The sequence below is a fragment of the Dorea sp. D27 genome, assembly GCF_001185345.1.
GTDB lineage: Bacteria > Bacillota > Clostridia > Lachnospirales > Lachnospiraceae > Extibacter.
The window spans coordinates 618,528-733,870 of sequence record NZ_KQ236743.1; the positions used below are offsets into that span (position 1 = coordinate 618,528).

Genomic DNA, 115,343 nt, shown 5'->3' on the forward strand with positions numbered 1-115,343 from the left:
AGCGGCGCCGACGTCATAATGCTGGATGGCCTGCCTGCGGATTCTTATATTGAAAAAGGAGTTCTGGCTGACATAAGCGGGGTTCTGAAAGAAGTTGGGAAAGAGTCTGAACTGAGCGATAACATAATAAAACCGTACCGGAAAGACAGGAAAATATACCAGATACCTACGCGCTACGGGATTCCTCTCCTGATTGGCGGCGGCAGTATGGCAGAAGCATTCAAATCAGCGGACGCCTTGGTGGATTACATGCAAGACCATGAGTGGGATGACGTGATGGATCAGGTGGATAAAGAGTCTTTGATGAGCCTTCTGCTAAATATGTATTATGAAGATATCGTCGGCAAAGGCAAGGAGATTGATACGAAACTGCTGGCTAAATTGATGGAGATTGTGGGGAAAGCAGAAGACACGGGGGACAAATCCTTAAGCTCTGTCACAGTATGGGGCTCGGATGAAGAACAGCCGGAATCTGACTGGGATGTGGGCAAGTTAGGAAGCCTGGACAAAAAGGATATGCTGTCTTCCAAAGAGATGAAGGGAATCCAGGGAATGATGGTACCTTATCACTATCTGAGAAGAGAAGGCGCTTCTCCGTCTGACGTGAATGGAATCTTTATACCTCATGACATTGCAGGCATAAATAAAGCTTCCAAGAATACGGAGCTGGCGGAAGATTTTATCAAGATGCTCTTATCCGATGAAGTACAGTCCATAGATGTAGAGAATGGTTTTCCAGTGAATGAACAGGCGATGGAAGCATGGATACAGAGTTTGGAGGAGAATCCGGAAGAAGGAGACGGATTATCGGTAGCTGTAGGCAAGGCAAGTTCCGACGGCGAAGAAGGAGAAGCGACGGGTGAGGAGATTATTACATTTCCGCATCAAAGTGAAGTGAAATCCCTTGCAGAGTTAGGTAAGAAACTTACCGTTCCTGTACAGAAGGACGACATTATAGGAGAGATGATACTGGATGGGGCAAAGACATATTTTGACGGCAGCAGATCCGCAGAAGAGGCGGCAGAAGATATTTCAGAAAAAGCAGATACTTATCTGGCGGAATAAAAGCAGGCCATATCTATTTCTTCTGCCAAGCATGACAGGAGTGGGGCTCTTTGTACTCTTCCCATTCCTGGATGTGCTCAGGCGTTCCTTTCTGGACGCCATGGGAGCAGACTATGTGGGCATGGCCAATTATCTGACCGTGATTGGAAAAAGTTCATTTCAGCTGGCAGTCTGGAATACGGTACGTTTCATCGCAGTCTGTATTCCCTTGCTTATGGTGCTCTCCCTGACGATAGCTGTCATGATTAATGGAATCGCGAAACTGAAGGAGCTGCTTAAGACAGTCTTTCTGTTTCCGATGGCGATTCCGGTTGCTTCCATCGTGGTACTATGGCGGCTTGTCTTTGACAGCAACGGATTTCTGAATGCATTTATCGATACGTTCCATATCAGCCCGGTTGACTGGATGAATGGCCCGTCCGCATTCTATGTCCTCGTATTCAGCTATCTGTGGAAGAACACTGGCTATGATATGGTCTTATGGCTTGCCGGCCTTTATTCGGTTCCGGAGTCTCTTTATGAGGCGGCACGGATAGACGGAGCAGGAAGAAAAGAATGCTTTATCCATATCACGCTGCCGATGCTCCGGCCTACGGCAGCCATGCTCGCAGTCCTGTCGCTCGTGAACTCCTTCAAAGTATTCCGGGAGGCATATCTGATAGCCGGCGACTATCCTCATAAGAGCATCTATATGCTTCAGCATCTTTTTAACAACTGGTTCGTGAAGCTCGACATTCAGAAAATGAGCGCGGCCTCTGTCATGATGGCTCTGACGGTGGCATTGATTATGATAGGGGTGCATATGTCAAATGAAAAGAAAAAATAATTGGACGGTGGCCGTACTGGCCGTACTCAGCAGTGCGATATGGCTCCCGCTCTTCTATATGGCAGGTCAGTCGTTTATGGGCAGCTGGGAGCTGATTGAAAATACAGGCGCGGTGCTGTCCGGGAACGGCGGCAAGGTGCATTTTGCTCTGCTGCCCCGGTTTCCTACGCTGGCCCCGTATGTAGAGCTGCTTTTAGATTCACCGGGATTTTTTGTTATGTTCTGGAACTCATGCAAACAGGTATTTCCCATTCTTGCGGGTCAGCTTCTGCTTGGCATGCCTGCGGCATGGGCATTCGGGCGATATACGTTTCGCGGCAGGAACTTTCTGATGCTTCTGTATATGATATTGATGATCATGCCCTTTCAGGTCACGATGGTGTCTGGATATCTCATCTTAAAAAAATTTCAGCTGCTGGATACGCATCTGGCGCTCGTACTGCCCGGCATGTTCAACACATTTCCGGTATTTATTATGACCAAGGCATTTGCCGGCATACCAGATTCCCTGATGGAGGCTGCGAGGATTGACGGTGCCGGGGAGTTCCGCATCTTTGTGTCCATCGGGATACCGATGGCTCTGCCTGGAATCATTTCAGCCATGGTTCTCGGATTCCTGGAATGTTGGAATGTCATCGAGCAGCCGATGACATTTTTAAAAACAAAGAATTTGTGGCCGCTGTCGCTTTATCTACCTAATATTACCGCTGATAAGATTAATGTCTCTTTCGCGGCTTCCATCGTAATGATGCTGCCGGCGGTACTGCTGTTCTTGTGGGGCCAGAAGTATCTGGAACAGGGGATTGCGGCGTCAGGGCTGAAAGAATAAATGCAAGGAGAGGCATATCATGGTTCAATGGTTAAAACGTATCAATATGAAGGATAAGATGAAGAAGAAAACGTTCTGGGGCAGGCTTCTTGCAGCATTCTTTGTACTAATGGCGCTGAGCACGGTTGTATCGAGGGCAGCGGATTCGGTAATCGTCCCGAGAGTGCGGCTTGAAAGGGCTTCTTCCGGAAGCCTGAATTACACCATCAAGGGTTCCGGAAGCATCATTGCTTCTGAAGGAAAACTTGTGACGCTGCCGGAGAAGCTGAGGATCCGTGAGATTACAAAACCGGGTACGACCGTGGAGGAAGGAGGCCCGCTCGCAGTGGCAGATACCGATGAGCTGATAAAAGTGCTGGATGAGGAAAAGGCTGCGCTTGCCAAGCTGCGCCTTCAGCTTCAGAAGGAACAGCTGGACGCGGTGCCGGATGCCGCGACGCCGCAGGCATATTCCGCAGGCAAGAGCCTGGAGCTGGCACGAGAACACTTTGACGAAGCATCGGCTAAGCTTGAGGAAGCGGCTAAGGCAGAAGAAGCTGCGGCCGTAGAGAGACAAAAGCGGCTGGAAGAGAAGAAAAAAGCGGCCTACGATACATTTATGAAGCAGGGTGGTGAGAGCAGCAGCGAAGCAAAGGCCGCATATGAAGAGGCAGTAAGGAGCGCGGAAGAAGAGGCCGGGAACCTTAAAGCAGAGAAAGATGCACAGATGGACGCCCTGATACAGAACCGTGACGCAATGCAGGATGCGCTGGAACAGGCTCAGGCGGCATATGACATAGCCCGGGCCGAGGACGACAATGCGGCGTCTAACCGGCAGAAGGCCAGCCAGGGCTCAGGCATTACCCAGGAAGGGATGAAGATAGACATTGAACAGCAGCAGAAGAAGGTCGACTGGCTTCAGGAAGTCATGGACGCGGACGGGGTGATAACGTCGCCTGTGAAAGGGACGGTTACGGAGAACAGCCTGACAGAAGGAATGGTGACGTCAGGACAGGAGTATATCAGGATAGGGACAGGAGGATATGAGTTCCGTGCGGCAGTTGATAAAGACAATGCGAAGAAGCTCAAGGCCGGCGATTCCATGGAAGTGGAGTTCCCCGGTAAAAAGGACAAGAAGAGATTAAAGATTACTGATATCCGGGCAGAACAAAGCGGTGGCAGCGGCGGCCAAGCCAGCGGCAGCGAGGGCGAAGCTGCTGCCGGCGCGGAAGCGGCCAAAGGGCAGACCGGTCAGGAAAGCATCATGTATCTTACTGCAAAACTTGACGGGGATGATTATGCAGCCGGAACGGAAGGCAGCTATGTCATCGACAAAGAGTCGGATATACGGTATGACTGGATACTGCCTGTGGAAGCGATACGTGAAGACCAGAGCGGAACATTCTGCCTCATTTCCCGTAAGAAAGATACCATACTCGGGGAGGAATACGTGGCAGAAAGGCTTCGTCTCGTAAAAAAGGCAAAGGATTTGAACAAGGTAGCGGTAGAAGGCAATCTGGATAATAAGACAGACGTGATTATAGAAAGCAGCAAAGAGATTAATGAAGGAGACAGATTTCAAATTGAGGAAAAAGATTAGGCTGCCGCAGATGGCTTTGTTTCTGACCGGCATTGTACTTCTCGTTCTATCCGCCATACAGTATGCTTATGTGGCGGGGACAGACCATGTCGTACGTGCCAGATTTGAAGGGGGTACCGTGCTTGCGGCCCAGTTGGATGATTACTATGAACAGCGCAGCAAGGCAGACCGGAGCGGCAAAAAGCAAAACGGAGCTATTCCGTACGTGACACTGTGGAACATGAAAGAAGGGATAGAGGTTGCTGCGGAAGAATATACCGCTGAAGAACGCTTTTCCTTAATAGAAGGATATGGAAATCTGGAGCAGATATTGCCGGGGCAGAAGCTGGAGGGCATGTATCCTCCAAAAAGCGATACCGAAGGCTGTGCGGTCAGTGACGCGGGCGCCAGAGCGCTGTTCGGCAGCAGCCGCGTGTTGGGGAAAGTGCTGCATGTGGACGGCAGGGAATATATCATCAGAGGAATTATAAAAGACGTCAGAAATATGCTCTGGATACAGAACAAGGCGGCCGAGGGGTTCCCTTATATGGAAATGGAATACCCAGACAAAACGTCTGCCTCTGAGGCAATGGAATGGCTGGAGCAGCAAGGATTCGGCGTCCCGGCTGTCATATTGCCGGGATGCGATTATTCGGCTTTTAACTTCTTATTTCTGACGCTGCCGCTCTGGCTTGTCGTTCTCTGGCTCTATGCTGCGGTAAGAAGGCGTATCAATGTGGCAGAGCAGAAGTATGTAAGGGCGGTGCTTTCGGCGGCGTGGGGCATCGGTCTCGCTGTTCTCATCTTTGCCGGCATCGGATACAGCTTCCGCTTTGGACTGGATTATATCCCGCCGAAATGGTCTGACTTCAGCTTCTACGGCAAGAAGGCTTCGGCGCTGGCAGACATGCACACGAAGCTGGCACAGATGAAGCCGCTGCCGGGCGATGCGCAGCTACTGAATCACAGCCGGCATTGTGCGTATCTCGCCTGGGGAAGCCTCTTTTTTACGGCGTGGGCAATCGTAAGTGTAAGACGGAACCGCTGCTGATCACTTATATTTTTAGATTCAGTATAGCATATAAATGCTGTGCTGAATTTTTGCGTTTCTATCTAAAAAAAGTATAAACAGTGTTGACAAATAAAATCTATAGTGATACATTTATAAACGAAGATATTAGCACTCGGTTTAAAAGAGTGCTAACAGGCTGGAAATCCGGTAAAGGAGGCGAATAGATGGTATCAGAACACGGGCTGGATGAACGTAAGATGAAGATACTCCACGCGATTATCCAGAACTATCTGGAGACCGGAGAACCGGTAGGTTCCAGAACCATTTCCAAGTATACCGACCTGAATCTCAGTTCTGCCACGATCAGGAATGAGATGTCTGATCTGGAAGAGATGGGATACATCTTGCAGCCCCATACATCGGCAGGGCGGATTCCTTCAGACCGGGGATACAGGCTATATGTAGATATGCTGATGGAGGAAAAGGAACAGGAACTGAATGAGATGCAGGAACAGATGCTAGACAAGGCAGACAAGATGGATCTGCTCCTGAAGCAGGCGGCAAAAGTGCTGGCGAACAGTACGAATTATGCGACCATGGTATCCACACCGCTCAACAGCGGCAACAAAATCAAGTTCCTTCAGCTCTCGCAGGTTGATGAGGAGCAGATAATCGCAGTCATCGTTCTCGGAGGAAATGTCATCAAGAACAAGATCATCGACATGGAGGAGCCCGTCAGCAATGAAAATCTGCTGAAGCTGAACATGCTGCTGAACACGACGCTGAACGGCATGTCCATAGAAGATATCAATCTCGGCCTGATAGCAAGGCTGAAAGAGCAGGCCGGCATACACAGCGAGGTCATCGCCCATGTGCTGGACGCGGTAGCTGATGTGATACAGGTTGATGATGAGATGCAGATATATACAAGCGGTGCCACGAATATTTTCAAGTATCCGGAGCTCAGCGACAAGCAGAGCGCGCAGGAAATTATCAGTGCTTTTGAAGAAAAGCAGCAGCTGACAGAACTGGTAACCCAGACGCTGTCCAAGGAGGACAACACGGGCATCCAGGTATATATAGGAGATGAAACGCCGGTACAGACGATGAAGGACTGCAGCGTAGTGACCGCGACCTATGAATTAGGTGAAGGGATGAAGGGAACGATAGGTATTATCGGACCGAAGCGGATGGATTATGAACATGTGCTCAAATCTATGAAGAAGCTGCAGAACGAGCTGGATCAGATGTTTCATAATAATGACTAGGAAAGGTGGAAGAACCCTTGGAAAATAATCAGGAAAACAAAACGAAAGAAGACATGGTAAAAGAGGCAGTGGAAGAAGCGAGGAAGGCGGCAACCGAAGCGGCGGACGATCAGTCCGGAGGACAGGATAAGGCCGGGGCATCCGGAGACGGCTGCAGTGAGCCGGATTGTGCAGACACAGATGCAGCAGATACGAACTGTACTGACGGCAGCGCAGACGGCTGCACGGATCAGGACTCCGATGAGGACGATAAGGCTGACAAGAAAGTAAAAAAATTTGGCAAGAAGGCTAAGAAAGATAAAAAAGATGAAAAGATTGAAGAGCTGACGGACAGACTCACCCGTCAGATGGCAGAGTTTGATAACTTCCGCAAGCGTACGGATAAGGAGAAATCCCAGATGTACGAGATAGGGGCGAAAGATATCATAGAAAAAATACTTCCGGTCGTAGATAACTTCGAGCGCGGGCTTGACGCGGCATCTGAGGAGGAAAAGGAAAATCCGTTCGTACAGGGGATGGATAAAATCTACAAACAGCTTATGACTACTCTGGAAGAGATAGGGGTGAAGCCGATCGAGGCCGTAGGCCAGGAGTTCAACCCGGATTTCCACAATGCTGTGATGCATGTGGATGACGAAGCGCTCGGCGAGAACATTATCGCGGAGGAATTCCAGAAAGGTTATATGTACCGTGACTCTGTTGTGAGGCACAGTATGGTAAAAGTAGCTAACTAACATTTTAATTGAAAATAAAAATCAGGAGGAAGAAAATCATGGGCAAGATAATTGGTATTGACTTAGGAACGACAAACAGCTGTGTGGCTGTTATGGAAGGCGGCCAGCCGACCGTTATCGCAAATACAGAAGGAGCAAGGACGACTCCGTCTGTCGTAGCATTTACAAAGACAGGAGAACGTCTCGTAGGCGAGCCTGCAAAGCGTCAGGCAGTAACGAATGCCGAAAAGACGATTTCATCCATCAAAAGAGAGATGGGTTCCGACTACAAAGTGACGATTGATGATAAGAAATTCTCACCGCAGGAGATTTCCGCGATGATTCTTCAGAAGCTGAAAGCAGATGCAGAAGGATATCTCGGCGAGAAAGTGACAGAAGCAGTTATCACAGTACCGGCATACTTCAACGATGCACAGCGCCAGGCTACAAAGGATGCAGGAAAGATTGCGGGCCTGGATGTAAAGCGTATCATAAACGAGCCTACGGCGGCAGCACTTGCCTACGGCCTTGACAATGAAAAAGAACAGAAAATCATGGTATACGACCTTGGAGGCGGTACGTTCGACGTATCCATCATCGAAATCGGCGATGGAGTCATTGAAGTGTTATCTACAGCAGGTAATAACAGACTCGGCGGCGACGACTTTGACCAGAAGATTACAGATTACATGCTGGCTGAATTCAAGAAAAACGAAGGTGTTGACCTGTCTACAGACAAGATGGCGCTCCAGAGGTTGAAAGAAGCGGCAGAGAAGGCGAAGAAAGAGCTGTCTTCTGCTACAACGACGAACATCAACCTTCCGTTCATCACAGCCACATCAGAAGGGCCGAAGCATTTTGACATGAACCTTACAAGAGCCAAGTTCGATGAACTGACACATGACCTTGTTGAGAAGACGGCTGAGCCGGTAAAAAGAGCACTGTCCGATGCAGGACTGAATTCTTCTGAACTTGGGCAGGTACTGCTCGTAGGTGGTTCTACCCGAATCCCGGCTGTCCAGGAAGAGGTGAAACGCCTGACAGGCAAGGAGCCAAGCAAATCACTGAACCCGGACGAGTGCGTAGCTCTCGGCGCATCCGTACAGGGCGGCAAGCTTGCAGGCGATGCAGGTGCAGGGGACGTACTTCTTCTCGACGTTACACCGCTGTCACTGTCAATCGAGACGATGGGCGGAGTGGCAACGAGGCTGATTGAGAGGAATACTACAATCCCGACAAAGAAGAGCCAGATTTTCTCTACGGCGGCAGACAACCAGACAGCTGTTGATATCAACGTTGTACAGGGTGAGAGACAGTTTGCCAAAGATAACAAGTCGCTCGGTCAGTTCAGACTGGACGGAATTCCGCCGGCTCCACGTGGAATCCCGCAGATTGAGGTTACATTTGACATTGATGCGAACGGTATCGTCAACGTATCCGCAAAAGACCTTGGTACAGGGAAAGAGCAGCACATCACCATTACGGCCGGTTCCAACATGTCTGACAGCGATATCGACAAGGCAGTAAAAGAAGCAGCTGAATTTGAAGCACAGGACAAGAAACGGAAAGAAGGCATCGATGCCAAGAATGATGCTGACGCGCTTGTATTCCAGACCGAAAAGGCTATGGGCGAAGTAGGAGATAAGATTGACGCAGCTGATAAAGAAGCAGTGGAAGCAGACTGCAAGGCATTGAAAGAAGTTCTTGAAAAAGCAAATACAGATACCCTTACAGACGATCAGATTGCAGAGATCAAAGCCGGTAAGGAGAAGCTGATGGAAAGTGCCCAGAAATTGTTCACGAAAGTCTACGAACAGGCCGGTGCACAGGCAGGAGCAGGACAGCAGGGTCCGGGTCCTGATATGGGAGCAGGAGCAGGTCCGGCTCCGGACGGCTTCGCAGGCGATGATGTAGTAGACGGAGATTACAAAGAAGTCTAAGAGCACTTGGCAATACGGTTATAGCCCGGTGAGAGAAGGCTGTTCCGGGGAACCTGGCGGTAAAAGCCTGGTCTCCCGGAACTTGTCTTTGTCGACTTCCATGAAAGAAAGGGATGAACAATGGCGGAATCAAAGAGAGATTACTATGAAGTGCTCGGCGTCAGCAAAGATGCTGACGATGCGACTTTAAAGAAGGCATACAGGCAGGTAGCCAAGAAATATCACCCTGACATGAACCCCGGTGACGCGGAGGCGGAGAAGAAGTTCAAGGAAGCGTCTGAAGCCTACGCAGTCCTTAGTGACCCCGAAAAGCGCCGCCAGTATGACCAGTTCGGACATGCGGCCTTTGAAGGCGGGGCAGGCGGCGCCGGAGGGTTTGGCGGCTTTGACTTTGGCGGAGCAGATTTCAGTGATATATTCGGTGACATATTCGGAGACCTGTTTGGCGGCAGCGGCCGGCGCGGCCGTGGCAGCCAGGGACCGATGAAGGGCATGAATATCCGCAAGAGTGTCAGGATCACGTTTGAAGAGGCAGTGTTCGGCTGTGAGAAAGAGATAGAGGTGGTGCTCAAAGACCCGTGTCCGAAATGCAGTGGTACAGGTGCCAAGCAGGGGACCTCGCCTGAGACGTGCTCTAAGTGCGGAGGCAAAGGACAGGTCGTCTATACGCAGCAGTCATTCTTCGGGACAGTACAGAACGTACAGACATGTCCGGACTGTCACGGAACAGGCAAGATTATCAGGGAGAAGTGCCCGGACTGCTCCGGCACAGGCTTTGTGGCTTCTAAGAAGAAAATAGCAGTATCAATCCCGGCAGGCATCGACAACGGACAGAGCGTGCGGATCCGTGAAAAAGGCGAACCGGGGACGAACGGCGGACCGAGGGGAGACCTTCTTGTGGAGGTGGTTGTCTCCAGGCATCCGATATTCCAGCGGCAAGATATGCACATATTCTCAACCGTTCCGATTTCATTTGCCCAGGCTGCACTCGGTGCAGATGTGAAGATCAAGACGGTGGACGGTGACGTGCTCTATACTGTCAAGCCGGGGACGAAGACAGATACGAAAGTACGCCTGAAAGGAAAGGGCGTGCCTTCGATCCGCAACTCCCAAGTGCGGGGTGACCACTATGTCACTCTGGTCATCCAGACACCGGAACACTTAAGCTCCGAGGCGAAAGAGGCGCTGCGCAAGTTCGACGCCCTCGCCGGAAATACGCTGAATCAGAACAATGACGAAGGCACAAAAGGAACAAAAGGAAAAAAGAAAGGCTTTATGGGCAAGATGAAAGAAGCCTTTGACGATTAGAAGGCTGAACCCCGGAAAACGTTGGTTTTCCGGGGTTTTTTGCGGCTGCCCGGCCTGCGCTTGCGGATATTGCTGAAAAGCCGGGCGCAAAAGGAACGGGCCGTAGCCGAAAAAGCCGTCTCTGTAATGCTTTATCGAAATAATTCAATGCATGTCCCTCCATGTCCCTTCGTTATCTGGTAAGATACCGATATCATATGATAAGGAGGAATAATAAATGAGTGACAACAGATTTTTATTGGAAGTATACGTGGGTGAAAATGGTAACTGGTATATGAATGACGTCGATACAGGTGCGAAAGCACAAGGAGAGCCAGGGGAAGACGGTATTACTCCACATATCGGTGAAAATGGCAACTGGTTTGTCGGGAATGCAGATACAAACGTGCCGGCAACCGGCCCTCAAGGGCCGAATAGCGCAGACTTGATTTTTACCGGTTCCGGACAGACGGTCGAAGAAGCCATCAATAGTATCAAATCTTTAGAAGAAAAAACGCTATCTGACTGTACACAGGTAAATGCAGCTTTACTGGGCAAAGGAATATCAATAGTTAGAAGAAATGGGATAGTAACTCTATCATTCACTTTAAATATAGGTAACGCTCGTATACCGATTTACGAGACTTTATTCAAATTACCAGCAGGATATGAACCAGCAAAAACATATTTTAGCAGTTTACTAGGCGGAGATAGTTTTATTTCTATTAATACGGATGGGTACGTGCAGGCCCAAAGGGAATTAAGTGGCTGGATGACTTTATCTGCAACATATCTCTGCAAAAACTAAGACAGTTAAAAAATGTAAAATACATAACTGTCCCTCTATGTCCCGTCAATAGGCGGTAATATTCTAGCAACAAGAATAAGGAGGATAACTAAATGAATGAAACAACAAGCTTCATACCGGAGATTTACATCGGTGGGAACGGAAACTGGTACATCAATGACTACGACACAGGTGTCAGGGCAAGAGGAGAGGATGGCATCACGCCTCACATCGGGGCCAACGGCAACTGGTTTATAGGAGAGACAGACACTCAGGTAGCGGCGGCCGGTCCAAAAGGTGATAAGGGTGACCGAGGCGATACCGGTCCAATGGGTCCCCAGGGCCTGACCGGAGCCACGGGTCCCCAGGGATTGACAGGCCCTCAGGGGTTGACGGGACCACAAGGACCTACAGGAGCTACCGGTCCACAGGGGGCCACAGGACCAAAAGGTGACACTGGCGCAGCCGGCCCGCAGGGACCGACTGGCGCTACAGGACCGAAAGGTGACCCGGGCGCCGCAGGACCACAAGGGTTACAGGGAATCCCGGGGCCCAAGGGGGATAAAGGAGATGAGGGACCGGCAGGCCCAGTGAATATCGCGAACAATCTTGAGACTTTGGAAGAGGGATTCGCTCTGGATGCGCGACAGGGTAAGGTTTTGAATGGTAAATTTCCAATATTTAAAACTCAGAGTATTGCAATCGGATCCATACCTGGGAACACAGCTAAAGAAGTAGCCGTTTCTCTTAATATCCCTGACGGATATAAACTAATTACTTGGATTCCAAGAGGAGTATCCGGTAGTTCAGGGAAACTTCACCTGAATGGTTGGGGAGGTAACAATAGCGTCTATACATTTGGCGTAGCAAACTGTAGTACAAGTATGGCCTCTGGAACGTTACATATCATACTAATTTGTGAAAAATTGTAATTCTAATTTGCAGAGGACCAGTAACGACTACCATCTATTTGTATAATAGAATCAAATGTAATTTATTTAGAGTAAGAATGTAACTGGTTATAAACCTGCTTTCCTCTTTTTCAGAAGAAAGCAGGTTTCCTATGCACGCTACCTGTATGCATTCACAAGGCAACGAACACTGCACAGGAACGGGAACCGGCAAGAAATGTATCATTTTCAAGGACGACAGGCGGGTTGTATGTCGTACCGTCCGGATTGCCGGTGTTGGCGGCTACATGCCAGCGGAGATGGTCGGGCAGAGCGGGAAGGGTAATGGCTACAGATTCCCAGAACGCATTGATGGCAATGTAGATGATGTCATCTGTCCTGCTGATGTCATCATAGCCGGCGTACATGATACCGATGACTTTCGTGTCTTTGTTGTAAGAGGAATCCCACGGTGTCTCACTATGGAGGCTTACTTCCGGCAGACCGTAGCGGTTCGGGCGGCATGTACCCCTGATGGAGGCATGCCGTCGGCGGAAATGAATCATATAGCGGAAGAAGAGGTAGACATCCTGATTTTTCTCCACCATATCCCAGTCGAGCCATGAGATTTCGTTGTCCTGGCAGTACGGGTTGTTGTTGCCATACTGGGTGTTGCAGAATTCATCTCCGGCAAGGAACATCGGTATGCCACGGCTGCACATGAGCACGAGACATGCATTCTGAATCATACGCTTTCGAAGAGAAGTTACCGCAGGGTCCGTAGTCTCTCCTTCCACACCGCAGTTCCAGCTGCGGTTGTCATTGCTTCCGTCTGTATTGTTCCAGCCGTTTGCCTCGTTGTGCTTTGTATTGTAAGCATATAAGTCATAGAGCGTGAAGCCGTCATGACAAGTGATAAAGTTGACGGATGCGTTCTTTCCGCGTGTATTCGGGTCATATAGGTCCGGCGATCCGATGATGCGCTGTGCCGCGGCTCCTGCACACCAGAGGCCGCCTTTTAGAAACTCCCGGATATCGTCCCGGTAGCGGCCATTCCATTCAGACCACCGTCTCAAGTCAGAGAAATCACCGACCTGGTACAGTCCGCCCGCGTCCCACGCTTCGGCGATGAGCTTTGTATTGCCGAGAATCGGGTCGAAGGCAAGCGCTTTTACAAGCGGCGGATGTTCCATCGGGGAGCCATCCTCGTTCCGTCCGAGGATGGAGGCGAGGTCAAAGCGGAATCCGTCGATGCGGTAGGTTTCCACCCAATAGCGGAGGCAGTCGACAATCATCCGCTGGACGATGGGATGGTTGCAGTTCATCGTATTGCCGCACCCGCTGAAATTATAATAGTAACCTTCCGGCGTGAGCATGTAGTAGATATTGTTGTCAAAACCTTTGAAGGAGAAGACAGGGCCCTTTTCGTCCCCTTCGGCAGTATGGTTGAAGACGACATCCAGGATGACTTCCATGCCGTTGTCATGCAACGCCTTGACGAGCTGTTTCAGCTCCAGTCCTTCCCGGTTGTATTCTACGGCAGAGGAGTAACTGGTGTTTGGTGCAAAGAAGCTGACCGTACTGTACCCCCAGTAGTTGAGAAGCTCTCTTCCGTCTACGGTGCGTCTGTCCATCAGCTCGTCAAATTCAAAAATCGGCATCAGTTCTATGGCATTCACGCCGAGATCTTTCAGGTACGGGATTTTTTCTATGATACCTTTGAAGGTTCCCGGTGCGGATACGTCTCCTGCCATCTTGGTGAAGCCGCGGACGTGCATTTCATAGATGATGAGTTCATCGAACGGTATTCTTGACGGTGATTCGGCGCCCCAATAGAAGTTATTCCGAACGACCCGGGCGCGGTAACCTTTGGAATTTGATTTCCTGCCCCATGTGCTCTGCCCGGTGATAGCTTTGGCATATGGGTCTATCAGGATGTTGTCCTTGCAAAAGAGCAGCCCCTTTGCCGGATCATATGGTCCGTCGAGCCGGAAGGCATATTCAAATTCTTCCACATCAAGGCCAAAGATGAAGATGGAGAATACATGGCCGATGCGGTAACAGTCCGGTACAGGAATGACTGCATAAGGTTCCGTCTCCATACGGTGATATAACAGTATCTCGCAGGAGATAGCCCCCTGGGAGTGCACGGTGAAGCTGACCCCGTTCGGCAGGGCCCAGGCTCCATTGTAATCATAGAAGCCGGGACGTACTTGGAATCCGTTTACCGTATCAAGCGGCTGCAGATGATGGTAAAGTGGTGCAAGTGGCGAATCCAGTCCAAGAGTATCATTGTCTAAACGTGCCATGCAGGTACCTCCTTGAAGTGAAAGATAAATGGTTACAGATGCTGGTAGTAGAAGACGGCCAGTTGTGTCCGGTCCCTGAGTTCCAGCTTTTCCAGGACATTGCTCAGGTAATTTCGCACCGTTCCTTCGCTCAGATACATTTTCTCTGCGATTTCCCTGTTGCTGAAGCCATCCGCGACGAGGGTGATCAGCGTGTATTCTTTTTCCCCGATATCATACGATGCATAGTCAAAGCCATTTTTCTGCTGCAGAAGATCCGGTATCTTGGACACGATTTCGGTCCCAAACACGGTCTGGCCCGTATATACGGCTTTGACGGCAGGGATGATACTGTTATAATCCTGTTTGAGCAGATAGCCTTTTACACCATATTTTAACGCTTTAACGATATATTCATCGTCTGAGAACGTGGTCAGAAGAAGGATCCGCGCCTCCGGGTATTCAGCCAGTATATGGCGGGATGCCTCGAGGCCATTCAGTCTTTTCATCCGGATATCCATCAGCAGCACATCAGGCCGCAGCTCGCTGTATAGCCGTACCGCGTCTTCACCGTCCTCGCCGAAGCCCGTCACATGAAGGGCGCCATCAGATTCGAGTATTGTCTTCAGTGCATTTGAGACGAGCATGTCATCGTCTATTACAAGTATATCCATAGTCGTTTAATCCTCCTTTTTAGGTATCGTAATAAAGATACGGTATCCATTTTGGGTCTGTAGCTGCATGGCGCCGTGCAAAGTCTCTACACGGTCTCTCATGTTGGTAAGTCCGAGGCCGCTTCCGCCGGTTTTGACCGTACCGTTGTCCTCGATTATAAGCTGATATAGTCCGGGATGTTCCCGGACGATGATGTGCACATCGTTGGCATTGCTGTGGCGGATTACATTGTTCAGCGCTTCTTTGACGATGGTGATGAAGCTGTATTTGATGTCCCTCGGTACGTCATACCCCATGTCGTATTCCATATGGATCGGGCAGAAAGTAAATGTGTCGGTGAGACTTGTGAGCGCTTCTTTTAAATTTATGGATTCGTCATGCAGATCATGTACGCTTTCCCGGACATTCGTCATAGCGGTATTCAACGTCTCTTCCAGTTGCAGCAGTGAGGAATCCAGGGCAGGATTCTTGTTCATCATCCGGACAGCTCCTGTCAGCAGGATAGAGCGGGTGAGCATATGCCCTACATTGTCGTGTATCTCGCGTGCGATGCGGTTACGCTCTTTCAAGGTGGCTGTATAGACTTCATAATCTTGTTTCTCGAGAAGCGCGTGGTTTTTTTCTTTCAGAAGCAGATTCAGTTCCGTACTGTCGTCCCTTGTCCTTTTATACTGCAGTTCCAGATGCTCATGCCTGTCCGTCTGAACACAGAGAAGAAGCGAGATGCTGCTGCCAAGCAAGAGAAGAAGGAACAGCGGCAGGGAATCCGGCAGAATCCGGCAGATGGCCACTATGCTAAGAAGGGCCACACCGATAGGGTTCTTGAACCGGAGGCAATTGTAAAGCACTGCCGGAAGGAAAAGAAGCAGGACAGGAAATAAGAGGGCCAAAACGATATAAGCGGCCGAAGACATCAGATGGAACCTTCGGGAATCGATGAAATAGTTAGCCGATATATATATTACTGCTATGAGAAAGGATATGACAAAAGCGGTATCCATCTGTGTCAGTAATACGGCCGTAAAGCTGAACATGAGAAGGGCGAGCTGATCAAGTATACGTTTCATAAGTTCTCCTTGTATTGTGACATATGTCATTTTAAGTGCTGACACGTGACACTTACATTATAAAGCGGCGGAGGTTATACTACAAGTAGAAAAGGAGAAGGAGGACATGAAAACATGATTATGATACAAAATCTGGTAAAACGGTACGGAAGCCTGCTGGCGCTGGATCATCTGAATCTTGAGATACACGAAGGAGAGATCTTCGGTCTGCTTGGACCGAACGGCTCCGGCAAGACGACAGCTATCAATTGCCTGCTGGCACTTCTGAAATATGATAAAGGAACGATAAAGGTCATGGGCAGAGAGATGAGGCCGGACAGTTATGATATCAAAAAAGAAATCGGTGTGGTCATGCAGAACGTAGCTGTATTTGAGCAGATGAGCGTACGCGAGAATATCGATTATTTCTGCGGGCTGTATATACGAGATAAGGGGAAGCGCAAGAAGCTGGTAGACGAAGCTATCCAATTTGTCGGACTGGAAGAGTTCACGAAGATGCGTCCGAAGAAATTATCAGGCGGGCTTCTGAGGAGGCTGAATATTGCCTGCGGTATCGTCCATAAGCCGAGGCTTATAATCATGGATGAGCCGACAGTGGCTGTAGACCCGCAGAGCCGGAACAAGATTCTGGAAGGGATCTTGGAACTGAACAGGCAGGGATCCACGATCATCTATACGTCCCACTATATGGAAGAGGTGGAGCAGATATGTTCCAGGATAGCCATCATCGATCACGGAAGGGTATTGGCCACCGGAACGAAGGAAGAGCTCAAGAGCATGATTAAGACAGGCGAGACGATTACGATACAGGCTGCTGCCCTGGATGATAAGCACCTGGCGCAGATAAAGGAACTTCCGCATGTGTTTGACATTTCCTATGAGGAGCAGACATTAAAAATCAGGCTGAGCGGAGCCAAGCATAATCTCGTGAGAGTACTGCACTACATGGAAGAACAGGATATTTCATTTGGCAGAGTATTTTCAGAGCTGCCAACGCTTAATGACGTATTTCTGGAGATTACGGGAACTGAGCTGAGGGATTAGGAGGAGATATTATGAGGCATCTGATCAAATATAGATTTATACAGACTGTCCGGGAATGGAGCGTGATGTTCTGGGCACTGGCCTTTCCTATCATTCTCGGTACATTCTTTTTCGTCTCTTTTGGCAGCGGTATTACAGGCGAGGAGATGGAGGCGATTCGAGTGGCGGTCGTAGAGTCGGAAACAGATTCGCAGGAAGGCACGTCTTTCCGTGAATTTCTGGAACAGATGGACGGCGAAACGCTTCAGATTGAAAAGGTGGATGAGAAGCAGGCCCTTAAGGACCTGAAAGGAGATGAAATTACCGGCATCTACTATACTGGCGTGGAGCCGTCGCTCACGGTCGCGAAATCAGACTTGAACACAAGTATACTGAAAGCGCTTCTGGACAGTTATAATAAGAATGCGGATATGATTATGAGGATAGCTCAGGATCATCCAGAACGTCTTATGCAGGCGGTGGAGGCACTGAGCGGCTGGCAGCCGATGACGGAGCAGGTAAGCGTAGGCGGAAGGACGATGGACCCGAACGTGTCGTATTTCTTCGCCCTTATCGCCTATGCATGCCTGTCAGGAGCATTCCTCGGCGTGAAGGCGAGTATTGACGGGCAGGCCAATCTGACAGCGCTCGGAGCAAGAAGAAGTGTGACTCCGACCCATAAGCTGAAGCTCGTGCTTACGGATATGTCTGTTCTGTTCTTTATACAGTTCGTCAACATTATCATCTTGACAATTGTCGTAAGGTTCGTGTTCGGTATCGACCTTGGTGGCAATATAGGGCAGATTCTGCTCGTAGATCTGCTTGGCAGCATGATAGGAGTGTCCATGGGTATCATGATTGGATGTGTAGGCAAGTTGAGCGAGAGCATCAAGATGGGCCTGACCGTCATGTTGACACTGTTACCGGGATTCCTTGCAGGGCTTATGTTCGGCAATATGAAAAATATCATTGAACAGAATTGCCCGATTATCAACCGGATCAACCCGGCGGCTGTCTTAAGCGATACATTTTACTGCATGGGAGTGTTTGATGATGCGGAGAGATTTACAAGGAATCTGATGATACTCGGTCTCATGAGCGTATTATTCATAGGGATTGCATTTTTCGCGGTGAGGAGGGAACGTTATGACAGTATTTAGAGGATTCATGATAATGGTGAAGCGCAACCTCGGAATGATGTTCATGTATATAGCTATATTCATCACGATAGCGGTTATGGTCCAGACGATGACAGACGGAAAAGGGATGGAACACTTTGAAGAAGAGCGGCTGAAGATTGCCGTCATCGACAGGGACCATGGAAAGCTGGCAGAAGGGCTTACAGATTATATCGGAAAGAAGCATGATTTGGTCAAGGTGGAGGATGACAAGAACGTGATACAGGAAAAGCTGTTCTACCGGGATATCTACTATGTAGTGACGATACCGGAAGATTTTGAACAGGTATGCCTGGAAGATGGCGAGAAGCTTCAGACGACAAAACTTCCGGATACGATGAGCGCATTTTATGTGGATCAGCAGATCTCCACATATCTCAACACCGTAAAAGTGCTCAAAAGCGCCGGATATCCGCTGGAGGAGGCAATCAGCGACGCGGCCGAAGCCGGAGAGGCAGAGTCGGATGTCACGCTGGTTGACAAGAATGGGAATGGTGGTGTTAAACTGCCGCATTCATTCCTGTTCCAGTATATGCCGTATATCATACTGGCGGTGTTGTGCTATACGATTGGTTTTATAATGATAGCATTCCGCAAGAAGGATGTGAGACGGCGGATGCTCTGCTCTTCCGTATCAAGCCGGAGCCAGAATGCACAGATGGTGATTGGATTTGTTATCATGGGCGTGGGATTCTGGGCGATATGCATGCTGCTGCCGCTCATCATGTACCCGTCCCAGTTCCTGAACGACCCGAATAAAATCTACTACATGCTCAATTCGTTCCTCGTCGTACTGGTGGGAATGGCCATCGCATTCACAATCGGCGTTGTGGTCCAGAAGATCGAAGTGCTAAATGGCATCGTTAATGTGATAACGCTCGGAATGTGCTTCACATGCGGCGTGTTCGTAAGTATGGACGTACTCGGGAAGGGCGTGAAGATGTTCGCACAGTTCCTGCCGCTATACTGGTATGAGAAGGTCGTCGGCGTGCTGTCTGTCAGCACAGAGTTTACGAAGGCACAGGCCGGGACAATCTACAAAGGATTCGGAATCCAGCTCTTGTTTGCGGCAGCAATCCTCTGCGTAGGGCTCGTCATAAGCAAAAGCAAAGAACAAGAGTAGAAGGGACAGGGCAAATTTAATTGGGGACGGAGGAAATCTAGATTTCCTCCGTCCCCAATTAAATTTGCCCTGTCCCCTATGGAAGAAATCCACTCGTTATGATACAATCGTCTTTAGGTGACGATGAATGAAGGAGGTATGTAAGATGCATAGTTTTGTCCAATATACGCCAACGGAGATTGTATTCGGCAAAGATGCGGAGCGGGAGACCGGAAGGCTGGCGAAGAAATGGGGCGCGGCCCGCGTGCTTATCGTGTACGGCGGTGGAAGCGTCGTGCGGAGCGGACTTCTGGATACGATAGAGAAAGAGCTGGATGAGGAGGGAATCGGGTACGATGAGCTGGCCGGGGTACGCCCAAACCCACGCGTCAGCCTGGCACGGGAGGGTGTCAGGAAGGCAATCGCACTCGGGGCAGATATGATTCTGGCTGTAGGAGGCGGAAGCGTAATCGATACGGCCAAGGCCGTTGCTATCGGTGCAGCCAGTCCAGAGACGGACATCTGGGAATTCTGGGAAGGCAGGCAGAAGGTGGAGAGATCCATGCCGGTCGGAGCGGTGCTGACAATCTCCGCGGCCGGAAGCGAGATGAGTGATTCTTCCGTGCTGACGAACGAGGAGACGGGCAGAAAATGCGGCGTAAGCTCAGATCTTAACCGGCCGAAGTTTGCCGTCATGAACCCGGAGCTTACTTTTACGCTGCCGAAGTATCAGCTTGCCTGCGGTATCGTGGATATCTATATGCACACGCTGGAGCGGTATTTCACTCCGGTGGGCGGAAACCGTATGACGGATGAGATTGCAGAGGGGCTTCTGAGGACCGTTATCGAGTCCGGGCAGAAAGCCTATGCCGACCAGACGGATTACGAAGCCATGAGCGAGATTATGTGGTGCGGCAGCCTGTCGCACAATGGCATCACAGGCCTTGGCAGGCCGAGGGATTTCGCGAACCACAAGCTCGGACATGAGCTGAGCGCTATGTTTGATGAGACGCACGGCGCCACGCTGTCCGCTGTCTGGGGCAGCTGGGCACGGTATGTGTACAGGCTGGATGTGGCAAGATTTGCCCACTACGGAAAATCAGTGTGGAGATTGGAATATGAAGAGGAGGAGGAAGCTGCGCTTGCGGCGATAGAGAAGACGGAAGAGTTCTTTCGGTCCCTCCATGTCGCAACATGTATCGGAGAGCTGAAAACCGGGGTCCTGCCGGATGAGACGCTTCATAAGCTGGCACAGAATGCGACAAAGGGGGATACGATAAGGCTTGGAAGCTTTAAAGAGCTGACAGCGCACGATGCGTATGAAATATATAAAGAGGCAAACCACGGATAACTTAAATATCAACTGGAAGAGTTTTTACAGAAATGTCTTCGCGCTTGTAATTCCGATGGCGATTCAGAATCTGATAAACGTAGGAGTTACTGCCGCAGACGTCATCATGCTCGGGAAAGTCGGAGAGAAGGTGCTTTCAGGCGCTTCGCTCGCGGGCCAGATTCAATTCATCATGACGCTTTTGTTCATGGGAATCACGTCAGGTGCTACAGTCCTGACTGCCCAGTACTGGGGAAAAAAAGATACGAGGACGATTGAGAAGGTGCTTGGGATGGGACTTTCCGCCGGCATCGTGACTGCGGTCATGTTTGCCGCCGCAGCGCTTTTCATTCCGGATGCGCTGATGCACATCTACAGTTCAGATCCGGAAGTGATAGCAGAAGGGGTAAAATATCTGAGAATCGTAGGAAGCTCGTATCTGTTCATGGCAGTGACCCAGGTATACCTTAATATCATGCGGAGCATAGAGCGGGTGCTCATCGCCACGTTTGTATACTCCATATCATTGCTGGTCAATATCGCTGTAAATGCGCTGCTCATATTCGGGCTGATGGGCTTTCCCGTCATGGGAATACGCGGTGCAGCCATCGGTACCCTGATTGCTCGTATAACAGAGATGGTTATCGTCCTCTTCTATGCATTTATGAAAAATAAGATTGTCCGTATCCGTTTCCGGGATCTCGTTAGGATAGACAAAGTCCTGTTCAAGGATTATATGACCTATGCGATGCCGGTCGTACTCAACGAAGTGATGTGGGGGCTTGGCAGCTCCGCGAATACTGCTATCATCGGCCATCTTGGCAGTGCGGCCGTAGCTGCCAATTCTGTCGCCCAGGTGGCTCGGCAGCTGGCTACGGTGGTCGTATTCGGTATCGCTCATGCCGCGGCAATCTACCTTGGCAAGACGATTGGCGAAAAAAGGCTTGATTATGCCAAGGCATATGCAAAACGTTTTATATGGCTAAGCGTAATCATAGGTGCTCTGGGTGGCGCTATCATCCTCATCGCGGCACCGATAGCCAATGCGAACCTGGCATTGACGGGACAGGCGAAGGACTATCTGACATTCATGTTCTTTGTCATGTCTTATTTTACAGTGGCCCAGTCGCTGAACGGTACGATGGTCATCGGAATCTTCCGTTCCGGCGGCGACACCAAATTCGGACTTATCATGGATGTCTCCACGATGTGGGGGTGCTCCATCATCATAGGGGCAGTGGCGGCATTCGTGTTCCATGCCAGCGTGCCGGTCGTGTATGTTATCCTGATGAGCGATGAGCTGATTAAGGTTCCGATGACAATCAAACGGTATGCGGGATATAAGTGGCTGAAAGATGTCACGAGAGAAAAAGAAGAACTGGGAGGAGCTTAACAGATGATTATCTTAAGCAAAGAAGAGATAGAAAAGCTGGTGGATCCAGAAAAGATGATGGATCAGATAGAGGAAGCATACAAAATATTCGGTTCGGGAGAGTATTATATGCCCCCCAGGCCATCGGTAGAGCATGACAATAAGACGCTCATGTATATGCCCTGTTATACGAAAGAGATAATCGGAACGAAGATTCTGACAATCTTTCCTGATAACGCGAAGCTAGGCCTGCCTTCTATCGATGGTATCATTCTGCTGAATAATGCGGTTACCGGGGCGCCGGAGGCGGTTATGGACGGCCAGTCGGTTACTGCATGGAGGACCGGTGCGGTAGGAGGCGTGGGGATACGCCACCTGTCCAGAAAGGACTGCCACACCGTGGGTGTCGTCGGTGCAGGAGTACAGGGACTGCACCAGGCAGTCTATGCGTGCGCGGCCAGAGATATCCGGACGGTATATATATACAACCATGGGAACCGAGACCTGACCGATTATATGTTCAGATTAGAAAAAGCTATTGATAACCCGGGCACAAAGGTAGTACAATGTAAGACAGTAGAAGAACTGACGGCCAAGAGCGATATCATCTGTACGACCACACCTTCTACCGAACCGGTGCTGCCTGATGACAAAGAACTGCTTCGGGGCAAATGCATTATAGCTATCGGTTCCTATACGCCAAAGATGCGGGAAATTCCAGATGCGGTCTGGGATCTTGTAGATAAGGTATATATCGAACTTCCGTACGCATGCGAAGAGTGCGGGGATTTGAGCCAGCCTATTGAAGAGGGACGTCTGACAAGTGACAAGATTGTGCTGATGAGCGATTATCTTGCATCAAAGACAGATGAAGCAGCGGATACGGAAAAGACCACATATTTCAAGTCAGTCGGGATGGGGCTTTTCGACGTATGTATCGCACAAAAAATATTAGAAGAAGCAAAGGAGAGGTAAATTATGAAAGTAGTAGCAACAGAAAAGGCGCCAAAAGCATTGGGACCATATTCACAGGGGTATGTCCACAACGGCATGTTCTATTCTGCGGGCCAGATTGGCGTGAATCCAGAAGTTGACGATGTAGAAGCAACTACAATCGAAGGACAGACAGAACAGGTATGCAAGAATGTAGGTGAAGTATTGAAAGCCGCGGGGACAGACTTCGACCATGTAATAAAGACTACATGCTTCCTGGCCGATATGGGAGACTTCGCCGCATTTAACGAAGTATACGCCAAATACTTTACATCCAAGCCGGCAAGAAGCTGCGTGGCTGTAAAGACGCTGCCAAAGAACGTAAAATGCGAAGTGGAAGTAATCGCGGTAGTAGAATAAATCAAGCAAGATACAGAAGGGGACAGGTCCCGAAAAGGTCCGTCCCCTTTAGCGTGTGTGAAAGGGGTCAGACCCCTATGGCCCATAGGGGTCTGACCCCAAATCAAATTTGGAAAGAAGGATATGTATTATGGCAGAACAACAAAACGGCTGTGCGCCGTCTGACTGTGCGGGCTGCGCGCATGCGGATTCCTGCAGCAGCAAGCCTCAGGACTTGAGTGCGCCGGCAAATCCATTTTCACGTGTAAAGAAGGTAATAGCTGTTGTGAGCGGCAAAGGCGGCGTAGGGAAGTCGATGGTGACTGCTTCTCTTGCCAGGATGATGAGGGAGCAGGGGTTCACGGTGGGAATCCTCGATGCGGATATCACCGGACCGTCGATTCCCAAGATGTACGGCCTGCATGAAAGTGCGAAAGGAAGTGATGAGGGGATGTTTCCGTGCGAGGCGGAGGATGGCACGAGAATCATGTCTGTCAATCTGCTTCTCGAAAATGAATCTGACCCGGTCATATGGAGAGGCCCTGTCATCGCAGGTGTCGTGACGCAGTTCTGGTCTGATGTCATGTGGGGTGAACTGGACTATCTTTTCATAGACATGCCGCCTGGGACTGGTGATGTACCGCTTACCGTATTCCAGTCGCTGCCGGTGGATGGGGTGGTAATCGTCACGTCACCACAGGATCTCGTGCAGATGATAGTCAAGAAAGCTTATAATATGGCACGCCAGATGAACATTCCGGTTCTCGGTATTGTAGAAAACTACAGCTATCTCGCCTGTCCGGACTGCGGAAAGAAAATATCCGTATTCGGGGAGAGCCATATCGATGAGATAGCAGCGGAACTTGACATACCGGTGCTGGGCAAGATGCCTATAGATGCGAAGCTCTCCGAGGCAGTGGAAAATGAAAGTTTTGCACAGGTGAGCAATGAATATCTGCAAGCGGCGGTAAACAAGATCTAGGATGCGTTAAGGAAGGCCTACCAGTGTCCACGGCAGAAAATGCGTTCTGTGACCGCTGTGAATAAGGTGGTGGCGGTATTGGCTGCGATAATCGTGTAGAGCAGCCTTCTGGAATCGCCCGTGAGCTTTCGAAGGAGGCAATATTCAATCGGAAGCTCTGCAGCTACGGTAAGCAGTAGATAGAAGGCCCCTACCGTATAAAAAGGCAGCGCTTCCACATACATCAGGACAGACTGCCATGGATGCCCCGGGATATGGAAAATGGGGTCGAAAGAAGTTCCTATATATGGAAGACAGAAAGATATCAAGTTGCCCAGAAGTATGACAAGGAATACTTTCACAGGATGGTGCATATGGCAAAGGAAATTGACAGCAAGAGTCTCCGCCGCAATCGTTATCACTGCCACGTAGGGCAGCACGTCATAAGGGCGCGTCGTGGATATCCAGTACCAGGATGAGTTGGCGTATGCAGTTGCACTGCAGAAGAAGGATAAGATTAACATCACAATGGGTATGGAACGTCTTCTAGTCATAGCCGCGGCCTCCTTTCAATCTAGTATTATAGTACCATAATAAAAGAGTAATGAGGCAAAAGAGAATCTTATCTTTTTCTTAGATATTACGGTACATCTACTATGAAATTAATATTGTGAACTATATACAATTGACTTAAGGGAACGTATGTTCTATAATGTAGATATAAAACATAGGCATGCGTCTCATATTACCCTCAGCCGGAACGAGACTACGTGTGCCTCCGTCCGCTGGGGGTAAAATCATTTGTGTAACATTGGGAAATCAAATTGACGTTAGATCTTCTTCTATGCTATGCTGTCACATAGAGGTGTAAGGTCTATGTATAATGAACAAAGAAAAAATGAGTATTTGGAGTATAAGAAAAAAGACTATCTGAAGCATCTATTCATAGATTCGGAGAAGTATGAGGCAGAACTTGGGAGAGATTTGTGCGAAATGGAGACGTCAGAGCTGCTTCATTATCTTATCCGATATGACGGATTCCGGACGTTTGAGGATAAGAGGCGGCAGCTATCCAACTATGTGGAATGGTGCGTGATAAAGGGATACGCAGCATTCAATTGGATTTCACTTAAAGTTGTTCCGAACAAGGAGCTAAAAGAGATTTTTCTGGCTGCGAAGGAGGAGTTCTATATATCGAAAGAGAGGTATCGCCAATATGTAGACCGTCTGATGGATTCAGGATATGGCGTATACATCGCTTCAGCATTTGCCAGCATATATGAAGGGATATCCGGAAAGGGCTTTTATAACATGGTCTATCTCAGACGGAACGAGATTGATGAGAAGGGCGGAATGCTGCATCTGCCGGACGGCACGGACAGAATCATATCTCAGGAACTTGCCGATATGCTGATTGCCACATCTGAGGTGGGGACGGTCAGGAGGGAAAAGACGGTCCGTTATGTGTCTTCGCTCTATCCGGACTCCGTTTGGAAGATACGAAAGAATGAGACAGTAACCTACTCCAAATTACAGAGGAAATTTGTATATCTTATTGAGGAAATGAAAAAGATTCTTGGGGAAAAGAGGATTTCTAAGACTTCAATCGAGCGCAGCGGATATTTTAACAGAATTTATTATGAGGTTCTCGCGGATGGCATGGATATACGCAAGCTAGATATGGGAACAGATAAGGAAGGGGTTAAGGAGAATCTTTCTTATGGCAGTTACTTCGAAAGCTCCGGATGGAATATGGATATGAGAAAATTCATCCGCTCTTACCAGTCATATCTGGACCAGATTTAAAGCCGCGCGCTTTCTCCTGTGGAGGATGGTATGTATAAGGTTGTTGCATCAAAAACATTTATCGATATTGTAGAACAGTGTGGTCCTTTCTGCATTGCTGATGTAGATTTGGATACCGGTAATGCTGAGCTCATAAAGAGGAGGCGGCTTATGGACATTGTACAGATATGTACGGAGATAAGGTGCTATCAGGACGATATGCTTGAGCGATATGATATATACTATAGGGAAAATGAGAACAACAGGCTTGCAAGAGTGCTGATGGAGGCAGGTTAAGACAAGATTTCATGTAACGATGTAACGACATTAATAAAAAGGCAGACGCACCGGGAGATACAGAGTCTCTCTGATGTGTCTGCCTTTTATCTGGAGAGGATATACTTCGCTTGGTTGGGACAGAAGAGGACTGTCGCAATTAAAGATTCAGAAGTTTTCCCCATGTTGCAGGGCCGACGATGCCATCCGCTGTAAGAGTGTGATCCTTCTGAAAAGACTTTACTGCCTTCTGAGTTTCAACGCCAAGTATGCCGTCTGCTCCTGTGGAACCGCATGAGTAGCCTAGTGAAATCAGCCTCTCCTGCATCAGCTTTGTGATGTTCCCTGAGGCGCCGGGAGAGAGCATGGGACAGCCACTAAGTGTGTTAGGGCCTGCGATTCCGTCCACTGTCTGATGGCTGAAGCCCTGGCGGTTACACTCGCTTTGCAGCCGGGCAATCCAGGACGTGCTGCTATTCTGGGTTGCTTCTTTCCCGGAAGAAGATACGGTAACGGTACCGACAGCGGACGCTCCTGCAATCTCTGAAAATGGGAACTTAACGCCGGGACAGGATGTGGCACATACATCGCAGTGTCTTTGTATTTTGCTGATTCCATACTTCCTTTTGAGGTAGGCGACCAAATTTTTACCTGCTTCCTTTTGCTGATCAGGCATTGTCTCTTTCATATAGGCCCCTTCAAAACAGATGCCTAAGGAATTGGAATTGCTTCCGGATGCGTGTGCTCCGATTGCCCATTCAGGCCGTCCTCTCTCTATGAGGCCATTTTTCCTCACGACATAATGGTAGCCGATGCCGGCCCACCCGTTCGCTTTATGCCATTGATGAATGACGGAGGCGTCACAGGATGACGCCTCCGCATGGTGCAAGATGATACGTGATGTAGAATTCCTCCGGCTGAGTGACCCGAAGGAAAGGTTCGTTTCTTTGATACTGATGTTCATAATATCACTCCTTATATGTGCGGTTATGTTAGTTGTCGGGTTTTATTGGCAGCTGTTTGATACATTTACTGAACTTCTCATCTCCGGTATGGTTGCCGCCAATCTCGTTATATACGTTATGGAGACTGACAAATTCTTCATATTCGTCTTCAGGAATATAGCCTTTATTAAGATAGACCTTATACTTCTGGTTGATTCTGTCAGATAAGATTACGCGGTTTGCGTCACAGAGCTTGTCGATATTTTCAGCCTGAATGTCCAGACGGCAGCTGATATCAGAGATTCTTTTTGATTCCTGCTCGCGCTTTAGGATACGTCTTGACGTGATGCCAAGGTAGTTCAGCAGCCAGTCTGCCGCAGAGATAACCTCTTTTAGCAAAAAGATTATCCCGAGCATATATATGAAGAATGTGCTAAATGTCAGGGGATGGCTGAAGCTCATGAGGTATTTTAATAAGTTCATATTGTTCTTGCACCAGTCCTTTCTGTAATTATTGTAGAATGGAGAACCAATACATATTGGTAAAATATTATGCAGTCCTTTTCCACATGAAACAGGTGACAAATGGCTGCATATTGTTATGTGAGAGCCCGCCGCCCGCGTTTCCTATTCCAAAAGGATTATAACTTTCACCATAATGTGTGTTTCCTCCATTGTTGCTGTTAGTCCCCGAGGTGTTATTGTAAGGAATGCCGTAAGGCACATTTTTATTTAAGCTGTGATTATGAGAAGGCATTTCACTGACAGTCAGTTTATGAGTCTCTTCACCGCCTTCTATTTCTGAATCATTGTATCTGCTATTTGCTATATCAACGCCGACAGGCACTCTTCCTTTACCCCACGATAACCATTCTCCGCCATAAATGTCGCCCGGATTGGTTCCGGTAGTATTAAATACAATATCTCCAATAGGATGTAAGTTTAGATAGATGGTCTTAATCAGCTTGCTGTTCTTATCAACCAATAGATGATTTATGCTATCTAATTCCTCTAATAACAGCCGTTTCTTTCCTTTTGTATCGGTAGCCATGATGTCGGTGCCTACCTGGAAGTCTGCATTGCTGTTGACATCAGGGAGCATTCCTACAGTTACTTTGCCATTATCACATGGCATAAATATAGGGATTCCTTTGTCAACCATTAAACTTTCCGTTATGGAAGTGATTCGGTCTGATATTACAAATTCAAAATTGTAGGACTTTTCTATTTCCAGATTTTTAATAAATGGGTTTGCCGCCGTGCTCTTAACATAAGCAGCAAGCTGGTCGGAAGCTGATATGTCCTTGCTCGTAATTCCGGTAACCGCTGTGTAGGAATCTGTAAAAGCTTTACCGGCTTCAGCATATCTGTATTTCAATGTTAAAGGACTGTTTTTATTTGCATTTCCTAACTTAAGCCTTGAATAAACCGTTGAAAAATCTATGGTTATTTCTTTTTCAAATTCATTTATCCTGGACAAAGCTATTCTGGCTGCAGGCCGGCTATATGGTAGAACATAAAATGCTTTTGAAATAGTAGCCGATTTATTTCCTCTGGAGTCTATGGCATATATATTTATCTTATAATCTCCTGCCTCAGACAGGGTACCCAGATTGATTAAAGTATTATTAGCAGAAAAGTCTGTTTTGACCTGTTTTTTGGTTTCGTCTTTTTCATTTGTTACAGTCGTAATATATCCTATAATTGAAGCCTGGTTTTTGGGGTGTGCCTGATTGGATGGAGATATCTGGGCTTGCATATTTCCATAGTTTTCTATTATATAAGAAGAATTTTGAAGCACAGATGATGTCGCGGCATCTGTATTGCTATAAGTATAATTTGAAAATACAGGATTGCTGTCTATGATGTGTGCCGTTCCGTAGAATATGTTTTCATAATAAACTTTGTCAATCGTTGTGCCGCATGATATCTTAAAGCGCATTTCGTTCCTGGCTTTACAACAGCTATACAATGTATCAGCAATATTTGACAGAGGAAGTGTTACATTTTGTACGTTTATTCCTGAAGCAATGGACAGCAAGCCGGATGTCCATGTATTATCGTCACATTCTACATCAAACAATAAGGAAGAAGCATTTAAATTATAATCCATAAGTGTTAATGTCAGGTTCTTTCCTATATCAAATTCCAGGTTGGCATTTGAGATTGAAGCGATAGGCTGTGTCTTTACAGTAATAGCATTAGAGATTGTCTCCAACCCGGAATCTGTTCGTTTCACCTTAATTTTGACAGAGTAAGAGGTATTTGGCGCGAGGCCGGGTACTGTAAAAGTAGTACCCGAAGTTCCAATCCACGGGCCATTCCCTATCATGTAATGAACAGCACTGCAGGCGGCATCCGTGCCCCATTGAAACGTGGCACTTGTCTGTGCGACGGAAGTGTTTTTCCAGATTGTAATATTTGCATAACGCGGAATCTTGTCAAGAGTCACATTATTTGATGTACTGGAACTGCCGAATGAAGTACCGCTGATACCTCCGCTGGCAGCGATGGAAGTGGATTTGCTCCCGTCATTATTGTGGCCGACAGTTATTGTACGGCTTCCGACATTTACCCAACTATTGTTTGCATAAAGTGTAATATACTGTGATACGCCGCCTGCTGATCCGTTGATGCTTATTGAACCGTTAAATGTACCATAAGTTGCGGCCGTCGAGCTGGATGATTTCATATAATCTAAATATGCGGTTACATTTGAACTATTTGCGTTTGAGCCGTTAGACTGAGAAGACCAGCGCACACGCCCGGTGATATATTGATTGCTTGTATTAAAATTCCATGAACCACTTGCCATGAGTTTACCTTGTATGATATTTATTGAAAAAATCATACTTTCCTTTCTTTTTCATTTTTATGAATAATAGTTGCATTGAGGGTTTTATTATTCCTAATTATAAAAGGGAAGGTAAGTAGAAAAATCGGGGGCGATTTTTTGTTTAAGCAGAAATAATGATAATCAATATATAGATGGGACGGTGCAGATTCGGGTATATATAACAGCCTTTTATGCAGATGTTTACGTGCTTACAAGTTATTTGCTTATAGATAAACTATCGTTTTTAGTAATCTAAAGAGACCGCATTCCAATATACAGTCGCACTGTGTGTCGTGGTTGGTGAGTATATATATACTTCTGCACCAGTATTGCTTACACTTTTGATGGCAATTTTATCAGAACCTACTTGCGAAGTTCTAAAATTGCACGAAAACCCTGGAATATTTGTAAATTTCTTTTTAAATTTAATAGCTGCAACAACACTACCATTAGTTGGCACAGTAACGTTTACAGTTCCACCATCGCACATATTTCCTAATTTGCTATTTAATTCATTAAACATATTTTGTAGATCTGCTTTTGTTACTAGCAAATCCGCATTTGTCTTATCTATCTCATCCAATATCAGCCTCTGCGTCCCTTTTGAATCTGTAGCCATTATGTCTGTCCCCACCTGGAAATCGGCATTGCTGTCGAAGTCCGGGAGCATCCCGACGGTTACCTTGCCATTATCGCACGGCATAAAGATTGGGATGCCTTTGTCAACCATCGTGGTCTCTGTCGTTGTCGTAATCCGGTCGGAGATTACAAATTCGAAGTTATATGACTTTTCAATGTCTAATGTGATAAACGGGTCGCTGCTTGAGTCTTTGAGCAGGGTAGCTTTAAAGTCTGTGGAAGAGCCGGGAGCATCCGAGCTGTTTATGCTGGTAACTATAGTGTATGTGTTCCCATAAGTTGTCCCGACTTCTGCGTACCGGTACTTGACGTTAAACTGGTTATTTTTGCTTGCAGTGCCGATCTTCAGCTTGGAGTATATCGAGGAAAAGTCGATGGTCACTTCTTTTTCAAATTCGTTGATTCGTCCCAAAGTGATTTTTGTGGCAGGCCGGCTGTACGGCAGGACATGATAGGTCTTGGTGACGGTGGCGGAAGTATTGCCCCTTGAGTCTAGGGCATGGATATTGATGTTATAGCTGCCATGTTCGGCCATCGTCCCAATGTCAATGAGCACTTCACCGGCAGAATATGGCGTATGCAGCTGCTTTTTGATTTCATTTTTTGCATCTGTGACGGTCGTTATGTACTCGTTGATTATGGCATGGTTTTTGGCGGACGCCCGGTTGGCGGCACTGATCTGTACCTGCATATTGCCATAGTTCTGTATGACGTAAGCTGCATTTTGCAGTACCGTGGATGTGGCTGTATCCGTATTGCTGTAAGTATAGGTGGAGAAGACGGGATTGCTCCCTGTAACGTGGGCTGTTCCATATGAGATATTTTCATAGAACCTGCCGTTTATAGTAGTGCCGCAAGACAGCTTGAACTGCATCTCATTTTTCGTCGTGCAGCAGCTGTACAGTGCATCGGCAATGTCCGAGAGCGGAAGAGTGATGTCCGGTACGTTCTTTTCTGAACCGGCTGTGAGAAGGCTGGTCGTCCATGAGCCATCGTCACGTTCTACATCGAATTTGAAGGTAGATGCGTTCAGATCATAGTTGGAGAGCGTCAGTGCCAGATTCTCGCCGATGTTGAATGCAAGGTTTGTATTGGTGACAGACGCGATTGGCTTTGTCTTGACTGTGATAGCTCCAGATGTCGTTTCAAGGCCTGAGTCGGAGCGTCGGACTTTCAGCTTGACAGAGTAGGAAGTGCTGGGCGCCAGGCCGGATATGGTAAACGTAGTGCCTGATGTGGCAACCCATGAGCCATTGCCTATCATATAATAGACCGCGTTGCAGGAGGCATTTGCCGCCCACTGGAACGTGGCGCTCGTCTGTGTCACGGCGGTGTTCTTCCATGTCGTTATGGATGCATAGCGAGGAATCTTATCGAGAGCCACACTTTTGGACGTACTGGAGCTTCCGAAGGAAGTACCGCTGATGCCGCCGCTCGCGGCGATAGTTGTGGATTTGCTTCCGTCGTTGTTGTGACCGACGGTTACGGTTCTGGCTCCTACATTGACCCAGCTGTTATTCGCGCTGAGGGTGATGTACTTGGACACGGCTCCGGAGGAACCGTTTATGCTGATTGCCCCGTTGAATGTACCGTATGTCGCTGCAGTTGAGCTGGATGATTTCATATAATCCAGATACGCTGTAACTGTCGAGGTATTTGCGTTAGAGCCATTGGATTTTGAGGACCAGCGTATGCGTCCCGTGATAAATTGATTGCTTGTGCCGAAGTTCCATGAACCACTTGCCATATTTTGTTCTCCTTTCTTTATGGAAAAGGAGGTGCGGGAGGCACCTCCTGAATATAAGATGTCTAGCTCGTACCTCCAGATTTGACGAAGGGAAGAGCATTAAAGGTTACACCGTCTATCGTATAAGTTTTCGGAACCATCTTGATAGCGGTCGTATCGATACCGTTACGCACCTCGATGCGTTCTGTTTTCGTGAGGTCCTTTTCCAAACGGAACATTTCGTCGTTGTTATAATAACCGGCAAATTCCTCTGTCGTCATCACGGTCTTCATGCCGGTGGCAGGATTGGAGACTTCCAGGCCGTTCACTGACATGAGTACGTTCGTGACGATGTCAGGATAATCATACATGCCTATCTGTGCGAACAGAGCTTTCCAGCCATTGGCGGTAAGCTCCGTCTCCGCCGTCTTCCCTTCTACGGATGTGACCCTGTTTATAATGCCTTCCAATGCCACCTGGATTTCGGATCTATTCTTCAGCACGTCATCAGAGAGCGAATCCATATTTTTAGACAGGTTGTCAAGAGAATCTCCCGCGCCTTCGACGGCGAGACTTATGTCATCGATACTCTGCGTTATCCGGGAAAGATTCGTGTCTATGGTGCTGTCTGAAATGTAGTAGGCGCGCCCTTCCTCCTTCTCGGCGTATCCGCCCGAAAGGCTGCTGTCGTACAGCGTGTACCAATCGCTGCCGTCCGCCGATACTTCCAGCTTGTGGTTGAAGATTCTTTCGTCGAGATAATAGTGCCATACGGTAATCTTATCTATGTCCGGATACACTTCTCCGAGATCTAGCTGCATACATTTTTTACCGGACGCTGCCGTGATGAAGGAAGTGCTTACAGGAGCATCGTTATCGTCCAGCGCTATGAGGAAATCATCGGTGTAGGCTTTTAGATTGGCAAGTTCAATATTGTTGCCATTTTGGTCATACGCTTCAGGGGTCAGGCTGAAGGCTATGTTAGAACCGCCGGCCATTACCCGGCACTCTACCCAGTGGCTTAATGCATCGACGGAGCTCCCGTTCAGCCAGTCCCGGATGTAACGGATCGAAGTGGGAGGCGCGTCCTGCTTCCGGGTAACGGTGGAAGAGAGCTCTTCAGCGGTCTGAACCACTTCGGAGACCTTTCCGTCTACCGTCTCGACGGAGGCGGTGATGCCGTCTACTTTTTCTTTCAAGGTGGCCTTATCCCCTTTTGCATTCCGTATCTCGGTCTCGACACCGTCCGCTTTCGTCTGGACGGAGGTGATGTTGTGTTCCGCGTCCTGTACCCGCTGAGTGATTTTGGACATGTCCGTAGTGAGAGTGCCTATATTTCCACTTAGGTCAGTAACGGAAGCCTCTATGGCCCCGGCCCGCTGTATCAGCTCGGACTTCGTGGTTTCCACCTGTTCGTTCGTGGCATAGGTCTCTGTGACCGTCTGGCGGAAAGAGGAGGCATCCTGCTCGGCCTCGGTCATGCGCTCAGCCAGTGTGCCGGTATCGGCCTGTACTTCCTTTACCATGTCGGTGATGCCGTTTAGGCTGATGTTGTGCTGGACGAGAAGGTCTACGATAGACTTGCTGACCGTACTGCCGGCTTCATCTTTAATTTCTACCAGATCGGTCCGCCACACCTTGTCGGTGATGGATTTTTCGACTGCGTCTAGGGTAGAGGATACCCCTTCCATCGTCGAGCCGAGACGGGAGATGTCATCGATGATGGATGCGAAACGGACGTCCAGCCCTTCGCCGTTCAAGGTGATCTGTGCGGAATTCCAGACCGGATTGCCGTCTTTGTCGATGGAAGCGCCGGCTTCTTTCCAGTTGATCTTATCCTTGCCTACAGTGGAAGGTGCTATCATGTCATTCTTAATGAGGCCGTCAGATATGGCGGATGCCCGGATGCCGTCCTGGTCCATGATGACTCCCGATCCGGCTGCGTCATATACGATAAAGCTGAAATTACCGTCGGCATCCTCGCCGAGCTGGAGCCGTACGCTGCCGTCCCTGCCGCGGAATGTCTGGGTATTGCCGATGACGGACAGAGAACCATCTTCTGACAGGATATTGATCTGGTTCGTGTTGATGCTGCCGGCCTTCAGGTCGTTGACGGAGATATATTGTGCAACGACTTCTTTTAGAAATGCTTCCTCTATAGCCGCATTATCCGCGGTGAGGTTTATGATGATACCGGTCTCTGTGGAGGAGCTTCCGATAAGGGCATTCTTGATGGTGGATACGAGCGTGTCAAGCTGCTTGATGACGGCGCTGCCGGATACGATTTTGTCAGCAGCGATGAGCTGAGACTGCAGATACTGGAAAAATCCGTTTTCCGCATGGATATCGGAAGTCCGTATCATCTCGGCCTGCAGATTCTTCGCGACAATCATCTGTCCTGTGAGTGCCTGGAAATGCTGGTTGATCGTATTTGTCACTTTATTGTTAAATATAGTGGAAGAGAGGATCTTCTGAATGAGCCCTGTGGTGAGAGTCACCCCTTCATTGGCAGAAGAGCTTCCGGCAGAGCCGGAGATCCGGTTCTTGGATGTATTTCCCCCAAGCCCGAGAAGATAGGTCGTGTCGTAACGCTTGGAGCCTGTTTTTACCATATTGGAAAATTCAATCCGCAGGTCGTTGTCCATGGACAGCGGGTTATAGCTGCAGGAGATGAGGCGGAGCTTTACGACATAATCGTCCTGGGTGCCAAGGTAGAGGAAATCGCCGAGCTCCAGGTTGTCTGTATATTGCCTGTACTTGTACTGGGACAGGAAGTTGTCAAGGTCTGTAGCATAGACATACTGCGGCTGGCTGGAGATTTCCAGGTCCTGCACCGCGGCGTCGTAGAGCTTGAGCTGTTCGTCTACAGCCGTCACCTGGTCGTCGGAGCTTGTGAGGAACATGTTATCGTTCGTGTAATCTGTGTCCCGGTATAGGCGGGACAGAGTGCGCAGTTCCTTTCTCGTAAACGGCTCGATTCCTTCCATCTTCCAGTTCTTCTTGTCCACGGAGTATGCAAGCTGCGTCCGCTGTTCCTGAAGCGCCTCCGCCAGTGCTTCTGCGGCCTCGTATTCCGTGGTGCGTTCGGCGAGGGCGTTGGCACAGGAGCCTGAGATGGTCTCGTCAAGCTGCATCACGATATCCAGATACTGCGAATGCATTTCCTCGTGCATATCTCTCGTGTGGGGCGGATAGGCATCTTCGTCTGCCTCTGTGTTCTGGGCATAATCTTCGTAAGGAATGTCATAATGGGCATCTTCCAGGGACTTCTTCTGAGACTGGTAGAAGTCGATGCTGGTCAGAAGCTCACTGATGCCGTACAGCTTCCAGTCTGTCTTGTAGGAGTCGATATAAGGCAGTTCTCCTTCCGAGGTGGGGAGCTTTCGGTTCTCTACCTCGATGGTGATGCTCGGGAGGATGACGTCACGTATCTGATAGTAGTCGTTGGCATCGGGAGAGCTCTTAAGCTTCTCCTCGTCAAAATCACCGTTTTTGTCCACGTAGTAAGATTCATAGCCTTTGAGCTGCGCTTCGTAATTGTCTCTGGCTTTCAGAAGGTTATCGTCACTGAACTTGTTCCATTCGGTGGAACAGTCGTCCAGAGGCAGCCGGTCCATCAGCTCCGACATGACGTTCAGCTGGCTGTTGTAGCTGCGGCTTAATTCCATGTATTCATACCTTTTGGATTCCGTATCTGAACGCCAGGCGCTGTATTTGGCTATGAGTGATTCGCCCATGTAGTTTTCATTGAGGAAGCTTGACAGGTTTTCAATCATATTGCTGCCGAAGTTCACATATTCGATGCCGAGCTTGTCGTCCCCTTCCACGCGGTACCGTGTATAGACGCTGTTCTTGTCCACGGAGATGTCATTGGCATTCTGGAGATTGCGGAAGCCGACAGTCACGTTCGTATCTTTCCCGAGATTCTCCGGGCGGTAGGCGTTGATTGTCATCCTATTGATATCGAAGAGGATGAGACATTCGAAGAACTGTTCCACGTCCTGTGTCAGGAAGGAATAGACGCTTTTGGAGTCCACGTCAAAGGTGCCGACTTCGTCTTTTAGCTGGACGACCTCTTCCACAAGTTCGCCGTCCCTATAGGAACGGTACACTTTCGGAATCTCGTCGATGTGGCCGATGCTCCAGCCTTCGATGCCGGCAAAGGATAGGACCATGTGCAGCAGGCTCAGTTCTGGATGCTCTTTATCGCAGAATGTCACCTGCTTTTTGGCGAATGGCACGTCGCCGATGTATTCTACATTGTCGGGGACGAGCATTTCGATGGAGTCTATCGTTCCGCAGTTGACCTTGAAGCCGAGGAGGTCGTTGTTTGTCAGCCCGATTTCCGCCGACTGGGCGGAGACTTTCTTATATTCTTCGTCCCCGTCATTTGAAATCTGCGGGGTGGACATGATGAACCATCCGATACGTTCCACGTAGATGCACATGAAGTCGTTCAGCAGGTCGTACCCGGATGACTTGACTCTTCCCCGGCTGCTTCGGCCCGGGGCGAGGATGTATCTGTCATAGGAAAATGACAGTTCCGCCGTATCGTTCAGGCTGAGCGTAAGGTTTACCGAGTCGGGGCGGATGCCGTTGAGGGGGCAGAGCAGCTCATGATCCGGTGTTCCTAGATAGAAGTGAGGCGGGTCCGGCTGCTTATTGTTGTTGAACTGTATCTTCATGTCTAAGCACCTGCCTTCCTGGTCTCTCTGTAAGTGAGGGTGAAGGTACAGCCATCTGCCCAGAACAGGAATGCGTTCTCCCCGCTCATGAGCCTTGGCCAGTACATGTAATCCGTGTCCGCCACGCCCAGATCTGACAGCTTCACCATGCGGCCGATGTCATCGTAGATGAACAGGCTGTCCGCGTCGATGGTAACGGGCAGTTCCCGGTTGACGTCGAAGCAGAGGAAGCCTCCCCGGACGATGTAGTATTCATAAGTCGATGACACATAGCACGCAATGCATTTATGCTCCTGTCCGTAGGAATCCCGGTAGAGAAAGCAGAGCGCGGTATCATCCCCGACCGTCAAGATATGCTGCCCATCCTCCGAAAGCTGGAATTCTGCCGCGTATCCGTGTGCGAGTGCGTAATCAGATACTTTCTCCTTCAGCTGTTCCATGAGCAGGGCGTTGGACTGGGCCGGAGCGAGCGTCCCCTCGTCATAGATGCAGCAGTCGGACAGGTTCAGGAAATAAGCCTGACCAGTCACGGACGGGGCCATGCGTATGACGGGATAGCAATATTCCTCTAGACGGTCATCATGGCTTGTGATAGTATAACAGGCTGTCTCTCCGGCACAGGCGACCGTGTGGACGATGTCGTCCGTATATCCATACGGAGAGGAGCAGTCGAACATGAGCCGCAGGCCGTATATGTCGCCGGCTACGTGGAACGACTGGATATCCGAGAACTGCCCGTAGTAGTAACGGGGCATGCCATCTCCGTCGCCGTCATACTCAAAGGAGAGCAGTTCGGAAGAGACGGTAGAGGTGAGCCAGCGCGCCAACTCCCGGATGTCGGAAGGGGTGATGATGCGCCCGGACTGATCGGCATATACGTCCGGATCCTTGATGATATGGAGCTCGAACTTCAGCTTGTCCCCGGGCCTCGTCCGTACGGTGCCGGGTTCGCTGCGGTAACGGTTCGTGTCCCCGTATTCGATATCCCTTGCAAAGGCGAAGTACGAATCCGGGTCCTGGTCGAAATCAACCCCAATATAATGACTGTCCATATCGGACAGCCTTTTGTCTAAAAATATAAAGTCTTTAAAAGATTTGGCCATACAATTCCTCCTATTTGCAAAGGGGTCAGACCCCGGCTGCGCCAGGGGTCTGACCCCTTTCAAAATTTACTTCAATTTACGGTAATCGTCTGATAATTCTGTAGACACAATCTGTGTCAGTTCTTTTCCAAGGGCCGGCAGTGCGGACTTCAGCTCGTCTACGATGTCTTTGTCTGCGTTTCCTTCGATGTTGAGCAGCGTGCCGAAGTTGAATTGTGCTTGCAGCCCTCGCTCCCCAGCCGGCTGATGTGCCCTGGCAGGAGCCGGAAGGTATAAGCCGGCCCCGGAGAGGAGCTGTGGCGCCCGTTCCGCCAGGTCCCACAGGTTCTCGGTCAGCCCGGATGGGATGACGCCGTCGCCCCGCTGAAGTGGAACGAGGATGCCGCCATCGGACTTGCGGATGACTATCTCTCCGGCGTGTACGAAGTCCGGGCCGCTTATCGGTACGGAACGGCTCCCTCTGCGGTAACCGGCGGAGCGCATCTTATTGAGCAGCCAGACGTTCTGAGAGTAGGTGCCGGAGTAATAGCCGCCTCCGCCCCAGTAGTTGTAGAGCTCCCGGCAGGCGGACATGGAAGAGTCGAAGTCGTGGGATTTGAGGCGGTCCACGATGGAGCTGTTGACGTTCAGCTTGTTCTTCGGATAGTAGTCCTTCTTATAACGGAACGGGATGCCGCCGTAAGCCGGGCTGTTCTGGGAGGGCGCCGGTTTGGCCGGAGCCCTGGCAACGGAGACAGACACGGTGGCGGAGATACCGCTACCGTCGGTCGTTGTACAGGTGATGACGGCGCTCCCTGCCTTGACGCCCTTGATGGTTCCCCCGGATACGGTGGCCGCCTTCGTGTTGGACGAGGTCCAGCGCAGCGTCTTGTTCGCCGCGTCTGTCGGACGGACTCTGGCAGATACGACAGCGGATTTCCCTTCGGTGAGCGAGAGGGAGGTGGTGCTCAGGGTAAGCTCAGCTACAGGCCGGTTGTTGAGGTCGGTCTCTTTGCTGATGTCCTCGATGATGGCATCGTGGGACGGGTTCTTGTTGATGGCCCCGGTATCCACGCCTGTGGTGGTGCCGGAAGCCTGGACGCTGCCCTGTGATGCGCTTCCTGCCTCCATCTGCCCGGCAGCGCCGGACTGGGTGCCCAGGTCCGTGATGTTCTGATGGAACCCGGAGCTTCCCGCGAATCCCGTATTGGCGATGATCTCATTGATCTTACCATACGCCTGGCCATACATGGATACGACCTTGTTCAGCATATCCGCCACGACCTGTTCCTGCTTGCTGGCGTTATATGTCAGCTCGTCCATGGTAGAGTTGAGACTGTCTTTCAGCCCGGAGGACAGCTTGTCGTAACCACGGTCGATCATGTCGTCCGCATGGTCCTTCTTCAGTTCGGCAAGGTCTTCTTCCTTATCGGCAAGCTCTTGCTGTAGCCGCCTCAGCTCCGCCTGGGCAGAGGCGTTGTTGACGCCCTGGAGCGCGGATATCTGTGCTTTGAGCTGGTTGACAGACTTCGACCGGTCATTCAGCTTCTTGGAGAAATCATAATACTTCTTGTCCAGATCCAGCGCTTTCTGCCGTTTGTCATAGTAGTCATCCATGTAGTCTATCTCGGCCTTCATCTGGTCTTTGTACATATCGATGATCTTATCTTTGTAGTCCTGCACGTCACCAGCCGCGTCCTGGATGTCCTTGAGCATGTTCTTCTGGCTCTTCTCATAGTCTTCCTGGCTGAGTATCCCGTTCTGGTACGCTTCATCCAGCTTCTTCAGCGCGGCTGTATATTCTGCCACCTTCTGCTTGGACGCGGCCATCTCCTGGCCGAGCAGCGCCAGGTTGGCGAGGCCATTGTCGGTGAGGGCGCCGCTCTCATCAAAGAAGGAATCCTTATCGAGCAGGGAGCGGAGATTCTTGGAACTGGAGATCGTTGCATCGAGACCGTCTATGACTTCTTCAAACGGATTGGTAAACCGGGTCTCCCAGATGGACTTCTTCAGCTTCTCGTTATTCTCCATCAGGTCATAGATGTCGTAATCCAGTCCGGCAATCTCTTTGGCAAGGCTGTCGTACAGCTTAGAGCCTACATCGTAGACAGCCTGCTTCTTTACGAGCTGCTGCCTTAAGTCGTAGCTCTTCTGTATGGAGTCGTTGTTCAGGTCAATCTGCTTCTGATAGTCGGCCTCGGTCAGAGGCTCGCCTTTGGCTTCCTTGAGGCTCAGGAAATCTTTCAGGTTATCACTTACCCTGTCCATATGGTCGAGGGTGTCCTCGAACCTCTTCCACGTGGCATCGAGTATCTTCTGCGTATAATCGGCAATCTTCTTCTGGGCGTCGTACCACTCGTCGGAATACTGCTTGAGCGTGCCGGAGGATACCTGCTTCGCCAGCTCGTTCTGATACTGGGATAGGGCGGAATTCAGTTCGGATATCTGGTTGGCATAGCCGAAGTCGTCATTGTAGTCGAACCGGTTGCTGAAGTAGGAGTCGATGTTGCTAAGCTTCTTCATGGCAAGGTCGACGAGGTCTTTCTGCAGGTCGGCAATGTCTTTTTGAAGTCCGAGCGCCTTCTCATAGTATTTCTTGTAGTCGTCTATCTTGTCTTTTAAGCCTTCGTCCGTGATGGTGCTGACATCGTAGCTTCCGTTCTGCACCGCGTTCACCCAGGAACCGGATAAGCCGACGGCATTGGCCTTGCCCATGTAAGTGTCATATGCTTTCTGATAGGAGGAAAGGTTGCTTTTCGCCTTGGCGATGGCGCTGTCCACCTGTTTGTTCTGGGCGGTGAGGTTGTAGGAGAGCGTCTCTATCGAATCGGAGATCCTCTTGAACGCAGATTCCATGCGGTCGATAAGTATCTCAATCTGGTCGAACTCCTGTTTGAATTCCGTACCGCTTGCATACGCCCGCCCGGATAGGTGTCCGAGGCTGCCTTCGGCATAAGAACTGCCCACGAGGCGCGCATGGGAGCCGGTCACATAGCCGTGGCTCAGCAGAGCCTCCGACTGCTTGTGGTTGAAGACGATGTCCCCGGCCTTTAAGCTGGCCATAGCAGGGTAGCCGTTGTTCAGCGTAAACCATCTGCCGTTACGGACGATGATTTCACTGCCAAGCTCGTTGATGAGGGCGCGTTCGCTGTGGGGAAGGCCCCAGCTTCCGCCGCTGTAGGAATGGGAACCAGAATGGCGGTACTGCCAGAGGGCAGTGCCAGCGGAGTGGGCGGTGCCGTTGGCCTGTTTGGACTTAGGCGGTTTAGAGACAGGTAAGCTTATAGGTCCTATTCCAAGCCCGATTGGTTTATACTCAACGTTGCGAGTTATAGTAGGGAAGGATGACGGCAGGGCAAACGTATTGGCAATATATGTAGTCGTCCGTTCACCACCGTCTTCTTCTGTCGTTTCTGTTACAAGAAGCTGGTTGTTAGGAAGAAGCTTTACATTCCTGGTACCACCATCTTTATTAGATATCTCCGCCTGCAACGCTCCAGAAACGGGATTAAAAAGTGTAAAGCGTGATCCACCATCTTTATTAGCGGCTGCCTGATCGACATTTGAGGAATCTGCGATAAGCCGTACCACTTGTTCCGGGGTCATTCCCAGAAGTTCTGCAACAGCTCTAATAGCCTCTTCGTTATTTGCAAGAATGTTGGCAATAATTTGCTGTCCATTTGTACTGGACAACCATGTCTGCCAGGCCTCGTCAGCCACTTCCGTATTAGTTTCTGGTGTGATTGTCGGATTATCTTCTGAAAAAGCTGTTTGGATATCAAGCATAAAGTCTTCCAGATTGTTAGCCTTTATTGCAAGCCGGACTGCTTCATCTTCATCCAGCTCACCGGATGCAATTTGCTCCTGGACATCATGTAATGCAGACTCCACCCCGAAATATATAGGGAATTCCTGAGGCTCTACCACTTCTGAAAATTGATTCTGGTCTTCAAGTTTGCCTCTTGCAAATTCTTTTTTTGCTAATGAATTGCCCCACGCCTCACGGGTACCAGTGCTTTCGGCAAGCAGTTCCGCTTCTTCGATTTCAGATTCCAGTTGAGCCAAGCTGTATTCAAATTCTATTTCAGCTATGATTTTAGGGTCAATTGTCGACAGATCCTCTTCATATTGACTTAGCTTTTCTTCCCATCCATCAAACTTGCCGGATAATTCTTCCCTGTCTTCACTATTGAGAGAGTCTTTCAGTTCTTTAAGACCTTCTAAAGCCTCTTTGGCTGAACTTAACTGTTCTGTGGATTTTTCGATATCACCAAAGTCATTACCGTGATCTTGGGACCGTCCCATAAGTATTTCAAATGCTTCTACAGTCAAATCCATTGAGCTGGCCGCTTCTGCGGTAGTTCTAAACGAGCCGCCGACGCTTTCTAATTTTGCGTTGTAATCATCCCAAAAGGTCAGGACTCCTTTTTCATCCATGATTCCGTTGCTATCGAAAGTGAAGTATTTTTGTGCATTTTCATAGTTTTCAGCAAATTTACTTTTTATTTCTTCAGGAGCAACACCTATCAGTTTGGCAACTGATTTAACATCATCTGTATTAATAATTCCTTTATCAAATTGTTCCTTTGCTTTTATGAGGTAATTCCCGATATCTTCATAGGCATCGCCTGCATTTTCTGTCTGAAAGGCTTCGGAGATTCCGGAAAAGGAGCCGTCTATTTTATTTGCAGAATTTGCCGCTTCGTTTGCGGCGCTTGCTATATCTTTAAAATGCCTGGCAACATCATCTAAGGTTGCAGTACCAAAATCTTCAGAGTTTAACCCAAGCCCTTTGATGGCTGCTTTGATATCTTTTGTAGACTTTCCTGCTTTTGCAAGTTCTGTCAAATAGTTACTAATGCCTGAAGTGTTGGAGCCAGAAAAAAAGCTTTCAATAGCACTTTTAGGAGTATCGCTTTCATAGTTGAGCCGCTCTGTATAGTTCATAGCTTCTTTAAGTTCATGAACCTGCTGCTCAAAACCTGGAAGAGGCTTTCCGGTAACATCATTAATCATGGAATCATGCCATTTTGATACATTAGCATATCTTTTATTTAAATCTTCAGAATATTTACTTATCTTTTCTTTGTAATCATCAATGGTTTGTTGCTTTTCTTTGAAGCTGTCGTCATTTTTATTTAACCCTTTTTGCTCCTTCTTAAGCTTATTTACCTCGGCTTCATATTCTTTGATTGCATCGACATTTTCCTTTATGGCTTCTGTATCTGTACGCTTATGCATCTCGCGGTCATCATTACGCCCTCCGGCGTAAGATGCCATTAAAGCATCATTTTCATCATTTGTTTCGTAAAGGATACTGTCGGATTTCTTCTGCATTGCATTGGCAGCTTCTTTGGCGTCAGTATATTTTTGTGCGTCACTGAGCTTCGCCAGAAGAGTCGAGCGTTGTTCCAGAGCTGCATTTTGCTCTTGGAGATTGGCTAATTCACTCTGCTCTGTAAATGATAGCTTCCCTTTGGATTGCAATTCTTCTATCCGTGACTGCACGGACGATAGTTCCGTATTAACAGATTGTAATTCGCCTTTTGTCTGGGCATATTGAGAGGCAGCGGCCTGTGCTTTAGAAACTGCATCATCATAACTTTCCGTCAGGCCATTGATAAGTAAAAGACCACCGATTGATGCAGAAACTACACCTATCAAAGGGGCCAAAGGAGCAAGCGTGGAGAGCAATCCTGAGAAGGTTGAAGTTAATGTACCTGCTCCTGAGGCAGCAGCGGTACATGTTTGAGTAAGATTTCCCATATTTGATGTTATGCCGTCAGCTGACGCAGCCAAGATAGAGTTTCTTAGTGGCAAGTGTTGTTCTAAATTTATCAATTGATTGTCATTTCATTTGATAAAATGTTATAATAATTAAAAATATGGAGGTGAATTTATGATTTATGTGATATGCCCAAGATGTAAAAGAAAAATAGGCTCGTATGAAATAGAATGTCCTTTTTGTGAGTTCCCACTTCAAACATATTTACATGACAGCGGTATAGATGATTTGAAGAAAAAAATCATGTGCACCAGATGTGGGAAACAAAGTAATGGCTTAACAGGTGCTGTGGATTTAAAATGTGATTATTGTGATATTCCAATGGTGCAGTTAATGTATAATGAACAAGAGTTTTCAAAAATGTATAATGATTCTTTAGATGGGATAGCGGAAAAGGTTATGGAAAATCTGGGAATAGATATATTGGAATTGGAACGTATGATACAAAGAAAAGACCCGAGGATAATGGAAGAAATGACTAGGATTAAGGGTGGTAATCCATATGTGATTTTTTTAAAACAGCAATTTCCAAGTACCTTTGATATAAATGCATTTGAAGGAAGAGAAGCGCAAGAGAAACGAGAGGCTGAAGCCAGACTTCCTCGTTGCCCAAGGTGTGGTAGTACAGATATAGGAAAGTGGACTGCTTCAGTGGGTAGTGTGAATACTTTGTATGTGCGTTGGAACAAATGTAAAAATTGCGGGAATAAGTGGAAATAGTATTTCGAAAGTTAGTCTGCTTATAATGGCAGAAGCAATATCTATATAGTCGCAATGTATTTTTATTAACTTATGATAAAGTTTTATTTTTTAATTTGTTTATAATTATTTTTAGACAACTTTTAAACCCTCTTATGACAAACGTAAACAACAGAGAGAGGGCAGCACCGTTGTTGACGGGTAATATTTATATGCCTAGCAGGTAAGCATCACACTTAGACTATACTTTAATAGCTGGAAATGTAAGGTCATGCCAGCTACAAGGATGGGTAGTCGTTGAATATCCTCACTGTTAAGAATCTTTATCCTGTTTTACCAGATTATATGATTCAACTGACGCCAGATGAGTGTACTGCTGATTGGGACATTTATGTATTTATACATAGTTTGCCATATGAATTTTTAAACCATACCATATGCTGTCACCAGCTCTGTTTCGGTTTCATATCACTTTCCGTTCCAGCAAAGAGGAATTACCAGGCCTCCAATACTCCTTTGGGTATATTTAAAGAACCCCTATTAACACAACTTGTCTATGACACCATGTTCGTCATATTCTTATTGTGAAGTGGACTCACATAAAATTAATGTTACCCTGTGCTTTATGGGTTAATCCAGGCTCTTGTTTAGAGATTGACCAGCAGTTTTAAGATTATCGATACTAGTGGCAACCGTATTAAAGAAACTTAGCCCTTTTTGCAGCCCGCTCGTATCCATCTCCACCGGTACCTTCGCAGGCGCCCCGCTCGTGATGCTGTTCACCGCGGACTGAAGCTGTCCGCTTAAGGCGGCGCTGTCAATCTCTACATTTATTTTATATTTCTGTTGATTGAGTTGTTCGTACAGTGCGTCTGTATTCAGTACAGGCTGTACGTTTATGTTATATTGTTCACTCAATGGAATCCTCCCTTCTTTCATTTGGTTTGGAAAAGATTCTACAGATATCACATCTGCACGGGACGCTTATCCAGATGGCAGTACCGTCGTCGTGTTCTGCCGCGTACCGCCCCGCGGCTTCTAAATCCTTTACATTGCTGTCGGCGACGACGGTCAGACCTTCCAGCGCGTCGAATCTGACACCGAGGACTTTTACATAATCATTGTTGTCCATATATCACACCTCCGTGCATGACGCTGTATCAATCTGTTTCCTTGTTACGGGCCTTCCGCACATGGGCGGCCTGTGCCGGGTTGTACGTATCCTTTACGTACTCCAGAGCTTCCCTGAGGTTCAGCAGCTTCGGATCCACGGCCTCTATTTTTTTCGTGGCAGCAAGAAGGAGGGCGGTGAGCGCGTCTTCTTTTTCGTGGATGAGCTGCTGCTTTCTGAACTCTACCATCTTTTCCGTGTCCGAGAGGATGCCGTACATCTGGATGACGGCCTCTTTGTACGGGCAGGACGGGATAGAGTCCTTATCCTGTTCAAAGAACTCGTCGTAGAGGTTCATGAGCTCCGCGTCTTTCGTGACAGCTTCGTAGATGTTCTCTGCGATTTCATTCGTTCCGCCTTCGGTCTCTTTGACCTCGAAGGCGATGCCGTCCACGCAGTGCAGGAAGAATACGTTGATGAGCATCATGTCGGCGTAGTAAGGGGTATAGCTTACACGTCCCTCGCTGTCTGCCGTAAAGTATCCTTCTGCCAGCTCCTGGGGCATGAGTATCCTGTCCTCCATGGACAGGGTTGTCTTGATTGCCGGGTTTTCCTTTTTCATTGATTCTTTTCCTCCTTTTTCGGTTTGCTTTCTTTCCATTTCCTGTATGCGTACTGTGTCTCGGATTTCAAGTACCAGCATACGATCTTCCCTTTCTTGTCGGGCCGCTCGGACTCACAGATGTGGACCGGCTGGCAGCCGGACTTCGCATACATGAGTATCTGAGGCAGCGTGTCGATGGGCACAAGGCTGCTCTCCCCGTAGCATGCAAAGGCTTCTGTCAATGTGTCAAATCTTAATCTGCCTATGATGGTTCCCTTCTTTCTTCTGTTGGTTTTCCTTATTATGAGGACAAACGATGCGTTTCAAAATAAAGTGGATAAACTTTCCCATGTAAAAAAAAGGGCAGAAAATACCCGTATTGTATTTTCTGCCCTTATAAGGATGCCGCAGGAGACGAGTGGTCTCCTGCGGACGGTCTCACGCTGCGCCGCGGCGGTGAGGCCTAACTACAATACTGATAAAACTGGAATTATGCTTCTTCCTCTACGATCAGGTCGAGGATGTTGTTGTCCTTGTCTGCCAGAAGGTCGCAGGTGATTGTGACAGCGCCCGGATCTCCGTTGTTGGCAAATGCAAGTGACATCGTAGACTGAGGTACGCATTTGTAGGCAATCATTCTTGCCGGAAGGATGTCGTCGTCCTCTGTCTTCATGTATGTCTCGCCTTCCACGATAAATGCTTTCGGGAAGCTGGTAGACTTGATGTTGATTCTTTCTACCTTATCTGTGACTTCTTTCACATAGTAGGCAACTACAGATGTGATACCGTCTGCATCTGCCAGAGTGGCAATCGCACCGGCCATCGTAGCGCTGAGCTCTTTGCCGCAGTCATCGTCTTCTGCATAGAAGTCAGGAGCGAAGCCTTCAGCCGGAGCCTCAGGAAGCGTCACCTTGCCTTCTGCTACCGGAAGGACAACCCGCTTCGTGTATTTTGCTGATTTGGATACGTCGCCGCCGGTGATGAGCTCCCACAGCTTGACAGACTGCATCTGTGTCTCGATAGTGAGCGTGCCGCCCTTTTCACCTGCGAAGGACACTCTCTTCGGATGTCCCTGTCCGCCGTAAGCGAACATCGTCTCGCCTGTAAGCTCTGTTGTAGATGTGTTTGCGAAGTCGAGGTTCAGGAAAGGCTTCTTTGTCGTGTAATCCTTAAAAATCAGTTTCTGAACTTCTCTGTTCGCCATTTTTGAATTTAATCCCATAATATAATCCTCCTGTTTTTCTGCCGGTCCTTCAAGGGGCCGGGTCAGTTTGTAGTTGTAATGTTCTTGAACCATAAGTTGTAGTCGAACTTATTCTCCTTGTCTCCCCATACGGAGACAGAAGTTCTGCCGGATGCGTAGATCTCATTGTTGCGCAGCCGGGCAAATGTATCCCAGAGTTGGTAGACGGTCATATCCCACACGTTTGTATAATTAATGCTGCTGTGCATGGCACAGACGGCAGAGATGATGTTGGCAAGCTCAAGGTCGGCATTGGCCTTGGGCCTGATACGGTTCTTTTTCTTGTGCTTCTGCATTTCCTGATACCGGGCCAGACCCTTTTTGTTTTTTACCCTGGCAGGGTCTACGGTATCTTTCGTATCTATGTGTCCGAACTGCAGGATGATATCACAGACCTCCAGATAGTTGCCCTTGTGGATGGTTCCTGTGATATGGATGCTGTCTCTGCCCTCCTCATCTTTGACGGGACGGAAGACGACGAAGGCATCCTTTGACGTGTCATAAAGGACACGCTCCTCGAAGAAGAAGTCGAAGATGGCGGAAAAGGACTGCTGCAATGCAGTGCTGCTGGCGGCGATATCGTACATGGTCAGACACGACAGCTGTTCTTCATTCAGGTGCTCGTACCAGGGTTTCAAGCTTTCATTCACTTCTGTACAGTATTTTTCCGGGGATATGTTAAGCAGTGCGAGATAAGTGGAGTAGACGCGCCCGGTCACTTTGGAGACGTCTCTGAGCGTGAGCGGCCGGATGCTGCCCACGCCTTGTATGGCAAATGGCGCGGGGCTGATCAGGTCATAATAATCGAGCTTCATCGCGCCACCTGACCCTTCGGCCTGATTGGCATCTGGCAGATGGTGTAGCTCAGAGACTTTCCATAGAAGCGCTCGTCCTGCCACAGCGAAGTGACCGGCTTCTCTTCCGCGAGCTGCATCATACCGGTGCCGAACGTGCGCAGAAGTGTCTCATCTGCGGTGACGGCGCGGTGGATGGCCGCCAGAGCCATGTCGATCCGGTTGCCGGACAGTCCGTAGGCCGATGCGTATTCCTGCTTCATGGCCTCTGTCATGCGAAGCATGCTGCCGCGGGCGTATACATGTATGGTGATACGCACCTGCAGGGCAGCGCCGGCAGTGAGCGGGGCCTCTGTCTCAAGACAGAGGAATGCCTGGTCTTCCTTAACAGAAGCAGGCGGCACTGCGGTGTCGAAGCAGTGGAAGGACGTCCAGTTCTCTTTTGGCGAGAGCTGGCTGTCGTCAAGTACAGGCATGATTAGCTTCTGTACGAGTTCGTCTTCAAAGAACAGGTCCGAAAGGGTGTCCTTAATCTTTCCGAGCGTTTCCAGCGGGTTCTTGCTTCTTTCCATTCTTTCACCTCCTTATAGTGTGTGCAGGTTTCATGGCTGTTCTTTCTGCTTTGGCTGATCATAAGTCAGGGCTTTCCGGCTGTCCGAGACGCCTTCTGTCGTCGGGTCCGTGACGATGCCGAGCAATACGAGCAGATTGATTGCCATTCCTGCGGTCTCTACCAACTGGGATTCAGAGACGGGGGGAACGATACAGGCCATACCGAGAAGCTGGTAGACGAGTGAGATAAGCGCCATGATGATGGCAGTCAGCGTCACCTTGTTGCCAAGACGCAGTTTCCAGTTGATGTGCATAGACATCCACCTCCTTTTATAATTGTCCAGATGCATCTGTATTCTTGACAGAAGGAAAGAGAGCCGGCTTCTGATAAGCCGGCCCTCCTTCCGGAGAAAAGAATAGGAAAAGAAGTGTGCGGGTATGTTCCCTTGTAGGCGAATTGGAAAAATATGGTTTCAACCCTTGCGGTTTCGGCGGTTCCGGCACGTCTGGATAAGAACATATGTTCTACTAACGCCGGGGAAAGCTTGATTTTACAAGGGGTTCGGACATCATGAAACAGAACTTGCTGCCTGCTGATTCTGCCTGCGCCTCTCGTAAGCCCGCCGGTTCTGTTCCTGCCTGAGCTTCTTCTGATGCTCCTGTCGGTGGAGGGGGCAGCGGCACGTCTTCGTATCTTTCGCGTCCACTTCCACGGCGCAGCCGCAGTCGATGCACGCTATCGTCTTCGTCCCTGCCGGGCGGTACGTGCCGCAGCCGAGACAGTATTTCTGGTTCGGCGACGTGGGAACGAAACGGGTGCCGCAGCTCTCGCACTGGATGCTGCCCTCCGGCAGATTTTGTTTCAGGCTGCCGACGATGACAGAACCGAAGCACTGCCAGAGCAGTTCCTTATGAGGCGTCTTCTTCCGGTACAGGTGCTTGACGAGCATGTCGCATATATCCGTCTCGCTGTAGCCTAAGCCGAGCAGCTCCTTACGGACCGTCTCGATGACGTAATCCACATTGTCGGCACTGCCCGGGTTCAGCCGGAAGTGGTACTTCCGGTTCAGCCTGTCGTACGCCTCGATAACCTGGTCGTCAATCTCGATGCGGGGGCGGCACATCAGCTTCGTATAAGAGAATTTTCCGAAGTTCTTACCTGCGAGCCGGATGGGGCGGTAGCGGATCTGTTCTTCCAGCCGGTCTACAAAGCTTGTGCCGGCCGGCTCTACCTGGCTTTCCGTCTTGTCCTTCGCATACAGGAAGAAGTGGGGCAGCCTGCCTTTCGTATAGGTGCGGATGAGGGTGTCGGCATCCCTCGGCCGGTCCGGCATGTACTGGGTCTTGGCCATGTCGATGCAGAAGTTGTTCTCCATGCAGAGCAGCTTGATGACGCGGAGCGCTTCCTCCTTTTTCTTCTCTGTCACGTTGCCCCAGTCTACGCTGTTGAATATCTTAGAGATGCTATTGCTGTAGCGCCCGATATTGCCCCCTCTGTAGGCGGCGCTGATACCTTCATACAGGACTTTCCGGGACAGGGGCGCAGGCCGGGCCTTTTTCATCTCATAATAGAGGGGGACGATGTCGTCCATAGCCATATTGCGCTCCGCAATCTCCACGAATACGGGGTCGCCTACCACGAGGGAACGGTCGCCGTCCACGTCGAACTGGAGGATCTTCGATATGGGGTCATGGGTGCTCGTGTAGAGGGCGTTGGTCGTAAACCAGCGGGCGGTGGCTTCATCTTTTATATTTCTGCGGACTGCGTGCTCCCGGTACAGGTGGGGGCTTCGCAGGCAGTCCACCTTTTTGCCGGCGTAATACAGGCGGCAGCTCACTTCCCCGTCCGCCAGCAGCCCTTCCGGTTCGGGGATGCCGAGGAACAGGCGCTCGCAGAAAGCGTACAGGTCTGGTACGATAAACGTATACTTGCCCGAGACCTCCAGCTTGCCGGAGCGGTATTCTTTTACAAGGCTTTTCTTGATTTCCCTGAGCCTTGCCCGGATATACTCGTCGGCAATCATCTCCGGATAGAGGAGGAGCGCCTGCTGGAGCCATGTCTTGTCAGGGTTGCCGGGGACCGCTCCGAAGACGCGCAGTATCGTCTTCTTGTCGGAAGAGAGCTTCTCCAGCGTGTGAAGAGAAGGACGGATGAGATAGGCCGCCTCTTCTTCCGTGATGTCGGTGAGCGTCTGCAGCATCTGGTAATTGAGGGTGGCATCGGGAACATAATCTTCTTCCATGTTGCAGATGCCGGCCTGGCACCCATAGTCCTCGAAGTACGACTGGTACTGTTCCCATGAGGTGTAGAAGCGGCTCATCTTGAACTGGCTCTCTGTGAAGATGATCTGGATGCGGTCGGCGAGGATATCCCACCGCTTCCCGTAGATATCCGTGACGACGGGGGATGCGCCGTGTTCACGGATGAACTTGACGAAGTCGAAGGAGGCGAGCAGCCCCTTCATCCAGGGGAGACGGACCATGAAGTTCTTCCGGGACAGCCGGGGAAGTATCATGCCGCAGCCGTCCGTGTGGGGAATGGGGACATCCGTCTCCTTCCGCTCGATCGTGTAAGTGTCGTCATGGATGAAATCCACGTTGCAGCGCACGGTGGTCTCGAAGTCGGGCACGACGATGCATCTTCTGATATCGAAGCCGGTCCACGGCTCTGTGGCAGAGTTAGACAGGGCGAGATAGGCAAGGAACTTGTTGGGGTTCATGCCTCCTTGCTCGTTGATTGCCGGAACGGTGAGTCCGCACATGAGCGGCTTCTCTATCTTCTTCCAGAGGCTTTCTTTTATGAAGACGGTCTTCTTCGTCCGGATCTGCCCGGCCGATGAGGTAAAGTAGATATATTTTTCCCGCTTATAATAGAAGCCGTTGACGATAAGCTGACGGATGACGTCGTAGAAATAAGTCTGCACGACGATGATACCGGTCGTGAGCTCGCCGGCTTTTATCCCGGCTGTCCGTGTGAGTGTGGATTCAAAGACAGAGATGATCCTCGTATCCGTCAGCTTATCTTCCGGGAGCGTGCGCACGATGTCAGGGTCGGAGACGAGCTCCTCTGCCAGCAGTGCTTTATAGCTCTTGATCTTACTGTTTACATGGGTGCGCAGTGCCTCATACTTCTGTATCGTATCATCGTCATAGCCGTCTGTGGATGCAGACTTAAGCGCAGCCTTATGCTTCATATAACGCGCCATTAGACGGTGCAGCCGTTCTTCCTTCTCTGTATAGAAGCAGCCCGTTTCTAATGAATAGATATGTATCTGTCCCGACAGCGTTCGGTTTCGTTTCTTTTTCATCATATTCCTCCCTTCGCTTTATGATTGCCGCTTCTGCCCTCCAGCCAGAGGATCCACATACGGTCCTGGGGACAGTAGCGGGAGCAGAGCCTGTCGTGCTCGTATGACAGCAGATCCCGGATCTGGTATGTGAACCAGGCATATGCCGTCTCCCCGGACCGAAGCTGCGAGAGCGTGTCATTGATATACATGGCGTACGTCTGCCAGTTCGTGGCCCCGTCGTACGTGCCGGACCGGATGCCGCCTCGGCAAGCCGCTTCGGATGTATGGCCGCCGGACATGCGCCTCTGTCCGGAAGGGCGCACCGTCTGCTTCATGAGCCGGAACTTCTGCTGCCACTGTGGGTCTGTCATATGGACGGACGGGGCGGCAGAGTCAGGGCTTGTGTATACGTATATCGTGTCCTTCAGTTCCTGGATTGTCACAGGTATCACCTCCTTCGTAAAAAAAATATGTATAGTGCGAAATTCCAATCATACAGTCAAATCTGTTTGGACTAATATAACACCGAACATAAGTTCGTGTCAAGCGATAAAAGCAGGATGGAAAAGGAACGTAATTAATCGCGAAAAAGTATTGACAAAGAGAACATATGTTTGTAAAATGAATTCAAACACATGTTCTCTATGCTTTTGGGAAAGATAAGGATGATACGGAGGCGCATTATGAGAATCCAGGAAACGATGTCCATGTATGACAAGCTGAATATCCTGTCCGACGCGGCCAAATATGACGTGGCCTGCACGTCAAGCGGAACTTCCAGAAGCGGCGACGGGACCGGAATGGGGAGCTGCGAGCAGACGGGCATCTGCCACAGCTTCGGGGCGGACGGCAGATGCATCTCGCTGCTCAAGATACTTTTTACGAATGAATGCATCTATGACTGTAAATACTGCATCAACCGGAGGAACAATGACGTGCCGAGGACCTCCTTCACCCCGGAGGAGGTCTGTACGCTGACGATGGAATTCTACAGGCGCAATTATATCGAAGGGCTGTTCCTGAGCTCGGGCATCCTGAAGAGCCCGGACTATACGATGGAGCTGATCTATGCCACGCTGTTCAAGCTCCGGAAAGAGTGCAACTTCCAAGGGTATATCCATGTCAAAGCAATCCCGGGAGCGAATCAGGAGCTTGTAAGGAGGGTTGGCTTTCTGGCGGACAGGATGAGCGTGAACCTGGAGCTTCCGACGGCAGAGAGCCTTAAGCTGCTCGCACCCCATAAGACGAGGAAGAACATACTGGCTCCGATGCGGCTCGTGCAGAACGGCATGGCGGAGAACAAGTATGAGATTCAGGCGTACCGGAATGCGCCGCGGTTCGTCCCTGCGGGACAGAGCACGCAGATGATCATCGGCGCCACGCCGGAGAGCGATTACCAGATCATGCAGGTGGCGGAGTCGCTGTACCAGAAGTTCGATCTGAAACGGGTATTTTATTCCGCGTTCATCCATGTCAATGAGGACGCCACCCTTCCGGCCCGGACGGATGAGGGTCCGCCGCTGCTCAGGGAGCACAGGCTCTATCAGGCGGACTGGCTGCTGCGGTATTACCAGTTTGAAGCGGCGGAGCTTCTGTCGGAGGAGCATCCGAACTTCAACGTGCTGCTGGATCCGAAGTGCAACTGGGCGCTGAAGCATCTGGAACAGTTCCCGGTGGAAGTCAACCGGGCGGATTATAAGATGCTGCTTCGCGTACCGGGCATCGGCTACAAGTCTGCCGGGCGTATCGTGAAGGCGAGGCGGCTCGGGACGCTGGGGTTCCAGGATCTGAAGAAGATAGGAGTCGTCCTGAAGCGGGCGCTCTATTTCATCACGTGCAGCGGCAGGATGATGTATCCGACGAAGATAGAGGAAGATTATATCACGCGGAACCTCCTGGATACGAAGGAAAAGCTTCCGGACGGAATCACGGGGATGACCTACCGCCAGCTTTCCCTTTTCGACGATATGAGGTTCGGCTCGGCAGGCGCGGTGAGCCTGCGCTGAGACAGGCTAGAATGAAGATACGGGGAGAGAGGACATGAAGACAATCTATATCTGCACCGATACGGTTACCGGCATATTTTCCGGCATATACGACGCGTGGAAGGCGGAAGGGGAAGAGGACACGTGCGGGATAGCGCTGCGGGGGGCGCTGGAGCAGCAGCTCTTCTGCGACTATGTGGAGACAGTGGAGACAGAGCATAAGGCGGTGGTCGTGGAGACGATGATCAAGAAGAACCTGGGGCGCCCTGCCTATTGGGATATCTACCATGCTGCCCTTGCGGCAGACGCGGGCAAGGGGGACGCCATACTCGGCACGATGCTGGCGGCCAGAAGGATCAGGGACAGCAGGAAGATCATGGAGCATCTGAGCCATCCGGCAGTGGAGAAGGTGTTCGAGCTGAGCCGGACGGTGGGCGGCGAGGCGCATGCGTTCAAGGGGTTCCTGCGTTTCCGGGAACTGGTGAACGGGGTGCTCTTTGCAGAGATTACGCCGAAGAACCAGGTGCTCACCTGCCTTGCGCCTCATTTTGCGGACCGGCTGCCGCAGGAGAACTGGATGATATACGACAATGCGCACAAGACCTTCGTCGTCCATGAGGCGGGTAAGAAATGGGTGCTTGGGCTGAACGAGCAGCTTGACATAGACGCGGTCCATAACATATCGGACAGGGAACGGGAATATGCCCGCCTCTGGAAAGGCTTCTTCCATACGATTTCCATAGAGTCAAGAGAGAGCCGCAGCAGGCAGTTACAGCATTTGCCATTGCGGTTTCAGAAAAATATGGTAGAATTTAATCATTGACTATGTTCAGGAAAGAAGAGATTGTATGGAACAGCCATTGATTCGAATATCCGTACGCAGGCTTGTGGAGTTCATCCTGCAAAGCGGCGATATAGACAACCGGACGGCCGGCGCGGACAAAGACGCCATGCTGCTCGGCGGGAAGATACACCGGAAGATACAGCGCCAGATGGGAGCAGATTACCATGCGGAAGTGGTTCTTAAGCATGTCATCGGCTGCCGGGGGTTCGACCTGCAGATCGAGGGCAGGGCGGACGGCATCATCGATACGCCGGAGGGGACCGTCGTAGATGAGATTAAGGGGGTGTTCAAGGAGCTGCACCTTCTGGCCGAGCCGGTGGAAGTGCATCTTGCCCAGGCAAAGTGTTATGCGTTTATGTACGCAGAGCAGAACGGACTGGACAGGATCGGCGTCCAGATGACGTACTGCAACATGGAGACAGAAGAGATCAAGCGGTTCCAGTCCGTCTATGGGGCGGAAGAGCTTAAGGACTGGTTCTTTGAAGTGGCAGGCAAGTATGAGAAATGGGCCAGATATGAGATTACATGGAAGGAAAAGCGCAACGCTTCGATCAAAGGCGTGGAATTTCCCTTTGCATACAGGGACGGACAGAAGAATCTCGTCTCCTCCGTCTACCGGACGATCCTGAGGAAGAAGAAGCTGTTCATCCAGGCGCCCACCGGCGTCGGCAAGACGATGGCATCCGTGTTTCCGGCGGTGAAGGCAGTAGGGGAGGGGCTTGGGGAGAAGATCTTCTACCTCACGGCCAAGACGATTACGAGGACCGTGGCGCAGCAGGCGTTTGAGACGCTGAAGGAGCAGGCGCTCCGGTTCAAGGTGATTACGCTCACTGCAAAGGAGAAGATCTGCTTCTGCGAGGAGGCCAACTGCAACCCGGACTACTGCCCGTATGCGAAAGGACATTATGACAGGGTGAACGACGCCGTGTACGAGCTTATCACCACCTCCGATGACATGAGCAGGGAAGTGATAGAGGAGCAGGCGCGCAGATGGAACGTCTGTCCGTTTGAGATGGGTCTTGACGTGTCGCTCTGGGTGGACGGCGTCATCTGCGACTACAACTATGTATTTGACCCGAACGCACATCTGAAGCGTTTTTTCGGCGACGGCATGAGCGGGGAATACCTCTTTCTTATCGACGAGGCCCACAACCTTGTGGAACGGGGGCGGGAGATGTACAGCGCCGCCCTGTATAAGGAGGACTTTCTGGAGATCAAAAGGCTCGTGAAGCAGGAGGATTCGAAGCTTGCCAGGCGGCTGGAGGAGTGCAACAAGCAGATGCTGGCGCTGAAGCGGGAATGCGAGACGTATCAGGTGCTGGACAGCGCATCTCACATCTACCTGAAGCTGATGAATCTCATGACAGAGCTGGAGCGGTATCTGGAAGATTGTACGGAGGAAGAGAAGCGGAAGAAGGTGCTCGACCTGTATTTCGATGTGCGTATGTTCCTCGGCATCTATGACAGGCTGGATGAGAATTATCTCATCTACTCGGAGCTTGAGGATTCCGGCAGGTTCAAAGTCCGGCTTTTCTGCGTGAACCCGGCGGCGAACCTGAAAGAATTCCTTGAGAAAGGGAACAGTGCCATATTCTTCTCAGCCACGCTTCTGCCGATGCACTATTATAAAGAGCTCTTAAGTACCGAGAAGGACGACTACGCCATCTATGCATTATCGCCCTTCGAGGAAGAGCGCCGGCTGCTTCTGCTCGGGATGGACGTGAGCACCAAGTATACGAGGCGGAGCGAGGACATGTACCGGCGTTATGCAGAGTATCTGAAGCAGGTGGCGGAGACGAAAAGGGGGAATTACATCGCCTTCTTTCCGTCCTATCAGTTTATGGAGCAGGTATATGCACAGTTCCTCTCTTTGACGGAAGACCGTGAAGATATCGAATATGTCATGCAGTCGCAGTATATGTCAGAGGAGGCAAGGGAGATTTTTCTCGAGAATTTTGAGGAGGAGCGGGAAAAGAGCCTCATGGGCTTCTGCGTCATGGGCGGCATCTTCTCCGAGGGCATCGACCTGGTAGAGGATAAGCTGATCGGCGCGGCCATCATCGGAACCGGGCTTCCCCAGGTGTGCCGCGAGCGGGAGCTTCTGAAGGCGTATTTTGACGGGAAAGGATACAGAGGCTTTGATTATGCCTACCTGTATCCGGGGATGAACAAGGTGCTGCAGTCGGCGGGACGGGTCATAAGGACGGATGAGGACCGGGGCGTCATCCTCCTGCTGGACGAGCGGTTTGGCGACGTAAGGTACCGGGAGATATTTCCCCGGGAGTGGAAGACGGCGTGGTACTGCAGCCTGAGGAATGTGAAAGAGCAGATGCACCGGTTCTGGGAACCGGAAGGATGATGCAGCCTCACTTGCGTGCGCCGTCCGTCCCGGTCAGGCAGTGCAGGAATTCTCCCACGGCTTTTGACACCGGCATATGCTCGTTGTATGCCACGGCAAGCTCCCGCTGCGGCAGCTTTTCTTTCGTCTCTACGGTGAACAGGCCTGTGGACTTGTGGGGGATGCAGTAGTCCGGGATGAAGGCGATTCCAAGGCCGATGCTTGCCAGGTCGATGAGCAGGTCGTTGCTGCTCAGTTCTATCTCCGGGACGAGGTCGAGCTGGTGCTGCTGGAACAGGGTGTGGAGGAATTCGCTCGTCGTGCTCTTCTTATCGAGCATGAGGATCGGATACTCGAGGAGCTCCCGGAAGGACAGGATCCGGCCCCTCAGGGAAGTGAAGGCTTCGTTCGCTATGAAGACGTCCTGGAAGGTCTTGATTGCTTTTACCGAGGCCATGTTTCCGAGATAAGAGTTCGGGTAGTTGACGACGATCAGATCCACCAGGCCGCTCTCCAGAAGCTCCGCACAGCGTATCGAAGTGGCGTTCGTCACTTTGATATGTGCGCCCGGGAAGGTCTTATGGAACTGTTCGAGATAGGGGACGAGAAAGTAGCGGCATATCGTGTCGCTGGCGCCGATACGGATCTGTCCGCCGTGGGAGGCGGCATCCATGATCTGCGTCTCTCCCCGCTTTATCAGGCTGATGGCAGGCTCGACGTGGCGCAGCAGTATCTCCCCTTCCGGCGTAAGCCGGACTTTTTTTGTGCTCCTTATGAACAACGTCTCATCCAGCTTCTTCTCCAGAGTCTTGATGGACTGGCTCACCGCGGACTGGGAGATGTAGAGCTGTTTGGAAGCCTCGGAGAAGCTTAAGCTCACAGCCACATGGTAGAACACTTTGTACAGTTCGTAATTGATATCCATTATAAGTCCTCCTTATAAATCTGTTCTTTATTATAAGTCAAAATAGGATGAATTACAATATACAGTGTGATAAGATGGAGACGGAGGAGATACGATATGAAGAAATCACATACAATTATAGCGGTAGCGGCAATGCTGTTCCTTATCACAGCCATCCTGATCACGAGCTTCCAGCTCGCCGCCTACGGAGACCCGGAGTATAAGTTCTATGAGAAGGAATATGCCAAATATAACGTGACCGAAGCCCTGGGCATGGAGATGCCGGAAGTCATGGATGTGACGGAGCACATGATGGCCTATCTGATCGGGGAAGAGGAGGAGCTGTCCGTCATCACGGATGTGGACGGCAGGAACCAGGACTTCTTCAACGAGCAGGACCGGGCGCATATGGCGGACGTGAAGAACCTCTTTCTCGGAGGGCTTGACGTGCGGACAGCCTGTCTCGTCATATTCGTAATTCTGACGGTGCTTCTTGCGGTCAGGAGGGCGGACCTGAAAAGGCTCATCCCGAAGGCTTATTCGGCGGGGCTGGGGCTGTTCCTCGTAATCGTACTCCTGCTCGGGCTTTTGTTCGCATCCGATTTTACGAAATACTTTACCATATTCCATGAGATATTCTTTACAAACGACCTATGGCTCTTCGACCCGGCCACGGATTATATGATACGGATGCTGCCGGAAGGATTCTTCTATGACATGACGATGCGGATCGGGGCGGTGTTTATCGGAAGCCTTGCAGCCATCTGGATACTCTTGAGAGTCTGGCGGACCGTCACGGCAAAGAGGGATGGGAAGAAGGACAAAGATGATAAGTGACACTTATAAGAGAGTTAAGTTATATTAATTTCACTAATAATATCAAGTATGTTATGATGGAACAAGATAATCATACAATTTATGAACGGAGGAAGATCAATGAGCAGTGTAAAACGAGTATATGTAGAGAAGAAGCCGGGCTTTGCCGTACAGGCCAAGGACCTGAAGCATGAGGTGAAGAGCTATCTCGGCATCGGCGGCATAGCGGACGTGCGCGTGCTGATCCGCTATGACGTAGAGAACATATCGGAAGATATATTTGAGCAGGCACTGAACGGCATCTTTTCTGAACCGCCGGTAGATACGTTATACAGGGAAGAATTCCCTGTGAAGGAAGGCAGCAGGATCTTTTCCGTCGAGTTCCTGCCCGGCCAGTTCGACCAGCGTGCAGACTCGGCCGTACAGTGCGTACAGTTTATCAAGGCAGACGAGCAGCCGGTCATCCGGACAGCCACGACTTATGTCATAGAGGGAACGGTAACGGAGGAAGAGTTCGAGGCCGTCAAGGCACACTGTATCAACCCGGTGGATTCGAGAGAGACAGGGATGGACAAGCCGCAGACGCTCGTGACGGAATTTGAGGAGCCGGACGATGTCATCATATTTGACGGGTTCAAAGAGATGGACGAAGAGAAGCTTAAGGAGCTGTACGGCTCCCTTGGACTTGCCATGACGTTTAAGGACTTCCGGCATATCCAGAATTATTTTAAGGCAGAAGAGAGCAGGGATCCGTCCATGACGGAGATCCGCGTGCTTGACACGTACTGGTCCGACCACTGCCGCCACACGACCTTTTCTACCGAGCTTAAGGATGTGGCGTTCGGGGAAGGCGATTACAGAGAGCCGATCGAGGAGACGTACCGGCAGTACATCGCGGACCACAGCGAGATATTCAAAGGCCGGGAGGACAAGTTCGTCTGCCTGATGGACCTGGCGCTCATGGCCATGAGGAAGCTGAAGAAGGAAGGGAAGCTAGAAGACCAGGAGGAGTCGGACGAGATCAACGCATGCAGCATCGTCGTACCGGTGACGGTAGACGGGGTGGAAGAAGAGTGGCTCGTCAACTTCAAAAACGAGACCCACAACCATCCGACCGAGATAGAGCCATTCGGAGGTGCGGCCACCTGCCTTGGCGGTGCAATCCGCGACCCGTTGTCCGGCCGTACTTATGTATATCAGGCGATGCGCGTGACAGGGGCGGCAGACCCGACCGCGTCCGTGAAAGATACGATGAAAGGGAAGCTGCCCCAGAAGAAGCTCGTGCGGGAAGCGGCCCACGGCTACAGCTCATACGGCAACCAGATTGGGCTTGCCACGGGAGCGGTCAAGGAGATATACCATCCGAATTATGTGGCGAAGCGTATGGAGATCGGGGCGGTGCTCGGCGCTGCACCGAGGCGCGCGGTCATCCGTGAGACATCCGACCCCGGCGACATCATCATCCTGCTTGGAGGCCGCACGGGCCGGGACGGCTGCGGCGGCGCCACCGGTTCGTCCAAGGTGCACACGGAAGAATCGATAGAGACATGCGGAGCGGAAGTGCAGAAGGGCAACCCGCCGACGGAGCGCAAGATTCAGCGTCTGTTCCGGAGGGAAGAGGTGAGCAGGCTCATCAAGAAGTGCAACGACTTTGGGGCGGGCGGCGTGTCCGTCGCAATCGGGGAGCTTGCAGACGGCCTGCGGGTAGATCTTGACAAGGTGCCGAAGAAATATGCCGGCCTGGACGGCACGGAAATTGCCATATCGGAATCACAGGAGCGTATGGCTGTCGTCGTGGATCCGAAGGATGCGGATGCCTTCCTGGCGTATGCAAAAGAAGAGAACCTGGAGGCCACGAAGGTGGCGGTCGTGACCGAAGAGCCACGGCTTGTGCTCTCCTGGAGAGGCAGGGAGATCGTCAACCTGTCCCGCGCGTTCCTTGACACGAACGGCGCCCATCAGGAGACGTCGGTGAGGGTCGATATACCGAACCGTGCAGACACGATTCTGAACCGGGAAGAGGTAACGGATGTAAAGGCAAAATGGATCGATACGCTGAAAGACCTGAACGTCTGCTCCCAGAAAGGGCTTGTGGAGATGTTCGACGGCTCCATCGGGGCTGCCTCCGTATTCATGCCTCACGGCGGCAAGTACCAGATGACGGAGACGCAGGCGATGGTAGCCAGGCTTCCGGTGCTGACCGGAGACTGCGATACGGTGACGATGATGAGCTATGGCTTCGACCCGTACCTGTCCACATGGAGCCCGTACCATGGAGCCATCTATGCGGTGACGGAATCGGTGGCTAAGATTGTGGCAGCAGGCGGGGACTACAGTAAGATCCGCTTCACGTTCCAGGAATATTTCCGTCGTATGACAGAAGACCCGGGAAGATGGAGCCAGCCGTTTGCGGCCCTTCTCGGCGCCTACAACGCGCAGCTTGGATTCGGCCTGCCGTCTATCGGAGGCAAGGACAGCATGTCGGGCACCTTTGAGGACATCGACGTGCCGCCGACCCTCGTGTCCTTTGCGGTCGACATTGCCACAGAGAAGGATATCATCACGCCGGAGCTTAAGAAGGCGGGCAATAAGCTCGTATGGCTCCGCATAGAGACGGATGCGTATGACGTGCCGGTGTACAGCCAGGTGATGGAGCAGTACGGCAAGTTTACAGACGACATCCGCAGCGGCAGGATCGTATCCGCCTATGCGCTGGACCGCCACGGCATCGCAGCCGCGGTGAGCAAGATGGCATTCGGCAACGGAATGGGTGTGAAGATAGAGCACAGCGTAGATGCAAGAGACCTGTTCGCCCCTGCGTTTGGAGATATCGTCGCAGAAGTTCCGGCAGAGAAGGTCGGAGAGCTTGGCATCACCTATACTGTCATCGGTGAGGTGACGGACGATGCCGCACTTTCCTACGGAGATATGAGCATCGGCCTGTGCGAGGCAGAAGCCGCGTGGACAGAGACGCTGGAGAAGGTGTTCCCGACCAGATCTGAGGCAGAAGGAGGCCCGACGGCGTTCTTCGTGGCGGGGAAAGAGACGGAAGCCGGAAGGCTCGGGGAAGACGGTTGCTTCCATGCCAACGGCGTCCATGTGTGCACACACAAGATTGCACAGCCTGCGGTATTCATTCCGGTATTCCCGGGAACGAACTGCGAGTATGACAGCGCGAAGGCGTTCGAGCGCGCGGGAGCCAAAGTCATCACGAAGGTATTCCGCAATATGGATGCCGCGGAAATCACCGATTCCGTAAGCGTGTTCGAGAAGGCCATCGGACAGTCCCAGATCATCATGTTCCCGGGCGGATTCAGCGCGGGCGATGAGCCGGACGGTTCCGCCAAGTTCTTCGCCACTGCCTTCCAGAACGAGAAGATGAAGGAGGCGGTGCGGAAGCTTTTGAATGAGCGGGACGGACTTGTACTCGGGGTGTGCAACGGATTCCAGACGCTTATCAAGCTCGGCCTCGTGCCGGAAGGTGATATCGTCGGGCAGGATGCGGATGCTCCGACGCTCACGTACAATACGATCGGACGCCACATATCCAAGATGGTCTATACGAAGGTCGTGACAGATAAGTCGCCGTGGCTTGCCAAAGCCGCCCTTGGCGGAGTATACACGAATCCGGCGTCCCATGGCGAGGGCCGCTTCGTGGCGGATGATGAGACGATTGCCCGTCTGTTTGCAAACGGACAGGTGGCAACCCAGTACTGTGACCCGGACGGCAATATAAGTATGGACGAGGAGTGGAATGTGAACGGTTCCTATTATGCCATCGAGGGTATCACAAGCCCTGACGGGCGGGTGCTTGGCAAGATGGCCCACTCCGAGAGGCGGGGCCGCTCTGTGGCGGTGAATATCTACGGAGAGCAGGATCTGAAGATCTTTGAATCCGGTGTGGAATATTTCAAATAGCAGTGATAAGCCTGCTGCAAGACAGGAAATGCATCAAACAAGAATAGCAAGCTGCTGCCCGGCGTTGTGCCGGGCAGTTTTTTATTACATAGGTAGCGTCTGGACGTATGCTGATTGACGTTAACGCCGCAAATACGTTAAGTGCTTCCTATTTCAGAACAAAACGTCCACTTTGTTCTGAAATAGGAAGGATAGGCGCAAAGTATGAAAATACACGGATAAACGGGCCGCGGCCTGCTATAATGGGCCAAACGGGCGGAGACGTCCAAGAAAAGAAGGGCAGGTGATTCCAGGATGTATACCTATGAGGAAAAGAAAAGGCCGCGTACAAAAGTGAAGACGTTTCCGAGCCATCCTCCTGTAATTCAGGGAAAGCTGGCAGGCGGACTGACGCATTTAAAAGGTGAGGACCTATTAGCAGAGCTGGAAGAAGATTATACGTATCCTCCGGGAAACAGAGAATTATACTTAAGTATTATAAAGGTATGTATAAGCGCACCGAACAAAGAATACACCGAGCTGAGGCAGATTGCGGACGTGCTGCATCTGACTCCAGTTTACGATTCTAAGGAGCTGGAAAGCATCATCAAGCCCTTATATGAGAACGAACGGCTGCCAGGGCGCACGGACATTGTCGGCACTATCTTGGAACATTATTCTAAGCGCTTCAGCTTGAAAAGCATAGACAGATTAATGGCTCTTTCTGAATTCTCCATAGGCCTGCAGAAGATTATACATAACAATCTATTCCTATACTACGAGCGGACGACTGAACGGATGAAAGACGCTCTGGCCGGGGCACAGGCTGCTTATGAACAAGCAGATGAGGCTTATCATAAGCATACTGTGGAAAAAGTACCGACAAAGGAACCTTCTTCCACCTCGTCGGTTTCTTCCCTTGCTCCGCCACTTCCGCCTCCGATGGGGGATTCTCGGCTCGTGGAATTGGGTAATGTAAAGAATAGAGCCCGCCTGCAAATAAGAACTTTGGAAAAAAGTATCCAGGATATCACGGCTGAGAATCAACTGCTGAGACGTATATTTGCTTTCAGCCCATTCCGGCAGAAGACAGAGATTCCTCCGGCTCTGAACATCGGGGCTTTTACCGTGCGACATTACACGACCGTTGAAAAACCGACTTTTACCTCTATCCGGTCTGCCCTTTCTCTGGGAGTGGCGGAGGCCGGCAGCATGAAAAAATCTTCCGGACATACGACGGACAGGGACTGGAATACCTTCGGTAATATTGGCAATACATTTTTTCTCTTATTTGTTGGAGGCCATCCCGTGTGCAAGCAGCCCTTTTTATACGGTACGAAACATTATGTTGAGTTCCCTCTCAGACAGTTTGCCAAGGTGTGGGTTTCCAGCGACTGGCTGGACACGCGGGCGGTAAAGGGCGATTCCTTCTTCGGCACGGGACGGGAGATTCACAGGCAGCTCCTGGCGGTGGTGAAGCATTACCTTGACCAGTGGAAGGCAGTTTCTCCTTCGGCTCCTGACTTCTTACAGCTTACCCCTGCCGGATTTGCGGAAATCCTCGGTAGCTTATATAATAACTTTGAGGTAAAGGTGCCGGGGTGCGTTCCGATAGGGCAAAACAAATGGATCCCTTCAGACTTCAGGCGGTAGCGCGCTGTTCACTGGAATATAGCATACGGCTGCGGGTGACAGGGAGGAAAAATTAGTACAATATGAAAATGCATAAGTGGTAAAATGCAATTTTGCAGAGAAAGACGTTAAAAATTGCATAAAAAAGCGTTGATTTGCAAGAATGAAATGGAAAAGTTGCAAAAAAGTGGAAAAACGAGAAAAAAATTCTTGTCATTTTCATAAGAATACTTTAAGATGGTAAATGGACAGAGACGTCAGAGGGATAGTCCGATACACGATCTGCCCGCCTGATTCATATAAAAACCAAGGAGGAGTTAAGTATGTCTTATGTTGATGAAGTGCTGGAAAAAGTAGTCGCCAAGAACCCGGCGGAACCGGAGTTCCACCAGGCTGTGAAGGAAGTGCTGGAATCTCTCAGAGTAGTGGTGGAAGCAAATGAAGAAAAGTATAGAAGAGACGCGCTGTTAGAGAGGCTTGTCGAGCCGGAGCGGCAGTTCAAGTTCCGTGTACCGTGGGTAGATGACAAAGGCCAGGTTCAGGTGAACACAGGGTACCGTGTACAGTTCAACAGCGCAATCGGTCCTTACAAAGGAGGCCTTCGCCTTCATCCGTCTGTCAATCTTGGGATTATCAAGTTCCTTGGGTTTGAGCAGATCTTTAAAAACTCTCTGACCGGACTGCCAATCGGCGGCGGCAAAGGAGGGTCTGACTTCGACCCTAAGGGAAAGTCGGACAGGGAAGTGATGGCATTCTGCCAGAGCTTCATGACAGAGCTGTGTAAATACATCGGTGCGGACACGGATGTGCCTGCCGGAGACATAGGAACCGGGGCAAGAGAAATCGGCTATATGTTCGGACAGTACAAGAGAATACGAGGCGTATACGAAGGCGTGCTTACCGGCAAAGGGCTGAGTTACGGCGGCTCGCTTGCAAGAACGGAGGCGACAGGCTACGGCCTGCTTTATCTTACCAAGGAGATGCTGAAGATTAACGGCCATGACATCGCGGGCAAGACGGCAGCGGTATCAGGTTCCGGAAATGTAGCAATCTACGCGACGCAGAAAGCGCAGCAGCTCGGTGCGAAAGTGGTGACGGTGAGCGACTCCAACGGCTGGGTATATGACCCGGACGGAATCGACGTGTCTGCGCTTAAGGAAATCAAAGAAGTAAACCGGGCGAGGCTTACCGAATATAAGAACTACCGCCCGAACTCCGAATATCATGAAGGCCGCGGCGTATGGTCCGTAAAAGCGGATATCGCGCTGCCATGTGCGACGCAGAACGAACTTCTCATCGATGACGCGAAGCTGCTTGTAGAAAATGGCTGTATCGCGGTGGCGGAAGGTGCAAACATGCCAACCACGCTGGAGGCGACAGAATACCTTCAGAGCCACGGCGTGCTCTTTGCTCCGGGCAAGGCAGCCAATGCAGGCGGAGTTGCCACGTCAGCTCTTGAGATGTCGCAGAACAGCGAACGGCTGAGCTGGTCGTTCGACGAGGTGGATTCCAAGCTCCAGGGCATCATGATAAATATCTGCCACAACATGGCGGATGCAGCAAGACGCTACGAAGCTGAAGGCAATTATGTCGTGGGTGCCAACATAGCAGGATTTGAAAAAGTAGTAGAGGCGATGACCGCACAGGGCATCGTGTAGAGGAAGGAAGGGGCCTGACCCCTTCCCGAACCCATCAAAAAAAATCCATCGTAACCGATGGATTTTTTTACTTAGCGGGAACTGGATTTGAACCAGCGACACTACGGGTATGAACCGTATGCTCTAGCCAACTGAGCTATCCCGCCAAATGTGAAACTGTTACAGGAAAAGACAAATCTTTTCCTGTAAATGGGACCAATAGGGCTCGAACCTATGACCCTCTGCTTGTAAGGCAGATGCTCTCCCAGCTGAGCTATGATCCCGTTCAGGGGTTGTTCTCTCGCAACCCGCTTTGCTATTATACTATTGAAATCAGGAATATGTCAACACCTTTTTTGAGGAAATTTGTAATTTTTTACCGATGTGCATTTTCTGCCGTTATTGCATTCAATATAAGTTTATGATATAGTTTTTTTAATCGGTCAAAGCGAGGATAAATGTACAGAAAACAGGAGGTTACAGATAAATATGACAAAAGGACGTTTCGTATTCCGGCTTATTACGGGAGGCTATCTTGCGTATCTTGGAATCGGGCTCATTAAAGATGCCCTGACAGAGATGCCGGAGAATTATGTGTGGTATACAGTGGCAGGGGCGGTATTCGCTGTGATTGGACTCGGATGGCTCTTGACAGGTGTCAGGATATTTCTGAAAGAAGGGCTGCAGGAGCCGGATGCAGATCAGGAAGATGAAGGACAGGAAGAGGCTCCAGAAGAAGCAAAAGGCGATGCCCTGCCTGAGAATAGGGGAGATAATATGATAGAAACCGTGGAAGGCGGCAACAATATGGAAAAGGCTGAAGAAGAGAAAGAGGAGCAATGATATGCGGGTAGGAATGGGCTATGATGTTCATAAGCTTGTGGAAGGTAGAGAGCTGGTAATCGGCGGGGTAACGATTCCTTTTGAAAGGGGGCTGCTCGGCCACTCGGATGCGGACGTGCTGCTGCACGCTGTTATGGATGCGCTGCTTGGAGCCGCGGCTCTCGGGGATATCGGGAAGCATTTCCCCGATACGGCCCCTGAATATGAAGGGGTGTCTAGCATGAAGCTGCTGGAGCGCGTCGGAGAGCTCATTGAAGAGGAGCTGTACGTCATCGGCAACATCGATGCCACGATAATCGCGCAGCGTCCGAAGATGGCTCCCTATATAGAGAATATGCGGAAAAATATCGCTGACGCGCTGCATCTGGAGACGGGGCAGGTGAATATAAAGGCCACGACAGAGGAAGGGCTTGGATTTACAGGAAACGGGGAAGGAATATCGGCACAGGCGATAGCAGGTCTTGAGACGATAGTAAATGCCAGCTACGCGGTTGGACCCGCGGAGGGCAGGTGCGGCGGGTGTTCCGGCTGCCCGCGAAGCACAATGTGACGACAGGTAAAATAGATTGCGCAGCGCGCAGTCTATTTTCATTACATAGGCAACTGCGTTTCCTATTGTAACGGAAACTCTCCGGGGGAATCGCACTCGCAGCAAAAGGAGATGACATGCATGAATATGAGAAAACTGCCGGTAGAAGAGCATATAAGGACGAAGCGGCTCTATGAAGAGGTGTTTCCTGATGACAGCCGGGAATTCGTGGACTACTATTATACTGAAAAGATAAGAGATAATAAGATATATGTGATAGAAGAAGACGGGGATATCCAGGCGATGCTGCATCTGAACCCATATAAGATGTATGTGAGCGGACGGAAACAGACGGCTCACTATATCGTGGCAGTCGCCACGAGGGCGGCCTACCGGAAGAAGGGATATATGAGGGAGCTGCTGACCGGCGCCCTCCTGGACATGTACCAATCCGGCGAGACATTCACGTTCCTGATGCCCGCTGCGCAGGCCATTTATCTGCCTTACGATTTCCGCACCGTATATGAGCAGAAGAGATGCTTTTATACCGTGGCGGACGAGGGGCTAAAAGATACGGTAATCCGTGAACTTCAAGACGGAGAATGCGGGGAGCTTGCAGATTGGGCGAACAAGTGTCTGACGGAGCATTATGATGTGTTCGCCTTACGAAGCGCGGCTTATTACGAGAGACTGAAAAGAGAATACGCGGCAGACGGCGGAAAACTCATGGTGTACCGGAAGGATGGGGTGATAACCGACTGCCGTCCCCATGTTCCGGAACAAGACACGGGCAGGCCGTTGATTATGATACGCATCCTGGATGCAGGGCGGATGCTCATGAGCCTGAACCTCAGGAGCCTGACAGCGGTATGCTTCCGTATCACAGACCCTGTCATTGAAGCAAACAACCGGTGTGTCGTCCTTACAGGGACCGAACATTCCGGCGTGATGCTGATGGAAGGGAACGTAGAGAACTGCGAGGGGACGGTTGATATCGCTACGCTCGGTGAGATTGTCTTTGGGGCATGTACGGCTGAGGAAGCGTGCTGCAGAGAAGGCGTTGAGATGACGGGGCGTATGAAGGCGGAACTTAACAAGATCATACCTCTGTCGCATATGTATATCAATGAAGTCGTTTAGAAGGGAAAGGAGAACAATATGAGACCGGTAACTGTCAGAACTATCAAGATTGGCGAAGGACGCCCGAAGATATGCGTCCCGATCGTGGAGGCAGAGAAGGAAGGAATTCTGGCACAGGCGGCGGCCCTTCGCGGACTTCCGCTGGACATGGCAGAGTGGAGGGCCGACTGGTATCAGGATGTTCAGGATATCAGCAGGGTAGTGGATACGGTCCGGGAACTCAGGAAGGTGCTCGGTGATCTTCCCCTTCTTTTTACGATTCGTACAGCGGCGGAAGGCGGGGCCGTCAAGATGGCTGCTGAGGCTTACGCAGAGCTGTGTGCGGCTGTGGCGCGGTCGGGATATGCAGATCTTATCGATGTGGAAGTATTCACGGCCAGGGAGACGGCAGAAGATATTGTGAGAGAAGTACATCGTGCAGGCGCAAAGGTGGTGGCGTCAAACCATGACTTTCATAAGACCCCGCCAAAAGAAGAGCTGCTCAGGAGATTCAGGCATATGGAGGCATTGGGGGCAGATATATGGAAGATAGCAGTCATGCCACAGAACGGCAGGGATGTTCTGACGCTCCTTGACGCCACGCTCACTATGACGGAAGCGGAGGACTGCAGCCCCGTCATCTCGATGTCCATGGCGGCACTTGGAGCGGTGAGCCGGCTGTCAGGAGAAGTGTTCGGCTCTGCTGTCACATTCGCGGCAGCAGGCAGGGCCTCTGCCCCGGGACAGATAAGCGTAGACAAGATGTCTGAGATGCTGGATATCCTGCGCATATGATGCCGGCGAGGCCGATAGGACGGCTGATGCAGGCAACTTTAGAAATTCTTTCGTTTTTTATAAAGCCTCCCTTTAGAATCCGATCGTAGAGTAATATTACGGGGACCAAAGGGAGGTGTTATTATGAATATTAATCTGGCTGAGGCCATGCAGAGCATATGAGATGAGGAGCGGACGATAATGGAGATGAATCACGTATTAATAGTAGAAGATGACAAGGAGATTAGGGAAGGTGTAGAGATATATCTGAAAAGCCAGGGATATGAGGTATACCAGGCGGCCGACGGCAGAGAAGGCCTGGAAGTCATCGAGAGAGAAGACATACATCTTGCGATAGTGGACGTGATGATGCCGAGGATGGATGGCATCACGATGGTAGTAAGGCTGAGGGAAAAGCATGACTTTCCCGTCATCATGCTGTCGGCCAAATCAGAAGAAGTAGATAAGATCATGGGCCTTAACATAGGGGCGGATGACTATGTCACAAAACCATTTACACCGATGGAGCTGCTGGCGCGGGTGAATTCCCAGCTCAGAAGATACCGGAAATTCGCGGAGAAGCTGAACGCAAAAGAGGACACCTCGAACATCCACGTCATCGGCGGACTGGAAATAAATGAAGATACGGTAGAAGCAGCGGTGGACGGGGAGCCGGTAAAGCTGACGCCGATTGAGTATAAGATTCTGCTGCTGCTCATGAAAAGCCCCGGAAGAGTATTTTCAGCAGAAGAGATATATGAACGTGTTTGGAACGAACGGGCCATTACGACGGACACTATCATGGTCCATATCCGTAATATCCGTGAGAAAATAGAGATCAATCCAAAAGAACCAAAATATTTGAAGGTGGTGTGGGGCGTTGGATACAAAATTGAAAAACAGGCATAAACTTGCCGTAGCGCTAATTATAATCATGGTATTGCTGTCTTCATGCATCATGATCGGACAGTACGGCCAGTCGTACGATGACAGCCGCAAGGCAGAGGAGAAGGTCAAGGAAGGATATCTTCAATCCGAGGATTTCCTGAACCTGTTCTTAAAGAGCAACTATATCCTCTACAACATTGAGGAGACGGGAAACCTGCAGGACAGCGGTCTGGATGAGGACTACCCATCTCTGACGGAGTATTACAAAGAGATATATCCGTACACGGAATATCAGGTCCAGGATGGCAGCGGAAAGGTGATTGACAAGAGCCTGACCGGTTCCACCAAAGAGCTGAAAGAGAAAGACCTGGAATCATACGCGGTAGGTATCGTAATCTCCTATGATAAGAATGGTTCGGCTACTATAGAAACAGTATCAGGCGACTACAGAGAAGGTCAGATGACAGAACTGAAAAAGCTCATCAGCAGCGCTGACAGCGAAGGCATGTATTCCGACTATGCGATGGAATACAATGTAGAGGAGCTGAGCAGGCCTGCTGACAGAACGTATACTTATGTGATGACGGAGCAGAATGTCAAGGACTATCTGGAGGAATCGCTCAGCTATTACGGCTTTGCGCCTGATGCAATCGTCTATGGCTTATCTGTACTCATCCTGCTCATGTGTCTGGCCGCCGTGTATTTTCCAAGCCGCCCGTCCTTCCATACCGGGGAGGAGATGATATTCCACGCGCCGCTCGAGGCAGCAGTCGGAGTACCGCTCATCGCTTTCTGCGCAATCATATCCAATGTGGATGCGATTCTGGGCAGGAGGAAAGGCATACCGGATATGCTGGACTTCATGCTTTGGGCCATGTTCTTCGCGTCGGTCTACTGGGGCGCATGCTGCCTCCGGCAGATTAAAAAGATGGGAATCCGGGAGTATGTGAAGGAGAAAGTTCTTATCCTTAAGCTCTGGGATCAGGCGAAAGGACTTCTGGAACGCATGTGGAGCTGGTGCAAGGAGAAGATGAACATGCTGTACCGTTCCATGGATGAGATTGACTTCAACGACAGGAACAACAAGATAATCATTAAGATAGTGCTTGCCAACTTTATCATCCTGCTCGTGCTCTGTTCGCTATGGCTGTTTGGAATCATCGGCCTCATCGTATATTCCATCCTGCTCTTCATCGTGCTCAGAAAGTATTTTAACGATCTGAAAGATAAGTATGCACTTCTTCTGAAAGCAACGAATAAGATTGCGGAGGGAAATCTGGATACGGAGATTGAAGGGGACCTGGGGGTATTCAGCCCGTTCCGGACAGAGATTGAGAAGATACAGAATGGTTTTAAGATGGCAGTGAACGAGGAGGTCAAGAGCCAGAAGATGAAGACGGAGCTTATCACAAATGTCTCACATGACCTTAAGACGCCGCTGACTGCAATCATCACCTACGTGAACCTCCTGAAGGAAGAGAAGGACGAGGATAAACGCAGATCCTATATCCAGGTGCTGGAACAGAAGTCGAACAGGCTGAAGGTGCTCATTGAAGATTTGTTCGAGATAAGCAAGGCGAGCAGCGAAAATGTGACACTGGATCTTGTTAACGTAGATATCGTCAATCTGTTCAAACAGGTGAAGCTCGAACTGGAGGATAAGATTGAAGAAGCGGGCCTTGAATTCCGCTGCAGCTATCCGGAAGAAAGGCTCGTCCTGAGGCTGGACAGCCAGAAGACATACCGGATATTTGAGAATCTTCTTGTGAACATCGTCAAGTACGCCATGCCCCATACGAGAGTGTATATTGAGCTCGTACAGGAAGGAGAGGATGCGGTAGTGCGGATGAAAAACATATCGGCTGCTGAACTTGATTTTAATCCGGAAGAGATTACCGATCGTTTTGTGCGCGGAGATGCGTCCAGGAATACAGAAGGTTCCGGCCTGGGGCTTGCCATCGCGAAGAGCTTTACGGAACTGCAGGGCGGCAGGCTCAAGATAGAGACGGAGGCAGACCTTTATAAAGCTGAGATACGGTGGAATATGGAAGCGGCCAAACGATAAGAACAACTTATAGAAAAATAAAATATTATAATTTTTACTAATCGTTATCTGGTGTTATACTATATACGAAAGCGAGGTAAGAATTATGTATGATATATGTATTATAGGTGCGGGACCTGCGGGAATCAGCAGTGCGGTCTATGCGGCGAGCCGGGGGCTTGATACGGTCGTCCTGGAAGAAAAGGAGGTAGGAGGGCTGCTCGGCGGCGTGTCCACCGTAACCCACTATTCCGGCATCATAGAGGGAGAGACTGGCGCGTCGTTTGCAGAGCGGCTGAAGAAGCAGGCGGAATCCTATGGGATAGAGATACGCAAAGAGAAGGCGTCGGCTGTCGAACTGACCGGAGATGTAAAAAGGATTACGACGGACGGCGGAATCTATGAGGCGAAGGCCGTCATCATAGCGGCAGGCACTACCCCTAAGAAGCTTGGGATACCTGGAGAGGCGGAACTGGAAGGGCATGGAGTCGGGATGAATGCAGCGAAGGCGGCAAAGGAGTACGAAGGCAAGGACATCTTTGTCGTCGGCGGCGCCGACGGCGCGGTGAAGGAGGCGTTGTTCCTGGCTGGTTATGCAAGGAAGCTCACGATCATCCATTTTGAAGATAAGCTCGGAGCAATCCCGGAATTTACAGAGAAGGTAAAGAAAACCGAAAATATCGAGCTGCGTCTGCATACGAGGCTTGCGGCGCTTCAAGGGGACGGCCGGGTAGATTTCCTGACGCTAAGAGATGAACATACGAAAGAGTCGGAGACGATCCGTTGTGACGGCTGCGGCGTATTTATCTATGCCGGGTCGATACCGAACACGGAGCTTTATCCTGAGCTTGAACAGGCGGACGGATATCTTGTGACAGATGACAGGCAGATGACGAACATTCCCGGGGTCTATGCGGCCGGAGATATCTGTGCAAAACAGGTTCGGCAGGCGGCTACAGCCGTGGCGGAAGGGGCAGTGGCTGCAATCAATGCGGCAGCCTGGTGTAGAAGCAGTGAATAAGGTTGAGAAAAAGCAGTGTTGACAAAAACTGCTTTTTCTCATATTATATGATATATATGGTAAAGGCGGGGAACGAAGAGAGTAACATGCCGCGGAACTAACAGAGAGAAGCTGTCACTGGCTGAAAGCAGCTTTGAGGGAAGGGTATGTGAAGTGCATTCGGGAGCCTGTCCGGCGAACAGCTTGTGCAGGTAGCCGGATACGGATTACACACGTTACGTGTTTCGAGTGGAAGCGTCTGCTTCTATAAGAGTGGAACCGCGGGCATATCCCGTCTCTTAATCTATGTTAAGAGATGGGGTATTTTTTTATTTCAGAGGTGTTTATTATGGGTATACTGTCTTATGTAAGAGAAGAAGTGAAAGTGATCAGGGAGAGAGACCCTGCCATCAAATCGAATATGGAAGTGTTCCTGTATCCGAGCTTCAAGGTTATACTGAGATACCGGATTGCCCATAAGCTGTATCGGAAAAAGCACTTTTTTCTGGCCCGGTGGATTTCTCAGCGTGCAGCAAGAAAGACTGGGATAGAGATCCATCCGGGAGCCAGGATTGGCAAGGGACTTTTTATCGACCACGGCAGCGGCGTAATCATCGGAGAGACGACGGAAATCGGCAACAACGTGACCTTGTACCAGGGAGTGACCCTTGGAGGAACCGGCAAGGAGCAGGGAAAGCGGCATCCGACGCTGCGGGATAACGTGATGGTGAGTGCGGGTGCCAAGATACTCGGCTCCTTTACGATCGGAGAGAATTCTAAGATTGGAGCCGGTTCGGTCGTGCTTGAGGAAGTGCCGCCCAATTGTACGGTGGTGGGAGTGCCCGGCAGGGTAGTCAAGATGGGAGACCAGAGGATACCGCGTGTAGATATGGATCAGGTGCATCTGCCGGATCCTATCAGCAATGATATCCGGGAGCTGCAAAAGGACAATGTCCGAATGCACCGGCAGATCCAGGAGATGGAGAAGCGCATGAGGTGCATGCGGGAAGACAATATAGAAGTGTTGAACGAGGAGGAAAAGGAATAATATGAAAGTGTTTAATACGCTCACAAGAAAAAAAGAAGAATTCGTACCTGTGGAGGAAGGAAAGGTCAAGATGTACGTGTGCGGCCCCACAGTCTACAACTTTATCCATATCGGCAATGCAAGGCCGATGATCGTGTTTGACACGGTGAGAAGATATTTTGAATATAAAGGCTATGATGTGAACTATGTGTCCAACTTTACTGACGTGGACGACAAGATCATCAAGAAAGCGATTGAAGAGAGGGTGTCCGCGGACGAGATATCCAAGCGCTATATCGCAGAGTGCAAGAAGGATATGGAAGGCATGAATGTAAAACCGGCGACGAAGCATCCGCTGGCTACGGAAGAGATATGCGGCATGGTGGAGATGATTGGAGACCTTATCGAGAAAGGCTATGCGTATGAGAAGAACGGTACCGTGTACTTCCGAACGAGAAGCTTCAAGGATTACGGAAAGCTCTCCCACAAGAATCTGGATGACCTGCGAACGGGGGAACGTTCTCTGCTGGTCACAGGAGAAGAGGAAAAGGAAGACCCGCTTGATTTTGTCCTCTGGAAGCCGAAGAAGGAAGGGGAGCCGGCATGGGATTCACCGTGGAGCGACGGACGTCCGGGATGGCATATCGAGTGTTCCGTCATGTCCAGAAAGTATCTCGGGGAGCAGATTGATATCCACGCAGGTGGCGAGGACCTCGTATTTCCCCACCATGAAAATGAGATTGCGCAGAGTGAGGCGGCAAACGGAAAGGAATTTGCGAAATACTGGATGCACAATGCATTCCTCAATATCGACAACCATAAGATGAGCAAATCTCTCGGCAACTTCCGTACGGTCAGGGAAATCAGTGAACAATATGACCTGCAGGTGCTGAGGTTCTTCATGCTGAGCGCCCACTACAGAAGTCCGCTCAACTTCAGTGCCGACCTGATGGAAGCATCCAGAAATGGATTAGAGCGTATCGTCAATGCGGCGGATAACCTGAAGTTCCTCATGGGCAAAGCGAAGAATGAAGAGATGTCCACAGAGGAACAAGAGGCATATGTAAAGTCGGAAGGGTTTGTAGAAGGTTTCGAGGCCGCGATGGAGGATGACTTCAATACGGCTGATGCAGTGGCGGCAGTGTTCGATCTGGTCAAATATATCAACACGACGGCAGACGGGGAAAGCTCCAGGACCTATCTGCAGGCGCTGTTTGACCGACTTGTCAAATTAACAGGTGTATTGGGGTTGATTGTTGACAAAAAAGAGGATATGCTGGAAGAAGATATAGAAAAGCTTATTGCCAAGCGCCAGGCTGCGCGGAAGGAGAAGAACTTTGCACGCGCGGATGAGATTCGTGACGAGCTGCTTGAGAAAGGCATCATATTAGAAGACACACGTGAAGGAGTAAAATGGAAAAAGGCATAGAATGGCAGTTTGATTCATATATGCGCGAGACTTTTCAGATGAAAGAGGTGGATATGAAAGAGTATTCACCTCTTGCTTTGGCATATATTGGCGACAGTATTTTTGATTTGATCATCAAGAGCCTTGTGGTTAATGAAGGGAACCGGCAGGTCAAAAAGCTGCATAAGGAGACGAGCTCCTATGTGCAGGCGTCCGCCCAGTCCCGGATGATGCGGACGATTCAGGACCAGCTGACCGAAGAAGAACATGCGGTCTATAAAAGGGGCAGGAACGCTAAGAGCGTATCGCCGGCCAAGAACCAGACGCTGGCAGACTACAGGCGGGCCACCGGTTTCGAGGCGCTGATGGGGTATCTGTATCTGAGGCAGGACTACAGGCGGATGATGGATCTCGTCAAGCTGGGGCTTGACAGTATAAAAGGAGAAGAGAATGAGTGAACGTCAGGTAAATGAATTGATGATCGAAGGGCGCAACGCGGTGCTGGAGGCATTCCGCTCAGGCAAGCCTGTCGATAAGGTGTTTATCCTCGATGGATGCCAGGACGGCCCTGTCCGCACTATCGTAAGGGAGGCGAAAAAGCACGATACGGTGTTGAACTTCGTGACAAAAGAACGGCTTTCGCAGATGTCGGAGACCGGGAAGCACCAGGGGGTTATCGCTTACGGCGCGGCCTATGAGTATGGGGAAGTTGAGGATATGCTTGCCCTGGCGCAGGAGAAGGGGGAAGACCCGTTCCTCTTTGTGCTCGACAACATCGAAGACCCGCACAATCTCGGCGCGATCATCCGTACGGCCAATCTGGCGGGCGCCCACGGAGTTATCATTCCAAAGCGCCGGGCAGCAGGGCTTACGGCGACTGTGGCAAAGACATCGGCAGGTGCCCTGAATTACACGCCGGTGGCGAAGGTGACGAACCTGTCCAAGACGATGGAAGACCTGAAAGAGAAGGGGTTCTGGTTCGTCTGTGCGGATATGGGCGGGGAATCTATGTACCGCCTGAATCTGACCGGACCGATCGGCCTCGTGATAGGCAGCGAGGGTGAAGGGGTCGGACGCCTTGTCAGGGAAAAGTGTGATTTCGTGGCAGGCATCCCGATGAAGGGTGACATAGATTCCCTAAACGCATCGGTGGCGGCGGGAGTGCTCGCCTATGAAATCGTCAGGCAGCGCTTGCAGAAATAGTGAGGTATGGTTATGTCCGATTATGGGAAGATGACAGACGAACAGCTGATCCGGAACCTGAGGGCCGGAGAAAAGGCGATTGTCGATTATATTATGGACAAGTATAAGAATCTCGTCCGGAAGGAGGCGAAGGCCATGTACCTTCTGGGGGGCGAAAACGACGACCTGATTCAGGAGGGGATGATCGGCCTGTTCAAAGCGGTGGAAGATTACGACGTGGAACAGGAGGCATCTTTCTTCAGCTTCGCAAGGCTGTGCATCACCCGGCAGATGTATTCCGCCATCGAGGCGTCCCGCCGGAAAAAGCACAGTCCGCTGAACTCTTATATCTCGCTTTACGACCAGGAGGATGAAAAGGGCTCCCTGCTGGAGACGATGGAGGCAGGGGGAGAGAGCAATCCGGAGGAGCTGTTTTTGAGCAAGGAGTATGTTACGCTTTTGGAGAGTGAACTGGAGGAACAGCTGAGCGACCTGGAGAGCAGGGTGCTCTATCTGCATCTGATGGGGACGGATTACCGCACGATTGCCAAGCTTATCGACAAAAGTCCGAAGACGGTCGATAATGCCCTGCAGCGCATCAAGAATAAGACAGAGAAGATTCTGGCCAGGGAAGATACGAAATAAGAAAATAGCTAAAAGATATTGACAAACAGTCATGTGATATTGTATATTATTGACGTTGCATATTACATGTATGCTGTCTTGGCGCAGTCGGTAGCGCGTCGCCTTGGTAAGGCGGAGGCCGGGGGTTCAAGTCCCCTAGACAGCTTTCAAAATTGCTGTAAAGAAGCTTTACATTCAAAAAATTTATGCTATAATAATCATAGAAGTAGGAGCAACCGCCCACAAAGTGGTTAGCCTCTAGTTGGCAAAAAGCCTACCTATACCGCCAAGTACAAAGGTAGGCTTTTTTATTTTCGCTTGTTATTCCTATCTATGCAGGCAAGCAGTGCGATGAGAAAAGTACCACCTAAAAATAAAAGGCTGAGAACTTCGAATGTATTCATACGCACCACCTCCCCTCATCTGTAAAGTATGGGAGGCTACCACCTTGTTGTACACGGTTGCTCCGTGAATAAATGATATCATAGCAAAGATGAAAATACAATCATGAATGTGTGTGGGTTATTTGTTGTAAATGAGCTGTCAAAGTGTTCAAGTCCCCTGGACAGCTTGATTACTCCCTTTCAGGGAGTATTTTTTTCGTTATTATGAGAGAGGGTAAAGGCAAATGAGAAAATCAACAGTTATGACAGAAGGAGTCATATGGAAGGAGATGCTGTTCTTCTCTATTCCTCTTATTCTGGGCAACCTGTTCCAGCAGCTGTATAATACGGTCGATTCCATCATCGTGGGAAACTATATTGGCAGCGAGGCGCTGGCGGCAGTCGGCTCCAGCTCTTCTATCATCAACCTGCTCATAGGGTTCTGCATCGGTGCTTCGGCGGGCGCAGGGGTAGTCATCTCACAGTTCTTCGGGGCAAGAGATGAAAAGGGTTTGAAAAAGGCAGTACACACGACCGTTGCCATATCGATAGCGGCAGGGGTCATATTGACCGTGGCGGGCATCCTGCTGGCTCCCGTCATCCTGAGGGCGATGGGGACACCGGCGGAAGTGTTCCGGGAGGCGGTCATCTATCTGCAGGTGTATTTTGGCGGAATCGTGTTTTCCGTCATCTACAATATGTCCGCAGGAATCCTGAACGCGGTCGGCAATTCCAAGCGGTCCCTCGTATACCTGATGATAGCCGCGCTATCGAATATCATACTGGACATCCTGTTCGTCATCGTACTTAAGATGGGGATTGTAGGTGCGGCGCTTGCCACAGATATCAGCCAGCTTCTGTCCTGTATCTTCATTATATTATATCTTGTCAGGAGCAAGGAAGTATACCATGTGAACATCAGGGAAATCCGCTTCTATGACAATCTGCTGTCCAAGATTATAAGAATCGGACTTCCGACCGGCATACAGAATATCGTCATCTCATTTTCCAACGTTATCGTCCAGTCCAGCGTCAACAGCTTCGGGGCTGTGGCGATGGCAGGATTTGCCGCCTACATTAAGATTGACGGATTCAATATCCTTCCGGTGCTGAGCTTTGGCATGGCGGCTGCCACATTTGCAGGGCAGAATATAGGTGCCGGCCGATACGACAGGGTGAGGAAGGGGATGTTCGTCTCGGTCGGGATGGGGGTCGTCTATACGATTCTGACAGGGATACTGCTGCTTACCTTTGCACCACAGGTCATAGGCGTATTTACGAAGAACCCGGACGTAGTTGGATACGGCGTATATATCATGCGGTTTTTCTGCCCGTTCTACTGGCTCCTGGGAATATTGCAGGTACTGTCCGGCACGATACGGGGGACGGGAAAGACGATGGAGACGATGCTCGTATTCCTCTTCTCCCTCTGTATCTTCCGGGTCGCCTGGATATGGGGAGCGCTTGCCATCGAACACAAGCTCGACTGGGTCATGACCGCTTATCCGCTGTCCTGGCTTGTAGGAGCCGTCCTCATCCTGCTGTATGCATGGAAAGGGAACTGGATGCCCATCCAAAAACGTGAATGAACGACCTTGTTCTGCCCGCTGTTTTATGATAAGATAAGGAACACAAATGCTACTGTATCCATAAGGAGGATTATTAATGGGAGAAGAGATGATTTCCAAGAATTTTATTGAACAGGAGATAGATAGAGACCTGGCGGAGGGAGTATATTCGGAGGTATGTACGAGATTCCCGCCGGAACCGAATGGGTATCTCCATATCGGACATGCCAAATCTATTCTGCTTAACTATGGACTGTCCCAGAAATATGACGGCACGTTCCATCTCAGGTTCGATGATACGAACCCGACGAAAGAGGACACGGAATTCGTAGAGTCTATCAAGGAAGATGTGAAGTGGCTCGGGGCAGACTGGAAGGAGCACCTGTATTTCGCATCGGATTACTTCGATGTCATGTATGAATGCGCGCTCACGCTGATAAAAAAAGGGAAGGCATTCGTGTGCGACCTGAGCGCCGAAGAAATCAGGGAATACCGTGGTACGCTGACAGAGCCGGGGAAGAACAGCCCTTACCGGGACCGCACTGTGGAGGAGAACCTCGCCTTGTTCGAGGCCATGAAGAACGGAGAGTATAAAGACGGGGAGAAAGTGCTCAGGGCGAAGATTGATATGGCGTCCCCGAACATCAATATGCGGGATCCGGTCATCTACCGCGTCGCACGTATGACACATCACAATACGGGGGATAGATGGTGCATCTACCCGATGTATGATTTTGCACACCCGATCGAAGACGCGGTAGAGAAGATTACCCATTCCATCTGTACGCTCGAATTTGAGGACCACAGGCCTTTGTACGACTGGGTGGTGAAGGAGTGCGGATTCGATCCGGCCCCGCGCCAGATAGAATTTGCGAAGCTTTACCTGACTAATGTGGTGACAGGAAAGCGATATATCAAGAAGCTCGTGCAGGATGGCATCGTAGACGGATGGGACGACCCGAGGCTCGTCTCTATCGCCGCGCTCAGAAGAAGGGGCTTCACTCCGGAATCTATCAAGATGTTTGTGGAGATGTGCGGCGTGTCCAAGAGCCAGAGCTCTGTCGACTATGCGATGCTGGAATACTGTATCCGTGAAGATCTGAAGCTTAAAAGGCCGCGCATGATGGCCGTACTGGATCCAATCCGGCTTGTGATCGACAATTATCCGGAAGGCGAAGTGGAATATCTGGACGTTGACAACAATATGGAGAATCCTGAGCTTGGGACGCGCAAGGTGCCGTTCTGCCGGGAACTGTATATTGAACGGAATGACTTTATGGTCGAACCTCCGAAGAAATATTTCCGTCTATTTCCCGGTAATGAGGTAAGGCTCATGCATGCCTATTTTGTCACTTGCCAGAGCTATGAGACAGATGAAGCCGGCAATGTGACGGTCGTGCACGCTACGTATGACCCGGAGACGAAATGCGGGACCGGATTTACCGGACGCAAGGTGAAAGGAACGATCCACTGGGTTGCGGCTCCATACGCCAGGCCGGCGGAAGTACGGCTGTACGAGAACCTCGTGGATGAAGAAAAAGGAGTATATAACAAGGAGGACGGTTCGCTGAACCTGAATCCAAATTCGCTGGAAGTGATTCAGAACTGTTATGTGGAAGAGAGCTTTGACAGTGCGAAGGGATGTGACAGCTTCCAGTTCGTACGAAACGGATACTTCTGTATCGACTCGAGAGATTCCTCGCCGGAGCATCTTGTGTTTAACAGAATCGTATCCCTTAAGAGCTCCTTTAAGCTGCCGAAGTAGACGATTATGAATGAACTGACGATAAGCCTGAAGAGCGAATCCAGAACACCGCTCTATGAGCAGATTTATGACTATATCAAAAATGACATCCAGACAGGACGTATCGCTTACGGGGAGAAGCTGCCTTCCACCAGGTCGCTGTCCAGGCATCTCGAAGTGAGCAGGAGTACGGTAGAGCTGGCGTACGAGCAGCTCTTGTCCGAAGGCTATATAGAATCAAGGCCGTGCAAAGGATTCTTCGTCTCCGAGATTGAAGAGCTGTATTCTATCAGGAGGGCAAAGCCGCAGGCAGAGCGGCAAGAGGAGGAGCAGAGGAAGTTCCGGTATGACTTTACGCCGAACGGGGTGGATTTGAAGAGCTTTCCGTACAATGTGTGGAGAAAGCTTTCAAGAGAGATTCTCACAGACGACAGGACGGAGCTGTTCCGTTCCGGCAACTCCCAGGGAGAATACGGCTTCCGCTGTGCCATATGCAGCTATCTGTACCAGGCGCGCGGGGTGAACTGTACGCCGGAACAGGTGGTCGTAGGGGCAGGAAACGATTATATCCTCATGCTGCTGAGCACGGTGCTCGGTCCCGGGCACAGAATCGCGTTTGAAGATCCTGCCTATATGCAGGCGTACCGCCTTTTTAGAAGCCTGTCCTATGAGACGGTCTCTGTGGGGATGGACAAAAACGGCATGTGCATCCCGGAGCTGGCGCAGACAGGGGCGGATGTGGCTTACGTGACCCCGTCGCACCAGTATCCGACCGGTACGGTGATGCCCATACGCCGGAGGCTTGAGCTTCTCAGATGGGCACAGGAAAGAGCAGAACGCTACATCATCGAAGATGACTATGACAGCGAATTCCGCTATAAGGGGAAGCCGATTCCGGCGCTGCAAGGTTATGATGCGGACGGCAAGGTCATCTATCTCGGCACATTCTCCAAATCGATAGCGCCCGCCATCCGTCTGAGCTATATGGTACTGCCGGAGCCGCTTCTTGACGTGTATGACAAGAAGAGCAGGTTCGTCAATTCGACCGTTTCCAAGGTGGACCAGCTGATTGTGCAGCGGTTTATCGAAGAGGGATATTATGAACGTCATCTCAATAAGACGAGGGCGCTGTATAAGAGCCGTCATGATGTCCTGATTGAAGAGCTGAAGCCGCTTCTTGACATATGTACGATATCAGGAGAACATGCGGGAGTGCATCTGCTTCTGACATTTCACAATGGGCTGGAGGAGAAGGAGCTGGTTCAGAGGGCGGAAGAGAAGGACATCCGCGTATATGGGCTTTCCGATTATATGATACGGTATCCGAAAGCTACGAGCCGTACCGTACTGCTTGGCTACGCGAACCTGACGGAAGAACAGATAAGAGAAGCTGTCCGCATCCTGGCCGGCTGCTGGAAATGAACAGGAAATTCGCTTCTTGACAAATACCAGGGGCTGTCGGCATTATCAGAACAGGAATGTAAAAAAAGATTGGGGGAAGAGAAAATGGTTAAGAATCTGACGAACGGCAGGCCACTGAAGCTGCTGTTTTTCTTTGCGATGCCGATGGTTCTGGGAAACCTGTTCCAGCAGCTCTATAATATGGTAGACTCTATGGTGGTAGGAAAGTTTGTCGGCGAGGATGCACTGGCAGCAGTCGGTTCCTCGTTCCCGGTCGTTTTCCTTTCCGTGGCGATAGCAGCGGGCCTGTCTATGGGATGTACGGTTGTCATATCCCAGCTGTTCGGCGCAGGACAGATGAAAGAGATGAAGACGACGGTATTTACGGCGCTGATTGCCCTTGGTGCGATCGGTCTGATAATCATGGCACTGGGAGAGTTTACGTCGCTGCCGCTTTTACGGCTGCTTGGTACAAATGAGGAGATTATGGGAGATTCGCTTGTCTACCTGAGAATATACTTCGGCGGTGCAGTGTTTCTGTTCTTGTATAATACGTTAAACGGTATCTATAATGCGCTCGGAGACAGCAATACACCTCTTAAGTTCCTCATGGTCTCAGCACTTACGAATATCGGTCTGGATCTTCTGTTTGTCATCAAGTTCCATATGGGCGTCGCGGGCGTCGCGTGGGCGACGCTCATTGCACAGGGGATGTGTGCAGTGTTTTCTTTTTACATATTGATGAAACGGCTGGCCAAAATGGAAAATGAAGAACGGTACGCGGAGGAGAAGCCTGCCTTGTTTGAACTGTCTGCCGTGAAGAGAATTGCTAAAATCGGAGTGCCGTCTATGATCCAGCAGTCTATCGTCTCACTGAGCATGATGCTTATGCAGGGACTGGTTAATTCCTATGGCAAAGTATTTGTCGCGGGCTACACGGCGGCTACGAAGATTGACACGCTGGCCATGATGCCGAATATGAATTTCTCTAATGCCATGTCGAGCTACACGGCTCAGAATATAGGGGCCGGAAAGGACGAACGGGTAGAGGAAGGATATAAGGCGAGCCTCCTGATGGTACTGATTTTTTCTGCAATGATTACCGGAGTCATCTTCTTGTTCGGACCGCATCTTCTGGGCCTTTTCCTGAATGCAGGGTCCGCGGGCAGCGCGATGGATTACGGACTGAAGTACATGAAGACCGTATCGGTATTCTATGTCCTGATGGGCTTCATGTTTGTCGGGAATGGACTTCTCAGGGGTGCGGGGGATATGGGGGCATTCATGCTCAGTTCTATGTCAAACTTGTTTATGCGTGTCATAATCGCATATCTGCTGGCATATTTCATAGGTTCAAGCGCAATCTGGTGGTCGATACCGATTGGATGGGGCATCGGGGCAATCTTTTCATTTGTGCGTATCAGAAGTGGCAGATGGAAGAGCAGGAAGCTGCTTGGAGAGAGGGTAGACGCAACGTAAAATAAGAGCCGCCGGCAGACAGCCGGCGGCCCGATTCCCCTTGAGCCCTGCCCGATGGCAGGACAGGCAGGGATTGATTACTGTATATTACTTCTCTTCGGTGTCAGAAGAAGAGTCTTCTTCCTTCTTTCCTGTTGAATTTAACGGTACGTATTCCCGGTCCGCGGTTGATTTCAAATCATTGTCAAGGTCGAAGTCTTCGTCCTCGAAATCATCTTCAAACTCGTCTTCCTCATCACAGATATTTTTCTTCTTAAAATAGTAGACAAGCCCGGCGATTGCACTTCCGATTGCAGCCAATCCCAGTATTCTCTTACCCCATTTAGACATAATCGTAACTCCTTCCTGAATTTAACATTCATATACTATCCCTTATTGTAATACTTTTTGCTGAAAAAGGAAAGGGAAAAGGTTTCTTTTTTGGCAAAAAGGGTACCTTTATCTGTATTGTAGACAGAAAAAAAGTATGTTAAACTGTACAGATAGCAAGATAAGAAAGGAAGTAACGGACTTATGCAGAATGAAGCACCGGGTACGGCCAAAAAGGGCCTGTTCAGGATTATATTCAGCAGGATGGGCATTATCTTTCTGCTGCTTCTGCTTCAGATAGGTGTATTTATAGGAACCACGATATATCTGACAGAATATATGGCTTATATTTACGGTGCATTTACCATATTGGGCGTCATCGTACTTATATATATCATCAATTCAGTAGGGAATCCGGCGTTTAAGATGACGTGGATGCTCTGTGTGCTGGCGCTCCCTGTCATTGGCACCTTGTTCTACCTGTATGTTAAGACGCAGTTCGGTACGCGGTATATGAAACACAGGCTTGCGGGACTGAGGCTTGAAACGGCTCCTTATATGGAACAGGACCAGGATATCGTGGATGCTATCTGGGCGAGCCGGTCTGCCAATGCACAGCTTGCCTATTATCTGTCCAACCAGCTCGGATTTCCTACCTACCGTAATACGGAAGTGAAGTATTTTCCACTCGGGGAGGATAAGTTCCGCGCGATGGCCGCTGAGCTTAAGAAAGCGAGGAAGTTCATATTCCTGGAGTATTTTATCGTGGAAGAAGGGCACATGTGGAATACGATTCTTGATATACTGAAGGAAAAGGCAAGAGAGGGGGTCGAAGTCCGGTTCATGTATGACGGGATGTGCGCCATCTCGATGCTCCCTTACAATTATCCTGAAGAGATACGCAGGTATGGCATCAAATGTAAGATGGTGAGCCCGGTAAAGCCGTTTCTATCTACCGTACAGAATAACCGTGACCACAGAAAAATCTGCGTCATCGATGGTATGGTGGGATTTACCGGAGGAGTGAACCTGGCGGATGAGTATATCAATGAAAAGGTACGGTTCGGCCACTGGAAGGACACAGCGGTCATGCTGAAAGGTGACGCGGTGCAGAGCCTTACGATGATGTTCCTGCAGATGTGGAATGTGGACGAGCGGCGCGCGGAAGGCTACAGCAAGTATCTGACGGAGAAGAAGCCAGGGCTGCGCAGGGAGCTCGGTTATGTCATCCCTTACGGGGACAGTCCGTTTGATGATGAAAATGTAGGGGAAGAGGTTTATTTTCACATATTGAACCATGCCAAGAAGTATGTGCATATCATGACCCCCTACCTCATCCTTGACAATGAGATGATCACGACCCTCACCCGTGCCGCAAAAAGCGGAATCGAGGTCGTCATCATCATGCCGCATATACCCGACAAGTGGTATGCGTTTGCCGTCGCAAAGACTTATTATAAAGAGCTTATCGAGGGCGGCGTGCAGATCTATGAGTATACGCCGGGATTTGTACATGCCAAGATATTCGTGTCGGATGACGACACCGCCACCGTCGGTACGATAAATCTGGACTACAGAAGCTTGTATCTTCATTTTGAATGCGGCGTATTCATCTATAACAATTCAGAAGTGGACAAGATGGAACGGGATTTCCAGAGGACGCTTGTGAAATGCCACAAGGTGACGCTGATGGAAGTGAAGAAAAGGACGATGCTGACTAAGATCATGGGACAGGTGCTGAGGCTGTTTGCACCGCTCATGTAGCGAATAATAAGCCAAAAGACAAGGTCCGGAGCACATGCTCCGGACCTTTGTCTTATTGGAGGGCAAGCTTAAAGGTCGCTTTCTCTTCTTTCAGCTTACTGTCTGTCTGGGTCACCGTTATCGTGATGGACGAGCTCTCTGTTTTGAGCCCGTATGCCGCCTGCACGCCTGTACATTTGGCGCCGACAGGCGTTTCCTGCGGATAGTTGGTGATGGAAAGAGGATAGGTGGACGCTACCTCGCCGCCCTCGTCTATGACGGTAAAGTCGTTATCGCTGAAGTATAAGTCCATGAATCCTTCAAAGCCGGTGTTTTCATAGTCATATGTCAGCAGCACGACCTGGGCCGGCGTGGATTCTTCAAACTGGTTTCTGTCGTCCGTCAAAGCTGCGGATGTAAAGGTGAAGCTGAACTTGCCGTCTACCGTCCACGTATCGCCGACGCCATATTCTTCAGGCTTATCTTTTTCTTTGTCTTTTGAAGAATCCTCTTCTTTTTTGTCTGACTTGGCATCCTCTGAGCCGGAAGAAGAACTTCCGCATGCGGACAGCCCGAGACACATTGCCAGGATGAGCAGTGAAGCTAATAGTTTCTTTTTCATATCAAGTACCTCTCTTTAAGTATTATTTTTTTTTGTCTTTACTGCGGCAGCTACATATACGATGCCAAATGCGCAGGCGATAAAGCCCCAGACGGGCAGGTCGCCAAAGGAACTGCCTGTCCCGATCGTCAGGGCCGCGCCGATAAAGTAGAACACGCAGCAGGCTGCAGGCCCCCCGGCACTGGCAGAGTTTCTCGTGGCAGTGCCGATGATGCCGGCAATCAGATAAACGAATGCCAGCAGCAGTCCAGCGGTACCGCTTGTCGCATTATTTTGTTCCAGAGTATTGCTCAGCCCCGCGGCACAGGACTGAAACGATATCAGTGCAAAGAGCACGATGGAAATGATGCCTGTGACCAGCCGTCCGGTGGCGAGGGCCCCTTTTTGCTGCTTCTTTTTTTTGTCCGGATTCACTATCTCCCCTCCTCTTTCTAGTTTCATATTTAGTTTGTGTGTCTTGTTGGACTTTTTCGGTCCAACAAGTATATATTTTATCAGTTGTAATAATGCTAATAGCGTATTGATATAATGCGGGTGGCATATTACAACTGTAAAATATTCGATGTAAAATTGCAGTAATAGGATGTGAGGATTGTCAGATGGATTACGTAGCACTTGGAAGAAGAATAAAAGAAGAACGTTTAAAACTGAATATGACCCAAGAACGGCTGGCGGAAGAAGTGAACCTCTCCACCTCGTATATCGGACAGATTGAGAGAGGCGAGCGGAAACTGACGCTGGACAGCCTTATAAATATCACGAATTGTCTTGGGGTTACTGTCGATTATCTTCTTCAGGAATCCATAAGCCAGGAACCGTTATCCTACCGGGATATCTGGACGAACCTTTTGTCAGACGCGACGCCTAAGGAAAAAGAGATGGTGGTGAATCTGACAAAGCTGTTATTAAATTATATGGATGAATAACCAAAAAGAACTTCTGTCATTACTATACAGAAGTTCTTTTATATATTGGTATGCACAGAGCATACACGGTTCTTTTTATGGAAAAAATAAGAGCTGCAGTATTAAAAAGAAAATACATGCAGAGAAAGACAGGAATAAAAGGCCTGCTTTCACGGCTGTCAACTTTGCGCCGGACATGTTGCGGAACATCGGGAAGTATTTCGTATAATAGCCCCAGTCTGTTACGATTGCCCATGGCACGTACAAAAACCAGATGGAATACAGCCACATGTCAAATCTCGTGTTGCTGCCGCTTAAGGGGGCGGTCGCAGTGCGGTATCCTATGTAGATCAGGAGCATATAACCGAAAGCGCCTACGACCATTTTCCACGGCTTCCTTGTCCGGAAGCCTGGAAAGAAACGAATCCAACCGGCGTCCGGTACGGCATCTTTAGCCAGAAACGGCACTTCGCTCGGCGGGGTCCGCCTGTCAAGTACATCGGCCAGTGCCCTGGCGGTCTGGTACCGGGCGTCCGGATCGATAGCGGTACATCGTTCCACGATACGCCGGTAGAAGAGTTCCTGCGGCAGTTTCTGTGCAGGAAGGGCTCCTGTCAGCAGCACGTTCAGCAGCACGCCAGCCGCGTAGATGTCCGTGCGCTCGTCTGTCTGCCCGAAACCGAACTGTTCCGGAGCTGCAAAACCCGCGGTCCCCAGTATCGTCGTGTCCTGATTACGGTCTTCCTTCTTCGTCCTTGATATGTCAAAATCTATGAGCTTGAGGACGGCGTCCGTGGAGATAAGGATATTGCCGGGCGTGATGTCCCTGTGGATGATTTTATGGGAATGCAGATAGGACAGTACGCTGCACAGCTGTGCCATATAGCTGAGTATCTGCTGTTCCTGCATATATTCTGCACGCTCCAGCTTCTGTGCCAGCGTCTCACCGCTTACGTATTCCTCAATGACGTAATAATTTCCTTCTACGGTATAGAGGTCAAGAACCTGGGCGAGATTCGGATGACCCAGTATGGTCATCTTCTGGTAGACCGGAAACTGTGCGCCTGACACCTGCTTTTTGACGGCTAGTGTTCCGCTGGAAGCGTTTTTTACAAGATAGGTGGTGCAGGGATTTTTATCCTGGAGAGGGGCGAGTACGGTATAATTGTAATCCAGATAGCTGTTTTTTAAGTTTTCCATGAGATTCGTATCCTTTGTCCTTGATTTTTCCTGATATTCATTTTATCATATCTCAATGAACAATAGTAGTTGAATTCGCACGAGTGTTCCTTATGATGGGAGGATAAGATGGTGGAGAAGAATACATCGACAGAAGAATTATTAGAGCTGTTAAAGAAGAAGCGAAGCTTTGACGAATATCTGAAAGAAACGCCGGAATTTATAACAGGCGACCTGTCTGCCTATCTGGAGCAGATGATTGTTCAAAAGGGCAGGAAGAAGGCAGATGTTATCCGCGGTTCACAGCTTGACCGAAACTATGCGTACCAGATTTTTTCGGGAACCCGCAAGCCGACCAGGGATAAACTGCTGGCGCTTGGAATCGGGATGGGGCTTTCTATCGAGGAGATGCAGAAGATGCTTAAGATATCGGAATATCCTGTACTATATGTGAAAAACAAGAGGGACAGTATCATACTGTTCGGTCTTGACAAGCAGATTTCCGTCGGTGAGATGAACGAACTGCTGTACGAGATGGGGGAAAACATCATAGAGTAGATTTGGAAAATAGCATTTTACACGGCAGATAAAATATAGTATAATGCTATAGGCAAAGTTATGTTCATAACACAGGAGGAATTGAAATGGTTAAAGCAGTAGTGGGTGCTAACTGGGGAGACGAAGGAAAAGGCAAGATTACCGACATGCTCGCCGAGAAGGCAGACATCATAGTGAGGTTCCAGGGCGGGGCCAATGCAGGGCATACGATTATAAACAATTACGGGAAATTTGCGCTTCATACATTGCCGTCAGGAGTATTTTACCATCATACGACGAGCGTAATCGGCAATGGCGTCGCTCTTGATATACCGGTCCTGTTCAAGGAGATACAGTCTGTCATAGATCAGGGTGTTCCTGCGCCGAAGATTCTCGTATCCGACCGGGCGCAGATTGTCATGTCTTACCACAAGGACTTCGATGCATATGAAGAAGAGCGGCTTGGTGGCAAATCATTCGGATCGACGAAGTCCGGAATCGCCCCTTTCTACTCTGACAAATATGCCAAGGTAGGCTTCCAAGTGAGCGAGCTGTTTGATGATGAACTGCTGAAAGAGAAGGTAGTGCGTATCGCGGAGCTGAAGAACGTGCTGCTTAAGCATCTCTATCATAAGCCGGCAATTAATCCTGATGAATTATATGATGAATTACAAGATTATAAGAAGATGGTAGAACCTTATGTCTGTGACGTGTCGCTCTTTCTTGACCATGCAATCAGGGAAGACAGGGAGATATTGCTGGAGGGGCAGCTTGGCTCTCTGAAGGATCCGGATCACGGAATCTATCCTATGGTGACGTCATCGTCAACGCTTGCCGCCTACGGGGCCATCGGCGCAGGCATCCCGCCATACGAGATCAAGAAAGTCATCACAGTATGCAAGGCATATTCAAGCGCGGTAGGGGCAGGCGCATTCGTCAGCGAGATATTTGGCGAAGAGGCGGACGAGCTCAGACGCCGCGGCGGAGACGGCGGGGAGTTCGGTGCCACGACAGGAAGGCCGAGACGGATGGGATGGTTTGACTGTGTAGCATCCAAATACGGGTGCAGGATGCAGGGAACGACAGATGTCGCATTCACCGTGTTGGATGTGCTTGGCTATCTGGACGAAATACCAGTGTGCGTTGGTTATGACATCAACGGGAAAGTGACGACAGACTTTCCGACGACCCACCTGCTTGAGAAAGCAAAGCCTGTGCTTGAGACGCTGCCCGGGTGGAAATGCGATATACGAGGAATAAAAGAATATGACAAGCTGCCGGAAAACTGCCGCAGGTATATAGAATTTATAGAAGAACAAATTGGTTATCCGATAACGATGGTCTCCAACGGACCGGGCAGAGAGGATATCATATATAAGTAATAACATGAGACGGATGCCCTCGGGCATCCGCTTCTTGTCATTTGGGTACACCACAAAATGCAATTTGGGACGTGATCTTTTTCAAAAAGATCACGTCCCAAATTTGCTTCAGCAAATTTTAAGAAACGTGCCACAGTGTAGACACATTTTATTATTATAATGGTTTTGTGCTTATAAAACAGGCATATTACGAGGGGCGCTACAATATAATAATAAAGCCGGGAGTCGGGGCTTCGCGGCTGACGAGTATGAATAATGGAAATGGAGGTATCTACTATGCAGCAGAGAAATGAGTCGAATTACCCAGAAGTGATATCAATGGAAGAATACCTTACTAAGAGACAAAAAATCAGGGAAAAAGAACAGAAGAGGCAGGGAAAGGGCGCAGAAAAGAAACGCTCTGCGTGGATGCTGGCGGAGCTTTATGTGTGATATTAAGCAGAATCGTCTTTCCCGCTTTCATCACCTTTCGTAATCTTATATACGAGGGTGTAGGCATATAAAAGTACGGGAAGTATGATTGTGCACACGATGGAAGCCTTCAGAAGACCCATAGTTTCCGAGCGGTCCAGAAGGGCGAAAACAAGTGTGCTGATATACATGCCGGCAAGCAGAACCGCGCCGGTCAGAGCTATGATACGTTTTATCTTTTTCATCAGAATCATCCTTTACATCTAATCGAGTCTTTAGTATATTATATAAAGAGCAAGATAAAATTGCAAATGAATACAGAAGGAGTATGTAATATGAGTCGTACGTTATTAGAACAGTGGAGAGATACAGCCTACAATGAACAGGCAGACAGAGGAGAGCTGCAGAAGTTCTGGGCCTCATATTTCCAGATTGAGAAGGAGATATATGAACAGCTTCTGGAACAGCCGGATGAAGAAGTGAAAGGAACGGTAAAGGAGCTTGCCGAAAAGTATGGCCAGGAAGTATTCACGATGGCCGGTTTCCTCGATGGAATCAACGACAGCCTGAAGGAGCCGAATCCAATCGAAACGATGGAAGAGGACACGGTGGTCAGCCTTGCCTTTGATAAAGAAACGCTGTATAAGAATATGGTCGCTGCCAAAGCCGACTGGTTGTATGAGCTGCCGCAGTGGTTGAATATATTTACGGAAGAAGAGCTCAAGGCTCTATATAAGGAACAGAAACAGTCCGGCACGATCAGAAAAGAAAAGGAACCGGGGCGTAATGACCCGTGCCCGTGCGGTTCCGGCAAGAAGTATAAGAAATGCTGTGGCAGATAGCACTGCCCACGGCAGGTGCCATCTGCCTCTTATACTATGGAGCAGTAAGCATACGTCTGAGGAGATGGGATTCTACTTTTGCAAGATTCTGGCTGGTGGCCGGAGTTCTGTGCTCCGCGTTGTGGGGGCTGTTCCATACGTATCCTGACATGGCGGGAAGTCCGCTGTGGAGACTGCTCTGGATTCCTGCGGCAGTATTTGCTGCCGTAGAACTGCGCATAACCGGTGGAATGGTTTCTACAGAAGAGAAGGGCATACCGTATCTCATTGTCCTTGGCGCTCAGGTTAAAGGAAAGAAGATTACGGATTCCCTGAGGAGAAGGCTCAAGCGCTCTGCCGCTTACCTGTCTGAAAATCCAGAAACAAAGGTGATAGTGTCAGGAGGACAGGGGCCGGGCGAGCATATCCCAGAAGCTGAGGCGATGGCGGCATATCTGATTGGGCGCGGCATAGAGAGCAGCAGGATACTTCTTGAAGACAAATCGAAATCGACAGAGGAGAACCTGTTGTTTTCGGCGCGGTACCTGCCGGATAAGACTGTAAGGGTAGGAATCGTATCAAATAATTTTCACATGTACCGTGCCTGCCGGTATGCACGCAGGATTGGGTACAAAAATGTGCGCCGTATCCCGGCCGGGTGCAGCCCGCTGCTTTTCATGAACTATATGGTCAGAGAGTTTTTTGCAGTGTGCAGATTATGGCTGCCTTAGCAGGAATACAGAGCCGTTAAAAGTATTAATTGGACATTAACAGTTCATTTCTACATAAACTTTTGATTTAAGAATAGTAATATGCTATATTATAAGGTATAGCATATTGCTATTTTTTTCTATTTTCCTTTACTAAATAAGTATGGACAGGGAGGCCAGGTATGAAAAAAAGAATTGTATGTGCATGTATTATTGCTCTGTTGACGTGCATGATGGCAGGTTGTGCCGGGAAGAAAGACAAGGGCGCGGATTCGGACAATCCTACTGTAATAGAGATAGAGACTTATTATAACGGTGCTGCCAAAATCGCGCTCGATGAACTGATAGAAGAGTTCAACAATACGGTCGGAGATGAAAAAGGGATATTTGTCAAGGCAGGCAGCAGCGGTGATATGAGCGAACTGTTCCAGAATCTGAACAATGAACTGGAAAAAGACGAAGAGGACAGAGACCTCCCGGATATCTTCAGCTGTTATGGCTCTAATGCGATGGAATTTGAAAAAGAAGGACTGCTGGTTGATCTGGACAACTACTTTACGAAGGATGAGCTGGACGAATATGTAGAGGAGTATGTCGAGGAAGGCAGAATAGGAGAGGATAAGGCGCTCGTCGTGTTTCCGATAGCAAAATCGACGGAAGTGATGACGATAAATAAAACAGACTGGGATAAATTCGCGCTGGAGACCGGCGCCGACTTAAGGCAGCTTGCTACATGGGAAGGCGTGGCCGACACTGCAGAAGCATATTACGAATGGTCCGGCGGGAAGGCGCTTTTTGGTCGTGACGCATTTGCTAATTATATACTTGCAGGCGCGCACCAGCTCGGGAAAGACATGTTTGAGGTGAAAGACGGATAAGCTGGCATACATATGGACCGGGATGTTATGAAAAAGCTGTGGGACAACTATTATGTCCCGTATATCAAAGGATATTTTACGAGTATTGGAAGGTTCCGTTCCGATGACATGAAGACAGGAGACCTCATCGTCGCTATCGGCTCCTCTTCCGGCGGTTCCTATTATGCCCAGGAAGTGACTGTAGGCGACAATGATCCGTATCCGATTGAGACGATGGTCATGCCGGTGCCGAACTTTGAGGGGACAGATCCTGTAGTAACGCAGCAGGGAGCGGGCATGGCGGTTGTGAAATCAGATAAAGTAAAAGAAGACGCAGCCGCTGCCTTCCTGAAATGGTTTACGGATGTAGACGCCAACAGCAGATTCAGCATGGCCTCTTCTTATCTGCCGGTCAAGAAAAGCGCCAACGATATGGAATCGCTGGAAAACGTTGTGAAAGAAAACGGCATAGAATGGAACGATATCGTCCGGGATACGATAGAGGTAGCATTTGAGGAATGTAATACATATGATCTGTATACGATGACTCCGTTTGAAGGCAGCGACAACTGCCGTTATATTGTGGAAGATTCCCTGCAGCAGAAGGCCGCGGCTGACAGAGAGACGGTAAAAAAGCAGATGGAGGCCGGAGCGTCGCTCGAAGAGGCTGTCTCGGGGCTGGTGACGGAGGAGAACTTTGAAACATGGTATAATGAACTGAGTACGCAGTTGAAGGAAGCTGTTCAAAGTTAGGAAGTCGTAGATGATGAATATAAAAAGAATTTCGATTCGGAAAAAGCTGCTGGTCGTCATGCTGCTCGTTGTCATGCTCCAGGGGATACTCTGCTTTTCAGCACTCACGTTCAACGGTGGATTTGAATACTTGAAGAAGAGCGCGTGCACGAGCTTTTCTAATACGACGCTTGCCAGAAAGAATGCGGTTGAGAACTTCATGATCAACAAATGGTCTAATCTGGGCGAGTATCAGGAGAAGGTCCAGGCTGCGGTCAGCTCTGAACTGGACGCGGAAGGCAAAGACCTCTCGGATCTGGCAACGGATAAAGAATTGAATAATAAGCTGCTTCTCGGCGTGACGGAGGATATGATCGACATGCTCCGATATAATTCGACGACAGAGGCATATATCGTGATGGGCGGCTATGGCGGCAAAGATGCGGAAGAACACTGCGGCCTGCTGATCCGGAATCTGGATCAGGGCACGAATGCGGACTCGAAAGGCTTTCTGCTCGAGAGGGGCTCTTCCGAGATATCGAAGGAATACGGAATCCCTATGGATTCCTACTGGTCTTCCCGCTTTGTATTTGACGGCACGATGGATCTTGGATGGTATGAAAAGCCTGTCGCGGCGGCCGAGAAGTATGAAGACAAATCCGGTTCGTCGCTCGGTTACTGGTCCGGCTTTTTCCGCTGGTCATCTGAAGATATTAAAGTGATGTCATATTCTGTTCCGCTCGTCCAGGACGGAACCGTCTATGGAGTCATGGGTATCACAGTATCTGAGGATTATCTCGAATCGCTGATGTCCCCTCAGGAACTGGATGCTGAAAATACCGGATCTTTCATACTTGCAAGGACAACAGACGGAAAGGAATATGAGTCAATATTTTCCACCGGTATCATCGCGAAGGCTTTGGCAGAAGATAATAACAGGATTCGATTTGAGACTGAGCCGGCAAACGGCAAAGTGTATCTGATTGATGATGCCGGACATAATTACGGCAATGTCCAGAATATAGATGTGTACAGGCGGACTTCGCCGTACAGCAAAGAGAAGTGGGCCATAATTGGGGTGTTGCCGGACAGTACGCTGTTCCGGTCGTCTGACCGGCTCCAGATGACGGTGATGGTCGCATTCGCAGCTTCTATTGTGCTTGGCATTGCGGGAGCTGTCGTCGGCAGTTACTTCTTCACCCGCCCAATCAAGCAGATGGTCGATGAAATCAGGAGCAAAGACGTTAATGATGAGCTGAGGTTCCAATCGTCCAATGTACAGGAGATTGATGCACTTGAGAACGCAATTGTCTCGCTCAATACCAATGTGAGGCAGAATGCGTCCAAAGTATCGCAGATCATCGAGCTGGTGAACCTGCCTCTTGGCGTCGTGGAATACCGGAGGGATGCGGAGAAGGTGTTCTGCACGAAGAAAGTCATCAAGATGTTCATGATGGAGAAAAAGTACTACAGCCGGGGATACCTTGACCGGAAATACTTTGAAGACTATCTGAAGGAGGCAGGACTTGAAGGGCTCCTTGCGGAATCCGGGGAAAAAGACTACCAGATTGCCCACACGATCCAGCAGAGATGGGTCCATCTGAAGTCGCTGGCCGACGAAGATAAGACGTTGATTACGGTTCTGGATATCACGAAAGATATCTATGAGAGGCAGAAGATAGAATACGAGAGGGATTACGACATCCTGACCCACCTTCTGAACCGGCGGGCCTTTAACAGGAGGATGAAACAGCTGCTGCGGGAGGGCAACGGCCTGACACTTGGGGCAATGATCATGTGGGATCTTGATAATCTGAAATATGTCAATGACACATACGGACATGATTATGGCGACCAGTATATACAGAGAGCCGCGGTCGTATTCGGCGGTCTCGCGAGAGACGGCGGTATCGTCGGGCGTATCTCCGGGGATGAATTCCTGGCTTTTGTTCCGGAATGTGGAAGTAAGGAATGGCTTCTGGAAAAAATTGAAGAAATCAAGAGGCAGTTGAACAATACGAGGGTCGTCATGCCTGACGGAGAGGCGATAGCAGTTCGTGCCTCCGGCGGAATCGCGTGGTATCCGGACGACGGAAGGAATCTGGATGAGCTGAGGAAGTATGCGGACTTTGCCATGTATGACACGAAAAACAGCTATAAAGGCGCATTCAAAGAATTTAACAGGAAAGCCTATGAAAAAGATGCCTTTCTGCTGCAGGGCAGGGAACAGCTGAACAAGCTGATCGAGGGTGAACTGGTCAACTATGCGTTTCAGCCGATCGTAAGTACTAAAGACGGCAGTATCGTTGCATATGAGGCGTTGATGCGCCCGAAAATGGAAGACCTGGCCTCACCTGCCGACGTCATGAGGCTGGCAATTTCCCAGTCAAGACTTCCGGACATCGAAAAGCTTACGTTCAGCAAGGCATTTGAGGAATATGCGTCACAGCGGGATTCATTTGGCGACAGAAAGCTGTTCGTCAATTCGATCCCGAACCAGATCCTACCGGAGGAATTGCTATACAGCTTGTTCGAGCGGTACCAGATAGGAATGGACACGCTCGTCGTGGAAATGATTGAAAGTGAACAGACTGATATCGGGATTATGGAAGATAAGATTCAGATGCTGAAGGAATTACATGCACAGCTTGCGGTTGATGATTTCGGTGCAGGATACAGTTCAGAGTCGACCCTGCTCTATATGCAGCCCGACTATGTCAAAATCGATATGAGCATCGTAAGAGATATCCATAAAGACAAAGACCGCCAGGCGCTTGCGGTCAGCACCATCAACTATGCGAGGCCGAGAGGAATAAAGGTTATCGCAGAAGGGGTGGAGAACGCAGAGGAGATGGAGACACTCGTCACGCTCGGCATAGACTATCTTCAAGGCTTCTATGTCGGAAGGCCGGATAAGGTAGTGAAGGAAATTGATGAGAAGATTAAGAAGGAAATAAAAGAGCTGAGCAGGAAAGCTGGCAGGAGAATTTGAAAGGAGCGTCATGAACAGCATATATGATTGTTACGAATTGAACAACGGTGTCAGGATACCATGTATTGGCTTTGGAACGTACAGAGCGGCGGACGGGGAGGACGGTGCGGTCGTAAAGACAGCCATAGAAGCCGGCTATCGGTATTTTGACACGGCATCTTTCTATGGTAATGAGAGGCAGATTGGAAAAGCGATAGCAATGTCCCAAATCGCGCGTGAAGAATATTTCCTCACATCGAAGGCGTGGAAGACAGAGATGGGGTATGAGAATATAAGGAACGCATTCATGGAATCGCTGGAAAGGCTGGAGACCGATTATCTGGACTTATATCTCATCCACTGGCCGCTTCCGGAAGACGGCTTCGCGGAGTGGAGACAGCTCGATATAGAATCTTGGCGGGCACTTGAGGAATTGTACCACGAAGGGAAAGTCAGGGCTGTCGGAGTCAGCAATTTTCTTCCGTACCATATAGAGAACCTTCTGAAGAACTGTGAGGTGAAGCCTGCGGTCAATCAGATCGAGTTCCATCCGGGCTACACACAGGAGGTTACCGTACGTTACTGCCAGGAGCACGATATACTCGTACAGGCCTGGAGCCCGATGGGAAGAAGCAAGGTGCTGGAGGAACCGGTTATCCTTAAGATGGCAGGACGGTACGGCGTCACAGCAGCACAGATATGCCTGCGTTATGCGCTTCAGAGGAGAGTCGTGCCGCTTCCCAAATCGTCCACCATGGAGCGGATGAAGCAGAACCAGGACATCTTCGGGTTTGAATTGGGAGAAGAGGATATGTATATCCTTGGGACGATGCCGCAGGCCGGCTGGTCCGGACAGCATCCGGAGAAGTTCGGAAGGTAGCGGACGGTGGGAGAAGCATCAGATAAAGGAGCCTGTCTCTCTAAAGCAGAGCTGCCTTGAGTTCCACGATATGTTTGCAAAAGGACTCTGCGGATATAAAAATCAACAATAAAATGAAAAAAGAATATTATATTCTGAATATGCAGATACTACTTCTGATATCAAACTAAGGAGGTAGGATCATGCCAGAATTAAAATGTACCGTACAGACCTGTACACACAATAAGAACTTTTACTGTGACCTTGATAAGATTCAGGTAGGAGGAAACTCGGCAAAGCGTGCAGAAGAGACGTGCTGTGACAGCTTTGAAGAGCGTAAAGGTGATTCATACAGCAACGTAAGCCAGAACAATGCGACGGCCTGCAGCTGTATCGACTGCAAGGCGACAGAATGTATGTATAACGAAGAATGCAAATGTCATGCAGGAAAAATCAGCGTGGAAGGCAGCGAAGCCTGTAAGTGCGATCAGACTGAATGTGCGACATTCAAGTGTGGATGTTAAGAAAAAGGGAAGCGTAATGCTTCCCTTTTTCTTGCAGCACGGTAAATATGGTCAGGCCGTCAGTTCCACGATATAAAGTGCGGTCAGCTTGCATCTGGAGAACAACGTTTCCACAAGCATGTATTCATCGTCCGTATGTTCCAGGCTCCCGATGGGACCGAGAGAATCGATGGTTGGTATTCCCTGTGCGGAAGTATAGTTGCCATCGCTGCCGCCGCCGCAGTATGTTTCGTTGACCGGAATGCCAAGCTTCCTGGCGGCTGTAACAAGCGTTTGGTAGAGCTCCAGATTACCTGGTGTCTTTTCTATCGGAGGACGGTACATTACTTTCGTCAGCGTGCTTTTTGTCCCGGGTACATAGGAAGCATCAGTAATCTCCTGCATCTTCTTCATCAGTGCAAGCCCGTCACGGTGGAACCTGGCACGCAAGTCTATTTCCATAAAGACGTGTTCCGGTATAATATTGCTTCTTGTACCGCCCTCTATGACGCCGACGCTGACAGATCTGCCGAGACTAAAGTCGCTCAGACCGTGAAGCGCAAGAATCTTGTGTGCGGCTTCATCAATCGCATGGATTCCATCGAGCGGACAGGCACCTGCGTGTGCAGGCTTCCCTTGTATATCCAGATTGAAGATGCCGCCGCCCTGCCGTTCGATTACGACATAATCCCCCGGCATGCCCGGTTCCATGACAAGTACCATATCGCTTTTGCTGCATTCTTCGATAATGTACTGCTCAGAAGTCTCGCTGCCCCGTTCTTCATCGCTGTTAAACAATATCTTCAATTCTCCGTAGCCGGTGTAGCCGGCTTCTTCCAGAGCCAGCAATGCATAGAGCAGGCAGACGATTCCAGACTGCATGTCACACACGCCCGGACCGTAGGCTTTGTCTCCCTCTATGTAAAAGGGACGCCGCTTCGCCGTGCCTTCGTCAAAGACCGTATCCATGTGTCCAAGGAACATCAGCTTTTTAGACCCGCTGCCTCTCCTGCGGGCCAGCAGATGCGGGGCGTATTTGGAACTCGGCAGCATTTGTACGTCGAAGCCGAGGGGAAGCAGGACATCCGATATGAATCCGGCAACCTTTAACACGCCGTCCGTCGTGTAGGAACCGCTGTCCGTGTTGACCATCTTTTCAAGTAGTGAAAGCATCGCGCCGCGGCGGCTGTCAATAAACTGCGTAATAATATCTTGAACCATCAGACGCCCTCCCTGCCTGCCAGCCGCAGCATCGCGCCGGCATAGATCTTAGCGGATAGGATGAGATCCTTTTCCGAGATATATTCATCGGGACAGTGGGCCAGTTCCTCCTTGCCGGGGAATACCGGACCGAAGGCGACAGAATTTGGAATGCTTCTTGCGTAAGTTCCTCCCCCAACCGCGAGAGGGACAGAGCCGTCCGGACAGTAGCTGTGGTAGACGGATAACAGCGTCCGGACAACGGGGCTGTCCTTTTCCTCATACAAAGGTTCACTGTTCAAGTCGATGTGCATCGCAAGGCCTGCATCTGCGGCGGCGTCTGCGAGAAGCCTTTGAATCTGCACGCCGGAACAGGTGACCGGATAGCGGATATTCAGTTTCAGGCTCGCATGCTGTGTATCCATGGACAGAAGGCCGGCATTCAGCACGAGCTTTCCGGAAGGCTCGTCGCAGATATCGCCGAATATGCCTGAACCATCGGTTTCAGCGCCGATGTGTGAACGATAGAATCTTATAAAACTGCTCTGGAAGGAATCACCTTCCAGAAAGGATTCCAGAAGCAGCATCATGTTCGACACAGCGTTCACCCCGTTCTCCGGCGTACTTCCGTGAGCGGTCTTCCCGGCTGTACGAATTTTGACGACAGGTCCGCCGGCAGAGATATGGGTGCCGGGGATAAGCGGAGCCCTCATTTTAAGCCCCTGTACGATAGAGCCATAAGGCTCCGGAACGACGAGTTCGGCGTGGCATTCATCCGGCACCATATTCGCCCTGCGGCCCCCGGTCAGGTTCCGTATATAGGGTTTATCTTCCTCTACGGCTCCTTCCTTATCCAAGGTGGCAAACAGGATTCCCTTTTCTGCGTATATGACCGGGAATTCGGCGTCCGGAGAGAAGCCGGTGCAGGGGATTTCTTCATGTTCCTTATAGTAGTCCATGCACGTCCAGTCGTTTTCTTCATCTGTGCCGAAGATAATCCGTATCCTTCTGGAAAGAGGAAGCCCGCTGTCGGCAATCGCTTTCAAGGCAAAGATAGAAGCGATGGCAGGACCTTTGTCATCTACCGTACCGCGTCCGTAGATCTTACCTTCCTCCATGATACCGCCAAAGGGCGGGTGTTCCCATCCATCTCCTGCGGGGACGACATCCAGATGTACGAGGATGCCGCACAGTTCTTTGCCACTGCCGATTTCAGCCCATCCGGCATAACCTCCGCAGTTTTTGGTGCGCATTCCAAGAGAGCGGCAGAGTGCCAGCGCCTCATCAAGGCACTGCCCGATAGAAAGGCCAAAAGGCATGTGCGGCAGGGGAGTATCCTTGACGCTAGGAATGCGGACGAGATTCCGGGTATTGCGTATAATGTCTTCCCGGTATCCATCAATCAATGTATCTAAGACAGTGTCCATCATTATCCCTTTCTATGTATATCAGTTCAACTCGGTTACAGGTATATAGCCGTCCTTATATCCAAAGTAGTCATATGCCTTCTGGAACACAGATACAGAGTCTCTTTCCAGCCATTTCGGGTTGCACGGCACGCCCACGAAGGCCACTTCCATGCCGGGCTCTAAATCAGCATTCGTCAGCGGCGTTCCGTCGGACTGAAAGACGCAGAGTGCATCCGGTGTGACGCATCGTACCTTGCCGTCCTGGTCAAAGGCAAGTATATTTTCATTTTCTATCATGATCTTCATGCTCTTCCCCGTATACCTTCCCGTACCTTCAATGATTTCATATCCCCAGTCATGGCTGTTTTCTGTCTCCATACGAAGTTCCGACAGCGTCCCTTCGATGATCTCGATACCTCCGGTGGCTCTGGCGATGCATTCGACAGGGCGCTCTCCTGCGGCAATTCCTCTGCGCACGGCTTCCCCGATCGAGCGGGCCTGTTCGTAAGAACCTGACACAAGTGCTTTTTTAGCAGTCGCGCCGTCCATGATATAGTTGGCGACTCCTGCGGATCCTCCGAATACGTTGACGATGGGGCGGCCGATCAGCTCGCAGTCGCTGCTGTCCTCATAATAGAGCACGGCGCTTAAGTTCTCTTCATTCGCCATCGCGAAAGGGGCAGAACGTACATTGTGAATCTCCGGCATGATCATGAACGATTCAGGAACCGCACGCCCTACGCCATCGGCATTGATGACTTTGATTCCCGTATAACATGCCGTATATATAGGAGGCATGAAATTACCTCCTCCCACCTCGAAGGCAGCGACATAGTCAATCCTTTTACCGGTTACGGCTTCCAGCCTTTTCAGCGCGTGGACACAGGCGATACAGTCAAACCCCCGTTCCTTTGTGGCGGCGGGAGATCCCATGCCGGATATGATGGCTACACATGCGTCATCTGGTACTTCTTCAAGTTCCGCAAACTCCACCTCCCCGGTAAGTGCAAGGATATCTTCCAGCAGACGGTAGCTCGTCTTGACATCTCCGCCGCCACCGCTGCCGAGGATAATTGCCCCGCGCGTCATGTCATTCAGCTGCTCTTTGTTCATTTTTACTGACATATCAAGTCCTCCTTAACATACGGTTGATTCACAATCTTTTCCGTGATTCTTATTGAATAGTTTTACACAGGCTATCTGCATGATGAAGGCTGCCACGAAGGAGTCGATAGCAGGAATCGTGGTAATCTGGAACAACGCGAATCCCGGAGAGGTCTGCGTTGTCATAAATCCTACGGCGGCTGCGACGAGATAGGCGGCCATACTTTCGAGGCGCACCTTTTTCAGCCGATTCAGACGGTCAAAGCTGTAGAATTTTCTGCACAGATAGAAGTCGGCCAGATAACATCCTCCAAGGGGAGGCGTGAAGATTCCGAGTACGGAGAAAAACGGAATCATCATATTGGACAGGCCGATGACGGCAAATATCGTGCCGGAGACTCCGGTAAATATTGCCAGCTTGTACTTCGGCATTCTTTCAAACACGACGGAGAGGCCGAGGGAACCGCTGTATACGTTGTTGTCATTGGAGGTCCACTGCGCCAGAACGAGGACGACCATGGCAAGCACGCCCCACCCGAGACCTATCATGACGGTGACGATGTTGGCATCACCTACTGCTTTGGCACAAGCCGCGGCTATTACAATCGTAATACCGTAGCCGATGACAAGGCCGATGACCATGGCTTTCACAGTGTCTTTGAAATTCTTCGCATACCGGAGGATATCCGGGCTCCCTACCGCACCCGCCGCAAAGGAGCCGATGACAAGGGAGATGCCGGTGCCAAGCGACATCGGATTCGTGATAAAGGATGTGTTCAATTCACTGTACGTATGCCCCTTGAGTACCATGACAAGCGATGCTATCATAAGGATGGCGATGGCCGGTATAGCTATCCAGCTCAGCTTTTCTATGGATTTGAAGCCGAAGATGGCGGAAGTTGTCATCAGAAGGCCGCCAATCACTATGATTACTTTTACCCCCGCGGGAGACAGGGCGTTGCCGGTCATAAGCCGGAACATCTGTCCAATCGTGTCACCGAACAGGCCGGCCTGCACGCCGAACCAGCCCCAGGCACATCCGGCATAGAGGAGGCCGACGAGAGCGGCTCCCTTTAGCCCGAACGTAAACTTTCCAATCATGCTCGTCGACAGTCCTGTATACATGGCCGGTTCCGCGCAGAGACAGGCCATGGCGGCCAGAATGAGGGCGCCTGCCAGAACGGCGATGATAGATTCATTCAGTGTCAGGCCGGTGGCGAGGCTTCCGCCGAGCGTAAAGGCCGATATGCTGATGGCACAGCCGATATACACGACAGCGCTGCTGGCCCATCCGCGCTTCTTATCTTCAGGCACCGGTTTGCGCGCAAAATCGTCGTCACCGCCTGCGTATGCTTTCTCTTCAAGAAATTTCCATAATGATGCCATATCATTTCCTCCTTATTCATTTGTATTCTCATTCCTGCTTGTTTCCTATCTGATTCGTCGATTCATCTCATTATGGACGAGATGGGCCGTACTGTTGTTCAGCTGGAGCGTGACAAAGGTTTCCAGCATCTTAAGTCCCGTCGACAGCGGCTCCACCACCTTGATGCCGCATCCGCGCCGGGCAAGCTCCGCCCTTAAGCCATCTGCAATATAGGCCATGGCGGTACATCCCAGTATGAGACAGTCGCAGCCATGTACACGGTCCGATTGTTCAGCAAAGTCCGCCAGCCTTCCGAGCAGCGCTTCCTGGTCATGCAGTTCGAGTACATCGAGGTTGGTAAAATCCTGGCAGACGATGCTGTCTCTGCATTCAGGATTGTTCTCGATTACTTTGGCAAGCAGCAGGGTGCCGGCGGGATCCTCCCTGCCCGGAATTATGACAGAAAAGTGTCTGCCGCATCCGAGCGCTGCCATCATGGAAGGCCGGAAGCCGCCGAATACAGGTACACGCACCAGTTCCCGCACCATATCCACCGCAGGGTCGGCAAAGCAGTTGATAAAGATGCCGTCTGCCCCTTCTGCTTCCGCAAGCATGGCTTCCTCTGCAATCTCAGGGCTGTTGTATCCGACACGTGTAATCGTGTTCAGTGTCTCGAACCCTCTTCTGAGGAAACCCACTGATACCTCGGTGCCGGGATCCAGGACACGCAGCGCATGAGGGATGCCATCGTTCGCCTTACGTGTGGCAGGAGTATCTGCCACAGGAATAATTAATTTTAATTTCATCATTTCACCTCCTAAATTATTATTATCTGTTTATTCGCCCGAGCTCTGATATATTGTCAGTATTCTATCACCTGTCTTTCTGTGAAAAAGTAGCCTGCGCTACAAAATGGAGGAAAAATTTTCGGATTGGCATATATAAGCATGGGTGGTATAATAGAGATGGTTTTTCAATGGAGGTGGTTAAAATATCAACACTAAAACAAACCATGGCTGATTTTGACATCCTTTTGCCGGAGTATGAATCGCCATGGTTATTTTTTTCAAAGAAAATGCCATCTTTACTGGAGGATGTCCAGGCAAAGATGGAACTATGTACATACAAAAGAAATACGATATTATTTACCCAGGGTGAAGAACATCCATACGTGTATATCGTGGGAACCGGAGTCGTCAGGATTCTGACCGGTGATGAGAACGGGAGCGAAAAGCATCTGATGATTGCCGGTCCGGGAAGTCTTCTCGGAAATCTGTCCAGCCTCGATGGATATCCGTCCTTGTTCACTGCGGCTACGGCGGAAGAGAACTGCCGCCTTTATCGCACGACGGGGCCGATATTTGCGAGGATGACGGCAGAGATACCCGGCTTCAAAGACTTTCTCATTCAGGACCTCTGTGCAAAGATGAGGATACTTGCAGGGAATATATCGTCCCTCTCGTTCCAGTCGGCGGACGTCAGAATCGTACGGGCATTCCTGTATCTGATCCGGGAGAGCGGGACACCCTGCCGCAGAGGAATTAAAATCAACATTCCCTTCACTCATCAGGAGATGGCAGATCTCGTCTACTCGAACCGCGTGACCGTATCAAGATTTTTCAGCAGGCTGAAAAAAGAGGGTGTGATAGAAAAAGTCAACCGTTATTACTACATACGGGATGTAGACTACTTCTACAATTATATCAACGAGCTTGGTGTTTAGAAACCGACAGCTTGCAGGGAAATACCCATATATCAGCCTATAAATTTGCACCGCATCTCTCCCGATGCCAGTATAATAGATTCCGGCTTCCGGCCGGGCTCTATTATACAAAATAACAGTTCAATCAAAGGACCAGTCTTCCTTTATAAGATATTCTTTCAACGCCTGTATGTCTTTGACAATCAGGTATCCTTTATCCTTCTCTATCAACCCCTCGTTAGTGAGCGACAGAAATATGTTCGAGACCGATACCCGGGACAGGCCTGTCTGATAGGCCATCTCCTGATGGGTGAATTTGATGTTCAGCTTATAAGAGCCATCTTTCGTCTGGATGCCATACAGCTGAATGAGGCTGAGCAGCGAGTGATATACTCTGTAGCTGGAGTCATTAAAGCTCATCTGCTCTAATAGACTTGTTATGAGACGAGTCTTCAGTGATAAGGCTTTCAGCAGAGTCATGCTGAAAGCAGGGTTCACGTATATCTCATCGATGAAACGTTTTTTGGGAATCAGGTACAGTGCAGTCTTTGTACATGTCGTAGCCGTACAATAGTTAGCCAGCTGGTCCAGGCAGGCGAGCTCTCCAAAGCAGGTGCCCTTGTCTGCGATGTAGATGCTGCGGCGCCTGCCGTTGACACCGTACAGGTCCAGCACGACACGGCCTTCCTTGACAAGATAGACATAAGAAGTGACATCACCCTGCCGGTAGATGACGGCATCCCGGGCATAGGTTTTGACGGCGGAATCTTTCAGAATCGGTTCCCAGTCCTTATCATCCATGCTCAGCCAGGGAGACATATAGGGTGCAATCAAATCGGGAGAATTATTTTTAGTCATCATCATCACACTCCTTTTAACTGTAATAAGATCAGGAAACGACATAATATTCCGACGATTAAAGTTTGTTAAATAATAAATTATAAAATTACGGTTGTTTGTAAAATAGTTTACAGAAAAATTATAGCATGATTACTATAATTGTCAATATGAATCAATTGATGCAATTGACAGAAAATTGAACGAGAAAGGAGATGAAAACATGGCAGAGATTGACCGGTATTCTTTTATCTGGGGTATGATTGCGGCTTTCGGCGAATGCGTGGCCCAGGAGGTGAAAAAGACGGCATTCAGTCCTCCGTTCCCCCCTTCTGAACTGAAACAGCTGGAGGAGGAAGCTGAGAGAATCATGGGAGAGCAGGGCTTATCTTTCTATCTGGAAAAAAATCCGGATATTCCAGAGGATAAAAGAGTATATTGGTGGGTCCTGTACAAATTCCCGGAGGCGCTTAGCGAGTACGAGGCAGTAAGAGAAAGGGGGCATAACCCTGCCTGGGAATTTGATAAGTTCAAAGACTTGTTAAGCTATGGGACAGCGTGGGGCTCATTATATGAGGATGTAGTTCCGGAGATAAGAAAAGAGGCAGGCCCCATGGATCCGGTGGTGAGAATCTTGTTTCCAGACCATGGATGGCCGATTGAGAGAGATGTTTAAAGGAGGATACATAATGAATTCATATGGTTTTATCGAGACGAAAGGATTTGTAGGAAGCGTAGAAGCGGCAGACGCGATGGTGAAAGCCGCCAATGTGGAAGTGGCCGGAAAGATGGAGATTGGCGGCGGATATATGACAGTTGCCATCAAAGGTGATGTGGGCGCCGTTAAAGCAGCGGTCGATGCAGGAGCCGAAGCTGCCCAGAGGGTCGGAGAGCTTGTCAGTGCCCATGTGATTCCGAGACCGAACGAAGGTCTGCTGGATCTGTTCCTCGATAAAGAGGAGGCGTAAGCAGCCGGATGATTCGGCAGCAGGAAAGGAGTTGTGACGATTGAAGAAATTTTATACGGCGGCAGATGTTAATTTTTGCACGTCCAAGGGAGAAACTGTCATCCATATCAATCCAGGCGATGTGGTGACGTCCGTTGCGAGGGAGGAGGCGGAGAAGAAAGGGGTACGGTTTGCAGTGGGAGAAGCCGAGGCAGATTCGGCAGGGATACCGCAGCCAAAGGCTGTCCCGCCCACACCCGCACCGGCCGTAGTTCCTTCATATCAGCCCGCGGCACCGCCCGCGCCGGCAGCGCTTCGCACGACCCGTCCGCAGGTGAAGGCCCTGCCTTACAGAGGGCTCCTGAGCGAGGCGGAGATCGACCGGTGGAGAGAGGACTTCCCGATACTGAAATCCGTGGCCCATCTCGGCAACTGCTCCCAGAGCGCACAGTCGAAGCAGGTGCTCGCCGGCATACAGAGATATCTGGACAACTGGGGAAGCGTAGGCATGGACTGGGATTCCTGGATGGAGGAGATTGAGCTTGCGAAAGCAGAGTTCGCCAGACTCATAGGAGCTGAACCGGACGAGATAGCCATTGCGTCGTCTGTATCCGACCTTGTAAGTTCCGTAGCCAATTCGCTCGACTATACAGGGAAGCGGAAAAAAGTAGTCGTGACGGATATGGAATTCCCGACTGTGGACTACATATGGCTTGCAAACCAGCGCCATGGGGCAAAAGTAGATTTTGTATCTGTCAATGAGCACCATGAGATTGATATAAGTGAATATGAACGCTACATAGATGAAGATACGCTTCTGACATCCATAACACAGGTATATTATCTGAATGGATTTAAGCAGGATGTCAAAGCAATCGCGGACATCGCGCACCGGAAGGGGTCTCTCGTGCTCGTAGATGCTTACCAGTGCCTCGGGACAGAGCCCATGGATGTAAAGGCCATGAATATCGACATTCTCGTATCTGGCTGTCTGAAGTATCTGTTCGGGATCCCGGGAGTGGCATTCATGTATGTGAACAGGAATCTCATACAGGAGCTGAAACCGTCTGTGACCGGATGGTTTGGACAGACGAATCCGTTCCTGTTCCAGACGAGGTATCTGGACTGGGCGAACAAGACGAGCAGATTCGATACAGGAACGCCACCTGTGCTTACTGCGTATGCGGCCAGGGCGGGGCTTGAGATTATCAACCAGGTCACGGTGCCCAAGATCAAGGATCGGATCGACATGCTGAGCGCACATGCCCTGAACGGCGTCGCGGCGAGAGGACTAAAGACGATCAGTCCCTTCGATGTGAGCAAAAAGGGAGGTACGACTGCCATTGTCTGCGGCGATAAGGTGGATTCCCACACGATGGAACAGCTGCTGCGAGACAGGAACGTCATTGGTTCGGGCAGAGGAGAGGTCATAAGGATCGCCCCTCACTTCTATACGAAGCCGGAAGAGATCGATTACGCTCTGGACTGTATCAAGGACATTCTCGAAGGAAGGTAGGTGCTTTACATGTACATCTGCAAGGTGCAGGGGAAATGTGTCTCCACGATCAAGAACGAGCAGCTGAAAGGGTGCAGCCTGATTACGATGCAGCGAATGAACAAGTCGGGTGGTCCGGCCGGCGAGATCCTCGTTGCTGTCGATACGATTGGCTGCAGCGTAGGAGAGACCGTACTCGTGACAAGAGGGTCAGGAGCGCGTGCCGTACTGGGCATAGACAGTCCTGCGGATATGGTAGTCGTGGGGATTGTAGACACTTATGATTGTAAATGAGTAAAAGGAGGTATGCATATATGAAATCAAAAGGATTTATCGAGACAAGAGGTCTGGTGGCAGCAATTGAAGCGGCAGACGCAATGGTGAAAGCCGCAAACGTGACACTGGCAGGCAGGAAGATGATCGGAGGCGGACTTGTGACCGTCATTATCGAAGGCGACGTGGGAGCCGTGAAGGCAGCAGTGGACGCCGGAGCAGCGGCAGCACAGAAGGTCGGTGAACTTGTGAGCGTCCATGTCATTGCAAGACCGGATGCCGAGCTTGATACCTTCCTCCAGTAAGGCGGGTGTCTTATGGAAGAAGCAAAAAAAGACAAATGGAATCTCAGAACATTTATAATTGTTGACAATATGCAGCCCCAGTATGCGGCTGTCACGGGAACGGTGTCCAAAGGAGACATCCCGCTTGCCGGCATGAGCGAACTTTATATAGAACTGGCGCCGGGCAGCGGGGTGTATGACCTGCTGAATGCAGCGCTAAAGTCGTCCAATGCCAAACCCGCTTTCCAGATAGTAGAAAGAGAGTACGGGGAGATAGAGCTGCACTCCTTTTCGCCGGAGGATGTCAAGCAGGCTGGCGAGGCGGTGCTGGATGCATGCGGCCTTACGGCTCTGGACCGTATGAAGCCGGCCATCGTGTCGGAACAGATCATCTCCAACACAGACGCATACCAGGCACAGTTGATCAACAGGGATTCCCGCCACGGGTCCATACTCGTGCCGGGAGAGACGCTGTTTATCATGGAGGTGGAACCGGCAGCCTACATATCGATAGCGGTCAACGAGGCGGAGAAGAACGCGGATATAAAGGTCGTCACGTTCGATCCGGTCGGCCGGTTCGGAAGGATGTACATATCCGGGTCAGAAAGCGAAGTCAGGAGTGCACGGGATGCTGCAATCGCTGCAATTACAGGTGTGGAAGGAAGAACATAGCTTATGGGAAATGATATATTTGCAGATTATATCCGGAAGTTAAAACAGAACAATGAATCTGCCAGGCCGTCCATGCCCTTTGCTGTGAGACAGGAACCGGCAGGAGCAGAAGGAGACGGGGAGACGCTTGCCGTACTTAAGGAAATCAGCCAGAAGCTTTCCGCCATGCACACCTTCCGGGAACCTCCGTCTGATGCCAAAGCGGATCTGGCAGTCGTGGGCGGCATGGTAGTGCTGCCCGGCCACGGCATCATTAAGGCCGATCTCTTCATCAAGGACGGGAAGGTGCAGTCGTTTGGCGCGGCAGAGGGGATCCATGCGAAGAAGACGGTGGATGCGTCTGGAAAGTATGTCTGTCCGGGGCTGATGGATCCCCATGTACATCTTGGCCTGTTTGCGCCGATGGAGACTGATATGGCCTCCGAGACAAAGGCGGCAGTCATGGGAGGCATTACGACGACAGGAGTGTTTTTCGGCGGACCGGACTCTCACTTTGCCACATTCCCGGAAATTGCGGAACAGGCGGAGAGGTATTCCTACACGGATATCGTTCCGCACCTCGTCATAGGAAATGAAGAACAGATGCGGGAGATACCTGATTATGCGCGCTACTTTGGGGTTACCTCCTTCAAGGTGTACATGAATGGAATACCGGGCATGATTCCGAGCGTGGACGACGGATTCATCCTGGACGTCATGGAACAGATGAAACGGACCGGCAGGCAATGCATCCTCTGCTGCCATACAGAGAATACGCACATCGTATCAAGGGCACTGCGCGACGCGAAAGAAAAATACGGTGAACACGCAGACGTAAAAGACTGGATGGAAAGCCATCCTGCCATGGCAGAAGAGGAGGCGGTGATGCGTATATCGTATCTCGCCGAGAAGGGCAGGATTCCGGTGTACCTCGTCCATATCGGTACAAAGGACGGCATTCAGAAGCTGCGGCAGATCAAGCCGTTCAACAAATATGTACATATCGAGACGACGAGCCCCTATCTGTCTGTTACGAGCGAGCAGTTCGACGGCCATCTCTATAAGATGGAACCGCCGCTTCGGAAACCGGAAGACAAGAACGCGCTCTGGGAGGCGCTGGATGACGGCGTCATCGACACGATCGGGACAGATAATGTGTGTGAAAACATAAGTGAAAAACAGCCGGAACGATCTATCTGGGACGTGGTTCCGGGATATTCCGTAGTGGAGACGCACCTGGCGTCTGTTCTGACGGAAGGCGTGGTGAAAAGAGGAATCAGCATAGAAAAAGTAATTACCCATATGACGAGGCGCCCGGCGGAGGCATTCGGTGTCTATCCACAGAAAGGGACACTGCTTCCGGGAAGCGATGCAGATCTTGTATTGATAGATATGAACGAGACAAGAGAAGTACATGCGAGGGATATGCATTCCCGCTCGGATTTTTCCATCTTCGAAGGCAGGCGTCTTACCGGGTGGCCGGTGATGACTGTCAAAGGTGGCAGCATCGTGATGGAAAATGGAATGCTCGTGGCGGAGGCGCCGTCTGGACATATGGTGAAGCGATAGGAGGGAACATAACTTGAAAGAAATAAGAATACATGGCAGAGGCGGCATGGGTGCCGTAAAAGCGGCAGAAGCGCTCGTGTATGCAGCGGTGATGGATGGGAAATACGGCAATTCAATTCCGTTTTTCGGATTTGAACGCCAGGGCGCTCCGGTAACAGCCTTTGTCAGAATCAGCGAAGCCCCCATCCGGCCAAAGAACAGGGTATACCATCCCGACGTCATCATCGTGCTGGACCCGACGATCATGAACGCGGTCAATGTGTTTGAAGGCGTCAAAGAGGGAGGCATCCTTGTACTGAACACGACACATGATCCGAAGGATATGGATATTCCAGGGCATATCGCTTCTGTCACCGTGGTAGATGCCACGAAGATTGCACTGGATATGATTGGAAGGCCAATCACTAATACCGTCATGCTCGGCGCATTCTGCAGGGCGACAGGGCTTGTGTCTGTCGATGAGGTGGCCAGGAAGGTAGAAGAACTATGGGGTGCTAAAAATAAAGAAGCTCTGTACAAAGGTTATGAGTCTGCCGCGCCGGCGGCGATGCGATAGGGGAGGTGCCAGAAAAGATGGAGTTTAGAAGTAAATATATCGTGCCTGTAGGAGCGGACGGAATCCATGTCCTGAATACGGGCGACTGGAGGACGCAGCGTCCGGTACTCGACGAGGAGACATGTATCGCATGCGGCACATGCCTTCTGTACTGCCCGGTGAATTCTATAAGGAAGACAGACGGAACATTTACCATCTGTTACGACTACTGTAAGGGCTGCGGCATATGCGCGCACGAATGCCCGAAGGATGCGATTACGATGATACCGGAGGAGGGAAAATAGATGCAGAGATTAGATGTATTAAATGGCAATATGGCAGCGGCCGTAGGGGCTGCCCTTGCAAAACCGGATGTCATCGCGGCTTATCCGATTACGCCGCAGACGCCGGTCGTAGAGTATCTCACACAGTTTGCCGCAGACGGGAAGATAGATGCGGCCATGAGCGAAGTGGAATCTGAGCTGTCTGCGATGAGTGTCGTCACCGGCGCTTCTCTTGCCGGATCAAGGACGTTTACAGCGACGGCTTCCCAGGGATTGTCACTTATGTATGAACCCTATTTCAGGGCATCGACGCTCCGGCTCCCCATCGTGATGGCCATCGTCAACCGGGAGATGATATCTCCTCAGAGCGTGTGGGGCGGGCAGCAGGATTCCATGAGCGTCAGAGATGCGGGGTGGCTGCAGATATATGCGGAAGACAACCAGGAGATACTGGATCTCGTAGTGCAGGCATTCAAAATTGCGGAAGACAAGCGGGTTCTGCTGCCGATTAATATCTGTTACGACGGATTTTACCTGTCGCATATGACAGAGCGGGTAATGGTACCAGAGCAGGAAAAGGTGGATACATTTCTTGGAACTTACCGTCCGGAACATATCATCCTGGATCCGGAACGCCCTATGGCAGTGGACCCGCTTACAAACGGCGCTCTTTTGATGGAATATAGGTACAAACATCTGAAGGCCCAGCAGGCGGCGCTGGAGGTCATCGATGAAGTGGATCAACAATTCGGGGAGCTGTTCGGCCGCTCCTACGGAGGAGCCATTGAGGAATACCGGATGGAAGACGCGGAATATGCCGTCATAACGACAGGCTCCATGTCCGGCGCAGCAAAAGATATGGTTGACGTAAAACGGGAAGAGGGCGTGAAGGCAGGTCTGATCCGTATGCGTATGGTCCGCCCATTCCCGAGGGAACGGATAAGGAAAGCGCTGGCACGAGTGAAAGCCTTTGGCGTGGTAGATAAGAACGTGTCATTCGGCTGTGATACAGGAATCGTATACCAGGAAGTAAGAGCTGCCATGTTCGGCGGAAACACCGTGCCGTCCGTGCCGGTTATCGGAGGCCTTGGGGGTGAGGACATCTCCCTTCAGATGATGGGAGACGTTATCGACAAAATCGTCTGTGCCGCGCAGGATCTCAAAGACAGCGAAACGGTATGGCTTATGGTGGAAGAAGGGTAGGTGGAAGAGGATGAATATTGTAGATAAATTAGCGGCAAAAGAAGATATGGTCTCTCCAGGCATATCAGCCTGTGTCGGATGCAACGTAGAGCTTACGCTGCGCACGTGTATGAAAGTGCTCGGCCCGAACACCATCTATGCGGTACCGCCCGGATGTATGGGAGGAGTAGGGGTCGTCGGATGGGACACGGAGTCCGGGTCAAAGATTCCGGTGTTCTTTCCGCTTCTTGACAATGTCGCGTCCATGCTGGCGGGCATCAAGATGCACTATGAAAAACAGGGGAGGGATGTGAATGTTGTAGCATTTGCAGGTGACGGGGCGTCGACAGACGCAGGTATGCAATGCCTGTCCGGTGCTGCGGAGCGCGGGGATAAGCTGATCTATATCTGTTACGACAACGAAGGGTATATGAATACGGGATACCAGAGGAGCAGCGCCACGACGAAATATTCGTGGACGACTACGACACCGGTGAGCAGGGAAGGACGCGGCGGCAAGAAGCAGCACAAGAAAGACTTCCCCATGGTCATGGCCATGCACGATATCCCTTATATGGCGACCTGTTCTCCTGCCTACATTCCGGACATGGTGCGTAAGCTCGAGAAGGCGATGGAGGCATCTAAGACGGGTCTGGCCTATCTCCATGTATTCAATCCGTGCCTGACCGGATGGGGGATTAAGCCGGATACGAGCATCGAGGTGTCAAGGCTCGCGGTGGAGAGCAATTTCTTCCCGCTCTATGAAGTGGAAAACGGGTCCTTTACTATCAATAAGACATTCAAGGAGCCGAAGCCGGTGAAGGAATATCTGGGCCGTATGAAGAAGTTCAAACACCTGAATGAGGAAGAGGCGGCGGAAATCCAGGAACTGGTCGACTACAAATGGAACCGGCTCACGAAGCTTGCCGGCCTATAGCAGGAAAAGGAGGGAATACATGGTACATAGTTTAGATGCATTATTCAATCCTGAGAACATCGCGGTCATCGGCGCCAGCAATAATCCGCTGAAGGCCGGGTATACGGTAATCTACAACCTGAATCAGATTGGATACCCGAAGCAAGTATTTCCCGTTACGGTGTCGGCAGATGAGATCCTGGGACGAAGCTGCTACAAGAAGCTCTCAGAGATTGAAGAGACGGTAGAGCTGGTCGTACTTGGAACGCCGGCAAAGATGATATATGACATTATGGATGACCTTGCGTTACGGATGGAGAGCAAGCACGATGTAAAGGTAATCGTGTGTATCGCCGCCGACTACGGCGAGACGAAGACAGAGGAAGGGATACGCAGGCAGGGCTGTCTCATAGAGACGGCAGGGAAGT

General features: G+C 50.2%; 102 protein-coding genes, 3 tRNA genes, 1 pseudogene and 1 other annotated feature (2 of these 107 cut by a window edge). Of the genes and pseudogenes, 70 read left to right on the plus strand and 36 right to left on the minus strand.

Annotated features, from left to right (window positions below; genetic code table 11):
• The 11 genes from HMPREF0980_RS02935 to HMPREF0980_RS02985 form a co-directional block, all read left to right on the plus strand.
• On the plus strand, positions 1-1,065 hold the final stretch of the coding sequence (locus tag HMPREF0980_RS02935) for an extracellular solute-binding protein (protein WP_049727631.1). 1,173 nt of this gene lie to the left of the window's left edge; 1,065 of the gene's 2,238 nt are visible here — the last part of the coding sequence; the start codon falls outside the window, past its left edge; its stop codon occupies positions 1,063-1,065.
• On the plus strand, positions 974-1,891 hold the full coding sequence (locus HMPREF0980_RS02940) for a carbohydrate ABC transporter permease (RefSeq protein WP_198146149.1): 918 nt from the start codon (positions 974-976) through the stop codon (positions 1,889-1,891). The genes HMPREF0980_RS02935 and HMPREF0980_RS02940 overlap by 92 nt, the downstream gene beginning before the upstream one ends.
• Complete coding sequence (locus HMPREF0980_RS02945) at positions 1,875-2,720, plus strand: carbohydrate ABC transporter permease (RefSeq protein ID WP_049727632.1); 846 nt, start codon at positions 1,875-1,877, stop codon at positions 2,718-2,720. Before HMPREF0980_RS02940 ends, HMPREF0980_RS02945 begins: the two co-directional genes overlap by 17 nt.
• A gap of 19 nt (positions 2,721-2,739) precedes the next feature.
• On the plus strand, positions 2,740-4,299 hold the full coding sequence (locus tag HMPREF0980_RS02950; RefSeq protein ID WP_049727633.1) for an HlyD family secretion protein: 1,560 nt from the start codon (positions 2,740-2,742) through the stop codon (positions 4,297-4,299).
• Complete coding sequence (locus HMPREF0980_RS02955) at positions 4,283-5,329, plus strand: ABC transporter permease (protein WP_147629772.1); 1,047 nt, start codon at positions 4,283-4,285, stop codon at positions 5,327-5,329. The genes HMPREF0980_RS02950 and HMPREF0980_RS02955 overlap by 17 nt, the downstream gene beginning before the upstream one ends.
• Positions 5,330-5,514: 185 nt before the next feature.
• The gene (gene hrcA, locus HMPREF0980_RS02960; protein WP_049727635.1) at positions 5,515-6,558 is read left to right on the plus strand and encodes a heat-inducible transcriptional repressor HrcA; all 1,044 of its coding nucleotides are present in this window, start codon (positions 5,515-5,517) and stop codon (positions 6,556-6,558) included.
• A 5-nt stretch (positions 6,559-6,563) separates the two neighbouring features.
• The gene (grpE, locus tag HMPREF0980_RS02965) at positions 6,564-7,292 is read left to right on the plus strand and encodes a nucleotide exchange factor GrpE (protein ID WP_442855425.1); all 729 of its coding nucleotides are present in this window, start codon (positions 6,564-6,566) and stop codon (positions 7,290-7,292) included.
• A gap of 38 nt (positions 7,293-7,330) precedes the next feature.
• Positions 7,331-9,211 carry a molecular chaperone DnaK gene (gene dnaK, locus HMPREF0980_RS02970; RefSeq protein WP_049727636.1) on the plus strand — a complete coding sequence of 627 codons (1,881 nt, stop codon included), beginning with the start codon at positions 7,331-7,333 and terminating at the stop codon, positions 9,209-9,211.
• Positions 9,212-9,331: 120 nt separating this feature from the next.
• Entirely contained in the window at positions 9,332-10,519 is a 1,188-nt protein-coding gene (dnaJ, locus tag HMPREF0980_RS02975; protein WP_049727637.1) for a molecular chaperone DnaJ, read from the plus strand.
• A 217-nt stretch (positions 10,520-10,736) separates the two neighbouring features.
• Positions 10,737-11,306, plus strand: a complete 570-nt coding sequence (locus HMPREF0980_RS02980; RefSeq protein ID WP_049727638.1) for a hypothetical protein — start codon at positions 10,737-10,739, stop codon at positions 11,304-11,306.
• Between the two features lie 92 nt (positions 11,307-11,398).
• Positions 11,399-12,217: a collagen-like domain-containing protein gene (locus HMPREF0980_RS02985; RefSeq protein ID WP_049727639.1), complete on the plus strand. Its 819-nt coding sequence runs from the start codon at positions 11,399-11,401 to the stop codon at positions 12,215-12,217.
• A 152-nt stretch (positions 12,218-12,369) separates the two neighbouring features.
• On the opposite strand, the gene HMPREF0980_RS02990 is transcribed toward HMPREF0980_RS02985, so the two are convergent.
• The 3 genes from HMPREF0980_RS02990 to HMPREF0980_RS03000 are packed head-to-tail and all read right to left on the minus strand — an operon-like array spanning position 12,370 to position 16,205.
• Positions 12,370-14,484: a glycogen debranching protein gene (locus HMPREF0980_RS02990; protein ID WP_049727640.1), complete on the minus strand. Its 2,115-nt coding sequence runs from the start codon at positions 14,482-14,484 to the stop codon at positions 12,370-12,372.
• A gap of 32 nt (positions 14,485-14,516) precedes the next feature.
• On the minus strand, positions 14,517-15,137 hold the full coding sequence (locus HMPREF0980_RS02995) for a response regulator (protein ID WP_049727641.1): 621 nt from the start codon (positions 15,135-15,137) through the stop codon (positions 14,517-14,519).
• A 6-nt stretch (positions 15,138-15,143) separates the two neighbouring features.
• Positions 15,144-16,205, minus strand: coding sequence for a sensor histidine kinase (locus HMPREF0980_RS03000; RefSeq protein WP_049727642.1), 1,062 nt, complete (start codon positions 16,203-16,205; stop codon positions 15,144-15,146).
• A gap of 114 nt (positions 16,206-16,319) precedes the next feature.
• Between HMPREF0980_RS03000 and HMPREF0980_RS03005 the strand changes: the two genes are divergently transcribed.
• The 8 genes from HMPREF0980_RS03005 (at position 16,320) to HMPREF0980_RS03040 (ending at position 24,524) form a co-directional block, all read left to right on the plus strand.
• Complete coding sequence (locus tag HMPREF0980_RS03005) at positions 16,320-17,249, plus strand: ABC transporter ATP-binding protein (RefSeq protein ID WP_049727643.1); 930 nt, start codon at positions 16,320-16,322, stop codon at positions 17,247-17,249.
• A gap of 11 nt (positions 17,250-17,260) precedes the next feature.
• On the plus strand, positions 17,261-18,388 hold the full coding sequence (locus HMPREF0980_RS03010; protein ID WP_049727644.1) for an ABC transporter permease: 1,128 nt from the start codon (positions 17,261-17,263) through the stop codon (positions 18,386-18,388).
• Positions 18,375-19,529, plus strand: coding sequence for an ABC transporter permease (locus HMPREF0980_RS03015; RefSeq protein ID WP_049727645.1), 1,155 nt, complete (start codon positions 18,375-18,377; stop codon positions 19,527-19,529). The genes HMPREF0980_RS03010 and HMPREF0980_RS03015 overlap by 14 nt, the downstream gene beginning before the upstream one ends.
• 145 nt (positions 19,530-19,674) lie before the next feature.
• The gene (locus HMPREF0980_RS03020) at positions 19,675-20,859 is read left to right on the plus strand and encodes an iron-containing alcohol dehydrogenase (RefSeq protein ID WP_084002632.1); all 1,185 of its coding nucleotides are present in this window, start codon (positions 19,675-19,677) and stop codon (positions 20,857-20,859) included.
• Positions 20,828-22,231, plus strand: coding sequence for an MATE family efflux transporter (locus HMPREF0980_RS03025; protein WP_049727647.1), 1,404 nt, complete (start codon positions 20,828-20,830; stop codon positions 22,229-22,231). The genes HMPREF0980_RS03020 and HMPREF0980_RS03025 overlap by 32 nt, the downstream gene beginning before the upstream one ends.
• Before the next feature lie 3 nt (positions 22,232-22,234).
• Positions 22,235-23,185, plus strand: coding sequence for an ornithine cyclodeaminase family protein (locus tag HMPREF0980_RS03030; protein WP_049727648.1), 951 nt, complete (start codon positions 22,235-22,237; stop codon positions 23,183-23,185).
• 3 nt (positions 23,186-23,188) lie between these two features.
• Positions 23,189-23,563, plus strand: a complete 375-nt coding sequence (locus HMPREF0980_RS03035) for a RidA family protein (protein ID WP_049727649.1) — start codon at positions 23,189-23,191, stop codon at positions 23,561-23,563.
• 130 nt (positions 23,564-23,693) lie between these two features.
• On the plus strand, positions 23,694-24,524 hold the full coding sequence (locus HMPREF0980_RS03040; RefSeq protein WP_049727650.1) for an Mrp/NBP35 family ATP-binding protein: 831 nt from the start codon (positions 23,694-23,696) through the stop codon (positions 24,522-24,524).
• 17 nt (positions 24,525-24,541) lie between these two features.
• On the opposite strand, the gene HMPREF0980_RS03045 is transcribed toward HMPREF0980_RS03040, so the two are convergent.
• Positions 24,542-25,057, minus strand: coding sequence for a hypothetical protein (locus HMPREF0980_RS03045; protein WP_049727651.1), 516 nt, complete (start codon positions 25,055-25,057; stop codon positions 24,542-24,544).
• 322 nt (positions 25,058-25,379) lie between these two features.
• Here HMPREF0980_RS03045 and HMPREF0980_RS03050 point away from each other — a divergent pair, with 322 nt between their 5' ends.
• Both HMPREF0980_RS03050 and HMPREF0980_RS03055 read left to right on the plus strand, forming a co-directional pair.
• On the plus strand, positions 25,380-26,309 hold the full coding sequence (locus tag HMPREF0980_RS03050) for a phage lytic cycle repressor MrpR family protein (protein ID WP_049727652.1): 930 nt from the start codon (positions 25,380-25,382) through the stop codon (positions 26,307-26,309).
• Positions 26,310-26,339: 30 nt separating this feature from the next.
• Positions 26,340-26,585: a hypothetical protein gene (locus tag HMPREF0980_RS03055; RefSeq protein ID WP_049727653.1), complete on the plus strand. Its 246-nt coding sequence runs from the start codon at positions 26,340-26,342 to the stop codon at positions 26,583-26,585.
• Positions 26,586-26,724: 139 nt separating this feature from the next.
• On the opposite strand, the gene HMPREF0980_RS03060 is transcribed toward HMPREF0980_RS03055, so the two are convergent.
• The 7 genes from HMPREF0980_RS03060 to HMPREF0980_RS03090 all read right to left on the minus strand — a co-directional run bounded on the left by HMPREF0980_RS03060 (position 26,725) and on the right by HMPREF0980_RS03090 (position 43,984).
• A complete protein-coding gene (locus HMPREF0980_RS03060; protein WP_049727654.1) occupies positions 26,725-27,528 on the minus strand; it encodes a peptidoglycan recognition protein family protein in 804 nt (267 codons plus the stop codon).
• A gap of 28 nt (positions 27,529-27,556) precedes the next feature.
• Positions 27,557-27,991, minus strand: a complete 435-nt coding sequence (locus tag HMPREF0980_RS03065) for a hypothetical protein (protein WP_049727655.1) — start codon at positions 27,989-27,991, stop codon at positions 27,557-27,559.
• Between the two features lie 67 nt (positions 27,992-28,058).
• Complete coding sequence (locus tag HMPREF0980_RS03070) at positions 28,059-30,359, minus strand: DUF859 family phage minor structural protein (RefSeq protein WP_049727656.1); 2,301 nt, start codon at positions 30,357-30,359, stop codon at positions 28,059-28,061.
• Positions 30,360-30,588: 229 nt separating this feature from the next.
• Positions 30,589-32,730: a DUF859 family phage minor structural protein gene (locus HMPREF0980_RS03075; protein WP_049727657.1), complete on the minus strand. Its 2,142-nt coding sequence runs from the start codon at positions 32,728-32,730 to the stop codon at positions 30,589-30,591.
• Between the two features lie 62 nt (positions 32,731-32,792).
• On the minus strand, positions 32,793-37,394 hold the full coding sequence (locus HMPREF0980_RS03080) for a methyl-accepting chemotaxis protein (protein WP_049727658.1): 4,602 nt from the start codon (positions 37,392-37,394) through the stop codon (positions 32,793-32,795).
• Between the two features lie 2 nt (positions 37,395-37,396).
• Positions 37,397-38,497 carry a phage tail domain-containing protein gene (locus HMPREF0980_RS03085; protein ID WP_049727659.1) on the minus strand — a complete coding sequence of 367 codons (1,101 nt, stop codon included), beginning with the start codon at positions 38,495-38,497 and terminating at the stop codon, positions 37,397-37,399.
• Between the two features lie 66 nt (positions 38,498-38,563).
• Positions 38,564-43,984 (minus strand): Ig-like domain-containing protein, encoded by a 5,421-nt coding sequence (locus tag HMPREF0980_RS03090; protein ID WP_198146150.1) that lies wholly within the window; start codon positions 43,982-43,984, stop codon positions 38,564-38,566.
• A gap of 391 nt (positions 43,985-44,375) precedes the next feature.
• Between HMPREF0980_RS03090 and HMPREF0980_RS03095 the strand changes: the two genes are divergently transcribed.
• Positions 44,376-44,981, plus strand: a complete 606-nt coding sequence (locus tag HMPREF0980_RS03095) for a hypothetical protein (protein ID WP_049727661.1) — start codon at positions 44,376-44,378, stop codon at positions 44,979-44,981.
• 609 nt (positions 44,982-45,590) lie between these two features.
• Here HMPREF0980_RS03095 and HMPREF0980_RS03100 read toward each other — a convergent pair.
• From HMPREF0980_RS03100 to HMPREF0980_RS03145, 10 genes are all read right to left on the minus strand, one after another.
• A complete protein-coding gene (locus HMPREF0980_RS03100; protein WP_049727662.1) occupies positions 45,591-45,878 on the minus strand; it encodes a hypothetical protein in 288 nt (95 codons plus the stop codon).
• Positions 45,871-46,092 carry a hypothetical protein gene (locus HMPREF0980_RS03105; protein WP_049727663.1) on the minus strand — a complete coding sequence of 74 codons (222 nt, stop codon included), beginning with the start codon at positions 46,090-46,092 and terminating at the stop codon, positions 45,871-45,873. The genes HMPREF0980_RS03100 and HMPREF0980_RS03105 overlap by 8 nt, the downstream gene beginning before the upstream one ends.
• 28 nt (positions 46,093-46,120) lie before the next feature.
• Entirely contained in the window at positions 46,121-46,693 is a 573-nt protein-coding gene (locus tag HMPREF0980_RS03110; protein ID WP_049727664.1) for a hypothetical protein, read from the minus strand.
• The gene (locus HMPREF0980_RS03115; protein WP_049727665.1) at positions 46,690-46,917 is read right to left on the minus strand and encodes a hypothetical protein; all 228 of its coding nucleotides are present in this window, start codon (positions 46,915-46,917) and stop codon (positions 46,690-46,692) included. The genes HMPREF0980_RS03110 and HMPREF0980_RS03115 overlap by 4 nt, the downstream gene beginning before the upstream one ends.
• A gap of 248 nt (positions 46,918-47,165) precedes the next feature.
• On the minus strand, positions 47,166-47,897 hold the full coding sequence (locus HMPREF0980_RS03120; protein ID WP_049728309.1) for a hypothetical protein: 732 nt from the start codon (positions 47,895-47,897) through the stop codon (positions 47,166-47,168).
• 44 nt (positions 47,898-47,941) lie between these two features.
• Positions 47,942-48,733, minus strand: coding sequence for a hypothetical protein (locus tag HMPREF0980_RS03125; RefSeq protein ID WP_049727666.1), 792 nt, complete (start codon positions 48,731-48,733; stop codon positions 47,942-47,944).
• A complete protein-coding gene (locus HMPREF0980_RS03130; RefSeq protein WP_049727667.1) occupies positions 48,730-49,284 on the minus strand; it encodes a hypothetical protein in 555 nt (184 codons plus the stop codon). Before HMPREF0980_RS03130 ends, HMPREF0980_RS03125 begins: the two co-directional genes overlap by 4 nt.
• Positions 49,285-49,314: 30 nt before the next feature.
• Positions 49,315-49,578 (minus strand): phage holin, encoded by a 264-nt coding sequence (locus HMPREF0980_RS03135; protein WP_049727668.1) that lies wholly within the window; start codon positions 49,576-49,578, stop codon positions 49,315-49,317.
• A gap of 255 nt (positions 49,579-49,833) precedes the next feature.
• Positions 49,834-52,572 (minus strand): RNA dependent RNA polymerase, encoded by a 2,739-nt coding sequence (locus tag HMPREF0980_RS03140; protein ID WP_049727669.1) that lies wholly within the window; start codon positions 52,570-52,572, stop codon positions 49,834-49,836.
• Positions 52,572-52,997 carry a hypothetical protein gene (locus tag HMPREF0980_RS03145; RefSeq protein WP_049727670.1) on the minus strand — a complete coding sequence of 142 codons (426 nt, stop codon included), beginning with the start codon at positions 52,995-52,997 and terminating at the stop codon, positions 52,572-52,574. Before HMPREF0980_RS03145 ends, HMPREF0980_RS03140 begins: the two co-directional genes overlap by 1 nt.
• Positions 52,998-53,237: 240 nt before the next feature.
• On the opposite strand from HMPREF0980_RS03145, the gene HMPREF0980_RS03150 reads away from it, so the two are divergent.
• Genes HMPREF0980_RS03150 through HMPREF0980_RS03160 form a run of 3 tightly spaced genes read left to right on the plus strand, consistent with a single transcriptional unit; the run spans position 53,238 to position 57,742 of the window.
• A complete protein-coding gene (locus tag HMPREF0980_RS03150; protein WP_049727671.1) occupies positions 53,238-54,560 on the plus strand; it encodes a putative DNA modification/repair radical SAM protein in 1,323 nt (440 codons plus the stop codon).
• A 34-nt stretch (positions 54,561-54,594) separates the two neighbouring features.
• On the plus strand, positions 54,595-55,362 hold the full coding sequence (locus HMPREF0980_RS03155; RefSeq protein WP_049727672.1) for a TIGR03915 family putative DNA repair protein: 768 nt from the start codon (positions 54,595-54,597) through the stop codon (positions 55,360-55,362).
• A 25-nt stretch (positions 55,363-55,387) separates the two neighbouring features.
• The gene (locus HMPREF0980_RS03160) at positions 55,388-57,742 is read left to right on the plus strand and encodes an ATP-dependent DNA helicase (RefSeq protein ID WP_049727673.1); all 2,355 of its coding nucleotides are present in this window, start codon (positions 55,388-55,390) and stop codon (positions 57,740-57,742) included.
• A 7-nt stretch (positions 57,743-57,749) separates the two neighbouring features.
• Here the strand turns inward: HMPREF0980_RS03160 and HMPREF0980_RS03165 are convergent, their stop codons facing one another.
• Positions 57,750-58,646 (minus strand): LysR family transcriptional regulator, encoded by an 897-nt coding sequence (locus HMPREF0980_RS03165; protein WP_198146152.1) that lies wholly within the window; start codon positions 58,644-58,646, stop codon positions 57,750-57,752.
• 96 nt (positions 58,647-58,742) lie between these two features.
• On the opposite strand from HMPREF0980_RS03165, the gene HMPREF0980_RS03170 reads away from it, so the two are divergent.
• The 4 genes from HMPREF0980_RS03170 to gdhA all read left to right on the plus strand — a co-directional run bounded on the left by HMPREF0980_RS03170 (position 58,743) and on the right by gdhA (position 66,628).
• The gene (locus HMPREF0980_RS03170) at positions 58,743-59,462 is read left to right on the plus strand and encodes a TIGR01906 family membrane protein (protein ID WP_049727675.1); all 720 of its coding nucleotides are present in this window, start codon (positions 58,743-58,745) and stop codon (positions 59,460-59,462) included.
• Between the two features lie 99 nt (positions 59,463-59,561).
• Positions 59,562-63,359, plus strand: a complete 3,798-nt coding sequence (locus HMPREF0980_RS03175; protein WP_049727676.1) for a phosphoribosylformylglycinamidine synthase — start codon at positions 59,562-59,564, stop codon at positions 63,357-63,359.
• Positions 63,360-63,653: 294 nt separating this feature from the next.
• Complete coding sequence (locus HMPREF0980_RS03180; RefSeq protein ID WP_049727677.1) at positions 63,654-64,991, plus strand: hypothetical protein; 1,338 nt, start codon at positions 63,654-63,656, stop codon at positions 64,989-64,991.
• 302 nt (positions 64,992-65,293) lie between these two features.
• The gene (gene gdhA / locus HMPREF0980_RS03185; RefSeq protein ID WP_049727678.1) at positions 65,294-66,628 is read left to right on the plus strand and encodes an NADP-specific glutamate dehydrogenase; all 1,335 of its coding nucleotides are present in this window, start codon (positions 65,294-65,296) and stop codon (positions 66,626-66,628) included.
• Positions 66,629-66,700: 72 nt separating this feature from the next.
• Here gdhA and HMPREF0980_RS03190 read toward each other — a convergent pair.
• Together HMPREF0980_RS03190 and HMPREF0980_RS03195 are read right to left on the minus strand one after the other, a co-directional pair.
• Positions 66,701-66,774 (minus strand) — tRNA-Met (locus tag HMPREF0980_RS03190).
• A gap of 44 nt (positions 66,775-66,818) precedes the next feature.
• A tRNA-Val gene (locus HMPREF0980_RS03195) sits at positions 66,819-66,891 on the minus strand.
• 205 nt (positions 66,892-67,096) lie between these two features.
• On the opposite strand from HMPREF0980_RS03195, the gene HMPREF0980_RS03200 reads away from it, so the two are divergent.
• The 13 genes from HMPREF0980_RS03200 to HMPREF0980_RS03260 all read left to right on the plus strand — a co-directional run bounded on the left by HMPREF0980_RS03200 (position 67,097) and on the right by HMPREF0980_RS03260 (position 78,211).
• Entirely contained in the window at positions 67,097-67,450 is a 354-nt protein-coding gene (locus HMPREF0980_RS03200) for a hypothetical protein (protein WP_049727679.1), read from the plus strand.
• 1 nt (position 67,451) lies between these two features.
• Positions 67,452-68,000 (plus strand): 2-C-methyl-D-erythritol 2,4-cyclodiphosphate synthase, encoded by a 549-nt coding sequence (ispF, locus tag HMPREF0980_RS03205; RefSeq protein WP_049727680.1) that lies wholly within the window; start codon positions 67,452-67,454, stop codon positions 67,998-68,000.
• Between the two features lie 120 nt (positions 68,001-68,120).
• The gene (locus HMPREF0980_RS03210; RefSeq protein WP_049727681.1) at positions 68,121-69,119 is read left to right on the plus strand and encodes a GNAT family N-acetyltransferase; all 999 of its coding nucleotides are present in this window, start codon (positions 68,121-68,123) and stop codon (positions 69,117-69,119) included.
• A gap of 18 nt (positions 69,120-69,137) precedes the next feature.
• Complete coding sequence (aroD, locus tag HMPREF0980_RS03215; RefSeq protein WP_049727682.1) at positions 69,138-69,893, plus strand: type I 3-dehydroquinate dehydratase; 756 nt, start codon at positions 69,138-69,140, stop codon at positions 69,891-69,893.
• Positions 69,894-70,073: 180 nt separating this feature from the next.
• On the plus strand, positions 70,074-70,781 hold the full coding sequence (locus HMPREF0980_RS03220) for a response regulator transcription factor (RefSeq protein WP_049727683.1): 708 nt from the start codon (positions 70,074-70,076) through the stop codon (positions 70,779-70,781).
• 25 nt (positions 70,782-70,806) lie between these two features.
• On the plus strand, positions 70,807-72,825 hold the full coding sequence (locus HMPREF0980_RS03225) for a sensor histidine kinase (protein WP_198146195.1): 2,019 nt from the start codon (positions 70,807-70,809) through the stop codon (positions 72,823-72,825).
• A gap of 85 nt (positions 72,826-72,910) precedes the next feature.
• Positions 72,911-73,825 (plus strand): NAD(P)/FAD-dependent oxidoreductase, encoded by a 915-nt coding sequence (locus tag HMPREF0980_RS03230; protein ID WP_049727685.1) that lies wholly within the window; start codon positions 72,911-72,913, stop codon positions 73,823-73,825.
• Between the two features lie 59 nt (positions 73,826-73,884).
• Positions 73,885-74,107 (plus strand) — a binding site (T-box leader).
• A gap of 46 nt (positions 74,108-74,153) precedes the next feature.
• Complete coding sequence (gene epsC, locus HMPREF0980_RS03235; protein WP_049727686.1) at positions 74,154-74,852, plus strand: serine O-acetyltransferase EpsC; 699 nt, start codon at positions 74,154-74,156, stop codon at positions 74,850-74,852.
• Position 74,853: 1 nt separating this feature from the next.
• The gene (cysS, locus tag HMPREF0980_RS03240; RefSeq protein WP_049727687.1) at positions 74,854-76,260 is read left to right on the plus strand and encodes a cysteine--tRNA ligase; all 1,407 of its coding nucleotides are present in this window, start codon (positions 74,854-74,856) and stop codon (positions 76,258-76,260) included.
• Positions 76,245-76,697, plus strand: coding sequence for a Mini-ribonuclease 3 (locus HMPREF0980_RS03245; RefSeq protein WP_049727688.1), 453 nt, complete (start codon positions 76,245-76,247; stop codon positions 76,695-76,697). Before cysS ends, HMPREF0980_RS03245 begins: the two co-directional genes overlap by 16 nt.
• Positions 76,690-77,442 carry a 23S rRNA (guanosine(2251)-2'-O)-methyltransferase RlmB gene (rlmB, locus tag HMPREF0980_RS03250; protein WP_049727689.1) on the plus strand — a complete coding sequence of 251 codons (753 nt, stop codon included), beginning with the start codon at positions 76,690-76,692 and terminating at the stop codon, positions 77,440-77,442. The genes HMPREF0980_RS03245 and rlmB overlap by 8 nt, the downstream gene beginning before the upstream one ends.
• A gap of 12 nt (positions 77,443-77,454) precedes the next feature.
• Positions 77,455-78,066 (plus strand): sigma-70 family RNA polymerase sigma factor, encoded by a 612-nt coding sequence (locus HMPREF0980_RS03255; protein ID WP_049727690.1) that lies wholly within the window; start codon positions 77,455-77,457, stop codon positions 78,064-78,066.
• 72 nt (positions 78,067-78,138) lie between these two features.
• Positions 78,139-78,211 (plus strand) — tRNA-Thr (locus HMPREF0980_RS03260).
• Positions 78,212-78,353: 142 nt separating this feature from the next.
• On the opposite strand, the gene HMPREF0980_RS19365 is transcribed toward HMPREF0980_RS03260, so the two are convergent.
• Positions 78,354-78,449: a putative holin-like toxin gene (locus tag HMPREF0980_RS19365; RefSeq protein ID WP_242847324.1), complete on the minus strand. Its 96-nt coding sequence runs from the start codon at positions 78,447-78,449 to the stop codon at positions 78,354-78,356.
• 224 nt (positions 78,450-78,673) lie between these two features.
• Between HMPREF0980_RS19365 and HMPREF0980_RS03265 the strand changes: the two genes are divergently transcribed.
• The 4 genes from HMPREF0980_RS03265 (at position 78,674) to HMPREF0980_RS03280 (ending at position 84,620) form a co-directional block, all read left to right on the plus strand.
• Positions 78,674-80,017: an MATE family efflux transporter gene (locus HMPREF0980_RS03265; protein ID WP_049727691.1), complete on the plus strand. Its 1,344-nt coding sequence runs from the start codon at positions 78,674-78,676 to the stop codon at positions 80,015-80,017.
• A gap of 76 nt (positions 80,018-80,093) precedes the next feature.
• Entirely contained in the window at positions 80,094-81,761 is a 1,668-nt protein-coding gene (locus HMPREF0980_RS03270) for a glutamine--tRNA ligase/YqeY domain fusion protein (protein WP_049727692.1), read from the plus strand.
• A gap of 6 nt (positions 81,762-81,767) precedes the next feature.
• Positions 81,768-83,162, plus strand: a complete 1,395-nt coding sequence (pdxR, locus tag HMPREF0980_RS03275) for a MocR-like pyridoxine biosynthesis transcription factor PdxR (RefSeq protein ID WP_049727693.1) — start codon at positions 81,768-81,770, stop codon at positions 83,160-83,162.
• Positions 83,163-83,246: 84 nt separating this feature from the next.
• A complete protein-coding gene (locus HMPREF0980_RS03280) occupies positions 83,247-84,620 on the plus strand; it encodes an MATE family efflux transporter (RefSeq protein ID WP_049727694.1) in 1,374 nt (457 codons plus the stop codon).
• An 87-nt stretch (positions 84,621-84,707) separates the two neighbouring features.
• Here the strand turns inward: HMPREF0980_RS03280 and HMPREF0980_RS03285 are convergent, their stop codons facing one another.
• Complete coding sequence (locus tag HMPREF0980_RS03285; protein WP_049727695.1) at positions 84,708-84,950, minus strand: hypothetical protein; 243 nt, start codon at positions 84,948-84,950, stop codon at positions 84,708-84,710.
• A 183-nt stretch (positions 84,951-85,133) separates the two neighbouring features.
• Here HMPREF0980_RS03285 and cls point away from each other — a divergent pair, with 183 nt between their 5' ends.
• Positions 85,134-86,693 carry a cardiolipin synthase gene (gene cls, locus HMPREF0980_RS03290; protein WP_049727696.1) on the plus strand — a complete coding sequence of 520 codons (1,560 nt, stop codon included), beginning with the start codon at positions 85,134-85,136 and terminating at the stop codon, positions 86,691-86,693.
• Positions 86,694-86,745: 52 nt separating this feature from the next.
• Here cls and HMPREF0980_RS03295 read toward each other — a convergent pair whose 3' ends face one another.
• A complete protein-coding gene (locus tag HMPREF0980_RS03295; protein WP_049727697.1) occupies positions 86,746-87,294 on the minus strand; it encodes a hypothetical protein in 549 nt (182 codons plus the stop codon).
• A gap of 15 nt (positions 87,295-87,309) precedes the next feature.
• Complete coding sequence (locus HMPREF0980_RS03300; RefSeq protein ID WP_049727698.1) at positions 87,310-87,708, minus strand: hypothetical protein; 399 nt, start codon at positions 87,706-87,708, stop codon at positions 87,310-87,312.
• Between the two features lie 185 nt (positions 87,709-87,893).
• On the opposite strand from HMPREF0980_RS03300, the gene HMPREF0980_RS03305 reads away from it, so the two are divergent.
• Complete coding sequence (locus HMPREF0980_RS03305) at positions 87,894-88,220, plus strand: helix-turn-helix domain-containing protein (RefSeq protein ID WP_049727699.1); 327 nt, start codon at positions 87,894-87,896, stop codon at positions 88,218-88,220.
• A gap of 75 nt (positions 88,221-88,295) precedes the next feature.
• Here the strand turns inward: HMPREF0980_RS03305 and HMPREF0980_RS03310 are convergent, their stop codons facing one another.
• Positions 88,296-89,399, minus strand: coding sequence for a serine/threonine-protein kinase (locus HMPREF0980_RS03310; RefSeq protein ID WP_049727700.1), 1,104 nt, complete (start codon positions 89,397-89,399; stop codon positions 88,296-88,298).
• 108 nt (positions 89,400-89,507) lie between these two features.
• Here HMPREF0980_RS03310 and HMPREF0980_RS03315 point away from each other — a divergent pair, with 108 nt between their 5' ends.
• The 3 genes from HMPREF0980_RS03315 to HMPREF0980_RS19085 all read left to right on the plus strand — a co-directional run bounded on the left by HMPREF0980_RS03315 (position 89,508) and on the right by HMPREF0980_RS19085 (position 91,729).
• On the plus strand, positions 89,508-89,936 hold the full coding sequence (locus tag HMPREF0980_RS03315; protein WP_049727701.1) for a hypothetical protein: 429 nt from the start codon (positions 89,508-89,510) through the stop codon (positions 89,934-89,936).
• An 86-nt stretch (positions 89,937-90,022) separates the two neighbouring features.
• Entirely contained in the window at positions 90,023-91,297 is a 1,275-nt protein-coding gene (locus tag HMPREF0980_RS03320) for an adenylosuccinate synthase (RefSeq protein ID WP_049727702.1), read from the plus strand.
• A gap of 276 nt (positions 91,298-91,573) precedes the next feature.
• Positions 91,574-91,729 (plus strand): hypothetical protein, encoded by a 156-nt coding sequence (locus HMPREF0980_RS19085; RefSeq protein ID WP_198146154.1) that lies wholly within the window; start codon positions 91,574-91,576, stop codon positions 91,727-91,729.
• A 2-nt stretch (positions 91,730-91,731) separates the two neighbouring features.
• Here HMPREF0980_RS19085 and HMPREF0980_RS03325 read toward each other — a convergent pair whose 3' ends face one another.
• On the minus strand, positions 91,732-91,953 hold the full coding sequence (locus HMPREF0980_RS03325) for a hypothetical protein (RefSeq protein WP_049727703.1): 222 nt from the start codon (positions 91,951-91,953) through the stop codon (positions 91,732-91,734).
• 90 nt (positions 91,954-92,043) lie between these two features.
• Here HMPREF0980_RS03325 and HMPREF0980_RS03330 point away from each other — a divergent pair, with 90 nt between their 5' ends.
• From HMPREF0980_RS03330 to HMPREF0980_RS03360, 6 genes and pseudogenes are all read left to right on the plus strand, one after another.
• Positions 92,044-92,550, plus strand: coding sequence for an SEC-C metal-binding domain-containing protein (locus tag HMPREF0980_RS03330; protein WP_049727704.1), 507 nt, complete (start codon positions 92,044-92,046; stop codon positions 92,548-92,550).
• A complete protein-coding gene (locus HMPREF0980_RS03335) occupies positions 92,535-93,260 on the plus strand; it encodes a YdcF family protein (protein WP_049727705.1) in 726 nt (241 codons plus the stop codon). Before HMPREF0980_RS03330 ends, HMPREF0980_RS03335 begins: the two co-directional genes overlap by 16 nt.
• 212 nt (positions 93,261-93,472) lie before the next feature.
• Positions 93,473-94,849 (plus strand): annotated as a pseudogene (locus HMPREF0980_RS19370) (ABC transporter substrate-binding protein).
• 10 nt (positions 94,850-94,859) lie between these two features.
• Complete coding sequence (locus tag HMPREF0980_RS03350) at positions 94,860-97,820, plus strand: bifunctional diguanylate cyclase/phosphodiesterase (RefSeq protein ID WP_049727708.1); 2,961 nt, start codon at positions 94,860-94,862, stop codon at positions 97,818-97,820.
• Positions 97,821-97,830: 10 nt separating this feature from the next.
• A complete protein-coding gene (locus HMPREF0980_RS03355) occupies positions 97,831-98,679 on the plus strand; it encodes an aldo/keto reductase (RefSeq protein ID WP_049727709.1) in 849 nt (282 codons plus the stop codon).
• Positions 98,680-98,861: 182 nt separating this feature from the next.
• On the plus strand, positions 98,862-99,182 hold the full coding sequence (locus HMPREF0980_RS03360; protein ID WP_049727710.1) for a DUF1540 domain-containing protein: 321 nt from the start codon (positions 98,862-98,864) through the stop codon (positions 99,180-99,182).
• 51 nt (positions 99,183-99,233) lie between these two features.
• Here the strand turns inward: HMPREF0980_RS03360 and HMPREF0980_RS03365 are convergent, their stop codons facing one another.
• The 5 genes from HMPREF0980_RS03365 to HMPREF0980_RS03385 are packed head-to-tail and all read right to left on the minus strand — an operon-like array spanning position 99,234 to position 105,046.
• Positions 99,234-100,382 carry a M20 family metallopeptidase gene (locus HMPREF0980_RS03365; RefSeq protein WP_049727711.1) on the minus strand — a complete coding sequence of 383 codons (1,149 nt, stop codon included), beginning with the start codon at positions 100,380-100,382 and terminating at the stop codon, positions 99,234-99,236.
• Positions 100,382-101,788, minus strand: a complete 1,407-nt coding sequence (gene pepV, locus HMPREF0980_RS03370) for a dipeptidase PepV (protein ID WP_049727712.1) — start codon at positions 101,786-101,788, stop codon at positions 100,382-100,384. Before pepV ends, HMPREF0980_RS03365 begins: the two co-directional genes overlap by 1 nt.
• A 21-nt stretch (positions 101,789-101,809) precedes the next feature.
• On the minus strand, positions 101,810-102,895 hold the full coding sequence (locus tag HMPREF0980_RS03375; protein WP_049727713.1) for a DUF917 domain-containing protein: 1,086 nt from the start codon (positions 102,893-102,895) through the stop codon (positions 101,810-101,812).
• Positions 102,896-102,907: 12 nt separating this feature from the next.
• Complete coding sequence (locus HMPREF0980_RS03380; protein WP_049727714.1) at positions 102,908-104,260, minus strand: cytosine permease; 1,353 nt, start codon at positions 104,258-104,260, stop codon at positions 102,908-102,910.
• A gap of 45 nt (positions 104,261-104,305) precedes the next feature.
• Positions 104,306-105,046: an aspartate/glutamate racemase family protein gene (locus tag HMPREF0980_RS03385; RefSeq protein ID WP_049727715.1), complete on the minus strand. Its 741-nt coding sequence runs from the start codon at positions 105,044-105,046 to the stop codon at positions 104,306-104,308.
• A gap of 302 nt (positions 105,047-105,348) precedes the next feature.
• Here HMPREF0980_RS03385 and HMPREF0980_RS03390 point away from each other — a divergent pair, with 302 nt between their 5' ends.
• Positions 105,349-105,963, plus strand: a complete 615-nt coding sequence (locus HMPREF0980_RS03390) for a Crp/Fnr family transcriptional regulator (protein ID WP_198146156.1) — start codon at positions 105,349-105,351, stop codon at positions 105,961-105,963.
• A gap of 120 nt (positions 105,964-106,083) precedes the next feature.
• Here the strand turns inward: HMPREF0980_RS03390 and HMPREF0980_RS03395 are convergent, their stop codons facing one another.
• Positions 106,084-106,803 carry a Crp/Fnr family transcriptional regulator gene (locus HMPREF0980_RS03395; protein WP_049727717.1) on the minus strand — a complete coding sequence of 240 codons (720 nt, stop codon included), beginning with the start codon at positions 106,801-106,803 and terminating at the stop codon, positions 106,084-106,086.
• A gap of 199 nt (positions 106,804-107,002) precedes the next feature.
• Here HMPREF0980_RS03395 and HMPREF0980_RS03400 point away from each other — a divergent pair, with 199 nt between their 5' ends.
• The 12 genes in view from HMPREF0980_RS03400 to HMPREF0980_RS03455 are tightly spaced (at most 40 nt apart) and all read left to right on the plus strand, a layout consistent with a single transcriptional unit that may run on beyond the window.
• Positions 107,003-107,455, plus strand: a complete 453-nt coding sequence (locus tag HMPREF0980_RS03400) for a hypothetical protein (protein ID WP_049727718.1) — start codon at positions 107,003-107,005, stop codon at positions 107,453-107,455.
• A 13-nt stretch (positions 107,456-107,468) separates the two neighbouring features.
• Complete coding sequence (locus tag HMPREF0980_RS03405; RefSeq protein ID WP_049727719.1) at positions 107,469-107,747, plus strand: BMC domain-containing protein; 279 nt, start codon at positions 107,469-107,471, stop codon at positions 107,745-107,747.
• 40 nt (positions 107,748-107,787) lie between these two features.
• Positions 107,788-109,242: an aminotransferase class V-fold PLP-dependent enzyme gene (locus HMPREF0980_RS03410; RefSeq protein ID WP_049727720.1), complete on the plus strand. Its 1,455-nt coding sequence runs from the start codon at positions 107,788-107,790 to the stop codon at positions 109,240-109,242.
• A 9-nt stretch (positions 109,243-109,251) separates the two neighbouring features.
• Complete coding sequence (locus tag HMPREF0980_RS03415) at positions 109,252-109,515, plus strand: EutN/CcmL family microcompartment protein (protein WP_049727721.1); 264 nt, start codon at positions 109,252-109,254, stop codon at positions 109,513-109,515.
• 20 nt (positions 109,516-109,535) lie between these two features.
• Positions 109,536-109,799: a BMC domain-containing protein gene (locus HMPREF0980_RS03420; protein ID WP_049727722.1), complete on the plus strand. Its 264-nt coding sequence runs from the start codon at positions 109,536-109,538 to the stop codon at positions 109,797-109,799.
• A 12-nt stretch (positions 109,800-109,811) separates the two neighbouring features.
• Positions 109,812-110,450, plus strand: a complete 639-nt coding sequence (locus HMPREF0980_RS03425) for a BMC domain-containing protein (protein ID WP_049727723.1) — start codon at positions 109,812-109,814, stop codon at positions 110,448-110,450.
• 3 nt (positions 110,451-110,453) lie between these two features.
• Positions 110,454-111,998, plus strand: a complete 1,545-nt coding sequence (locus HMPREF0980_RS03430; protein ID WP_049727724.1) for a dihydroorotase — start codon at positions 110,454-110,456, stop codon at positions 111,996-111,998.
• Positions 111,999-112,011: 13 nt separating this feature from the next.
• Complete coding sequence (locus HMPREF0980_RS03435; protein WP_049727725.1) at positions 112,012-112,554, plus strand: 2-oxoacid:acceptor oxidoreductase family protein; 543 nt, start codon at positions 112,012-112,014, stop codon at positions 112,552-112,554.
• Between the two features lie 17 nt (positions 112,555-112,571).
• Entirely contained in the window at positions 112,572-112,838 is a 267-nt protein-coding gene (locus HMPREF0980_RS03440; protein WP_084002639.1) for a 4Fe-4S binding protein, read from the plus strand.
• Positions 112,839-114,020: a phenylglyoxylate dehydrogenase gene (locus tag HMPREF0980_RS03445; protein ID WP_049727726.1), complete on the plus strand. Its 1,182-nt coding sequence runs from the start codon at positions 112,839-112,841 to the stop codon at positions 114,018-114,020.
• Positions 114,021-114,030: 10 nt separating this feature from the next.
• The gene (locus HMPREF0980_RS03450) at positions 114,031-114,936 is read left to right on the plus strand and encodes a thiamine pyrophosphate-dependent enzyme (protein WP_049727727.1); all 906 of its coding nucleotides are present in this window, start codon (positions 114,031-114,033) and stop codon (positions 114,934-114,936) included.
• A gap of 19 nt (positions 114,937-114,955) precedes the next feature.
• Positions 114,956-115,343 carry the 5' end (the start) of an acetate--CoA ligase family protein gene (locus HMPREF0980_RS03455; protein WP_049727728.1) on the plus strand. The gene runs 1,067 nt beyond the window's last position, so 388 of the gene's 1,455 nt are visible here — the first part of the coding sequence; its start codon is at positions 114,956-114,958; its stop codon lies off the right edge, out of view.

Bases quoted from the DNA above. Each gene is read 5' to 3' on its own strand.
- HMPREF0980_RS03310 (WP_049727700.1), bottom strand. From the start codon at position 89,399: ATGGAAAACTTAAAAAACAGCTATCTGGATTACAATTATACCGTACTC.
- HMPREF0980_RS03050 (WP_049727652.1), top strand. From the start codon at position 25,380: ATGTATAATGAACAAAGAAAAAATGAGTATTTGGAGTATAAGAAAAAA.
- HMPREF0980_RS03335 (WP_049727705.1), top strand. From the start codon at position 92,535: ATGCTGTGGCAGATAGCACTGCCCACGGCAGGTGCCATCTGCCTCTTA.
- HMPREF0980_RS03415 (WP_049727721.1), top strand. From the start codon at position 109,252: ATGTACATCTGCAAGGTGCAGGGGAAATGTGTCTCCACGATCAAGAAC.
- HMPREF0980_RS03315 (WP_049727701.1), top strand. From the start codon at position 89,508: ATGGTGGAGAAGAATACATCGACAGAAGAATTATTAGAGCTGTTAAAG.
- HMPREF0980_RS03255 (WP_049727690.1), top strand. From the start codon at position 77,455: ATGTCCGATTATGGGAAGATGACAGACGAACAGCTGATCCGGAACCTG.
- HMPREF0980_RS03360 (WP_049727710.1), top strand. From the start codon at position 98,862: ATGCCAGAATTAAAATGTACCGTACAGACCTGTACACACAATAAGAAC.
- HMPREF0980_RS03170 (WP_049727675.1), top strand. From the start codon at position 58,743: ATGAAGAAATCACATACAATTATAGCGGTAGCGGCAATGCTGTTCCTT.
- HMPREF0980_RS02945 (WP_049727632.1), top strand. From the start codon at position 1,875: ATGAAAAGAAAAAATAATTGGACGGTGGCCGTACTGGCCGTACTCAGC.
- HMPREF0980_RS03430 (WP_049727724.1), top strand. From the start codon at position 110,454: ATGGGAAATGATATATTTGCAGATTATATCCGGAAGTTAAAACAGAAC.
- ispF (WP_049727680.1), top strand. From the start codon at position 67,452: ATGCGGGTAGGAATGGGCTATGATGTTCATAAGCTTGTGGAAGGTAGA.
- HMPREF0980_RS03055 (WP_049727653.1), top strand. From the start codon at position 26,340: ATGTATAAGGTTGTTGCATCAAAAACATTTATCGATATTGTAGAACAG.
- HMPREF0980_RS03075 (WP_049727657.1), bottom strand. From the start codon at position 32,730: ATGGCAAGTGGTTCATGGAACTTCGGCACAAGCAATCAATTTATCACG.
- HMPREF0980_RS03000 (WP_049727642.1), bottom strand. From the start codon at position 16,205: ATGAAACGTATACTTGATCAGCTCGCCCTTCTCATGTTCAGCTTTACG.
- HMPREF0980_RS03325 (WP_049727703.1), bottom strand. From the start codon at position 91,953: ATGAAAAAGATAAAACGTATCATAGCTCTGACCGGCGCGGTTCTGCTT.
- HMPREF0980_RS03025 (WP_049727647.1), top strand. From the start codon at position 20,828: ATGAAATATATAAAGAGGCAAACCACGGATAACTTAAATATCAACTGG.
- HMPREF0980_RS03365 (WP_049727711.1), bottom strand. From the start codon at position 100,382: ATGGTTCAAGATATTATTACGCAGTTTATTGACAGCCGCCGCGGCGCG.
- HMPREF0980_RS03245 (WP_049727688.1), top strand. From the start codon at position 76,245: ATGGAAAAAGGCATAGAATGGCAGTTTGATTCATATATGCGCGAGACT.
- HMPREF0980_RS03450 (WP_049727727.1), top strand. From the start codon at position 114,031: ATGAATATTGTAGATAAATTAGCGGCAAAAGAAGATATGGTCTCTCCA.
- HMPREF0980_RS03210 (WP_049727681.1), top strand. From the start codon at position 68,121: ATGAATATGAGAAAACTGCCGGTAGAAGAGCATATAAGGACGAAGCGG.
- HMPREF0980_RS03400 (WP_049727718.1), top strand. From the start codon at position 107,003: ATGGCAGAGATTGACCGGTATTCTTTTATCTGGGGTATGATTGCGGCT.
- gdhA (WP_049727678.1), top strand. From the start codon at position 65,294: ATGTCTTATGTTGATGAAGTGCTGGAAAAAGTAGTCGCCAAGAACCCG.
- HMPREF0980_RS02995 (WP_049727641.1), bottom strand. From the start codon at position 15,137: ATGGATATACTTGTAATAGACGATGACATGCTCGTCTCAAATGCACTG.
- HMPREF0980_RS03350 (WP_049727708.1), top strand. From the start codon at position 94,860: ATGATGAATATAAAAAGAATTTCGATTCGGAAAAAGCTGCTGGTCGTC.
- pepV (WP_049727712.1), bottom strand. From the start codon at position 101,788: ATGGACACTGTCTTAGATACATTGATTGATGGATACCGGGAAGACATT.
- HMPREF0980_RS03015 (WP_049727645.1), top strand. From the start codon at position 18,375: ATGACAGTATTTAGAGGATTCATGATAATGGTGAAGCGCAACCTCGGA.
- HMPREF0980_RS19365 (WP_242847324.1), bottom strand. From the start codon at position 78,449: ATGAATACATTCGAAGTTCTCAGCCTTTTATTTTTAGGTGGTACTTTT.
- HMPREF0980_RS03060 (WP_049727654.1), bottom strand. From the start codon at position 27,528: ATGAACATCAGTATCAAAGAAACGAACCTTTCCTTCGGGTCACTCAGC.
- HMPREF0980_RS02980 (WP_049727638.1), top strand. From the start codon at position 10,737: ATGAGTGACAACAGATTTTTATTGGAAGTATACGTGGGTGAAAATGGT.
- HMPREF0980_RS03385 (WP_049727715.1), bottom strand. From the start codon at position 105,046: ATGAAATTAAAATTAATTATTCCTGTGGCAGATACTCCTGCCACACGT.
- HMPREF0980_RS03180 (WP_049727677.1), top strand. From the start codon at position 63,654: ATGTATACCTATGAGGAAAAGAAAAGGCCGCGTACAAAAGTGAAGACG.
- HMPREF0980_RS03020 (WP_084002632.1), top strand. From the start codon at position 19,675: ATGCATAGTTTTGTCCAATATACGCCAACGGAGATTGTATTCGGCAAA.
- HMPREF0980_RS03080 (WP_049727658.1), bottom strand. From the start codon at position 37,394: ATGAAGATACAGTTCAACAACAATAAGCAGCCGGACCCGCCTCACTTC.
- HMPREF0980_RS03165 (WP_198146152.1), bottom strand. From the start codon at position 58,646: ATGGATATCAATTACGAACTGTACAAAGTGTTCTACCATGTGGCTGTG.
- HMPREF0980_RS03270 (WP_049727692.1), top strand. From the start codon at position 80,094: ATGGGAGAAGAGATGATTTCCAAGAATTTTATTGAACAGGAGATAGAT.
- HMPREF0980_RS03265 (WP_049727691.1), top strand. From the start codon at position 78,674: ATGAGAAAATCAACAGTTATGACAGAAGGAGTCATATGGAAGGAGATG.
- HMPREF0980_RS03420 (WP_049727722.1), top strand. From the start codon at position 109,536: ATGAAATCAAAAGGATTTATCGAGACAAGAGGTCTGGTGGCAGCAATT.
- HMPREF0980_RS02985 (WP_049727639.1), top strand. From the start codon at position 11,399: ATGAATGAAACAACAAGCTTCATACCGGAGATTTACATCGGTGGGAAC.
- HMPREF0980_RS03155 (WP_049727672.1), top strand. From the start codon at position 54,595: ATGAAGACAATCTATATCTGCACCGATACGGTTACCGGCATATTTTCC.
- HMPREF0980_RS02950 (WP_049727633.1), top strand. From the start codon at position 2,740: ATGGTTCAATGGTTAAAACGTATCAATATGAAGGATAAGATGAAGAAG.
- HMPREF0980_RS03305 (WP_049727699.1), top strand. From the start codon at position 87,894: ATGGATTACGTAGCACTTGGAAGAAGAATAAAAGAAGAACGTTTAAAA.
- HMPREF0980_RS03225 (WP_198146195.1), top strand. From the start codon at position 70,807: ATGGTATTGCTGTCTTCATGCATCATGATCGGACAGTACGGCCAGTCG.
- HMPREF0980_RS03175 (WP_049727676.1), top strand. From the start codon at position 59,562: ATGAGCAGTGTAAAACGAGTATATGTAGAGAAGAAGCCGGGCTTTGCC.
- HMPREF0980_RS03110 (WP_049727664.1), bottom strand. From the start codon at position 46,693: ATGAAAAAGGAAAACCCGGCAATCAAGACAACCCTGTCCATGGAGGAC.
- HMPREF0980_RS03125 (WP_049727666.1), bottom strand. From the start codon at position 48,733: ATGAAGCTCGATTATTATGACCTGATCAGCCCCGCGCCATTTGCCATA.
- HMPREF0980_RS03295 (WP_049727697.1), bottom strand. From the start codon at position 87,294: ATGAAAAAGAAACTATTAGCTTCACTGCTCATCCTGGCAATGTGTCTC.
- HMPREF0980_RS03405 (WP_049727719.1), top strand. From the start codon at position 107,469: ATGAATTCATATGGTTTTATCGAGACGAAAGGATTTGTAGGAAGCGTA.
- rlmB (WP_049727689.1), top strand. From the start codon at position 76,690: ATGAGTGAACGTCAGGTAAATGAATTGATGATCGAAGGGCGCAACGCG.
- HMPREF0980_RS03200 (WP_049727679.1), top strand. From the start codon at position 67,097: ATGACAAAAGGACGTTTCGTATTCCGGCTTATTACGGGAGGCTATCTT.
- HMPREF0980_RS03005 (WP_049727643.1), top strand. From the start codon at position 16,320: ATGATTATGATACAAAATCTGGTAAAACGGTACGGAAGCCTGCTGGCG.
- HMPREF0980_RS03130 (WP_049727667.1), bottom strand. From the start codon at position 49,284: ATGGAAAGAAGCAAGAACCCGCTGGAAACGCTCGGAAAGATTAAGGAC.
- cls (WP_049727696.1), top strand. From the start codon at position 85,134: ATGCAGAATGAAGCACCGGGTACGGCCAAAAAGGGCCTGTTCAGGATT.
- HMPREF0980_RS03320 (WP_049727702.1), top strand. From the start codon at position 90,023: ATGGTTAAAGCAGTAGTGGGTGCTAACTGGGGAGACGAAGGAAAAGGC.
- HMPREF0980_RS03095 (WP_049727661.1), top strand. From the start codon at position 44,376: ATGATTTATGTGATATGCCCAAGATGTAAAAGAAAAATAGGCTCGTAT.
- HMPREF0980_RS03030 (WP_049727648.1), top strand. From the start codon at position 22,235: ATGATTATCTTAAGCAAAGAAGAGATAGAAAAGCTGGTGGATCCAGAA.
- HMPREF0980_RS03395 (WP_049727717.1), bottom strand. From the start codon at position 106,803: ATGATGACTAAAAATAATTCTCCCGATTTGATTGCACCCTATATGTCT.
- HMPREF0980_RS19085 (WP_198146154.1), top strand. From the start codon at position 91,574: ATGCAGCAGAGAAATGAGTCGAATTACCCAGAAGTGATATCAATGGAA.
- HMPREF0980_RS03330 (WP_049727704.1), top strand. From the start codon at position 92,044: ATGAGTCGTACGTTATTAGAACAGTGGAGAGATACAGCCTACAATGAA.
- HMPREF0980_RS03035 (WP_049727649.1), top strand. From the start codon at position 23,189: ATGAAAGTAGTAGCAACAGAAAAGGCGCCAAAAGCATTGGGACCATAT.
- HMPREF0980_RS03120 (WP_049728309.1), bottom strand. From the start codon at position 47,897: ATGGGATTAAATTCAAAAATGGCGAACAGAGAAGTTCAGAAACTGATT.
- HMPREF0980_RS03085 (WP_049727659.1), bottom strand. From the start codon at position 38,497: ATGGCCAAATCTTTTAAAGACTTTATATTTTTAGACAAAAGGCTGTCC.
- HMPREF0980_RS03150 (WP_049727671.1), top strand. From the start codon at position 53,238: ATGAGAATCCAGGAAACGATGTCCATGTATGACAAGCTGAATATCCTG.
- HMPREF0980_RS03135 (WP_049727668.1), bottom strand. From the start codon at position 49,578: ATGCACATCAACTGGAAACTGCGTCTTGGCAACAAGGTGACGCTGACT.
- epsC (WP_049727686.1), top strand. From the start codon at position 74,154: ATGGGTATACTGTCTTATGTAAGAGAAGAAGTGAAAGTGATCAGGGAG.
- aroD (WP_049727682.1), top strand. From the start codon at position 69,138: ATGAGACCGGTAACTGTCAGAACTATCAAGATTGGCGAAGGACGCCCG.
- HMPREF0980_RS03375 (WP_049727713.1), bottom strand. From the start codon at position 102,895: ATGTCAGTAAAAATGAACAAAGAGCAGCTGAATGACATGACGCGCGGG.
- HMPREF0980_RS03070 (WP_049727656.1), bottom strand. From the start codon at position 30,359: ATGATTTTTTCAATAAATATCATACAAGGTAAACTCATGGCAAGTGGT.
- dnaJ (WP_049727637.1), top strand. From the start codon at position 9,332: ATGGCGGAATCAAAGAGAGATTACTATGAAGTGCTCGGCGTCAGCAAA.
- HMPREF0980_RS03045 (WP_049727651.1), bottom strand. From the start codon at position 25,057: ATGACTAGAAGACGTTCCATACCCATTGTGATGTTAATCTTATCCTTC.
- HMPREF0980_RS03285 (WP_049727695.1), bottom strand. From the start codon at position 84,950: ATGTCTAAATGGGGTAAGAGAATACTGGGATTGGCTGCAATCGGAAGT.
- HMPREF0980_RS03220 (WP_049727683.1), top strand. From the start codon at position 70,074: ATGGAGATGAATCACGTATTAATAGTAGAAGATGACAAGGAGATTAGG.
- HMPREF0980_RS02940 (WP_198146149.1), top strand. From the start codon at position 974: ATGGGGCAAAGACATATTTTGACGGCAGCAGATCCGCAGAAGAGGCGG.
- HMPREF0980_RS03280 (WP_049727694.1), top strand. From the start codon at position 83,247: ATGGTTAAGAATCTGACGAACGGCAGGCCACTGAAGCTGCTGTTTTTC.
- pdxR (WP_049727693.1), top strand. From the start codon at position 81,768: ATGAATGAACTGACGATAAGCCTGAAGAGCGAATCCAGAACACCGCTC.
- dnaK (WP_049727636.1), top strand. From the start codon at position 7,331: ATGGGCAAGATAATTGGTATTGACTTAGGAACGACAAACAGCTGTGTG.
- HMPREF0980_RS03390 (WP_198146156.1), top strand. From the start codon at position 105,349: ATGGAACTATGTACATACAAAAGAAATACGATATTATTTACCCAGGGT.
- HMPREF0980_RS03425 (WP_049727723.1), top strand. From the start codon at position 109,812: ATGGAAGAAGCAAAAAAAGACAAATGGAATCTCAGAACATTTATAATT.
- HMPREF0980_RS03065 (WP_049727655.1), bottom strand. From the start codon at position 27,991: ATGAACTTATTAAAATACCTCATGAGCTTCAGCCATCCCCTGACATTT.
- HMPREF0980_RS03230 (WP_049727685.1), top strand. From the start codon at position 72,911: ATGTATGATATATGTATTATAGGTGCGGGACCTGCGGGAATCAGCAGT.
- HMPREF0980_RS03380 (WP_049727714.1), bottom strand. From the start codon at position 104,260: ATGGCATCATTATGGAAATTTCTTGAAGAGAAAGCATACGCAGGCGGT.
- cysS (WP_049727687.1), top strand. From the start codon at position 74,854: ATGAAAGTGTTTAATACGCTCACAAGAAAAAAAGAAGAATTCGTACCT.
- HMPREF0980_RS03040 (WP_049727650.1), top strand. From the start codon at position 23,694: ATGGCAGAACAACAAAACGGCTGTGCGCCGTCTGACTGTGCGGGCTGC.
- HMPREF0980_RS03355 (WP_049727709.1), top strand. From the start codon at position 97,831: ATGAACAGCATATATGATTGTTACGAATTGAACAACGGTGTCAGGATA.
- HMPREF0980_RS02990 (WP_049727640.1), bottom strand. From the start codon at position 14,484: ATGGCACGTTTAGACAATGATACTCTTGGACTGGATTCGCCACTTGCA.
- HMPREF0980_RS03160 (WP_049727673.1), top strand. From the start codon at position 55,388: ATGGAACAGCCATTGATTCGAATATCCGTACGCAGGCTTGTGGAGTTC.
- HMPREF0980_RS03140 (WP_049727669.1), bottom strand. From the start codon at position 52,572: ATGAAAAAGAAACGAAACCGAACGCTGTCGGGACAGATACATATCTAT.
- hrcA (WP_049727635.1), top strand. From the start codon at position 5,515: ATGGTATCAGAACACGGGCTGGATGAACGTAAGATGAAGATACTCCAC.
- HMPREF0980_RS03445 (WP_049727726.1), top strand. From the start codon at position 112,839: ATGCAGAGATTAGATGTATTAAATGGCAATATGGCAGCGGCCGTAGGG.
- HMPREF0980_RS03440 (WP_084002639.1), top strand. From the start codon at position 112,572: ATGGAGTTTAGAAGTAAATATATCGTGCCTGTAGGAGCGGACGGAATC.
- HMPREF0980_RS03010 (WP_049727644.1), top strand. From the start codon at position 17,261: ATGAGGCATCTGATCAAATATAGATTTATACAGACTGTCCGGGAATGG.
- HMPREF0980_RS03105 (WP_049727663.1), bottom strand. From the start codon at position 46,092: ATGGACAACAATGATTATGTAAAAGTCCTCGGTGTCAGATTCGACGCG.